This window comes from Microbacterium sp. B35-30 (assembly GCF_010634855.1).
In the GTDB taxonomy this organism is placed as follows: Bacteria; Actinomycetota; Actinomycetes; order Actinomycetales; family Microbacteriaceae; genus Microbacterium.
Genome location: NZ_MWLQ01000011.1, coordinates 228635 through 342765, shown reverse-complemented (window position 1 = coordinate 342765; position 114131 = coordinate 228635). Strand labels below are relative to the sequence as shown.

Below are 114131 nucleotides of genomic sequence, written 5' to 3'. Positions count from 1 at the left end.
TCGGCGAGGACGTGACGATGAACGCCGTCCGCGTCGCCGGCATCCCGCAGCGCCTGGCCGGCACCGGCCACCCCGACATCGTCGAGGTCCGCGGCGAGGTGTTCATCCCCGTGGCGGCGTTCGCGCGGCTCAACGCGCTGCAGGCCGAGATGCGCGACCGCGCCGTCGACGAGACGCGAGCCCGCAGCAGGGCGTTCGACGAGGCGAAGGCGCGTGTCAGCGCCGAGCGCCGGTTCCCGTCGTTCGCGAATCCGCGCAACGCCGCGTCGGGCGGGTTGCGTCAGCAGCTCGACAAGAAGGACGGTCTGGAGCACGAGGCCGGGCAGGCCCGTCTCGACTCACTCCGGCTGTTCGTCCACGGCATCGGCGCGTGGAGCCGGCCCCCCGTCGACTCGCAGAGCGAGATCTACGCGCTGCTCGCGGAGTGGGGTCTGCCGACCAGCCCCTACTTCCGCACCACGGAGGACATCGACGGCGTGCTGGACTTCGTCGCGCACTACGGCGAGCACCGCCACGACGTGGAACACGAGATCGACGGCGTCGTCGTGAAGGTCGACGAGCTCGCGCTCCACGACGAGCTGGGCGCGACCAGTCGCGCTCCGCGGTGGGCGATCGCCTACAAGTACCCGCCCGAGCAGGTCAACACCACGCTGCTCGACATCGTCGTCTCGGTCGGGCGCACCGGTCGGGCGACGCCGTTCGCCGTCATGGCGCCCGCACGGGTCGCGGGGTCGGTGGTGCGGCAGGCGACCCTCCACAACCAGGACGTCGTCCGTGCGAAGGGCGTGCTCATCGGCGACACCGTCGTGCTCCGCAAGGCGGGCGACGTCATCCCCGAGATCCTGGGCCCCGTCGTCGAGCTGCGCGACGGCACCGAGCGCGAGTTCGTGATGCCCGCCGACTGCCCCGAATGCGGCTCGGCGCTCGCGCCGGCGAAGGAAGGCGACATCGACCTGCGCTGCCCCAACACGCGGGCCTGCCCCGCGCAGGTGCGCGGCCGCGTGGAGCACATCGGGTCACGCGGCGGCCTCGACATCGAAGCGCTCGGCGAGGTGACCGCTGCAGCTCTCACGCAGCCGTCGGTGCCCGACCTCCCACCCCTCGAGACCGAGGCCGGCCTGTTCGAGCTCACCCTCGATCAGCTCGTGCCGATCGAGGTGGTCGTGCGCGATGCCGAGACCGGCGAACCGCGCGTCGACGAGAAGTCCGGCGAGTTCGTCCGGCGGGCACCGTTCCGCCGCAACCCGTCGGCCGCTGAGAAGAAGGCGGGGGCGGTCGGTCCCCAGCCCTCGGCTCAGGCGATCACGCTGCTCGATCAGCTCGAGCGCGCGAAGACGAAGGAGCTGTGGCGATTCCTCGTCGCCCTGAACATCCGCCACGTTGGACCCGTCGCCGCGCGTGCTCTCGCGCAGTGGTTCGGGTCGGTCGAGGCAATCCGCGGGGCGTCGCGCGACGAGCTCGCCGGCGTCGAGGGCGTCGGCGGAATCATCGCCGACTCGCTCATCGACTGGTTCGAGGTCGACTGGCACCGCGAGATCGTCGAGCGCTGGGCCGCCGCCGGCGCGCAGTTGGCGACGCCCGGTCATCCCGGCCCGGGTGCGGCCGTCAGCACCGGGGGAGTGCTCGCGGGCCTCACCGTAGTGGCTACGGGCTCGCTCGACGGGTACAGCCGCGAAGGGGCTCAGGAGGCGATCCTCAAAGCCGGTGGCAAGGCGGCCTCGAGTGTCTCCAAGAAGACCGACTTCGTGGCCGCGGGGCCGGGCGCCGGATCCAAGCTCGCGAAGGCGGAGGAGCTCGGCATCCGCATCCTCGATGCCGCCCAGTTCCACGTGCTGGTCACCGAGGGACCGGCAGCGCTCGACGCTCTCGCATCCGACGCGGGGTAGCGGGAGCGCTGAAGGGGCGCGGCGGTTCCACGCTCGACGTCGCTGCGGACCGGTTCTCCCATCGCCCCGACGAGCGCTCCGTCGGGCGTCGGTTCACGCTCCGGTCGTGAGCGTGAGCAGGCGGTCGCGCACCTGTCGGCGCAGCACCTTGCCGATGAGGGACTTCGGGAGCTCGTCGACCACGTAGATCCGCCGGGGCACCTTGTACGGCGTCAGGATGCCGCGGGCGAACTCGCGCACGACCTCGACATCCACGTCCTCGCCCGGGGTCAGCACGATGGCCGCGATCACGTCCTCCCCGGAATGCTCGCTGGGCAGGCCGACGACCGCGGCGTCTTCGACGCGAGGGTGCTGGCGCAGGGCGATCTCGACCTCCGTCGGAGCGACGTTGAAGCCGCCCGTGATGATGAGCTCTTTGATGCGGTCGACGATGCGCACGAATCCGGCGTCATCGATGGTGACGATGTCCCCGGTGCGGAACCAGCCGTCGGCGAAGACCGCCTCGGTCTCCTCCGGCTTGCCGTAGTAACCGCCGAACACCTGGGGGCCGCGCACCACGAGTTCGCCCCGCTCGCCGGCGGGGACATCCTTGGTCGGGTCGTCGGGATCGACCACCCGGCACTCAGTGCCGGGCAGCGGAAGACCGACCGTGCCCGGTACGCGGTTGTCCGCGACGGGGTTCGCCATCAGCACCGGCGAGCACTCGCTGAGCCCGTAGCCCTCGACGAGGAAGCCTCCGGACGCCGCTTCGAACGGCACGACGAGCTCGTGCGGCAGCGCCATCGCCCCCGAGATGGCGACTTCGGTGCCCTCGAGCGAGACACCCTTCTCTCGTGCGGCCTTGAGCAGGCGGTCCGCGATCGGCGGGACGAGGGGAAGGAAGGTCGCCGGATGCTTCTTGGCGACGTCGAGCACCATGTCGGGGTCGAAGCGGGGGAACAGCACGAGCCGGGCGCCCATGGACATCGCGAACGTGAGGCAGAGCGTCAGTCCGTAGGCGTGGAACATCGGCAGCACGGCGTAGACGACGCATCCGTCTCCGCGCACGATCGAGGGCACCCACGCGCGCGCCTGCGCGGCGTTGGAGAGCAGGTTCCGATGCGTGAGCGCTGCACCCTTCGGCGTGCCGGTGGTGCCGCTCGTGTACTGGATGAGGGCGAGGTCGTCGGTCGCGGGGCGGGGATGGGATGCCGGCAGCGGCGCCGTGCCGACGATCTGCTCCCACGACACCGTGCCCGACACGCGTTCGGTGAGCGCCGCGCGTGACTCGCGCGCCCTCGCAATGGGGAGCTTGAGAGCCAGCCGGGTGCTGAGGGGCATGGCCTTGATCACGTCGACAGACACGAGGCCCGTGACCGCCAGGTCGGCGGGGAACTCCTGCACGGTGGCCACGACCTTGGTCCACACGATCGCGTGCTTCGCTCCGTGGTCCTCGAACTGCTTGCGGAGCTCCCGGGGCGTGTACAGCGGGTTGTGCTCGATGACCACGGCGCCCAGCCGCAGGATCGCATAGAAGGCGACGATGTGCTGCGGGCAGTTCGGCAGCACGATCGCGACGGGGTCGCCCGCCTTCACGCCGAGCTCTCGGAGCCCTGCGGCCGCGCGCTCGATCTGCTCGTGCAGCGAGCGGTACGACGTCTCGCGCCCGAAGAACTGCAGGGCCGCGGCATCCGGGTAGTCGCGCGCGGATGCGTCCACGATGTCGACGAGCGAGCCGGTGACGGGCACGAGGTCCTCGGGAACGCCTTCGGCGTAGCTGGCGATCCAGGGGCGCGGCGGGTCGTAGGTCGTCACGCGATCAGCCTACGCCGGGACCGCCGTGGGGCCGGGCCGCGGCCCCGGTAGGCTGGGGAGGTGTCTGAAATCACCCCCGATCTCGTGCGCCATCTCGGTGTGCTCGCCCGGATCCAGCTGAGCGACGAGGAGGTCGAGCGCCTGACCGGCCAGCTCGACGCGATCGTCGACAACATCGCCAAGGTCTCCGAGGTCGCCACACCCGATGTCGCCGCCACCAGTCACCCGATCCCGCTCGAGAACGTGTTCCGGCCGGACGTTCCGGGAGACCTGCTGACGCCCGCGCAGGTGCTGCAGAACGCACCGGATGCTGCGGACGGCCGCTTCCGTGTGACAGCGATCCTCGGCGAAGAGCAGTAAGGGGCCCCACGTGACCGATCTCACGAAGCTGAGCGCTGCCGCGCTCGCAGACAAGCTCGCCGCCCGCGAGGTGTCCAGCGTCGAGGCGACGCAGGCGCACCTCGACCGCATCGCGGCGGTGGATGCCGACGTCCACGCCTTCCTCCACGTCAACGAGCACGCGCTCGACGTGGCTGCCGACATCGACCGCCGCCGTGCGGCCGGTGACGACCTCGGTCCACTCGCCGGCGTGCCGCTCGCCATCAAGGACGTCCTGGTGACGACGGACATGCCGTCCACCAGCGGGTCGAAGATCCTCGAGGGCTACATGTCGCCCTACGACGCGACCGTGGTCTCACGCTCGCGCGCGGCGGGCCTCGTCCCGCTCGGCAAGACGAACATGGACGAGTTCGCGATGGGCTCCTCGACCGAGCACTCCGCGTACGGTCCGACGCGCAACCCCTGGGACCTCACGCGCATCCCCGGCGGCTCGGGCGGCGGCTCGGCGGCCGCGGTCGCGGCGTTCGAGGCGCCCCTGGCTCTCGGCTCCGACACCGGCGGGTCGATCCGCCAGCCTGCCCACGTGACCGGCACGGTCGGCATCAAGCCGACCTACGGCGGTGTCAGCCGTTACGGAGCGATCGCTCTCGCATCGAGCCTCGATCAGGTCGGCCCGGTGACCCGCACCGTGCTCGACGCCGGGCTCCTGCACGACGTCATCGGCGGGCACGACCCGCACGACTCGACGTCGCTGGCGCACGATTGGCCGTCCTTCGCCGCGGCCGCCCGCGAGGGAGCCAGCGGCCAGGGGCTCAAGGGCCTCAAGGTCGGTGTGATCCGCGAGCTTCCCGACAGCGGCTTCCAGGCCGGCGTGTCGGAGTCGTTCCGCGCGGCGCTGGCCGCCATGGAGGCGCAGGGCGCCGAGATCGTCGAGATCAGCGCGCCGCACTTCGAGTACGGCGTCGCCGCGTACTACCTGATCCTCCCGGCCGAGGCATCCAGCAACCTCGCCAAGTTCGATTCCGTGCGCTTCGGGCTCCGCGTGGACGTTCCCGGCGGCACCGTCGAAGACGTCATGGCCAAGACCCGCGACGCCGGCTTCGGCGACGAGGTGAAGCGGCGCATCATCCTGGGCACCTACGCGCTGTCGGCGGGATACTACGACGCCTACTACGGCTCGGCGCAGAAGGTCCGCACGCTCATCCAGCGCGACTTCGCCGAGGCGTTCGCGCAGGTCGACGTCATCGCGACGCCCTCGGCGCCGACCACGGCGTTCCGGCTGGGCGAGAAGATCGACGACCCGCTGCAGATGTACCTGAACGACGTGACGACGATTCCGGCGAACCTCGCCGGCGTGCCCGGCATCTCCATCCCGTCCGGCCTCGCCGCAGAAGACGGCCTGCCGGTCGGCATCCAGTTCCTGGCGCCTGCGCACGAAGATGCGCGCCTTTATCGCGTGGGTGCGGCGCTCGAGGCACTGCTGGTCGACTCGTGGGGCGGCCCGATCCTGGACAGGGCCCCGGCCCTCGGCGCGAACGGAGGCGTCCGCTGATGGCGAAGGACAAGCTGCTGGACTTCGACAAGGCCCTCGAGCTCTTCGAGCCCGTGCTCGGGTTCGAGGTGCACGTCGAACTGAACACCGAGACCAAGATGTTCTCGGCCGCCGCGAACCCCGCAAACTCGGCCAATCACGACGCGGCGCCCAACACGCTCGTTGCACCCGTCGACATGGGGCTCCCGGGCGCGCTGCCGGTCGTCAACGAGACGGCGGTGCGCTACTCGATCAGCCTCGGACTGGCCCTCGGCTGCTCGATCGCCCCGTCGAGCCGTTTCGCGCGGAAGAACTACTTCTACCCCGACCTCGGCAAGAACTATCAGATCTCGCAGTACGACGAGCCGATCGCGTTCGAGGGGTCCGTCGACATCGAGCTCGCCGACGGCGAGATCGTGACGGTTCCGATCGAGCGCGCGCACATGGAAGAGGATGCCGGCAAGCTGACGCACGTCGGCGGCTCGACCGGCCGCATCCAGGGCGCCGAGTACTCGCTCGTCGACTACAACCGCGCGGGCGTGCCACTGGTCGAGATCGTGACCAAGCCGATCTTCGGCGCCGAGCACCGTGCGCCGGAGATCGCCAAGGCCTACGTCGCCACGATCCGCGACATCGTGATCGCGCTCGGCATCTCGGAGGCCCGGATGGAGCGCGGCAACCTCCGCTGCGACGCGAACGTCTCGCTGCGCCCCCGTGGCCAGGAGAAGCTCGGCACCCGCACCGAGACGAAGAACGTCAACTCGATGCGTTCCGTCGAGCGCGCGGTGCGCTACGAGATCCAGCGTCAGGCGGCGATCCTCGCCGCGGGCGGCACGATCACGCAGGAGACCCGGCACTGGCACGAAGACACCGGCACCACGTCGCCGGGCCGTCCCAAGTCGGACGCCGACGATTACCGGTACTTCCCGGAGCCCGATCTGCTGCCGGTCGCCCCCCCGATCGAGCTGATCGAAGAGCTCCGCGCGGCGCTGCCCGAGCCGCCGGCCGCGCGCCGCCGCCGGCTGAAGACGGAGTGGGGCTTCACCGACCTCGAATTCCAGGATGCGGCCAACAGCGGCATCCTTCCCGAGATCGCTGCGACCGTCGCGGCTGGTGCGTCGCCCGCGTCCGCACGCAAGTGGTGGACCGGCGAGATCGCGCGCCTCGCCAAGGTGCAGGGCCGCGAGGCGTCCGAGCTGGCCACGCCCGCCGAGGTCGCCGCGCTTCAGGCGCTGGTCGACGCGGGCACGCTCACCGACAAGCTGGCGCGCCAGGTGCTCGAAGGCGTGATCGCCGGCGAAGGCTCGCCGCAGGAGGTCGTGGACGCCCGCGGGCTCGCGGTGGTCTCTGACGACGGGGCGCTGATCGCGGCCATCGACGAGGCGCTCGCCTCGCAGCCCGACGTGCTGGCGAAGATCCGCGACGGCAAGGTGCAGGCAGCCGGTGCGGTCATCGGCGCCGTCATGAAGGCCATGCAGGGGCAGGCGGATGCCGCACGCGTGCGCGAGCTGGTGCTCGAGCGGGCGAGCGCGACCGGCGCGTAGGCACTGATCCAGGTGCACACACCTGCGTGAACCGAGAGGGCGGACCCGGCCGGGTCCGCCCTCTCGATTTCGATGTCGGCGGCTGCTGCGAGAATGGATCATATGGGGCGTGGTGACGGATCCGGGCGTCTCGTCTCGCCGGAGAACGCCGACGACACCGGTGCCGGCATCCTGCACGTCGATATGGATGCGTTCTACGCCTCGGTGGAGCAGCTCGACGACCCGTCGCTGCGGGGCAAGGCGATCATCATCGGCGCGCCCGAGAGCAGGTCCGTCGTCTCCAGCGCTTCGTACGAGGCCCGCCGCTTCGGCGTGCGATCGGCGATGCCGGTCAGTCAGGCGCTCCGCCTGTGTCCGACCGCGATCGTCGTCCCGCCGCATTTCGAGCGCTACCTCGAGATGTCGGCGCAGGTCATGCGGATCTTCCGCGACGTCACACCGCTCGTCGAGCCGCTGTCGATCGACGAGGCGTTCCTCGACGTGCGCGGAGCGCGCCGGATGTGGGGGAGTCCCGGGCGGATCGCACGCATGCTGCGCCAGCGGGTGCTCGACGAGACGGGGCTCACCTGCAGCATCGGAGCCGCCGCGACGAAGCACGTCGCGAAGATGGCCTCCACCATCAGCAAGCCCGACGGACTCCTCGTCATCGCTGAGGCCGACACGGCGGCGTTCCTCGCCCCGAGATCGGTGCGTGCGCTGTGGGGCGTCGGTCCGAAGGCCTCGGAGGCTCTCGAGGGCCGGGGCATCCGCACCATCGCCGACGTGCTCGAGGCACCGCGCGAGTTGCTTGATCGAGCCCTGGGTCCGGCGATGGGCGATCGTGTCTGGCACCTGGCCCGCGGCATCGACGCCCGCCACGTCGACACCGGGCGTGTCGAGAAGAGCGTGGGTCACGAAGAGACGTTCCATCACGACATCGCAGACACAGCGGTGCTGCGTTCGGAGCTGCGCCGGCTGGCCGACCGGGTCGGCGCGCGGCTGCGCGGCAACGGCTGGGAGTCCTCGACCGTGGCGATCAAAGTGCGCTTCGCGGACTTCACAACGATCTCCCGCTCGCAGACCCTGGTCGAGCCCACGGCGGTGGGCCAGCGGATCGGGGATGCCGCACTCGAACTGTTCGCGTCGGTGGATCGCGCACTGCCCGTGCGTCTGATCGGCGTGCGCGCCGAGAAGCTGCGTCCCGCCGGAGCGGCGGCGCCCACGCTGTGGGACGACGACGCCGGCTGGCGGCGCATCGAGGATGCGCTCGACGGCGCGGCCGCGAAGTTCGGCCGCGGCGCCGTCACGCGCGCCACCCTGCTCGGCACGCGCGGCGGCGGCACCATCCCCACGAGTCCACCTGCGCCGCGGCTCGACCAGGGCTGACGAGCCGGGCGGTGCGTTCTGCCGGCTCTGGGCGGTGTTGCGGCGGCAGCTGTGCCGGAGCGCCCGCGCCCGCTACCGTTGACCCATGCCCAACATCGCACTCGAACTCGGCCAGCAGTCCGCCTCCTTCGGCGTGAAGAGCGCATACGGCGAGCAGCAGGACGTCGACGGCGTCCGCATCATCCCTGTCGCCCTGACATGGTCGGGCTTCGGCGGCGGCTCCGACGAGGCGGGAAACGGCGGGGGCGGCGGGGGCGGCTGGGCGATCCCGGTCGGCGCCTATATCCGCCGCGGCGACGACCTTCGCTTCGAGCCGAACCTCATCGCGCTGCTCACTGTCGCGGTCCCGTTCGTGTTCTTCGCCGGCCGCGCGCTCAGCCGTGTCATCCGCGCCCTCAAGAAGTAGCCCTGACGCGGTCGGCAACTCGCTCGCCATCGCCGTCGACCAGATCACCAGGGCGATCGCGGGGGTGGCGGCATCCAATCCGGTCATCCTCATCGATGGCCGCAGCGGTGCCGGCAAGTCCTCCCTGGCGCGTGCGCTCGTCGCTCAGTGGCCACTGCGGGGGCGTGTGCAGGTCGTGGCGCTGGATTCCGTCTACCCCGGCTGGGATGGCCTCGACGACGGCGTGGAGCTGGCGAGAGAGCTGATCCTCACACCGCATGCGCGTGGCCTCGTAGGTGTCTGGCAGCGCTGGGACTGGACGGTCGGCGAGCCGGCGGAGGCACACGCGGTCGATCCCTCGCTGCCTCTGATCGTCGAGGGCGCCGGCCTGCTCACACCGGCGACGGCCCGCCTCGGGGACGTTCGGGTGTGGCTCGAGTCACCCGCCGCGTCGCGCAAGCAGCGCGCTCTCGCGCGTGACGGGGAGGCCTTCCGCCCGCACTGGGAGCGATGGGCGCGGCAGGAGCAGCGGCATGTCGCACGCGACGATCCGATGCGCCTCGCGACGCTGGTCTTCCCGGTGCCCTGAGCTCGCTCGTCAGCGGTCGAGGTCGAGCGCGGCAACGAGACCGTCCAGCCGGTAGCCGATCCAGTCGTAGATGCCGAAGCGGGGATCGGTGACGTCATGGTCGTCTTCCGCCTCGATGCCGAGCCTGGTCGCCAGAACGAGCCGGACCGCCGCGAGAGTGCGGAGCCAGGCCTGCGCCGAGGGGTACTCGAGTCGGATCTCGACCTGCTCCAGGAGGGCCGGGTCTTCGGGGTCCTCGGGAATCCGCGCCGCGTCCTGGAGGGAGGCGAGGACGACGGCCGCGTCGGCGGCCCGCCGATCGAGGAGGTCTGACTGGGTCAGCGCGCGGAACTCGCGTGCTGCCTCTGCATCGTCGGAATAGGCGGCGGGCACGAGCCTGGCGAGCGCCGGATCGCCGTCCTCGGGAGCCGAGTCCCGGAGCAGCTCGCTGAACTGCCCGACCAGGCTCGCGAGGTGCGCAGCCTCCAGTCGGGTGATCTCCATCGCTACGGTCCGTCCGCTCATGACGGCTCCTGTCGCACGGTCGCCCACAGGCCGTAGTCGTGCATGGCCTGCGCATGCAGTTCCATCTGCTCCCGTGCACCCTGGGCGACCACGGCGTGGCCCTCGTTGTGCACAGCGAGCATGAGACGCTCCGCCTCGGCGCGGGGAAGGCCGAAGTACTCGCGGAACACATGGGTGACGTAGCTCATGAGGTTGACGGGGTCGTCCCATACGACGGTCTGCCAGGGACGGACAGGATCGATCCGCGCCGCGATGTCGACCTCATGGTCCACGGTGGGAGTGGCCACCGGCGTCTTCACGCCCACCCCAGCTCGTGCAGACGGGCGTCGTCGATCCCGTAGAAGTGGGCGATCTCGTGCACCAACGTCGTGTGCACCTCATCGCGCAGCTCATCCTCGTCGTCGCACGTCGCCAGGTGCGGCTCGCGATAGACGATGATGCGGTCGGGCAGCTCTCCCACACCGTAGCGCTCGCGTTCTGTCAGCGCCCACCCGTCATACAGCCCCAGCAGGTCGAGGCTGCCGTCCTCCGGGCGGTCCTCGACGACGAAGACGACGTTGTCGAGGCCCTCCACCATGTCGTCGGGGAGCGCGTCCAGCTCGTCGGTCACCAGCTGCTCGAACGTCGCGGCATCCATCTCCATCATGATGCCCCGCTTCTACGCGAATGGGGCGCGTGAGACGCGCCCCATTTCGAAGGAATTGGGGTGAGTAACGGGACTCGAACCCGCGACATCCGGCACCACAAGCCAGCGCTCTACCAACTGAGCTATACCCACCATGTCTCCCGCCTGAGCGGGCAACCCAACGATTCTCTCACACCTCTGGGGCAAACGACGACACGACGGCGGCCGCTGCTGCGCGCGCGCCGTCGCTCGTCGGGCCGGGCTCGGGGACGAACACCGCCTGGCGGTAGTAGGCGAGCTCGCGGATCGACTCGACGATGTCGGCGAGGGCGCGGTGGCCGCCGTCCTTCGCCGGCGCGTGGATGTACGCGCGGGGGTACCAGCGGCGCGAGAGCTCCTTGATGCTCGACACGTCGACGTTCCGGTAGTGCAGCCAGCGGTCGACACGCGGCATGTACTTCGCCAGGAACATCCGGTCGGTGCCGATGGTGTTGCCCGCGAGGGGCGCTTTGCCCTCGAGGGGGACGAAGCGCTGGATGTACTCGAGAACCTGGAACTCGGCATCCGCCAGGCTCACGCCGTGGGGGATCTCGTCCAGGAGGCCGGACGAGCGATGCATGTTGGTCACGAACTCGTTCATGTTCGCCATCGCCGAGTCGTCAGGCTTGATCACGACGTCGAAACCGGGGTCGAGCGCCCGCAACTCGAAGTCGGTGACGACAACGGCGATCTCCACCAACTCGTCGACGCCCAGATCGAGGCCCGTCATCTCGCAGTCGATCCACACCAGACGATCGTTCTCGGATGCACCCACCATGCGCTCCATCCTTGTCGCAAGTTCAGACATCCCATGGGCCTGAACCAGGGTTCCAGCTCTCACGCCGGTCCCGTCAGCCCCTCCGGGAGGATTCGAACCCCCGACCTTGCGGGTAGAAACCGCTCGCTCTGTCCCCTGAGCTACGGAGGGAAGGGTGTTTCCACACTACCGGGTCGCGCCACGCGGTCGCGGACGCTGGCGCTTGTCCCGGGCTCGGCGTAGCGTCGGCATCGGAGGCATCGAAAGGAGTTCACCATGAGCACCGCACAGACGCACCACGCGCTCTGGATCGCCTACGGCGGATCAGGCGTCGCCGGAAGCATCCGCAAGGACGACGACGGCTACACCGTCACGATGGCGGGGGCCGATCACGTCGCAGGGACGTACCCCACGATGGAGATCGCCAAGAGCGCGCTGCATTCGCGGATGGCGCCCGGAAGCGACTGGCCTCAGTTCCGCGAGCACTGAGCGACCTCGCGGGGGGGACTTGTTGTTCTCCCGCTGGACGCTTCACGCCGGCTGGTGCGAGACGGCTTCTGTCTTGCGGCGCGTGTCGAACAGCGGCAGGGCGACGTGGACGAGCGGGCCGATCAGCACCGCGAAGAGCACCGTTCCTATGCCGACCGTGCCGCCGAGCAGCCAGCCCACGAGCAGCACTGACAGCTCGACCAGCGCTCGACAGAGCCAGATCGGCCAGCCCAGTCGCGCGTTCAGACCGGTCATCAGGCCGTCACGGGGGCCGGGACCGAAGCGCGCCCCGATGTAGAGACCGGACGCGAGCGCGACGAGCAGGATGCCGGCCAGCAGCGTCGCCAGCTGTGCGACGAAACCCGTCATCGGCGGGATGAGGTCGAGCACGATCTGCATGCTGGTGCCGACGAGGAGGATGTTCGCGATCGTGCCGATGCCGGGCTTCTGGCGCAGCGGGATCCACAGCAGCAGCACGAAGAAGCCGACGATGTTGGTGATCCAGCCGATTCCGATCCCCGTTCGCACGGACAGACCCTGGGCGAAGACGGTCCACGGGTCGACGCCGAGGCCCGCCTCGACTGTCAGGGCGCAGCCGGCCCCGTAAAGGAAGAGACCGACGAGCAGTTGGACGATTCGGCGTGGCATCCATCCATCCAATCTCATGATTGGTATGTCGGGTGCAGTCCAATATGACTATCATGGCTCCCATGGATTCGCGGATGTCGGCGCGCGCGCTGGCTCAGTCGCTGGGCGGATGGCGCACGAGGGAGCCTGCGTACGAAGCATTGGCCGACGGCATCCGTCTGCTGTGTCTGGACAACCGGCTGGCGCCGCGAACGACACTGCCCGCCGAGAGAGAGCTGGCCGGTGCCCTGCACGTGAGTCGCAGCACCGTCGCGGCGGCTTACCGCAGCCTCCGCGAGACCGCCCACATCGCAAGCCTTCGCGGATCGGGCAGCGTGACACTGCCGCTGAGGCGCCGGGACCCCGGCCGGGTCGAGGCGGTGGACGGCATGATCGATCTTCAGCAGGCCAGTCCGCCCGCGTGGCCCGGCCTCGCCGGGATCATGACACAGACGGCCGCGAACGCATCGGCGCTGGTCTCACGCGTGGGCTACGACGTGCTCGGGCGCATCGAGCTTCGCGAGGCCATTGCGCGCCGTTACACCGAACGGGGCGTCCCGACGCATCCGGACGAGGTGCTCGTGACGACCGGTGCGCAGAGTGCGATCCATCTCGTGTCGTCGGTGCTGATCGGTCGCGGTGACCGCGTCCTCGTCGAGACGCCCACCTATCCGCACGCCGCGGACGCGCTGCGCCGCGCGGGAGCGCGACTCGTCGGCGTCCCGGTGACGACGGATGACGGGTGGGACGTCGATCGCGCCGAGCAGGCGTTCGCGCGCACGTTGCCCGTGATGGCATACCTCATGCCCGACTTCCAGAATCCGACCGGACGCAGCATGACGGCGCACGAGCGGCAGGCTCTGCTCGCTGCGGGGGAGCGTTCGGGCTCGGTGCTGGTGCTCGACGAGACGACAGCGGATCTCGACATCGACCGCGGCGTGCTCGCGCCGGGCTTCGACTCAGCCGAGCCCGGGACCGTGGTCCGGATCGGCTCGCTGGGCAAGACGGTGTGGGGAGGGCTGCGCCTCGGCTGGGTGCGTGCCGACGGTGAACTGATCGGCCGACTGGTTGCGGCGCGGCCGGCACACGACCTCGGAACACCCGAGTTCGAGCAGGCGATCGCCACCCGCCTCCTCGCCCACTTTGACGAGATCGTCCTGCAGCGCTCGCAGCTGCTCCGCGCGGGGCGCGACGCGCTGGTGGACACGCTGCGGTCGGTGCTGCCGTCGTGGGATATCCCGGTCGTGCACGGGGGAGTCTCGCTGTGGATCGAGCTGGGCTCACCCCTCAGCTCCGCGCTCGTCATGGAGGCGCGATCACACGGGCTCCTGCTCAGCGCGGGGCCGCGGTTCTCGGTGGAGGGCGGACACGAACGCCATCTGCGGGTGCCGTTCACCGCGCCGCCCGAAGAGATGGTGCGGGCCGCGAGCGTGCTCGGCGAGGTCTGGGCGGCGGTGCGGGCGGGTGCGCCGTCTTCGCTCGTGGAGCGGGTCGGCTCCGTCATCTGATTCCGCCCGTGCGGGCGGCTCGGCTCATCGCGCGAGTCGCAGGCACTCGACCGCCTCGTCGGCGCTCCAGAACTCGCCGATGTCGCGGAAAGCCTGCGAGGGCCTGTGGAAGCGGCGTGCCCGGAAGCGGATGTCGCCGGCATGCGGCACCTGCTGCAGATGGCCGATGACGATGCCGGCGCGGTCCAGCACGCGCCACAGCGAAGGGGCCGCGGCGACGAGGCGCACGCGCGAGTGCGAGGTGAGTGTCGGCGTGCCGGCTGATCGAGCTTCGATGACGGTGGTCATGGTTCCTCCTTCCGCTCGAACATAACTACGGCTTCCGACATCGTCCGGGCGGGCGGTCTCCGGCGATTCCTCCCCAGGTGACGGTTCGCTCGAGCTGTCCCCAGATCGCCGCCGGTTCGGACTGGGCACGGCCTCTGCCCGGCAGGCTGATCCCACCGCCGGCGTCCTCGGGCACGGGGCGCCGGCGGTACCACCGGGGAAGGTCCCCGGGACGACAGATGGGACACGACATGAGTGACAGAGGCGACACGATCACGATCACGGGCAACGTGGCCACACCTCCGGAGTTGAAGCGGACGTCGAGCGGCGTGGCGATCGCCACGTTCCGCGTCGCGAGCGGCCAGCGGCGCTACGACCGCGAGGCAGGGGCATGGTCCGACGCCGGCACGAACTGGTACACGGTGTCGGCCTTCCGCACGCTGGCCGATCACGCGTACCGATCGCTGCAGAAGGGCGATCGCGTCATCCTGACCGGTCGCCTGCGTCTGCGTGAATGGGACAACGGCACTCGTCGGGGGACGGCGATCGAGATCGATGCCGAGGCGATCGGGCACGATCTCCTGTGGGGGACGACGACGTTCATGAAGGATTCGCACGTCGCCGTGACGGATGGCGCAGACCACGCGGCGCAGGGATCCGGGGACGACGCATGGGCGGCGCCCGGTGTCGACGCTTCTCCGTCGGGCACCGAGGGTGGGAGCACCGAGCCGCTCCTGGTCGGTGCCGGGTCGGGAGTGTCTTCATCGACGGGCGGCGGCGAGACGCCGTTCTGAGCGTTCAGCCTGCGCGGGGCCGGCGGCCCTAAACTCTCTCCGTGGCCCGAGACCTCCCGCCCCGCGCTCGCTCTGAAGCCCGGCAGCGTCTTGCCTTGCTGGCGCTCGCAGCGATCCTGCTCGCCGGCGCGTTGACGGCATGCACCCCCGTGACCACTCCTGACGCGACGCCGTCACCGACGATCACATCGACGCCCGATCAGTCGGGCGCTGCTCCGACGCCGGCACCGACGACGGCACCCGAACCGGCCCTCGTGTCAGATGGCACTGCGGCGGACAATCTGCCCCTGTTCACGTCGGTGACCGCCGCCGTGTGGGAGTCATCGGACCGAGCGGCCGGACGAGCGTACGTGGACGCGCTGACGGCAGCCGGGTTCGACAAGGCGGCGATGCAGGTGACGAACGATCAGACGACGGTCGGCAACCCGGCCGAGAGCATCCAGTTCGCCGTGCGCTGGGGCGACGAGTGCCTGATCGGCCAGGTCGGCCCGGAGACCGGGAATCCCGTCACCGTGGTGATGCCGGTGCTGGCCGAGGGAGCCTGTCTCATCGGCGAGACACGACCCATCGACTGGTGAGGCGCTGCCGCTCGATCCTTCGACGGGCCGCGGCCGCCGCTCGCCACCGTGGAGTCCGTCTGCCACAGGGCCGGTAGGCTGAGACGCTGACGTCTGAAGTCCGAGGAGAGCAGAAACCCGCATGGCTGAGTACATCTACTCCATGGTCCGAGCCCGCAAGGCCGTCGGCGACAAGCTGATCCTGGACGACGTCACCATGGCGTTCCTTCCGGGCGCCAAGATCGGCATGGTCGGCCCGAACGGCGCCGGCAAGTCGACGATCCTGAAGATCATGGCAGGCCTCGACACGCCGTCGAACGGCGAGGCGAAGCTGAGCCCCGGATTCAGCGTCGGCATCCTGATGCAGGAGCCTGAACTCGACGAGACCAAGACCGTGCTGGAGAACATCCAGGACGGCATCGCGATCAAGGCGAAGGTCGACCGCTTCAACGAGATCTCGGGGCTGATGGCCGATCCCGATGCAGACTTCGATGCGCTCCTGGCCGAGATGGGAGTGCTGCAGGAGGAGATCGACGCCGCCGACGCGTGGGACCTCGACTCCCAGCTCGAGCAGGCGATGGATGCGCTGCGCACCCCTCCGGGCGAGGCCGAGATCGGCCCGCTGTCGGGCGGTGAGAAGCGCCGCGTCGCGCTCACCAAGCTGCTGCTGCAGAAGCCCGACCTGCTCCTGCTCGACGAGCCCACGAACCACCTCGACGCCGAGAGCGTGCTCTGGCTCGAGCAGCACCTGCAGAAGTACCCCGGCGCCGTGATCGCGATCACCCACGACCGGTACTTCCTCGACAACGTCGCCGAGTGGATCGCCGAAGTCGACCGGGGCCGTCTCATCGGGTACGAGGGCAACTACTCGACCTACCTCGAGAAGAAGGGCGAGCGTCTCGCGATCCAGGGCAAGAAGGACGCGAAGCTCGCCAAGCGTCTCGCCGAGGAACTGGACTGGGTGCGATCGAACGCGAAGGGTCGTCAGGCGAAGTCCAAGGCGCGCCTGGCCCGCTACGAGGAGATGGCGTCCGAAGCCGACCGCACGCGCAAGCTCGACTTCGAGGAGATCACGATCCCGCCGGGGCCGCGCCTGGGCAGCATCGTCATCGAGGCGAAGAAGCTCCAGAAGGGCTTCGACGGCCGCTCGCTCATCGACGGCCTGAGCTTCAGCCTGCCGCCGAACGGCATCGTGGGCGTCATCGGCCCGAACGGTGTCGGAAAGACGACGCTCTTCAAGACGATCGTCGGCCTCGAGCCGCTCGATGGCGGAGATCTCAAGATCGGCGAGACGGTCAAGATCAGCTACGTCGACCAGTCGCGCTCGAACATCGACCCGAACAAGACCCTGTGGGAGGTCGTGTCGGACGGCCTCGACATCATCACGGTCGGCAAGACCGAGATCCCGTCGCGCGCGTACGTGTCGAAGTTCGGCTTCAAGGGACCCGACCAGCAGAAGAAGGCGGGCGTGCTGTCGGGTGGTGAGCGCAATCGCCTCAACCTCGCGCTGACCCTCAAGGAGGGCGGAAACCTGCTGCTCCTCGACGAGCCGACCAACGACCTGGATGTGGAGACGCTCCAGTCTCTCGAGAACGCCCTGCTCGAGTTCCCGGGCTGCGCGGTGGTCATCACGCACGACCGGTGGTTCCTGGACCGCATCGCGACCCACATCCTCGCCTACGAGGGCACCGACGAGGACCCCGACAAGTGGTACTGGTTCGAGGGCAACTTCGAGGCCTACGAGGCCAACAAGATCGAGCGTCTCGGCGCCGACGCGGCACGCCCGCACCGCACCGCCTACCGCAAGCTCACGCGTGACTGACACCGGCGATGGGACGGTCGCACCCGCCGCGAACGGTCGCCGCCTGCACGTCCCCATCCACCTGCGGTGGGGAGACCTCGACGCGCTCGGGCACGTCAACAACACCTCAATGCTCAAGCTGCTCGAAGAGGCGCGCCTGCGCGCCTTCTGGCGACCTGAAGACGGGACGGATGCCGCGGCCACCGCGGTCTTCGACATGTCGGTCCTCGAGGGTGGCGGCTCGCGGGCGACGCTCGTCGCACGGCAGGAGATCGAGTACCTGCGCCCTGTGCCCTACGGACAGAGGCCGCTGGACGTGCAGCTGTGGGTCGGCCGCATCGGCGGCTCGAGCGTGGAGGTCTGCTACGAGGTGTTCAGCCCCGCGGGCGAGCAGGCGCAGGTCATGTACGCCCGAGCCTCGGCCGTCGTCGTCCTGGTGGACACCGCCAGCGGCCGGCCGACGCGATGGGGAGCGGCCGAGCGAGACGCGTGGGCGCCGTTCGTCGGCGAGCCCATCGTGTACGCGAAGCGCCGCTGAAGATCAGCCCCGGCGCTCCTCGGCGTCGGGTACGCGGACCATGATCTCCTGCGCGACGCTCGCGAGCAGCGTGCCGTCCGCGGCGTAGATGCGTCCGGTCGCGAGTCCCCGGCCGCCTCGGGCGCTCGGCGACTCCTGGACGTACAGCATCCATTCGTCGACGCGGCCGAAGCGGTGCCACCACATCGCATGATCCAGACTGGCCACCTTGAGCCCGGGCGTGGCCCACGAGACGCCGTGCGCACGCAGGATCGACTCCTGGATGGTCAAGTCGCTCAGGTAGGCGAGGGCCGCGCGGTGGACCGCGGGCGTGTCGGGGATCGGCCGTCGGATCCGCATCCACACGGCCTGTCGCGGGACCTGTTCGGCCCCCGCTGCGACATAGATGGGCGAGGGGATGTGACGCAGGTCGACCGGCCGATCGGTGAACAGTCGCTTCGACATCGGATGCAGGCCCCGCAGTTGCGACTCGATGTCGGGAAGCTCGTCCGGGCCGGGCAGCCCTTCGGGCATCGGCTCCTGGTGCTCGAGGCCGGGGTCCTCGTCCTGGAAGGACGCGATCATGGAGAAGATCGGCACCCCCTCCTGGTACGCCTGCGTGCGCCGTGTCGAGAAGGATCGCCCGTCGTGGATGCGGTCGACCGAGAAGGTGATGCCTTTGGCGGAGTCGCCCGGTCGGAGGAAGTAGCCGTGCATCGAGTGCACGATCCGCTCGTCCGGGATCGTGCGCGACGCGGCGACGATCGACTGCGCCAGCACCTGACCGCCGTAGACCCGGCCGAGCGGCATGGACTGCGAGGCCCCGGTGAAGATGTCCTCGGTGGTCCGCGCATCCGAGGCGCTGAGATCGATCACCGACAGCATCGACGCGACCGGATCGGTCTCGGGAGCCGCCTCGGCGTTCGGCTCGGCATCCACGGGTGCTCCTCTCCGGGGCGGCGGCCGCCCGCAGGTCCGCTTGGTAGCTTAGAGGGCCATGTCCCCGCGCCTGTTGCTCGCCGATCCCGATTCCGCCGCCGACGCCCTGACCTTCGCCGGGCGTGCAGCGCGCTTCACCGTGGAGGGGGTTCGGCTGCAGGCTTCCTCAGGCGTGCTGGCCATGACCGCAGCTCCCCTCGCCCCGCGCGGCTTCGGCGATCCGACGCCCACCGTGCTTGCTCTGCGCACTCTCTCGGCCGACCCCGAACTGGTGTGCGATCTGGTGGTCGAGGCATCCGCACTCGCCGCCGCTCCTGACGACCCCCGCGCGCTTTCGCTGCCCGAGACCGCGCTGTCACCGGCCTGGGCCGGCATCACGCCGCCACGCACCGGATGGGACGCCCGGCCCGGCATCGATGCGTCGACCCTGGCGGCGAAAGCGCAGGGCGGCATCGCGCGTGTCGCGGACGCGGTGCCGACGGATGCCGGCGAAGACGTCGTACGGACGGTGCGCGCCGCGGTGTGGGGCGTGCCGGACGACGACCTCGGCGGCCTGCCGCTCGGCGTCGCCTTCGCGGCGCTCAGCCTCGGGTTCATCAGCGGCCGCGAGACCGCCCGCGTGTTCGGGAGCGGACCGTGGACCCGCGTGAGCCTCACGCGCGGGCACGTGCTCGTGCGGGGACCGGTGGCGACCGGACTCACACCGGTGCGCCGGACGGGCTCCTCGGCCGTCTGACGCCGACGTGATCGGCGATCAACTCGACGGTCGAGTTCGTCACACCGCGGCGGCCGCCGCGCGCCCGGCCACGCGCCCCGAGAAGAGGCATCCGCCGAGGAACGTGCCCTCCAGCGCGCGATAGCCGTGCACGCCGCCGCCGCCGAAGCCGCTCGCCTCGCCCGCGGCGTACAGCCCGGGCACCGGCTCGCCGCCGGCGCCGAGCGCGCGGGCGGACAGGTCGGTCTCGATGCCGCCCAGGGACTTGCGCGTCAGCACGTGCAGCTTCACCGCGATGAGCGGCCCGGACTTGGGGTCCAGGATCCGGTGCGGCGTCGCAGTGCGGATGAGTCGATCGCCACGGAAGGCGCGGGCCGACCGCAGCATGGCGATCTGCGCGTCCTTCGTGAAGTCGTTGTCCATCTCGCGGTCGCGCGCTTCGACCTCGAACCGCACGCGATCGCCGTCCAGCGCATCGCCGCCCGGGAGGGCCCGCATACCCGCGATCAGCTCGTCGAGGGTGTTGCGCACGACGAAGTCGGCGCCGTGGTCCATGAAGGCCTGCACCGGTCCGGAAGCGCCCTTGCCCAGGCGCGACTTTGCGAGCAGACGCACGTCCTTGCCGGTGAGATCGGGGTTCTGCTCGCTGCCCGAGAGTGTGAACTCCTTCTCGATGATCTGCTGCGACAGCACGAACCACGAGTGGTCGTACCCGGTGGCGCGGAGGTGCGCCAAGGTGCCGAGCGTGTCGAAGCCGGGGAAGAGGGGCACCGGCAGGCGGTTGCCGGTCGCATCGAGCCAGACCGACGACGGCCCTGGGAGGATCCGGATGCCGTGATCCGGCCACACCGGGTCCCAGTTCTGGATTCCCTCGACGTAGTGCCACATGCGATCGCCGTTGATGAGGCGGGCGCCCGCCGCCTCGCTGACGGGCTGCAGCGAGCCGTCGACGTAGGCGGGGACTCCGGTGACCATCGTCTCCGGGGGAGTGCCGAGGCGCTCCGGCCACCAGCGGCGGACGAGGTCGTGGTTGCCGCCGATGCCGCCGGACGACACGATCGTCGCACCGGCGGTGATCGCGAACGCGTCGACGACCTCTCGGGAGCTCGCCACACCCCGCGCGGCTCCGGATGGGGCGAGCACGTCGCCCTCGGCACCGGTGACGGTGCCGTTCTCGACGGTCAGCGATGCGACGCGGTGGCGCGGCAGGATCGTCACGCGCCCGTCCGCCTCGCCGGCCTCGACGGCGGCCTGGAAAGGGGCGACGACGCCCGGCCCGGTGCCCCAGGTGACATGGAACCGGGGTACGGAGTTCCCCGGACCCGTGGCCGAGTAGCCGCCACGCTCCGCCCAGCCCACGATCGGGAAGAAGCTGACGCCCTTCTCACGCAGCCAGGCACGCTTCTCCTCGTGCGCGAACTGCAGGTATGCCTCGGCCCAGCGGCGGGGCCAGAGGTCCTCGTCGCGATCGAATCCGGCATTGCCCAGCCAGTCCTGGCGCGCGAGCTCGAGCGAGTCGTGGATGCCGAGCCGGCGCTGCTCCGGCGAGTCGATGAAGAAGAGCCCGCCGAACGACCACCACGCCTGGCCTCCGAGATTGGACCGCGGCTCCTGGTCGACGATCGTGACGCGTTTGCCGGCAGCCACGGCCTCTGCCGTGGCGACGAGACCGGCGAGGCCCCATCCGATGACGAGGATGTCGGTGTGGTGGGTGGCGAGGGGCATGTCGACTCCTTCGTCGGCGGCGGGGTTGGGGGAAGAGCGGGTGGTCAGCCGGTGTGGCCGGGCGACGCGGGCGGTGCGGCCGTCATGGGCAGACCGGTCGCGTTGCGGGCACCCGCGGCGGGTCCGATGCCCGAGGGCTCGAAGGTGTTCACCATCGCGTACGCGGCACGCTGCAGGTAGTCCCAGAGCGTGACCTCGTGAAGCGGTGGCAGGTGCAGCTCGTCGACGGCAACGCGCATGTGGGCGAGCCAGCGGTCGCGCGCATCGGGGTCGACATGGAACGCCGCGTGACGCATCCGCAGGCGCGGGTGGCCGCGCTCCTGGCTGTACGTCGTCGGCCCACCCCAGTACTGCTCGAGGAAGAGGGTGAGGCGCTCCTTGGCCGGCCCGAGGTCCTCCTCGGGATACATCGGCCGCAGCACCTCGTCGTCCGCGATGCCTCGGTAGAACGCGTCGACGAGACGCACGAAGGTCTCGTGCCCGCCGATCTCGTCGTAGAAGCTCAGCGGCGCGGCGGGCGGATCCACGCGACCGGAGTCTCCGTGCGTCGCGCCAGCGGGGGGCGGCGGGGTGGTGGGGTCCGTCATGAGGTTCCTCCGGGAGTCGTGCCCGGCTCGTCGCCGGTCGCCGGCGACGAGGGCTTCTTGCTGGTGCGCTTGGGCTTCCAGACGGGGCGTTCGGTGGTGGACGCGACGGGCGTGGGCTTCGTCTTCGGGGGGTTGGCGCCCCGCACGCGCTGAGCACCCTCGAGCCCCGTAGGCATGACGGCGGTGAGCGCGGGGAGGGTGATGCCCATGTCGTCGATCGTGTGCTTCAGGCGGACGCGCAGCTCGCGGGCGACGTCGTCCTTCGCGTTGGCGCGCGTCTTCATGACGAGGCGGATGACGAGGGCGTCGCCCGAGATCGACTCGAGGCCCCAGACCTCGGGCTGCTCGAGGATGCGCGTGCGCCACTTGGGGTCCTTCGCCAGCTCCTTGGCCGTGTCGAGCATCGCCTTCTCGACCTCGGCGATGTCGGAGTCGGCGGCCACCGACAGGTCGAGGATCACGCGAGACCAGCCCTGCGAGAGATTGCCGATGCGGGTGATCTCGCCGTTACGGACGTACCAGAGGGTGCCGTTGACGTCGCGGACGTGCGTCACGCGCACGCTCACGTACTCGACGATGCCGGTGGCGAGGCCGAGGTCGACGACGTCGCCGATCCCGACCTGGTCCTCGGCGACGATGAAGATGCCGTTCAGCACGTCCTTCACGATGTTCTGCGCGCCGAAGCCGAGACCGGCGCCGATGGCGGCGGTGAGGAGGGTCAGCGACCCGAGTGCAGTGGGAGCCAGGACATTCAGGATCAGCAGCAGCGCGATGATGACGATCGAGACGTTCACGATGTTGCCGAGGATCGAGCCCAGCGTTCGCGTGCGCTGCACGAGTCGCACCGATGCGAGGGGGGACCGTTCCAGCGCCTGCGTGTCGTCGACGTTCGCCTTGTTCTTCGCGCCGTTGACGATGCGGTTCACCACACGGTGGATGACGAGGCGCAGGATCCAGGTGACCACCAGCGCGCCCACGATGATGCTGAAGACCGTCAGCAGGTTCCATCCCGCGTCGGCGAAGAACGAACCGACGCCCTGCCAGAATTCCGCATCCGTGATGTCGACGGACTCTTCAGGGGGCGGCGTGGTCGTGTCGAAGGGGATCATCGTGTCGATCCTAATGAGCGACGCCCGAGCATCCGCCGAGTGGAGGATCCCGTGGCGAGCGGGAGCCTGCGGCGCGTGCGGCTTCGCGGCATCAGCCTGTCAGTCCGGAATCAGGAGGGACGACACCCAGGCGATGGGCGAGGATCACCGCGTGGACGCGATCGCGTGCACCCAGCTTCGCGAGCACGCGCCCGACGTGGGTCTTCACCGTGGATTCGCTGACGAACAGCTCGGCGCCGATCTCGGCGTTGGTGAGCCCGCGTGCCAGTGCGACGAAGACTTCGTGCTCGCGCTCGGTGAGGTCGTTCAGACGCTCATCGGTCGCGGCATCCGACGGGAGACGGTCGCCGAACATCTCGAGCATCCGGCGCGTGACGCGTGGCGCCAGGACGGCGTCACCGCCGTGCGCGGCCCGGATCGCGCCGGTGAGCTGGTGGGGGTGGGCGTCCTTGAGGAGGAACCCGCTCGCCCCAGCGCGCAGCGCCGCGAATGCGTACTCGTCCAGGTCGAAGGTGGTCAGCACGACGATGCGGACGTGCGGATGCTCCGCCACGATGCGCCGCGTGGCTTCGAGGCCGTCCATCCGCGGCATCCGCACGTCCATCAGCACCACGTCGGGACGAGCGGTGTCCACCGCCGCGACGGCCTCGATGCCGTCCGCCGCGTCGCCGACGACGACGAGATCCGGCTCGGCCTCGAGCACGAGCCGGAACCCGAGCCGGATCAGCTGCTGATCGTCGACAAGCAGCACGCGGATCGGCTCAGCCACGGTCGGCTCGGTCATCGTCGGTTCGGTCACCGTCTGCGCGCTCCTGGTCTGCTCGGTCGTCGTCGGGTCGGTCATCGTCTGCGCCCGTCGGCAGCTCGGCGGTGAGACGCCAGACACCGGGCGCGGCGGGCCCGGCGATCACTGTGCCGCCGAGGGTGGCGACGCGCTCCTGCAGGCCGCGCAGGCCCCAGCCCGCACCGGCCGACTCGGCTTCGGGCTGGGCGCCGTCGTTCTCCACCACGATCCGGACACCGGCCGGAGCATAGTCGGTGATGACCCGGATGAAGCTCCCGTCCCGCGAGTACCGCATGGCGTTGGTGATGGCCTCCTGCACGACACGCAGGATCGCGAGCCGGTGCGCGGCCGGCACGGCCGGGTCGCCGGAGACCGAAAGCGTCGCGGGGAAGCCGGCCGCCCGGGCGGCTTCGATGACGTCGTGGAGCGATGCCTCGAGGAGCGGCCCGAGCGGCGCCTCGCTCTCGGAGCCCGCGGCGCGCAGCACGCCGAGCATCATCCGCATCTCGGAGAGCGCCTCGCGGGCGGTCGCCGCCACCGCCCGGCTCGCCTCTCGCGAGCGCACAGGATCCGCCGTGGCGTTCGCGCCTTCCGCGAGGGCCACGATGACGGTCAGCGAATGGGACACGATGTCGTGCATCTCCCGGGCGATGCGCGCACGCTCGGACGCGGCGGCGAGCTCGGCCTGCTGGTCCCGCTCCACGAGCAGCTGACGGGACCGGTCGATGAGCGCACTGAGATAGCGGCGACGGTTGCCGACGTTGATGCCGACGAGCGCGCCGAGCAGGAGCATCACCACTGTCATCACATCGACGTTGATCTGAGTGCCGGCCTGTGACGGCTGCGCGAGCACGAGTGCGATGCTGTGGAGCGCGATCAGTGCGGCAGCGCAGCCGAACGCGATCCAGCAGGCCCGCACGCCGCGGTAGACGGCGACGGAGTACATCGCTATCAGCGACACGGGGCCGCTCAGCGCGGCCGCGAGCGCGGGGTCCATGACCAGGACCGGAAGCAGGGTGATCGCGAAGACCGTGAGCGGCCAGCGCCGCCGCCACACGAGTGCCGCGCAGCCGAGGAGCGCGAGCGCGATTCCGGTCCCGGTCATCCAGGGATCGATCGGCTCCGGCAGGGACGAGCGCGCTATGACGGCGGGCACCGAGAGGAGGAGCGCGACGACGGCGATCAGGATGTCGGTGCCGAGCGGATGCCGCGCCCAGAACTGTCGGAACACCCCGGGCGGCTTCGGCAGACGCAGCTCGTCCTCGGCCGAGAGTCTCTCCCGGCCGAGGACGATGTCTGGGCGTTCGAGCACCGCTCGACTCTACGCGTCGCGTGTTTTCAGCACCGCGATGCCCCCGGCGATGGCGGCCACGGTCCACACGGCGAGTGTGATGAGCGCCGGAACGGGCTCCAGGACCTCCCCGGTCATGGGAGACCCCATGAACAGGGACTGGCCGGCGTTCGAGGGCAGGTAGCTCGCAGCGTCGTGGATCCACTGGAAGGAGTCGAGACGAGGGAAGAACAGCACGAGGATCGGCGCGACGAACACGAGACCGATGCCGGCGGCCAGTGCGCCCGGACCGTTGCGGATGATGAAGCCGATTCCCACGCCGATGACGGCGATGAGCGCGAGGTAGACGGCCGCGCCCAGCAGCGGCATGAGTGAGCTGTCGGGTTCGCTGACGTCGAGAGCGCCCGTGGGCAGCACGGCCCCCGATGCGACCGCGGCGACCGCGAAGACGACGGCGCTCGTGACGAACATCGTGGCCGCGACGACGAGAGCCTTGGCGAACAGCGCCGCCGTGCGCGCCGGTGCAGCGGTGAGCGTCGAACGGATCATGCCGGTCGAGTACTCGCCCGTCACGGTGATCGTGCCGAGGACGACGGCGAGCAGCTGCGTCAGCACCGTGCTGAACACGACGACCTGCACCGCCTGCCGGTTCGCCTCTTCGACCGACATCGGCGGCATGTCTCCGGCGAAGGCCGCGAACGAGAACGCCATGAGGAGACTGAGGCCGATCGAGACGACGGCCACGAGTCCGATCGACCACCAGGTCGAGCGGAGGCTCGTGAACTTGATCCACTCGGAGGCGACCAGACGCGCGAACGAGAGGCGGTAGGGGGAGCCGTCGACCACGGCGTCCGTGGCGGTGGAGGGGGCGGGGGCGAGTGCGGTGGTCATCAGATGTCCTTCGTCTTGTATTCGACGTCGTCGCCGGTGAGCCGGAGGTAGGCGTCCTCGAGGGTGCCGGACGCGGGGGTGAGCTCGTGCAGCACGATGCCGTGCGCGAGGGCGAGATCGCCGATGTCATGCGCGGCGGCGCCCTCGACATCCATCACGCCGTCCGCCAGGTGGGTGACGGTCACGCCGTCTCCGGCGACGAGCCGAGCGAGTTCGACCGCCCGCGGCGTGCGGATGCGCACCGTGGCGCGCGTCCACTGCCGGACGAGCTCGTCGACCGGCGCATCGGCGAGCACCCGTCCGCGACCGAGCACGATGATGTGGTCCGCCGTGAGTGCCATCTCACTCATCAGGTGGCTGGACAGCAGCACTGTCTTGCCCTCGGATGCCGCGTGCCTGACGAAGCGGCGGACCCAGAGCACGCCCTCGGGATCGAGGCCGTTGACCGGTTCGTCGAGGATGAGCGTCTTCGGGTCTCCGAGCAGCGCCGCCGCGATGCCGAGGCGCTGACCCATGCCGAGGGAGAATCCTCCGGCGCGCTTGCGCGCGACGGAGCTGAGCCCGGTGATCTCGATGACCTCGTCGACGCGCCGGCGAGGGATGCCGTGGGTCGCGGCCATCGCCCGGAGATGGTTCTGGGCGCTGCGGCCGGTGTGGACGGCCTTCGCGTCGAGCAGCACACCGACCTCGGTCAGTGGCGACCGCAGGCGACGGTAGTCGCGGCCGTCGACGGTGACCCTTCCGCTGGTGGGCCGGTCGAGCCCGACGATCATCCTCATCGTGGTGGACTTGCCGGCGCCGTTGGGACCGAGGAACCCGGTCACCCGGCCCGGTTGGACGGTGAAGCTCACATCCTGGACGGCGTGCTTGGCTCCGAAGCTCTTGCTCAGACTCTCTGCGACGATCATGACTTCGACGCTACGCAAGACCCTCCCCGGGCCGCGTCGGCCGCAGGGAGGGTCTTGGAGCACGGCGACTGGTACCTGGGTACCACGTCGGTGGTGCGCTACTGGGCGTCGCGGTCCTGCACCGACAGCGCCCGCTCGACGCCCGCGAGGTTCTCGGCGACGAGGCGTCGGAGCGCCGGCGCGGCGTCGGAGTTCGCCTCGAGCCAGGCGCGCGTGGCGTCGCGCAGGGCGACGTTCGCGAGTGGCGCGGGGTAGAGCCCGACGATGACGTACTGCGCGATCTGGTAGGTGCGCGAGTTCCAGATCGGCAGCAGCGCGTCGAAGTAGCGCCCGACGAAGCCGTCGAGCAGTTCGCGGCCGGCGGGGTGCACGAACCCGGCGGCGGCGGCGCGGACGATCGTGTTCGGCTGGTCATCGCTGTCGACGAGCGACGACCATGCGGCCGCCTTCGCCTCGGCTGTCGGCAGCGCGGCCTTCGCCTGAGCGGCGAACTCGCCGCCCTTGGCGGTGTTGTCGTCGGCGAGTGCCGCGTCGATGTCGGCGGGGGACACACCGCCGCCGGCGGCGAGCGAGACGAGCAGCTGCCACGACAGGTCGGTGTCGATCGCGAGGTCGGCGAACGTCACCTCACCGTCGCGCACCTGTCGCACCTTCTCCCACTGGCCCGGCGTGGCTGCGGCGGAGGCGAATGCGGTGACGAACTGCAGCTGGCTGTCGCTGCCCGCCTCGGCGGACTCCGCGAGCTGCCACAGTGCGTCGGCGACGTGCGCACGGGTGGCGTCGCGCTTCTCGGGGGCGACGTACGAGTTCGCCGCGAGCTGCAGCTGGGCGAGCGTCGTGCGCACCGTGGTCGACTCGGTCTCGGCGCCGATGTTGCGCAGCACCAGATCGACGTAGTCGGACGCGGATGCCTCGGCATCCCGTGTCTGGTCCCACGCGGCACCCCACACCAGCGACCGGGCGAGCGGGTCGGTGATCTTGCCGAGGTGGCCGATCGCGGTCTGCAGCGACTTGTCGTCGAGACGGATCTTGGCGTAGGCCAGGTCCTCGTCGTTGAGGAGCACCAGCGCGGGGCGCTTGCGGCCCTTGAGCTCGGGCACCTCGGTCAGGTCGCCGTCGACGTCGAGCTCGACGTGGTGCACGCGCACGAGCGCGTCGCCGTCGAGGTCGTAGAACCCGACGCCGAGGCGGTGCGGGCGGATGGTCGGGTAGTCGGCCGGCGCGGTCTGCACGATCGCGAAGCGCGTGATGGTGCCGTCGACATCCGTCACGATCTCGGGCGACAGCGTGTTGACGCCCGCCGTCTCGAGCCACTTCTTCGACCACGTCGAGAGCTCACGGCCACTGGTGACCTCGAGCTCCGAGAGCAGATCCGACAGCTCGGTGTTCGACCACTCGTGCTTCTTGAAGTAGGCGCCCACGCCGGCGAAGAACTCGTCGATGCCGACCCACGCGGCCAGCTGCTTGAGCACCGAGCCGCCCTTGGCGTACGTGATGCCGTCGAAGTTGACCTGCACGTCCTCGAGGTCGTTGATCTGCGCGACGACGGGGTGCGTGGAGGGGAGCTGGTCCTGGCGGTACGCCCAGGTCTTCTCCATGGCGTTGAAGGTCGTCCACGCCTCGGTCCACTCGGTGGCCTCGGCGGTGGCGATCGTCGACGCCCACTCGGCGAACGACTCGTTGAGCCAGAGGTCGTTCCACCACTTCATGGTGACCAGGTCGCCGAACCACATGTGCGCGAGCTCGTGCAGGATCGTGACGACGCGACGCTCCTTGACGGCATCCGTCACCTTCGAGCGGAACACGTACGTCTCGGTGAACGTCACCGCCCCGGCGTTCTCCATCGCACCCGCGTTGAACTCCGGCACGAACAGCTGGTCGTACTTCGCGAACGGGTAGGCGTAGTCGAACTTCTCCTCGAAGTACGCGAAGCCCTGACGCGTCTTGTCGAAGATGTAGTCGGAGTCCAGGTACTGCCAGAGGCTCTTGCGGCCGTACACGCCGAGAGGGATGACGCGGCCCGACGAGCTCGTGAGCTCCGAGAACGTCGCCTCGTACGGGCCGGCGATGAGAGCAGTGATGTACGAAGAGATGCGGGGAGTGGGCTCGAAACGCCACGTCGCGGTGCCGTCGCCGTGCTTCTTGGGCTCGGGGGTGGGGGAGTTGGAGACGACCTTCCAGGGCTCCGGCGCGGTGACGGTGAACGCGAACGTCGCCTTGAGGTCGGGCTGCTCGAAGACCGCGAAGACGCGACGCGAGTCGGGCACCTCGAACTGCGAGTAGAGGTAGACCTCGTCGTCGACGGGGTCGACGAAGCGGTGCAGGCCCTCGCCGGTGTTGGTGTACAGGCAGTCGGCGTCGATGACGAGCTCGTTGTCGGCGGCGAGCCCGTCGAGCGCGACGCGGGAGTCCGCGAATGCGGTCGCGGGGTCGAGGGACCGGCCGTTGAGGGTGATCTCGCGCACCTCGCGCGCGATCAGGTCGATGAACGTCGCGGCACCCGGCGTAGCGGTGAAGCGGACGACGGTGCGGGATCCGAAGACCTCGGCGCCTTTCGTCAGGTCGAGCGCGATCTCGTAGGACTGCGTCTCGACGATCGCGCGGCGCTCCTGCGCCTCGATGCGGGTGAGGTTCTCTCCAGGCACTGCTGTGGCTCCCATGGGTGAGGATGACGGATGATCTCGATAATCCCGTTGCGCGGACGCTCGATCCGGCGGCCGCCATCAGCGCTGCTGGCGCCGATGACAACCGTCCCAGCCTATGCCAGCCGCCGGGGAAAGCACCGATCGGGTGACGGAAACCCGCGCGCCGGGTGTCAGGATGGAGGGGTGACTTCTCCCGAGCAGCACGTCGTCCCGTTCGCCTCGCCCGCCGCAGCATCCGGCGCTCCCTACGTGGAGCAGGCCGTCGCCTACGACGGCCTCCTGCTCGCCGGCTTCGGCGGTCCTGAGGGCCAGGACGACGTCATCCCGTTCCTCCGCAATGTCACGCGCGGCCGAGGCATCCCCGACGAGCGCCTCGAAGAGGTCGCCCACCACTACCGGCACTTCGGCGGGGTGAGCCCCATCAACGCGCAGAACCGTGCCCTGAAGGCGGCCCTGGAGGCGGAGCTCGCCGGCCGCGGCATCGACCTGCCGGTGTACTGGGGCAACCGCAACTGGGCGCCGTACCTCGACGAGGCGGTGACGGATGCCGCAGCCGCAGGTGACACCAGACTCCTGGGTCTGGCGACGAGCGCCTACTCGTCGTTCTCGAGCTGCCGGCAGTATCGCGAGGACTTCGCGCGGGTGCTCACCGAGACCGGGCTCGGGGACACGGTCACGATCGACAAGGTGCGGCAGTTCTTCGATCACCCCGGCTTCGTGCAGCCGTTCGTCGACGGCGTGCGCGACGCGGTGGGCGGATTCCTGGGCGACGGCATCGCTCCTGAGGCTGTGCGGGTGCTGTTCTCGACGCACAGCATTCCGACGGCGGATGCCGAGCGCTCCGGCCCGCGCGAAGGCGACGAGCAGCATCGCGACCTCGGCGAGGGCGGCGCATACGCGGCGCAGCACCTCGCCGTCGCCGAAGTGGTGATGGCCGCGGTGGCGGCCGACATTCCCGGCGCCGACCGCGTCGCGTGGGACCTCGTGTACCAGTCGCGCTCGGGCCCGCCCAGCCAGCCGTGGCTCGAGCCCGACGTCAACGACGTCATCGCCGAGCTTCCCGCTGCCGGCGTGCAGGCGGTGGCGATCGTGCCCCTCGGCTTCATGAGCGATCACATGGAGGTCCTGTGGGACCTCGACACCGAGGCCATGGATGCCGCGGCCGATGCGGGCATCCGCGCCGTGCGCACGCCGACCCCCGGTGTCGACCCGGTATTCGTCTCGGGGCTCGTGGATCTCGTCCAGGAGCGACTGAGCGGCACGCAGGCGGGCGAGCGCCCGCACGCGACGGACCTCGGACCGTGGTTCGACGTGTGCCGCCCGGCGTGCTGCGAGAACGTGCGCGCGGGGTTCAAGCCGGCTGCCGCGGGCGTCGCGCCCTGAGTCGCGGACGACACGTCTCCTCGGCCGCGCACGGAGCCGCGGCATCCGTCCTCGTCCCTCTCGCCTGCCTAGGATTGAGCCCATGCGCATCCACATCGCGACCGACCACGCCGGCCTCGAGTTCTCGACGCAGCTGCAGCACCATCTCGCCGCGGCGGGCCACGAGGTCATCGACCACGGCCCCCTCGAATACGACCCGCTCGACGACTATCCGGCGTTCTGCATCCGCGCCGCCCAGGCGGTCGTCCGCGACCAGGCCGCCGGCATCGAGACGCTCGGGGTCGTCTTCGGCGGTTCGGGCAACGGCGAGCAGATCGCGGCGAACAAAGTGCGCGGGGTCCGCGCAGCCCTGGCGTGGAGCATCGCCACGGCGGAGCTCGCGCGCGAGCACAACGACGCGAACGTGATCGCGATCGGCGCCCGCCAGCACACGTTCGACGAGGCGACCACGTTCATCGACCGCTTCATCGCGACCCCGTTCTCGGGCGAGGAGCGCCACGCGCGACGCATCGCACAGCTCGCCGCGTACGAGGAGGACGGTGCGCTGCAGCCCGACCCGCGCGCTGCCCGACAGCCCGACGTCCTGGCCGCCGACGACAGTTCGTTCGACCCCGAAGCCGGCTGACCCGATGCCCGAGGGCCATTCCGTCCACCGCATCGCCCGCCAGTTCGACCGCAACTTCGTCGGCCGTGCCGTCGCGGCCTCGAGTCCGCAGGGCCGGTTCGTGGAGGGTGCGGCGGTGATCAGCGGCCGCACCGCCACGCAGGTGCGTGCCGTCGGAAAGCAGATGTTCCTGGAGTTCGACGACGACCTCTGGCTGCGCGTGCATCTCGGGATGTACGGGGCGTGGGACTTCGCCGGAGAGATCGTCGTCGACCCGACGATCGCCTCGGCCAACGGCCGCATGGGGCAGACCAATCAGCGCGGAACCGACATCGGCGAGCCGATCCTCGACAGCGCGGGCGAGAACTCGCTGACCTCGATCGGGGCCCCGCGGCGTGCCCGCGTGCACGTGCGCATGTCGGAGCAGACCACGGGTCTCGCCGACGAGGGAGAGGAATGGCCGCCCCCCATCGTCGGGCAGGTGCGCCTGCGGCTCCTCAGCGAAACGACGTGCGCCGATCTGCGGGGCCCGACCGCCTGCGAGCTGCAGACGCCCGACGAGGTCGCCGCGACCATCGCGAAGCTCGGCCCGGACCCTCTCGTCGACGACGTCGCAGAGGGCGAGGAGCGGTTCGCCTCGGTGGTGCGCCGCAAGCCCACCTCCATCGGCCTGCTGCTGATGGACCAGAACGTCGTCAGCGGCATCGGCAACGTGTACCGCGCCGAACTGCTGTTCCGCGCGCGCCAGAATCCGCACACGCCGGGCCGGGACGTGCCCGAAGAGGTGGTGCGGGGGATCTGGCGCGACTGGGTGCGGCTCATCGCGATCGGCGTCGAGACCGGTCAGATGATGACGATGGACGACCTGGACCCCGACGCCTACCGCAAGGCGATGGCGAGCCGTGACGACCGGCACTGGGTCTACCACCGAGCCGGGCTGCCCTGCCGCGTGTGCGGCACCGCGATCGTGGTCGAGGAGGTCGCCACCCGCAAGCTCTACTGGTGCCCCTCCTGTCAGGCCTGACGCCGCGACGACCGAGTCCGCGGCGCGAATAGGCTGAGTCCATGCGCCAGAACCCGAGCTTCGCGATGTCGGATGTCGGCGAGATCCGCCGGCTCATCGAGCAGAATCCCTGGGTCACGCTGATGAGCGCCACCGACGCCGGACTCGTCGCGTCGCACTACGCCGTGATGCTGGACCCCGAGCGCGACGACCTGACCATCGTCGGCCACGTCGGCAAGCCCGACGACTTCATCCACGACCTCGGCGAGCGCGAGCTCCTCGTCGTCGTGCAAGGGCCGCACGGGTACATCTCGCCCGGCTGGTACGGTGACGCGCAGAGCGTGCCCACCTGGAACTTCGTCTCGGCGCACCTCAGCGGCATCCCCGAGCTGCTGACCCCCGAGGAGAACCTGGACGTGCTCGAGCGCCTCGTCGCCCGCTTCGAGAGCGGGATGCCCGAGCCGCGGCTGATGTGGGCGCCACCGAACGACCCCGAGTTCGTGCGCCGACTGGAGAAGGGCACGGCGGGGTTCCGTCTCACGCCGACCCGGGTCGTCGGCAAGCGCAAGCTCAGCCAGAACAAGGCGGACGAGATTGTCGAGACCGTGATCGTCGAGCTCGAGGCCGGTGCGAGCCCGTACGCCGATCCGCGGCTTTCCGCAGAGATGCGCCGCGACTTCGAGACCCGGAAGGCCGCCCGGTGACGCTCGCTCGCGGTGATGCGCCCGACGTCATCGCGAATGCGCGGCTGACCGGTTCCGAGCGCACCGACCCCTTCGGCTCCGACCCCGTCGACGTCCATCTCGCGGAGGGACTGGTCGTCGACATCGCCCCCGCCGGTGGGCTGCCGCGGGACGGCCTCGTGCTCGACGCCGGGGGCGGGTGGGTCATCCCGGGCCTCTGGGACCACCACGTGCACACCGTCCAGTGGGCGCTGTCCGCCCAGCGCGTAGCGCTCGGCGGTGCGACGTCCGCGGCGGAGGCGGCCGCCCTCATGGGTGAGACCGAGGCACTGCCGGACGGCCGCCGTGTCGGCGCCGGCTTCCGTGACGCGTTCTGGGCGGACGCGCTCGATCTCGCGGTTCTCGACGCTGCGACCGGCGAGGTGCCGACCTACCTGATCAACGCCGACGTGCACAGCGTGTGGCTCAACAGCGCGGCACTCCGCCGCGAAGGCTTCGCGCCCGACGGGGCCGGCATCCTTCGTGAGGAACCCGCGTTCGAGATCTCGCGGCGGCTCAACGCCGTCGACGCGTCGGTGTCGGATCCGCTCGTCGGACGCATGGCGCAGGATGCCGCTGCCCGCGGTGTCGTAGGACTCGTCGACCTCGACATGGCGTGGAACGAGGACGCCTGGGCGCGCCGCCTCGCCGGTGGCTTCGACGCCCTGCGGATCATCTTCGGGATCTACCCCGAGTTCCTCGACCGCGCGATCGCGGAGGGCCTGCAGACCGGCGATGTCGCCCGCGGCGCCGGATCCGATCTCGCCCGTGTGGGTGCGCTCAAGGTGATCACCGACGGCTCGCTGGGAACCCGCACGGCGGCGACCTCGCACGCTTACCCTGGCGACCCGCACAACCACGGGCTCCTCACCGTCGATCTCGCCATGCTGGTCGACCTGATGACACGTGCGACCGCGGCCGGCATCGGGTCGGCCATCCACGCGATCGGGGACGTCGCGAACTCGCACGCGCTCGACGCCTTCGCCGCGACCGGCGCGTGGGGCGCCATCGAGCATGCGCAGCTGGTCGCCCACGCCGACATTCCGAGGTTCGCGCGCCTGGGCGTCGCCGCGAGCGTGCAGCCCGAGCACGCGCTCGACGACCGCGACCTGACCGACAGGGTGTGGGCCGGTCAGACCGCGCAGCCGTACCCCCTGCGAGCGCTGGCCGACTCCGGAGCGAATCTGCTGTTCGGCTCCGACGCACCTGTGACGCCCCTCGATCCGTGGGCGGGAATGGCGTCGGCGGTGTTCCGCACGCGCGACGGCCGCGACCCCTGGCAGCCTCAGCAGCGGGTGGACGCCGCCACCGCTCTCGCAGCATCCACCCGCGGCGGCTCGGCCGTGCCCGCACGTGTCCAGCCGGGCGACCTCGCCGACCTCGCGATCTGCGAGCGTGATCCGCTCACCGCCGACGAGACCGGGCTCCGCGGCATGCGCGTCGACGCGACGCTGCTCGGCGGACGCCTGACGCACCTGGCGTAAAGCCCTCCCCGCGGGCGGGGGTCTTCCCCCGTACGGGTTCGGGAGGGGGTCGGATGCCGCCGCGGCGGCGTCGTCGCGAGGCTGGAGGCATGACCTTCACCTCGTCCACACCGCGCGCCCCGCAGCCGCCCGCCCCGCCGTCCATGGCGCCGCCGAGCGCGACGCCACGCCGCAGGCGACGTCGGCGGCTCATCATCACGCTTATCGCGATCCCGCTCGCCGTCGTCGCCCTGCTGATCGCCGCCGGAGGGATCTGGTTCGCGTCCAACGCGGTGCGCAAGACACCTCCGGCCGTCGGGACGATCGACTTCGGTGCGCCGCTCGCCGTGCCGCCGCTGGCGCCGTCTCGCGTCGAGAACGGCGTGCGGGTCTTCGAGCTGACCGCGCAGGAAGGCCGGTCGTCGATGGTTCCCCAAGGGGACACGCCCACGCTCGGCTACGACGGCGACTACCTCGGCCCGACGCTCGTCGCCGAGAAGGGCGAGCAGGTGCGGGTCGACGTGACCAACGGCCTCGCGGATCCCACGACCGTCCACTGGCACGGCATGCACCTGCCCGCCGCCATGGACGGCGGTCCCTACTCGCCGATCGCCGCGGGTGGCAGGTGGCAGCCCGAGTGGACGATCGACCAGCCGGCCGCGACGCTCTGGTACCACCCCCACCTGCATGGCCGCACGCAGGAACAGGTCGATGCGGGTCTCGCCGGGATGTTCGTGGTGCGCGACGACGCGGAGGCCGCGCTCGCCCTGCCGCGGGAGTACGGCGTCGACGATCTGCCGGTGATCGTGCAGGACCGGTCTTTCAACTCCGACGGGTCGTTCGCGGGCGGACTGGGCATGCAGTTCGACGGAGTGCTGGGCGACACGATCCTGGTGAACGGCACCGTCGCGCCGTACTTCGACGTCACGACCGAGCGGGTGCGCCTGCGGCTCCTGAACGGCTCGAGTGCGCGGATGTATGACTTCGCCTTCGCCGACGGCCGCGAGTTCTCCCTCATCGGCACCGACGGCGGCCTGCTCGAAGCGCCCGTCACAGCGACCGACATCCCGCTGTCGCCGGGGGAGCGCGCCGAGATCGTGGTGTCCGTGAAGCCGGGGGAGCGCATCGTGCTCCGATCTCTGGCGCCCGACCCGGCGCTCAACGCCGGCGCGGCCGGCTTCGACGTGATGGAGCTGCGGGCCGCTGACTCCCTCGCGGACTCACCGGAGGTGCCTTCACGCCTCGCCAGCCTGCCTGCGGCGGATGCGAGCAGCGCAGCGGCAGAGCGTGACTTCGTCATGTCGGGCCACGACATCAACGACCGGGAGATGGACCTCGACCGGGTCGATGTCGTCGCGACGGTCGACAGCAGCGAGATCTGGACCGTGCGAAACAACAATCCGCTGCCGCACTCGTTCCACGTCCACGACACCCAGTTCCGGGTCCTCAGCGTCGACGGCGCCCCGCCGCCCGCCCGGCTGGCCGGCTCCAAGGACACCATCGCGCTCGAGCGCGACCGCGAATACCGGCTTCTGGTGCGGTTCGACGACTATGCCGATCCGACCACTCCGTACATGTATCACTGCCACCTCCTGTGGCACGAGGACCAGGGCATGATGGGACAGTTCCTGGTCGTCGAGCCGGGCCAGCAGCCCGACCTGAAGCGTCCTGAGGGAGACACCGATGACCGTCACGACCACTGAGCCGGCCCCGCTGCAGCCGGACGCGTCCAGACCCGTCACCGGGTTCTGGGAGTCCTACGGGCGGGCCTGGATCCGGACGCCGGGCAGCGCCCTCTACCTCCTCGCGGTCTTCGTCCTCGCGATGCTCTCGATCAGCGTGCTGGCGCCGCTGTTCTGGACGAGCGTCGGCCTGCTCGTCATCCTGATCGGTCTGCCGCTGGGGGTGCTGACGCTGCTGATCGCGCGCGGCTTCGGCGTCGCCGACAGGTACCTCCTGCTGCTGACCGGCCTGCCGGAGATCCCGGAGCCGGAGTGGAACCGCGACACCACCGACAGCACCGGCTTCTGGAGGACGCTCACCCGGCCCATCCGCAATGCGCACTACTGGCTCTATCTCGTGCACGGCATGATCGTGAACCCGATCATCAGCACCATCTCGTTCGCGCTGACGACGGTGTGGCTGAGCATCGGCCTCGGCGGCCTCACCTACTGGTTCTGGGGACTGTTCCTGCCCCGGGGCTGGAACGACGACGGCTCCGGCGGGGAGTGGGGCAACTACGTCGCGGACTATCTGCCGTGGCTGTTCGGCGGATGGTCGAACTGGGCCGTCGAGGTGACGCTCTACCTCATCGCCGGCATCCTCTTCACGGCCACGATGCCGTGGGTGCTCGGCGGGCTGGCGCGCGGCCACCACGCGGTCGCCCGCGGCATGCTCGGCCGGTGGAGCTCGGACGACCTCGCCGCCGAGGTGCGTGCCGAGGCGGCTGCCCGGGGTGCCGCGGTGCACGCCGAGGACGTCGCCCTGCGCCGCCTCGAGCGCGACATCCACGACGGTCCGCAGCAGCGCCTGGTGCGGTTGCAGATGGATCTCGCGGCGCTCGAGCGTCGAGCCGAGTCGGGAGACGCGGATGCCGCGGCCGAGCTCGCGCGCGAGGCACGCGGTCACGCCAAGGCGGCGCTCGACGAGCTGCGTGCGCTGTCCAGCGGCGTTGCGCCACCGCTGCTGCAGGACCGGGGCCTGGCCGCCGCACTCGACGCGCTGGCGACCACGTCTCCGCTGTCGGTGCAGGCCGAGATCGATCCGGCGATCGACCGCGCCGTGAGCCAGGAGGTTGCGCGCACGGTGTACTTCGTCCTCGCCGAGCTGATGACCAACGCCGTCAAGCACTCCGGTGCGACCGCGGCGACCGTGCGCGCCTCGCTCCGCCGCGGCGCCTCGGGGGCGCCCACCCACCTGGATGTGTGGGTCGTCGACAACGGCCGCGGCGGTGCGGTCATCACGTCGGGCCACGGTCTCGAGGGGCTCCGCGAGCGCCTCGCGGGCCTGCGCGGACTGCTCGTGGTCACGAGCCCTGTCGGCGGCCCGACCTCGGTCGGTGCGCACATCCCGCTGGCGGTCGCGTCGTGACCGGTGCCTATCCTGAGGGGATGGCTTCATCCTCCGACACCGCACCGCTGCGGGTCGTCCTCTTCGAGGACTCCGTCCTGCTGCGCGAGGGGCTCGTCCGCCTGTTCGGCGAGGCCGGTTACACGACCGCCGGGGCATGGGGTGATGCGCAGGATGTCGTCGAGCGGGTGCGTGAAGCGCGCGCCGACGTCGCGATCCTCGACGTCCGGCTGCCCCCGGGCTTCCGTGACGAGGGCATCCGCGCGGCGCTCGCCGTGCGGGCGGCGCTGCCGCAGGTCGGCATCCTCGTCCTCAGTCAGTACGTCGAGGGCGTGTACGCCCGCGAGCTCCTCGCCGGTGGGGAAGGAGGCGTGGGGTACCTCCTGAAGGATCGGGTCACCTCGCTCGACGAGTTCACGGATGCCGTCCGCCGCGTCCGCGAGCGCGGCACGGTGCTCGATCCGCTCGTGGTGCAGGGACTGCTGTCGGCGCGGCCGGATCCCCTGGCGACACTCACTCCGCGCGAGCGCGACGTCCTCACCCTGATGGCCGAAGGACGCAGCAACGCCAACATCGCGCGACAGCTCTTCATCGGCGTCGGCGCGGTCGAGAAGAACATCAGCGCGATCTTCGCGAAGCTCGGGCTGGAGGAGTCGGGCACCGAGCATCGCCGGGTGCACGCGGTCCTCGCCTTCCTGCAGCATCCGTGATCACCGGTCGTTGAGCGAGCGAAGCGAGACGAAACGCCCCGGACTTCGATGAGAATTCCAGGGCGTTTCGTCTCTGCGTTTCGACTCGCAAGTTCGCTCAACGACCGCGTTCCTCGCTCGCTCAACGAGCGAGGACGCTCATTCGGCGAGGTGCGCGAAGAGGAACCAGCGGTCCTTCTCGAGAGACTCCTTGATGCCGATCGCGATGTCCTGGCTCGTCAGGTCGAACTCGTCCAGCCCGTCGATCGCCGCCTGGACGTCCGCGATGACGGTGTCCATGTCGGTGATCACGTTGCGGATGAGCGCGTCCCACTGCGTGAAGCCGGCGGGCACGGCCGTCGCCGTCTTCTGCGCCACGGTGCTGACGCGGGCATCGACCGGCAGGCCCAGGGCGACGATGCGCTCCGCGGCCTGGTCGGCGCCGTCCTGCGCGTGGGCGACGACGGAGTCGAGGAGCTCGTGGATCGCGATGAAGTTCGCGCCGCGCACGTTCCAGTGCGCCTGCTTTCCATTCACGGCCAGGGCCTGCAGGCCCAGGACGACGGGGGTGAGGAACTGCGCCGTCGCGGCGGCGACGTCGGGGTTCGCTGCGGTTGCGGGGGTGGTCTGGGTGTTCGTCATATCTGTCGCCTCCATCGTGCGGAGGGTCGCTCAACTCGGCGATCGCCCTCCAGTGACTGCAACGCTACTCAGCGGGAGTAATTCCGCAAGCAAGACAAGGCTGGGCTAAACCGGCGAATCCGCGCCGCGGGTGCGGGCCAGACGCGCGACAGCGGCTAACGTCGATTCGTGCCTTCCGCCGATCACGACCTCGGACCGCAGCATCTGAGCGCCCCCGCCAAGACCGTGACCCGCGAGCCCCGCGACCGCTCGCCCGAACACGCCGAGCCGTCCCGGTTCATCCCGCACGTGCAGGGTCTGCGCGCCATCGCCGTGCTCTGCGTCGTGCTCTACCACTTCTGGCCGGGTCGCCTCGCCGGCGGCTACATCGGCGTCGACATCTTCTTCGTGATCTCAGGCTTCCTCATCACGGCGCATCTGATGCGCGAGCTCACCGCCACCGGCACCGTCAGGCTGGGTCAGTTCTGGGCCCGGCGCGCACGGCGTCTGCTGCCGGCATCCCTTCTCGTCCTGCTCTTCTGCGCGGTCGTGGTGATGTCGCCGTACCTGATGCCCACCTCGGCCCTGCCGAACGAGGTGCGCGAGATCCTGGCGTCGACGTTCTACGTAGAGAACTGGTACCTGGCGCTCAACTCGGCGGACTACCTCAACCACGCCGGCTCGCCGACCACGGTCCAGCACTACTGGTCACTGTCGCTCGAAGAGCAGTTCTACGTGATGTGGCCGCTCATCATGCTGCTGGCGGCGTGGATCGGCGTGAAGTGGTTCCGCGGCGAGCGGCGCCGCACCGTCATCGCCGCTCTCGGCGTGGTGACCGTGGTGTCGTTCGCGTTCTGCGTGATCTTCACCATCACGAACCCGGCGCCGGCCTACTTCGTCACGTTCGGCCGGATGTGGCAGTTCGGCGTCGGGGCGCTCGTCGCGCTCGTGCCGATGCTGCGCGTACGCAACGCGATCGGCAGCTTCGTGCTCGGGTGGGCGGGCATCCTGATGCTGCTGTACGCCGCCTTCACCTTCGACGGGCAGACCCCGTTCCCCGGGTACATGGCGGCGGTGCCCACGCTGGGCGCGGCGGCGGTGATCGCCGCGTCCAACACGGACCGCTGGTGGTACCCGACACGCCTGCTCGCAATCCGCCCGGCGCAGTTCGTCGGCGACATCTCGTACTCGCTGTACCTCTGGCACTGGCCGCTGATCGTCATCGCGCCGTCGGTGCCCTTCTGGGGTCTCACCATCTACCACCGCGTCGCCCTCCTGGTGCTGTGCTTCGTGCTCGCGTGGCTCACCAAGCGCTTCGTCGAAGACCCCGCACGGGGCTGGAAGGTGCTCACCTCTCGGCCCTCGCGCGTCACATTGTGGTCGTCGCTCGCCGCGATGATCGTCGTCGCCCTCGTCGCCGGCACCGCGTGGCTCGTCAACGCGCCGCTGTACAACCAGGGCACGCGCGACATCGCGACGCTGCAGCAGAACCCCCCGGAGTGCTTCGGCGCGGCATCCGTTCTGGATCCTTCCTGCGCCGACGCCGACTTCGGCGGCCAGATCCTGCCCGCGCCAGGCTTCGCCGGCATCGACCGCCCCGAGTACCCGCAATGCTTCGTGCAGCTCACCGACGCGCGACCGGTGTCGTGCACGTTCGGATCGGACGACCCCGGCGCCCCGAGGGTCGCGCTCGTGGGCGACAGTCACGCGTACCAGCTGCTGTCGACGTTCCAGCGCATGGCCGACGAGAACGGCTGGCAGCTCGTGACCTGGTTCAAGGGCGCCTGCCCCTGGAACACGACACCGCTCTCGACGCCCGGCGCCTTCGGCGCGGCGTGCACCGAGTGGCGCGACCGTGTGCAGAACGCGATCGACGATGCCGACCTCGATGCCGTGTTCACCGCGGCGATCGCCACGACCCCGTACTCGTCGGCCGGGTACGACTCGGCCCATGACGCCGCTGTCGCCGGCTACCGCGAGGCGTGGAGCACGGTCACCGATCGGGGCGTCCCCGTCATCACGGTGGTCGACAACCCGGTCTGGGAGACCGACCCGAACAAGTGCCTGCGCACCCGTGACGTGTCGGAGTGCGACGGCGCCCGCTCCGATGTGCTCGTGGAGGACGATCCGCTGCGGGACGCGGCAGCCGGTCTCGACGCGGTGACGCTGCTCGACTTCACCGACGTGTTCTGCGGAGAGGACACGTGCGCGCCCGTGGTGGGGGGTGCGAACATCTATCGCGACCAGGATCACCTCACGGTGACCTTCGCCGACAGTCTCGCGCCCTGGTACACCGAGGCCATCGAGGCGGCGCTCGCGAATAGGGTCGGGTCATGACGATCGCAGCTGAAGCCTCCGTCCTCGCCGCGGCGGGCAGGACGCCCGACCTCCACCCCACGTCGTTCGTGGCCGCCGGCGCACGCATCGTCGGGGGAGTCACCCTCGGTCCGGGTGCGAGCGTCTGGTACAACGCGGTGCTCCGCGCCGACGGCGACACGATCACCGTGGGCGCGAACAGCAACCTGCAGGACAACGTGTCGGTGCACGTCGACGCCGGCAGTCCCGTCGTGATCGGAGAGAACGTGTCGGTCGGGCACAACGCCGTGGTGCACGGCTGCACGATCGGCGACGGGTCTCTCATCGGCATGGGGGCGGTGGTGCTCAACGGCGCCAGGATCGGCTCGGGATGCCTCATCGCCGGCGGTGCGGTCGTGCTCGAGGGATCCGACATCCCGGACGGCTCACTCGTCGCCGGCGTTCCCGGCAAGGTGCGTCGTGAGCTGACCGACGAAGAGCGCGCCGGACTGCTGCGCAACGCCCAGCACTACCTCGCGCACGTGCAGGAGCACGTCAAGGCCCGCCCCGTCGGCTGAAGCCGGGGGCTCGGCCGCGGCGCCAAGGCGCGCGCGTCACTCGCTGGGCCGCGCCGGCGGGTGATGCTTGCCCCGGTGCACCTCGTAGAGCCGCACGTGCCCCGGCCAGGCCGGGTCGTTCTCGATCGGCAGATCGTCCATGAATTGACGGATGACGTGCGCCAGCTGTCCGGGATGGCTGAAGTTGATCGCGTGCGCGGCGCCCTCCAGCATCACGACGAGCACATGGCTGTCTGTCTGGCTGGCGATCTCGTCGACGCGGTGCGCGTGCGGCAGCAGCGGGTCGCGCTGCCCCAGCACGACGAGCGTCGGGATGCGCATCTCGAGCAGTCGTTGGAGCGACGGATACTGCGTGAGCGAGCGGAACATGCGCACGGTGCTGGGCACGCCGAACCGGACGTAGTCGGGAACGGCGACGCGCGCCATCCGGACGGGCTCGCGCGGAGCGTCCTGCGAGAGCTGCTTCATCGCCCGGCGAAGCGGCTGATTGAACAGTCCTCCGGCGGGGGAGACGAGCACGGCGCGGTCGATCCGCTCGGGGTACCGGTGGGCGAACTCGATGATGACAGGGCATCCCATCGAGTTGCCGACGAGCGAGGCCTTCTCCACGCCGCGATCGTCGAGGAAATCGAGCGCGGCGCGCGCGAGGTCCGGGATGTCGAGCATGTCTCGACGCTTGCCGCTGCGGCCGAAGCCCGGAAGGTCGGGGACGTACGTGTGGAAATCGTCGGCGAGCATCTCGGCCGTCGGCAGTAGGTAGCGGCCCGACAGGCCGAACCCGTGCACGTGGGCCATGACGCGAGGATCGCGGGACGGCCGCGGCGACTCGCGATAGAAGACGTCGACGTCGTCGATGCGCGTCCACTTCTCGGCGAGGGTCGATGCCGGGCGGCGCGGCAGCTTGCGCGGCTGCGGCGGACCGGGTGGCGGCTTCCGGCTGCTCATCACGCCTCCTGAGCGAGTGGTGAACGGTGCTGCTGTCAGTCTGCCCGCTGCGGCGCCGGCGCAATAGCGCGGATCGCCTGAGCACGAAGGGCCGCCACCGGGGCGGCCTTCGGCCGTCGGCCGTCGGCCGCACCCGCAGCATCGCCCTGTGCGCGTCTGGACCCGGACAGTATGGTTGCCCCGTGGGAGGCTGTGAGGAGCGCCTGGATCCCGTCAGCTGCCGGCTCGACGTCGTGGTCACTCTGCTGGAAGGCCAGAGTCGAGTGGGGCTGACCGCCCTCGTCGTCGCGCTCATCTCGGCTGCAGTGGCCACAGTGCTCGCAGTGGCGGCACTGCGGGCGTCGTCGGCTGCGAATCGGCTGGCCAGGCAGAACGTGGAACTCATCCGCCGCTCCGAGCGACGCCGACTGGTCGATGCGCTCGAGGCCTACAGGGCTTCGCGAGCCAAGGACATGGGTCTCGGGCAGCGCAGCGGCATTCGGCACTACCTTCCTCTCGCGCGCGGCATCATCGCCGAGATCGACGAGCCGAACGCCGAGGTGCTGACGGACTGGTTGACGACGGCGATCGACACGATCATCGACGATCCCGATGAAACAGAGCGGCGAATGGACCGGCACCGCCTCCGGATGGAGTTTCCTCCCGTCGCGGCCTCGTGGTTGAGCCATCCTGAGAAGTTCCGCCCCCGGCCCTTCCTCCGAGGGGCCGAGCAGCAGGCCGGCATTCGCGGGTCGGACGATGGATCGGGATGACCGTTTCGGACGGCGTCCGCGCGAAAGGCCCGCGGTATCGCCTCGGCGGCACGTTGGGGGCCCTGTGGAGGGGATGACGGGAATCGAACCCGCACCATCAGTTTGGAAGACTGAGGCTCTACCATTGAGCTACATCCCCGTGCGCCCGCGAGCGGGCACCGCCCAATCGTAGTACATCGCGGCGGTCAACCTTTTCCGACCCGCAGTCCCGACGCGCGGCTGAGGGAAGGACCGCTGCGATGGAACGCACGGGCAGGCACGTTGTCGAAGCGCTCGTCGCGACGCTCAACGCCGGCGAGATCGGCGGGATGGACGATCTGTTCCATGACGACGCGGTCATGGAGTGGCCGCAATCCGGGGAGCGCATCGTCGGCGCCGCCAATCGCCGTGCGATCTACGGAGCGTTTCCGCAGCTGCCGACCATCTCGCCCCGGCAGCTCAACGGCGAGGGCGACCTGTGGGTGCTGGAGGCCGATCTCGATTACGGCGACGGCGACCCATATCAGACGGTCTTCCTCTTCGAGATGCGCGATGGTCGAATCGCCAAGGAGACGGCGTACTGGACGAAGCCGTTCCCGGCGCCCGCCTGGCGAGCCGCCTGGGTGGAGTCGATCTGAGGCCCGCGCAGGTACGGCCCGGGCGGGTCGGCTAGACTTCTCGGGGCCACTGTGCTTTTCGGAGCGCAGAAAGGGCGCACGCACGCGTGCGAACCCGCCCGGGGCGTAGCTCAGCTTGGTAGAGCGCCCGCTTTGGGAGCGGGAGGCCGCAGGTTCAAATCCTGTCGCCCCGACAATCACGGCCCTCAGAATTCCGAACCCAGACCTTCAACTGCCGCGTCCTCGCGCGGTCCGATAGAGGAGAAGTACAGGCATGGTGAACAGCACCGTCGAGAAGCTCAGCCCGACCCGGGTGAAGCTGCACATCACGGTCAGCCCCGACGAGCTCAAGCCGTCGATCAAGCACGCGTATGAGCACATCGCGCAGGACGTGCAGATCCCCGGCTTCCGCAAGGGCAAGGTGCCCGCTCCGATCATCGACCAGCGCATCGGCCGCGTCGCGGTGCTGGAGCACGCCGTCAGCGAAGGCCTCGACACGTTCTACCGTGAGGCCGCCGCGTCGCACGAGCTGCGCGTGCTCGGCCGCCCGTCGGCCGAGGTCACCGAGTGGCCGAACGAGAAGGACTTCTCGGGCGACCTCGAGGTCACCGTCGAGGTCGACGTGCGCCCCGAGTTCGACCTGCCCTCGTTCGAGGGCACGACCGTCGAGGTCGACGCCATCGAGGTCGACGAGACCGCGATCGACGAGGAGCTCGACCGTCTGCGCGCCCGTTTCGGCACGCTCGTCACGGTCGACCGCCCCGCAGCCACCGGTGACTTCGTCGAGCTGGACCTCGTCGCGACCATCGACGACGCCGAGATCGACCGCGCCGAGGGCGTGTCGTACGAGGTCGGCTCGGGCGAGCTGCTCGAGGGCATCGACGAGGCCATCGAGTCGCTCACCGCCGGTGAGGACACCACGTTCCGCTCGAAGCTCGTCGGCGGCGACCACGCCGGCGACGAAGCCGAGGTCTCGGTGACCGTCAAGGCCGTCAAGGAGCGCGAGCTTCCCGAGGCCGACGACGACTTCGCTCAGATCGCGAGCGAGTTCGACACCATCGCCGAGCTGCGCGACAGCCTCAAGGAGCGGGTCGGCCAGCAGGGCGCCTTCTCGCAGGGCTCCGCCGCGCGCGACAAGCTCATCGAGACGCTGCTGGAGCAGGTCGAGATCCCCGTTCCGCCGCAGCTCATCGAGGACGAGGTGCACAACCACCTCGAAGGTGAAGGCCGTCTCGAGGACGACGTGCACCGCGCCGAGGTCGCCGAGGCCAGCGAGAAGCAGTTCAAGACGCAGATGCTGCTCGACAAGATCGCCGAGACGGTCAACGTCCAGGTGTCGCAGGACGAGCTCACGCAGTACCTCGTGCAGTCCGCCGCCCAGTACGGCATGGCTCCGCAGGAGTTCGTGAACGCGCTGCAGGAGGGCAACCAGCTCCCCGCGATGATCGGCGAGGTCGCCCGCAACAAGGCCCTGGCCGTCGCGCTCGGCAAGGTCACGGTCGTCGACACCAACGGCAACCCGGTCGACCTCAGCGGCTTCGTCGCCACCGAGGACGAGGCTGCGGACGAAGCAGCAGTCGTCGACGAGGCGGAGGAGATCGCGGATGCCGCAGCCGACGCAGACGCCGTGATCGAGGCGGAAGAGGCCGCGGCGCCCGCGAAGAAGGCGCCCGCCCGCAAGCCCGCCGCCAAGAAGGCTGCTGCCGACGCCGACGCCGAAGCGGCCCCGGCCGAGAAGCCGGCTGCGAAGAAGGCTCCGGCCAAGAAGGCTCCGGCCAAGAAGGCCGCGGCCGACAAGGAGTAATCGCTGCGACCGCAGTGATCGGGGGACGGATGCCGCGGCATCCGTCCCCTTCTTCATCGAGGAGGAACCGTGCACGACGACTGGGCCGCGCGTATCGAGGCCGTCTGGAACGATGACGGGCTGAGCGACGAATCCAGGGTCGAGCGGATCGACGCCCTCGCGGCCGAGCGGCCGGTCGGCGACCCGGTCGCGCTGTTCGAGCGTGCTGGCGCGCGAGACGCCGCCGGGCTCGAGGCGGACGCCGCCCCGCTGTATCGCGCAGCCCTCGACGCAGGGCTGGACGACGTGCACCGGCCGCAGGCCGTGATCCAGCTCGCGAGCACACTGCGCAATCTCGGGCGCGCGGAGGAAGCGGTCGGGCTGCTGCGGGCGGAGCTGTCCCGCGAGCCCGCTTCGCCGCTCCACGACGAGGCGTCGGCCTTTCTGGCTCTCGCCCTGGTGTCGCTCGGTCGCGAGCGGGAGGCGGCATCCGTCGCCCTGCGAACCCTCGCCCCGCACCTCAGCCGATACACACGATCGGTCGCCGCGTACGCCGATGAGCTGAGCGACGGCACCGCCTGATCTGCCCAGGGCGAACACGGGCGGGTCGCTCGTGACGCGCCGGTAGATTCGATGGCGACCCAAGGAAACAGGAGTACACATGGCCGAACCACTTGTCGCGACCAGCGTCTTCGACAGGCTGCTGAAGGACCGCATCATCTGGCTGGGGTCGGAGGTGCGCGACGACAACGCCAACGAGATCTGCGCGAAGATCCTGCTTCTCGCCGCCGAGGATTCCGAGAAGGACATCTACCTCTACATCAACTCGCCCGGCGGGTCGATCACGGCCGGCATGGCGATCTACGACACCATGCAGTTCGTCCCCAACGACATCGTCACGGTCGGCATCGGCATGGCGGCATCGATGGGGCAGCTGCTCCTGACGGCCGGCACCAAGGGCAAGCGCTACATCACGCCGAACGCGCGCGTGCTCCTGCACCAGCCGCACGGCGGCTTCGGCGGCACCTCGAGCGACATCCAGACCCAGGCCCAGCTGATCCTCGACATGAAGAAGCGCCTCGCCGAGATCACGGCGGCCCAGACCGGCAAGACCGTCGAGCAGATCAATGCCGATGGTGACCGCGACCGCTGGTTCACCGCTCCGGAAGCGCTCGAGTACGGCTTCGTCGACCACATCCGCGACTCGGCACTCGACGTCATCGGCGGCGGCGGCACCGCCGGATCCGCGAGCTGACGGCACCCGAAGGCGAAAGAGAGAGAACCCGAATGCAGACCCCCACCTTCGGCGGCGCGCCGCTGGCACCCCAGGGCCTCCAGATGCCCGGCAGCCGCTACATCCTGCCGCAGTTCGAGGAGCGCACGGCCTACGGCTACAAGCGCCAAGACCCGTACAACAAGCTCTTCGAGGACCGCGTCATCTTCCTGGGCGTCCAGGTCGACGACGCCTCGGCGGATGACGTCATGGCCCAGCTCCTGGTGCTCGAGAGCCAGGATCCCGACCGCGACATCATCATGTACATCAACTCGCCCGGCGGCTCGTTCACGGCGATGACGGCGATCTACGACACCATGCAGTACGTGTCGCCGCAGATCCAGACGGTCGTGCTCGGTCAGGCGGCGTCGGCGGCGGCCGTGCTGCTGGCCGCCGGTGCGCCCGGCAAGCGCCTCGCGCTGCCGAACGCCCGCATCCTGATCCACCAGCCCGCCGTCGGCGAGGCCGGGCACGGTCAGGCGTCCGACATCGAGATCCAGGCCGCGGAAATCCTCCGCATGCGGACCTGGCTCGAAGAGACGCTCGCGAAGCACTCCAACAAGACGCAGCAAGAGGTCAACAAGGACATCGACCGCGACAAGATCCTCTCCGCCGAGGAGAGCGTCGTGTACGGCCTCGTCGACCAGGTGCTCACCACGCGCAAGCGCGGCCAGCAGGCTGCGCTGACGAAGTAGTCGCTTCGACAGCAGCGGTTCTTCAACGCCCCGTCGCCCGGATTCTCCGGGCGGCGGGGCGTCGTCGTGCGGCCGGGCGGCGGGGCGTCCGCTGAGCGCGAAACCGCCGATTCCACAACGTGCGTCGCAATGCCGCCGCATGTCGGCGTCAGCTATTAGGCTCGGAGAACAGCTGGGGGGCTTGCCCCCGACGTCACGAGGAGGAGCGGCATGGCACGCATCGGTGAAAGCGCCGACTTGTTCAAGTGCTCCTTCTGCGGCAAGAGCCAGAAGCAGGTCCAGCAGCTCATCGCTGGGCCGGGCGTCTACATCTGCGACGAGTGCGTCGAGCTCTGCAACGAGATCATCGAAGAGCGCATGGCCGAGTCCTCGTCGGGCGTCGTCGCAGACTTCGATCTTCCCAAGCCGCGCGAGATCTTCGCGTTCCTCGAGGAGTACGTGGTCGGTCAGACCGATGCCAAGCGGGCGCTGTCGGTCGCGGTGTACAACCACTACAAGCGCGTGCGCGCACACGGCACGATCCAGTCCGCCGAGCAGCGCGCCGACGAGATCGAGCTCGCGAAGAGCAACATCCTCCTGCTCGGGCCCACGGGGTGCGGCAAGACCTACCTCGCACAGACCCTGGCCAAGCGCCTCAACGTCCCGTTCGCCGTCGCGGACGCGACCGCACTGACCGAGGCGGGGTATGTCGGCGAGGACGTCGAGAACATCCTCCTCAAGCTGCTGCAGGCCGCCGACTTCGACACGAAGCGCGCCGAGACCGGCATCATCTACATCGACGAGGTCGACAAGATCGCCCGCAAGGCCGAGAACCCGTCGATCACCCGCGACGTGTCGGGGGAGGGCGTCCAGCAGGCGCTCCTGAAGATCCTCGAGGGCACCGTCGCATCCGTGCCGCCGCAAGGCGGTCGCAAGCATCCCCACCAGGAGTTCATCCAGATCGACACGACGAACGTGCTGTTCATCGTGGCCGGCGCCTTCGCCGGGCTGGAAGACATCATCTCGTCACGCGTCGGCAAGCACGGCGTCGGCTTCGGCGCCTCGCTGCACCGCAAGGACGAAGACCTCAATCTGTTCGGCGATGTGCAGCCCGAAGACCTGCACAAGTTCGGCCTGATCCCCGAGTTCATCGGCCGGCTGCCGGTGGTGGCGTCTGTATCTCCGCTCGATCGCGAAGCGCTCATGGAGATCCTCACCGAGCCGAAGAACGCGCTCGTGAAGCAGTACCACCGCATGTTCGAACTGGACGGCGTGGCGCTCGAGTTCGACCGCGAAGCGCTCGAAGCCATCGCCGATCTGGCCGTGGCACGCAAGACCGGCGCGCGCGGCCTGCGCGCGATCCTCGAGGACGTTCTCGGCCCGATCATGTTCGACATCCCCTCGACCGACGACGTAGACAAGGTCATCGTGACCCGGGCCGCCGTGGAAGAGGGCGCAGCGCCGACCTTCGTCCTGCGGGAGAAGCGCAAGAGCGCCTGATCCATCCGCGCGGTCCCGTCGGGAGGCCGGCGGACCACCTTCGCGCGGACGAAGCGGGCCATGCAGGCGATGCGCGCGCGTGTCGGAGGTGCCGAGTAGCTTCGGCGTGTGAACAGCCCGCGCCCCTTCTCCATCCAGGTGCCCGATTCCGAACTCGCCGATCTGAGCGAGCGTCTCGATCGCTTCCGGCCGTTGCCGGACTCGCCCCGCCGGCCGCGGGCCGGCATGAGCGCCGACTACCTTGCGGAACTCGTCGCGACCTGGCGCACCTGGGACTGGCGCAGCCGCGAAGGGTGGCTGAACCGGCATCCCCAGTTCCTCGCCGAGGTCGGCGACAGCACGGTCCACTTCGCGCATCTGCGCTCCGAACGCGCCGACGCGCCGGCGCTGCTCGTGATGCACGGCTGGCCGCACACGTTCGCACTGCAGCTGGATTTCGCCGACCTGCTGCCCGACTTCCACGTGGTGGTGCCGAGCTTCCCGGGCTTCGCCTATTCGTCGGTCTATGCCGACGGGCCCGTCACCGAGGTCCGCCTCGCGGCCACGATGCACGCCCTCATGACGGAGGTGTTGGGCTACGAGAGGTATCTCACGTACGGCGAGGACGTCTCGGCCAACGTGAACGATCTGATCGCCGGCTCGTACCCCGACGCGATCGCCGGGGTCATCGTGACGCACTCCCACTTCCCGTCGATGGTCGAGCGACCGGAGCTCACGGCGCCCGACGAGGTGGCGTTCTTCGCCCGCCTCGAGCAGTGGGGTGGTGCGAACGGCGCGTACGGGCACGTGCAGGGGACGCGACCCGACACCTTGGCGGCCGCGCTGAACGACTCTCCGGCGGGGCTCGTCGCCTGGCTGGCCGAGAAGCTCGTGGAGTGGAGCGACACGCCCGCGGGGGATCCACGGGCGGTCGAACGCCGGATCTCGCGCGACCGCATCCTCACGGAGGCGATGATCTACTGGACGACGCAGAGCATCGGCTCTTCGTTCCGCCCGTACTACGAGGGGGCAGACCAGCCCGACGAGATGCCCCCGGTCGTGATCCCGGCATCCGTCCACATCCAGCGCCACGAGGGCGACTACCCGGAATCGCTCGCGCGGCGCTTCTACCGTGACCTGCGCACCTTCGAGCGGCTGAGCGAGGGCGGACACTTCGCCGTCGCCGAAGTGCCGGCGGTGATGGCCGATCGTGTGCGGGCGTTCGCGCGAGAGCTCCAGCTGATCTGACGAGCTCCGACGGCATCAGCCTCCCTCGGTCTGGCCATTTCGGGCCATGCGCGAATAGCCGGATCGGGCGAGGCGGGGCGGGTGCCGCCACGCCTTTACTCGGAGCATGTCAGCACTCGCTCTTCCCGCCCTCGAACTCGACCCCTCCTCGACGCACGCCCTCTCGGCGCCCGACTTCACCACCTCGCCCGAACAGATCGGCACCGTCGCCATCGATCGCCGGCTGAACGGTCCACGCCGCTCCGCCAACGGCGGCTTCGCCGCCGGCTCCATCGCCCAGCACATCGACGCGGAGACGACCACCGTGGTCCTGCACCGGCCGATCCCTCTCGGCCGCGAGCTGCCGGTGGTCGGTGACGGGAGTGGTGGCGCACTGGTTTTCGACCGGCGGCGACTCCTCGCGCGGGCGCGCCCGGGTCGCCTCGTGGATGCGGCCATGCCGGCCGCGCCCACCTATGACGAAGCGCTCGCGGCGAGATCCCGCTACCCGCTGGCCGGCGTGCGCCACGCTCTGGCCGATTGCGTCGTGTGCGGAACGGAGCGCGTGGACGGCATGCACGTCACGCCGGGCCCGCTGGCCGGTGGCACGCGTCTCGCCGCGCCGTGGAGCGTCGACACGCACGTGTCGCACGCGGGCGTCGCCGACTATCCCGCGGTGTGGGCTGCGCTCGACTGCCCGAGCTACCCGGCGCACGCGCTGGAAGAGCGCATCCTGTGCCTGCTGGGGACGATCACGGGCCACGTGGAACGCCGTCCACGCGTCGGGGAGCATCTCGTACTCCACAGCTGGACCCGCGAGCAGCACCGTCGGCGGTACGAGACGTCCGTCGCGATGGTCGACGAGAGCGGTGGTGTGGTCGCGCGCGCGGACGCGACCTGGATCGCCCTGAGGCATCCACGCGCGACTGCCCTGCTCGCCCGGCTGGGATAGCGCTCGATCGGTGAGCGAGCCCGAGGCGCCGCGCGCCGGCGGCCACGCCCCGCCCGCGGCGGGCGGGAGCGTGGCCCATACTGATGTCGTGTCCACCGTCAGCTACGTCTGGTCGGGCTCCGACGACGTCGCATGGTCGGAGATCGGGTCCGGCGCGCCCCTGCTCATCGGGGGATGGTGGATGAGTCATCTCGAGCGCGATTGGGAGTACGCGCCGTTCCGCGCGTTCGTGGAGGAGATGGCGCGTCATCGTCGCGTCATCCGGACGGACCCGCCCGGAAGCGGGCTCTCACGGTCGCGCCCCGAGACTCCAGACAGCCTCGAGCCTCACGTCGCGGCGATGAAGGCTGTGCTCGACGCGGCCGACGCACCGGAGGCGACGTTGTTCGCGGGCTCGTCCGGGTGCGCGGTCGCGGTCGAGTTCGCGGCGCGGCATCCGGATCGCGTGCGGCGTCTCATCCTGTCCGGGGCGTACCTCGACGGCTCCTCGATCGCCTCGCCCGCCGACCGTGCGGCACTCGTCGAGCTGGTGCGCCGCAGCTGGGGGGTCAGCTCGCGAGTGATGTCCGACATCTTCTACCCGGACGCCACGGCGGAGCAGCGCCGCGCCTACGCCCGCCACCAGCGATCGACCGCGACCGCCGATGCCGCGGCTGCGGGGCTTCGCGCGGTGTACTCGTTCGACGCTCGCGCGGCAGCGTCTCGCGTGCGGACGCCCGCCCTCGTGCTGCACCGGAGAGGAGATCGGGCCATTCCCCTCGCGCTCGGTGCCGCCGCCGCGGCCGCGATCCCCGGTGCGCGGCTGGAGGTGCTCGACGGCTCCGCTCATCACCCGTGGCACGGCGACGCCGCCGGCTTCCTGCGCCGTGCGCTCGCCTTCGACGGCGTCACCGACGCGCAGCTCCCCGGCGGACTCGTGGCCGACACGCGGGAGCCGGAGACGGGGCCGGGCCGGATGGCCTCTCCGATCTCGGCCAGGGAGCGAGAGGTGCTCGTGCTGATCTCACAGGGCAAGACGGATGCGCAGATCGCGGCCGAGCTCTTCCTCAGCGTCCACACGGTGCACCGGCACGTCGCCAATGCCCGGACGAAGCTCGGAGTGCCGACGCGCGCGGCAGCGGCGGCATGGGCGGTAGCCCACGCCGGCGGTGGCTAGCGCCTACCCTGCGAGGCCGCGGCGCTCGAGCAGCGGCTGGATCGCTGCATCCCGCCCGCGGAAGTCCCGGTACGCCTCGAGCGGATCCTTCGATCCGCCGACGCCCAGCAGTCGATCGCGGAAGCGGTCGCCGTTCTCGCGGCGGAGGCCGCCGTTCTCACGGAACCACTCCACGGTGTCGGCGTCGAGGACCTCGCTCCAGATGTACGAGTAGTAGCCGGCGCTGTAGCCGCCCGAGAAGACGTGCGCGAAGTACGTCGACGAGTAGCGCGTCGGCACCACCGGGTTGTCGAGGCCGATGTCGGCGAGAGCGGATGCCTCGAACGCGGCGACGTCGAGGTCGGCCGCCGCCTCGTCGACCGAGAGCGAGTGCCACGCCTGGTCGAGCCACGCCGCCGCCAGGTACTCGCTGGTCGCGAAGCCCTGGTTGAACGCCTCGGAGGCATGCAGCTTCTCGACGATCTCGCTCGGAAGCGGCTCGTCGGTGTCGATGTGGCGGGCGTACGACCCGAGGATCTCGGGCCAGTAGATCCACATCTCGTTCACCTGACTCGGGAACTCGACGAAGTCCCGGTACACGTTGGTGCCCGCGAAGTGCGGGTAGGTGACCGTCGCGAACAGGCCGTGCAGCGCGTGACCGAATTCGTGGAACAGCGTCGTGACCTCGTCGAGGCTAAGGAGCGTCGGTCGCCCCTCGGCGGGCTTCGGCACGTTGAGGTTGTTGACCACGATGGGCTGCGTCCCGCGCAGGCGCGACTGCAGAACGATCGAGTTCATCCAGGCGCCGCCGCGCTTCGTGTCACGCGTGTACAGGTCGAGGATGTAGAGCCCGAGTGTGGATCCGTCGGCGTTGTGCACCTCGAAGACGCGTGCGTCGTCGTGGTACGCGCCGAGATCGCCGCGTTCGCTGAACGTGATGCCGTACAGGTCGGTCGCGGCGCGGAACACGCCGTTCTGCAGCACACGCTCGGCTTCGAACCACGGGCGCAGCGCAGCCCGGTCGAGGTCGTACTCCGCAGCCCGCACCTTCTCGGTGTAGAACGCCCAGTCGTGCGCCTCGAGCAGGAACGGATCGCTCCCGGCGTCGATGATCGCCTGCAGCTTCTGCTGCTCACGGCGCGCATTGCGGGCCGCGGGCACCGCGAGCTGTCGGAGCAGGTCGTGCACCGCTGCAGGAGAGCCCGCGGTCTCATCCGACGTGATGTAGGCGGCGTGCGAGTCGTACCCCAGCAGCGCCGCTCGCTCGGCCCGCAGGCGCACGATCTCCAGCAGGGTGGCACGGTTGTCGTGCTCGTTGCCGCGAGAGCCGCGTGAACGGGATGCCGCGAGCAGGCGTGCGCGTGCTTCCCGGTCGGTCAGACTCGACAGGTAGGGGTGGCCCGTGAACAGCGTGAGTGTGACGACCCATTTGCCGTCGAGGCCACGGTCGGCGGCGGCCTGCGCGGCCGCGGACAGCTCGCCCTCCGAGAGCCCGTCGAGCTGGGAGGCGTCGTCGAACACGACCGCCAAGTCGTTGGTATCGGCGAGGAGGTTCTTCTCGAACTGCGTGGTGAGCGTCGACAAGCGCTGGTTCAGCTCGGTGAGGCGCTTCTTCGCGTCGTCGTCGAGGCCGGCGCCGGCGTGGGACATCTCGGTGTAGTGGCGCTCCACGAGATACCGCTGCTCCGCCGTGAGGTCGAGCTGGTCCAGTTGGTCGTGGATCGTCTTGATCCGCCAGTACAGATCGGAGTCCAGCTGGATCGAGTCCTGGTGCGCCGACATGAGCGGCGCCAGCTGCTCCTCGATCTCCTGGATCTCGGATGTCGCATCCGCCGACGACACGGTGTAGAACGTCCGCGCGACATCGCCCAGAAGTCGCCCACTCTCTTCGAGCGGGACCAGGGTGTTCTCGAATGTCGGCATGGAGCGCACCCGCGTGATCGCCGAGACCTCGGCCGTGTGCGCCGCGAACGCCTGCTCGAACGCGGGCAGATAGTGCTCGGGGCGGATCGCGGAGTAGTCCGGAAGTCCGTAGGGCAGGGCGCTGGGGGACAGGAGCGGGTTGGCGTTCGGCATGGCGACCAGCCTAGTGGCGCGGTCGGGGAATGCCGAGATCCGTTTGCAAACAACTACTTGCAAAAAAACCCTTGCAAAGATTCCTTTGCATTGCTATCGTGAGGACATGCCAGAGAACGAGACACCGCAGCAGCCGGACGCCGCAGGCGCCGACGCTCAGCGTCCGCACCAAGACCGGGTCCTCGATTCCGGTGCGCTCCGAGCGCTGGCCCACCCCCTGCGCGTGAGGATCTACGACATCCTGAGCCAGTACGGCCCGCAGACGGCGAGTTCGCTGGCCGAGCGGCTGGGGGAGTCCAGCGGCTCGACGAGCTACCACCTCCGCGCGCTCGCCAAGCAGGACCTCATCCGTGAGGCCGCGGACCGGGGCACGGGCCGCGAGCGGTGGTGGGAACGCCCCGTCGGCGGTGTGTCGTTCGCCAATCCCGAAGCCATGGCGACCCCTGCCGGCCGGGCGGCGACCCAGGTCGTCATGAACGAATTCCTGCGCAACCGCAACGAGCAGCTGCTCGACTTCGTCAATCGGGGGATCGGAGGCGAAGACGAGGCGTGGCAGGACGGCACCCTCATCTCGACGGCCACCGCTCGACTCACCCCCGAGCAGAGCAAAGAGCTCACCATCAAGATCATGGCCATGATCGACGAGGCCGTGGACAAGTACCGCAATCAGACCGGCGAGAACGTGCGCCCTGTCACCATTCGGGCAGACGTCTTCCCGCTCCCCGACCTAGGAGCACAGTCATGAGCACCATCACGGCAGGCGAGCTCGCGGCACGCGGGTTCGTGGCATCTGCCACCACACGATTCGACCGCACGCTGCTGCGGACGGCATCCGCCATCGATGCCTACGTCATCGCACGCGTCGAGCTGCGACACGGTGCCGAGTGGCGCCGTGCGATGTCCGCTCGAGCCACCGCCACCGGCGCACGTCGCGATGCCGAGGCACTCGCCGCGCTGGGGATGCCCCCGCGATGAGCGAGCGGCTCGGCACGGCAGAGCCTCCAGGAGCGTCGGCCGGGCGGGCGGGCAGGGTCCCACTCGGCCGCGACTTCGGCAAGCTGTGGACCGCCGCCGCCTTCAGCAACCTGGCCGACGGCCTGGGGCGCGTCGCCGTCCCGCTCGTCGCGACCACCCTGACCCGGGACCCGCTCGCCATCTCGGCCATCGGCGCCCTGGCATTCCTGCCCTGGCTCGTCTTCGGACTGCCCGCCGGCATGATCGTCGACCGCTTCGACCGTCGATGGATCATGGCGATCGCCAATGGGCTCCGGGGAGTCGCGGCGGTGGGGCTGGCCGCCCTGACCGTCGCGGGGGCGATCGACATCTGGTGGCTGTTCGCGGGCGTGCTCGTGTTCGGCCTCGGAGAGACGCTGTTCGACAACGCGACGAACTCCATCGTGCCGAGCGTCGTGCAGCGCCCTGCACTGGATCGTGCGAACGGCTGGCTGCAGGCGGCGCAGATCACGATCGACAGCTTCATCGCCTCGCCGATCGCCGGTGTCCTGTTCGCCATCTCGCTGGCGCTGCCGCTGTGGGTCGGTGCTGCGGGCTACCTCATCCCCATCGTCCTGGCGGTGATGCTGCCGCTCTCGGCCGCCCGGCCGCTGCAGTCGGAGCGGTCGGTGCCGAAGAACAGCGCATCGACGGCAGAGGCCGCGGTCGCAGCCGGTGAGCCTCTCGCTGCGGCCGACATGGGAGCCGAGACCGAGACCGACGCCGACCCCGAGGCAGCGGCATCCGCACCTTCGAACGTCTCGGCACGAGAAGCGCTCGCCTATCTCTGGAGCCACCGCTTCCTCCGCTCGATGGTCCTCTTCACCTCGATCGTCGGCTGCGCGTTCGCGTTCGCGCAGGCGCCGGTGTTCCTCTACTTCCTCGATGTGCACCACGTCGCGCCGGCCGCCATCGGACTCGTCACCGCCGGCATCGGGCTGGGCGGCCTCGCGGGCTCGCTGGTGGCGGCGTCACTGGTCGCCAGGTTCGGACGCGGCCGAGTGATGCTCGCGGCCAACTTCGTCGCAGCCATCGGGCTCGCCGGGGTGTGGGCGGCGCCCGAGGCGATCTCGGCCACGATCGCCTACGCCACCATGGCTGCGGCGGTCTCGACCTGGAACGTGCCGTGGGGCGCCCTCCGGCAGCGGATCGTGCCCGGGCACCTGTTCGGCCGTGTGCTGGGCATCAGCCGCACGCTGACGTGGGGCATCTTCCCCTTCGCGACCCTGCTCGGCGGCTGGGTGGCGCGCATCGATCTGCGGCTGCCGTTCCTGCTGGCCGCGGGCGTCACCCTGGTCGCGAGTCTCGTCGCGGTGCGTCTGCTGCTCTCCGCATCGACGCACAACGCTCCGGAGGACTGAGTCCCGGTCTCTTCGAACCGGTCTAGCCGAAGCCGTCGTCCGGATCGTTCCGGGCGACGGCCTTGCCGTCGGCATCGAGTGTCACGATCACGCCGGTGTCGAGCTCCGCGATCGGCTTGCCTTCGAGCCAGGTGAGCGTCCAGTGCGGACGCGGCTGACCGAGCTGGTCGGCCGGGATGGTCTCATCGACCGAGCGGATGCCGCGGCGCAGCGCCTCGGGCACGGCCTGGGGCGGTTCGTCGCCGGATGTCCAGCGGGTTCCCAGCTGCATGTCAGTCCTCCTGCGGTGCGAGCTCGATATCGGTGACCGACAGTGCGTCGGCTTCGTCGTAGCGGATCTCGGCGATGCGACCGACGGCCTTCAGGTCGCCCTCGGCCAGGCGCAGCGCGGCGATGGCGTCAGCGGGAGCGCCGATCGTGACATGTGACACCTGGGCCTTCTGCGACACCTTTGCCTCGGTCTTCGCACGACGGACGCCGATGAGCGCCTCTCCGACGATGCGGAGCACCGCCGGGTCGCCCTCGATGCCGAGCGGCTCGGGCCACTGGGCATTGTGCACCGAGCCCTCGTTGAACCACGACCACGACTCCTCCGCCGCGAACGCGAGCACGGGAGCGAAGAGCCGCAGCAGCGTGGAGAGCGCCGTGCGCAGTGCCAGGGCGGCCGAGGCCTGCCCCACGTCGGTCTGGTTGTAGGCGCGCTCCTTCACCAGCTCGAGGTAGTCGTCGCAGAACGTCCAGAAGAACGACTCCGTCAGCTCCAGCGCTCGTGCGTGGTCGTAGGCGTCCAGCGCCTTGGTCGCGTCGCGCACCACCGCGTCCAGCGCCGTGAGCATCGAGGCATCCAGCGCGTGCGTCACCTGGGCGCCCTCGGGCACGGGGAACGACAGCACGAACTTCGCCGCGTTGAGCACCTTGATCGCGAGCCGGCGGCCGATCTTCACCTGTGTCGGGTTCTGCGGGTCGAACGCCGCGTCGGTGCCGAGGCGGCTCGACGCCGCCCAGTACCTGACCGCGTCCGAGCCGTGCTGCGACAGGATGTCGGCCGGGGTGACGACGTTGCCCTTGGACTTCGACATCTTCTTGCGGTCGGGGTCCACGATGAAGCCCGAGATCGCGGCATCCGTCCACGGCGCACGGTCGTCCTCGAGGGCGCTGCGCAGCAGCGTCGAGAAGAGCCAGGTGCGGATGATGTCCTGGCCCTGCGGGCGCATGTCGAACGGGGCGACGAGGTTCCAGAGCTCCGGGTCGCGCTCCCAGCCGCCGGCGAGCTGCGGCGTGAGCGACGAGGTCGCCCACGTGTCGAAGATGTCGTTCTCGCCCTCGAAGCCACCGGGAACGCCGCGCTGATCGGCGGTGTAGCCGGCGGGAACATCGGTCGACGGGTCCACGGGGAGCGAGGCGTGGTCGGGAGTGATGACGCGGTCGTAGTCCCGCTCGCCGTTCTCGTCGAGCGCGTACCATACGGGGATCGGCACGCCGAAGAACCGCTGGCGCGAGACGAGCCAGTCGCCGGTGAGGCCGTTGGTCCAGTTCTCGAAGCGCACGCGCATGAAATCGGGATGCCACGACATCTGCTTCCCGAGCGTGATGAGCTTCTCGCGCAGCGCCTCGTCGCGGGCGCCGTTGCGGATGTACCACTGACGAGTGGAGACGATCTCCATCGGGCGATCGCCCTTCTCGTAGAACTTCACGACGTGGGTGAAGGGCTTCGGGTCGCCGACGAGCTCGCCGGACTCCTGGAGCAGCTCCACCACGCGCTTCTTCGCGCTGAACACCGTCTTGCCGGCGAGTTCCGCGTACGCGGCGGCGCCGGCATCCGTCTCGATCGCTTCCGGCGCCTCGGGGACGATGCGTCCGTCGAGGCCGAGGATGGTGCGGTTGGGGAGGTTCAGCTCGCGCCACCAGATGATGTCGGTCACGTCGCCGAAGGTGCAGATCATGGCGATGCCCGAGCCCTTGTCGGGCTGGGCGAGGGGGTGGGCCAGCACCGGCACCTCGACCTCGAAGAGGGGGGTGCGAACGGTCGTGCCGAACAGCGGCCGGTAGCGCTCGTCGTCGGGGTGCGCGACGAGCGCGACGCACGCGGCCAGCAGCTCCGGGCGGGTCGTCTCGATGTGCACATCGCCCGAGCCGTCGGTCTTGTGGAACGCCACGCGGTGGAACGCCGCCGGCTGCTCGCGCTCCTCGAGCTCGGCCTGCGCGATGGCGGTGCGGAAGTCGATGTCCCACATGGTGGGGGCGAGGTCCTGGTAGGCCTCGCCGCGCTCGAGGTTGCGCAGGAAGGCCCGCTGGCTGGTGCGGATCGTGTCGTCCGAGATGGTGCGGTAGGTCTGCGTCCAGTCGACGCTGAGCCCCAGCTGGCGGAAGAGCGCCTCGAAGTGCTTCTCGTCTTCGACGGTCAGCCGCTCGCACAGCTCGATGAAGTTCCGGCGGCTGATCGGCACCTGGTCGGCGGCGCGGCTGGACTTGTTGTCGCCGCCCTCGAAGGGGGGCGTGAAGCCGGACTCATACGCGAGTGAGGGGTCGCAGCGCACCCCGTAGTAGTTCTGCACGCGGCGCTCGGTGGGCAGGCCGTTGTCGTCCCAGCCCATCGGGTAGAACACGGTCTTGCCGCGCATGCGCTCGTACCGCACCTTGAGGTCGGTGTGCGTGAACGAGAAGACGTGCCCGATGTGAAGACTCCCCGACGCGGTCGGCGGGGGAGTGTCCACCGAGTAGACGCCCTCGCGACCCACCTCCGCGGCACGCGCGCGATCGAACAGGTAGGTGCCCTGCCGGGACCACGCCGCATCCCACTTGTCCTCGAGGCCCTCCAGTACGGGTTTGTCCGGAATCGGTCCCTGTGCGGGGCGAGCGTCGGTCATGGCGGGACTCCTCGAGCGATATGTGCGGCACTGTGTGAGCGTGCCTGAGTGTGGGATGTCGCTCGATTCTAGCCCGGGCGTTCCTGCACACGGGAACGGACGGATGCCGGGCAGCCGGCATCCGTCCGTTCGTGACGCGTCCCGATCAGGCCGTTGCGTTCGCCGTCGCGGTCGCCGTCGCGCTCGCGGGATCGGTCGCCAGCTCCGGCTCGACGGCGCGGCGCGTGGCCAGCCAGGCGGACACGAGCGTGACGGCCGACATGATCGCCAGGATCACACCGGGGTGCCACCACGCGTAGTCCGTCGCCTCACCGAGGGTGAGCGTGAGGTAGGGGACGAACCCGCTGATCGTCGCGGCCAGCGCGTAGGCGAACGAGAGTGCCGAGTAGCGGAAGCGGTCGGGGAAGAGGTCGTTCATGAGGCCTCCGAGCGCCGCCCACGCCATCGTCGGAAGGATGCCGCCGATCAGCATCGTCGCGACGAGGATCGGGAAGGTCGCGAACTGGAGCAGGAAGTACATCGGGAACGTGATCAGCAGCGTCCCGAGTGCGCCCCAGAGCACGACGCGCGCTGAGCCGATGCGTGCCGCCCACCCGCCGAACAGCGGGATGGTCACGAGCTGCAGAAGGCCGCCGATCGTGGTCGCGATGAGCAGGTCCTGGAAGCTGAAGCCCAGTTGCTCCACGCCGTAGTTGACGGTGTAGGTGTTCATCAGCGAGTACGACCCGATGCCCAGCAGGGCCGCGCCGATGGCGATCGCCATGGCGCCGGGACGCTTGGCGAACATGGTCACGAAGGGGACGCGGTCGCGGCGGCCCTGGGCGACGACGCCCTCGAACACCGGCGTCTCGGAGATCGACCAGCGCAGGTACAGCGAGACCAGCAGCAGCGGGAAGGCGAGGAGGAACGGGATGCGCCATCCCCACTCCGCGATCTGCTCGGCCGGAAGCACCGCCGTGAGGACGATGAACACGGTGGCCGAGAGGATCGAGCCGACGGGGGAGCCGAGCTGGGGGATCGCGGCGTAGAACGCGCGCTTGACGGGGCCGGAGTTCTCGGTCGCGATGAGGATCGAGCCGCCCCACTCGCCGCCCAGTGACAGGCCCTGCACGATGCGCAGCAGGATCAGGAGCGCGGCACCGAGCCAGCCCGCCTGCGCGTAGGTCGGCAGGAGGCCGATGAGCCCCGTCGCGACACCCATGATGCCGACCGTCCACAGCAGGGTCGCCCTGCGGCCGACGCGGTCGCCCATGTAGCCGAAGATCACGGCGCCGATCGGTCGCACCACGAACGCGAGCGCGATCGTCAGGAACGCGGCGCTGGTCGCGCCGAACTGCCCGAGCGGGTCGAAGAACAGCGGCCCGACGAAGAACGCCGAGAAGTAGGCGAACAGGTAGAAATCGAAGGACTCCAGCGAGGTTCCCACCATCGAGGCCCAGGCGACGCGACGCGTCGGGGCGGATTCGGGAACCAGAGCGGATTCGGGTGCGGCTGCGGTCACGGATGTCAATCTTGGCACGAGTCCAGAAACCCCGTCGCCGTGCTCCGCATTCCCTCTTGTGCGGCCACGGTAGACTCGTTCCACAGCGTCGATCCGGCCATCACCGGGGAGCACTCGGAAGAACAGGACGCCGCGCGAGCGGATTCCCCATTAGAACCGAGCGGGTCAGGCCCGTCACAGCCGCAGTGAGAGAGGGCAGCTCGGTCCCTGTCGAAGGGTCCCGAGACGTCAAAGCAGGGTGGTACCGCGGTACGTCTGGTCACCGGTCCAGGCATGTCGTCCCCGCAGGAAGCACACGAGCGAGCACCTGCGAGAGAACATGACCTACCCCCGCCCCTCCGCCTTCGGACCTGCAGCCGATGCTTCGGCACGCCCCGGCGCCGGAGTGAGTCCCGTCGTTCCGAGCCCGCGCTTCCCCGACATCGAGCGCGAGACCCTCGCGTTCTGGGAGGCGGACCAGACCTTCCGTGCCTCGATCGATCAGCGCGAGGGCGCCGACGAGTGGGTCTTCTACGACGGCCCGCCCTTCGCCAACGGCCTGCCGCACTACGGCCACCTCCTCACCGGCTATGCCAAGGACCTCTTCCCGCGTTTCCAGACCATGCGCGGCAAGAAGGTGGATCGGGTCTTCGGCTGGGACACGCACGGCCTGCCGGCCGAGCTGGAGGCGATGAAGCAGCTCGGCATCACCGAGAAGAGCGAGATCGAGGCGATGGGCATCGCCGCCTTCAACGCGAAGTCCCGGGAGTCGGTGCTCGCCTACACCCGCGAGTGGGAGGACTACGTCACGCGCCAGGCGCGCTGGGTCGACTTCGAGCGCGGCTACAAGACGCTCGACCTCACCTACATGGAGTCCGTGCTGTGGGCGTTCAAGACCATCTACGACAAGGGTCTGGCGTACGAGGGACACCGCGTGCTGCCGTACTGCTGGCGCGATGAGACACCGCTCTCGGCGCACGAGCTGCGCATGGACGACGACGTCTACAAGATGCGGCAGGATCCCTCGGTGACGGTCACGTTCCCGCTGACGGGCGTGAAGGCCGAGGCGCTCGGCCTCACCGCCGTGCGAGCCCTGGCGTGGACGACGACCCCGTGGACGCTGCCCACGAACCTCGCCCTCGCCGTCGGTTCCGACATCCGCTACGTCGTCGTGCCCGGCGGCCCGAACGGCGCGGCGGATGTGCACCGCGACGACGAGCCCGCCGAAGCCGAGTCGCACCGCTACCTGCTCGCCGAGGAGCTGCTCGCCGGCTACGCCAAGGACCTCGGCTACGAGTCGGCCGAGGCCGCGCGCGAGGCCGTGCAGCAGACCGTCCTCGGCGCTGACCTCCGGGACGTCACCTACGACCGACTCTTCGACTACTACGCGGATGCCGCGACCTGGGGCACGCAGGGCGCGTGGCGCATCCTCGTCGACGACTACGTCACGACCGGCGACGGCACCGGCATCGTCCACCAGGCACCGGCCTTCGGTGAGGATGACCAGCGGGTGACCGAGGCCGCCGGCATCCCGCTCATCATGAGCCTCGACGACGGCGGGCGCTTCCTCCCGCAGGTGACGGACGTCGCCGGCCAGCTCTGGATGGACGCCAACCGCCCGCTGATCCGACTGCTCCGCCAGGAGGGACGCCTTCTGCGCGAGGCGAGCTACGAGCACTCGTACCCGCACTGCTGGCGGTGCCGCAACCCGCTCATCTACCGCGCCGTCTCGAGCTGGTTCGTCCGCGTGACCGACATCAAGGACCGCATGCTCGCCAACAACGAGCAGATCACGTGGGTGCCCGAGAACGTCAAGCACGGCCAGTTCGGCAAGTGGCTCGAGGGCGCGCGCGACTGGTCGGTCAGCCGCAACCGGTATTGGGGCTCGCCCATCCCGGTGTGGAAGAGCGACGACCCGGAGCACCCCCGCGTCGACGTGTACGGCTCGCTCGAGGACCTCGAGCGGGACTTCGGCCGCCTGCCGCGCAACGCCGAAGGCGAGGTGGACCTGCACCGGCCGTACATCGACGATCTGACCCGCCCGAACCCCGACGATCCGACGGGCCGCAGCACGATGCGCCGCATCGAGGACGTCTTCGACGTGTGGTTCGACTCCGGCTCGATGCCGTACGCGCAGGTGCACTACCCCTTCGAGAACCAGCAGTGGTTCGACGAGCACGCGCCGGCCGACTTCATCGTCGAGTACATCGGGCAGACCCGCGGCTGGTTCTACGTCATGCATGTGCTGTCCACCGCACTGTTCGACCGGCCCGCCTTCACCGGGGTCTCGTGCCACGGCATCGTGCTGGGCAGCGACGGGCTCAAGATGTCGAAGTCGCTGCAGAACTATCCCGACGTCAGCGAGGTGTTCGACCGCGACGGCTCGGACGCGATGCGCTGGTTCCTGATGTCGAGCTCCGTCCTGCGCGGCGGCAACCTCATCGTCACCGAGGAGGGGATCCGCGCCGGTGTGCGCGAGTTCCTGCTGCCGCTGTGGAGCGCGTGGTACTTCTTCGCGACGTACGCCAACGCCGCCGGCGGCCCTTCGACAGGCTCGGGGACCGCAGGCGAGGGCTATCAGGCCTCGTGGCGCACCGATTCGACCGACGTGCTGGATCGCTACATCCTGGCGCTCACCGGCGATCTGGTGAGGGATGTCGCCGCCGACCTCGAGGCGCTGGATTCGACGCTCGCCGCGGCGAAACTGCGCGACTTCACGGAGGCGCTGACCAACTGGTACATCCGCCGCTCGCGCGACCGCTTCTGGGTGGGCGTCTCGGATGATCCGAACAGCCCTGATCACGCAAAGAGCACCGAGGCGTTCGACACGCTGTACACGGTGCTCGAGACGCTGACGCGCGTCGCGGCCCCGCTGATCCCCCTCGTCTCCGAGAAGGTCTGGCAGGGACTCACCGGCGGGCGCAGCGTGCACCTGCAGGACTGGCCCGACGCCGACGCCTTCCCGGCCGCAGACGACATCCGCACCGCCATGGATGCCGTGCGCGAGGCATCCAGCGTCGCCAACGCGCTGCGCAAGAAGGAGGGCCGCCGCGTGCGTCTGCCGCTTCCGGCGCTCACCGTGGCGGTGACGGATGCCGCACCCCTTGCGCAGTTCGAGGGCATCCTGCGCGACGAGCTCAACGTGAAGTCGGTCGAGCTGATCGAACTGGGCGAAGACGTGTCGGCGCGCTACGGCATCAGCAAGCGCCTGACCGTCAACGCGCGTGCCGTGGGTCCGCGCCTCGGCAAGCAGGTGCAGCACATCATCGCCGGCGCCAAGGCGGGCGTGTGGGAGGAGCGCGACGGAGGCGTGGTCGTCGACGGCATCGCGCTGCTGCCGGGGGAGTACGAGCTCAGCCTCGAAGCGGGCGGCGTCGCGGACGGCACAGCCATCGCACTGCTGCCCGGCGAGGGCTTCGTGCTCCTCGACACCACGACGACTCCCGAACTCGAGGCCGAGGGCCTGGCCCGCGACGTGATCCGCGCCGTCCAGGACACCCGCAAGGCCGCCGGCTTCGACGTCAGCGACCGCATCGGGCTCGGACTGCTCTTCGACGACGCGGCGGACGCGGACGCGGTCGCCGCCGCGTTCGATGTCGCCAACGTCGCGGGCGAGACCCTCGCCGTCGCGCACCACGTGCGCTCGCGGGCCGCCGAGCTCGTCGCCGCGGGCGACGGCGACGCGCCCGTCGAGTACGAGGCGGTGATCGACGCGGGGACATACGCCAACCGCGGCGGGTTCACGGTCTCGGTGGGCCGGATGGAGGTCCCGCGATGAGCGGTCGTGAGAGGCAGCGTGCGGATGCCGTCTACGAGGCGCTCCTGCAGCGACAGGGCGAGCAGTGGGTGCAGCCCCGCGTGGAGCGCACCCGCCGCGTGCTCGAGCTGCTCGCCGACCCGCAGAAGACCTACCGGGTGGTCCACGTCACCGGCACGAACGGCAAGACGTCGACCAGCCGCATGATCGAGAGTCTCGTGCGCGCCCACGGCTTGCGGACCGGCCTGTTCACGAGCCCTCATCTGGAGCGCTTCACCGAGCGCATCATGATCGACGGCGAGCCCATCGATGACGCCGCCGTCGCCGACGCGTGGGACGAGATCGCGCCGTTCGTCGACCTCGTCGACGCCGAGCTGGCGGCGAGCGACGACGCGCGGCTGACCTTCTTCGAGCTGCTCACGGTGCTCGCATTCGTCGCCTTCGCCGACGCCCCGATCGACGTGCTCGTGCTCGAGGTGGGCATGGGCGGCTCGTGGGACTCGACGAACAGCGCCGACGGCGACGTCGCGGTGTTCGCCCCGATCGACCTCGACCACGCCGACCGCCTGGGTGACACGATCGCCGAGATCGCGGCGGTCAAGGCCGGCATCATCAAGGACGGCGCCGCGGTCGTGTCGGCCCGACAGGACGCCGCCGCCGAGGCGGTGCTCCGCGATGCCGCCGCCGCGCACGGCGCCTCGATCGCCTTCGAGGGCGCCGAGTTCGCACTGGCACAGCAGCGTCTCGCCGTCGGCGGGCAGCAGATCACCGTGCGCGGTCTCGCCGGCACCTACGAGGACGAGTACCTGCCGCTCTACGGCGCGCATCAGGGTTTCAACGCCGCCCTCGCCGTCGCCGCGGTGGAGTCGCTCGTCGGCGGCGGATCGCAGCGCATCGCCGGCGACGTGCTCGTGGACGGCCTCGGCGGCGCGACGTCGCCCGGCCGCCTGCAGCTGGTCGGTGCCGCGCCCACGGTGCTCGTGGACGCCGCTCACAATCCGCATGGCGCGCGTGCGCTGGTCACGGCGCTCCGCGAAGCGTTCGACTTCGACGAGTGGGGCGTCGTGCTCGGCGTGCTCTCCGACAAGGACGCCGCCGGAATCGTCGCCGAGATCGCGCCTGTCGCGGCGCATGTGTTCGCCACCACGCCCGACTCGGAGCGCGCCGAGGACGCGGACGCCATCGCCGACCTCGCCGAGGCGCACGACCTGCGGGTGTCGGTGCACGGCGGCCTCGCGGACGCTGCGGAGGCGGCGCGGGCGTGGGCGGCGGCATCCGATCGACGCGCCGTCGTGATCGCCGGATCCGTGCTGCTCGCCGGGGAGGCCCTCACGCTCGCGGCGGCCGAGGACTGGAAGGCCGGGTGGAGCGAATGAGCGCCGACCGCGCACCCCGCCCCCGGCGCCCGCGCGGCGCTGCGGAGTCGCTCGCGACGATCGTGCTCGGCTTCGAGTCCATCGTCGCGTTCCTCGCCGGCCTCGCGGTCTACGGCCTGAAGGCGCTTCCTGCGGGGATCGAGCCGTGGTGGGGTATCGTCGCCGGCGTCGTCCTGGCCCTGCTGATGATCGCCACGACCCGCGTGGTCCGCTATCGCTGGGGCATCGTGCTCGGATGGGTGCTGCAGGGGATCGTCGCGCTCGGCGCCTTCCTGGTGCCGGCGCTCGCCATCGTCGCCCTCATTTTCGGCGGGATGTACGGGTATGCGACGATCAAGGGAGCCGCCCTCGACCGGCGCAACGCCGACCTCGCGGCCAATCCTCCCGAACAGCTCAGTCCCCCCTCATGACCCGATCCGAAACGGAGATCCGCATGGCCACCGAAGAGACCCTCGTCCTCGTCAAGCCCGACGGCGTCGCACGCGGCCTCACCGGCGCGATCCTCGCCCGCATCGAGGCGAAGGGGTACGCCCTCGTCGACATCCGGCTCGTGGAGCCCGACCGTGAGACGCTCGAGCACCACTACGCCGAGCACGAGGGAAAGCCGTTCTACGAGCCGCTGGTCGAGTTCATGATGTCGGGCCCCTCGGTCGCCATCCGCCTGGCCGGCAACCGCGTGATCGAGGGCTTCCGCTCGCTCGCCGGCACGACCGATCCGACGACGGCGGCTCCGGGCACCATCCGCGGCGACTTCGGGCGGGACTGGGGGCTCAAGGTGCAGCAGAACCTCGTGCACGGCTCCGACAGCCCCGAGTCCGCCGCGCGCGAGCTGGAGATCTGGTTCGGCTGAGCGTGATGCCGTCTGACCGCCGCGGCCCGGCGGCGGTCAGCCGAACAGCGTCTGCCAGATGTTGACGACCGCGTTCATCTCGAGCTGCGCAAGCAGCAGGATCACGGCGAAGCTCAGGATCGTCGCCAGCGGAACCCAGGCCATCAGCCGGTCGGCGGCGTGGCGGACGCGTTCCGTGGCGGGCACCAGGCCGGCACGGAGCAGGTGCAGGGTCACCGCGTAGAACGTGGGGATGGTGACCGACCAGGTCACCATGCACCACGGGCACAGCGTGTGCAGGTTGGGCGCGTAGATGCTCTGGCTGATGAGCCAGATGACGAGGCCGAACGCGAAGGCGATCCCTGCCCAGAAGCACCACCAGAACCAGCGCGCGAAGCGGGCACGGGCGAGGATCGCCATGCCGACGACGATCGGCGCGACCCAGCCGGCGATCCCGAGGATCGGGTTCGGGAAGCCGAACGCGCTGCCCTGCCACGAGTCGAGATTCGCGCTGCACTGCACCAGCACGCTGAGGTCGCACGACGCGATCGCGTCGGGATTCGCGAGCGCGTGCAGCTTCTCGATCGTCAGCGAGAAGGCGGCCCACCACCCGATGACTCCGGCGATCACGAGCCAGATGGCGAGTCCCGTCGGGCGGGTGTGGGTCTGCTGCTCGGGCATGCCTCGGATTATGGCATCGAGATCTGCACGGATGCCGCACCCGTCGCCGTGCCAAATCACGGTCCTACGGCGTGGGGGAGGGCCGCATGCGTCGCGAATGGGCATTCTGGCGGGGGAAGTGCGATAATGGGGGTCGATGACGCGCGGCCGCGCCGTGACGATCATCACCAGAAGACTTCAGGGCGACGAATGCCCTTGGCAGCGCGAGCATCCGCCTAGCGCCGGATATCCGCTGCAGACCGAGTGAGTTCGCGGCACCGCCCCGTCCAGAGGGCATGGGCGGCGCCGCACGAGATTTCGCCGGGCGACGCGCGGTGTCGCCCCGCTAGGAGTACGCCAGTGATGGCTGATGGAAACGATGCCGACTTCACCCCTCAGACCGAATCGGACGCCCCGCTGACCTCAGCGGGGGACGAGGTGACCTCGACCCCGGACGCGGACGCGTCGATCGGGTCGGCGCAGGCCGCCCCCGACACGGCGGCGCCGGGCGAGGCTTCCCTGCCCGCAGCGGATGCAGCGAACGCTGAGTCGTCCGACGACGACGCCGCGACCACGGTCGAGGCAGAGCCTGCCCCCGACGCCGAGGCTCCGTCCGAGCCTCAGCCCCAGCCGGAGGCTGAAGGGGCGCCCGACGCGGCGCCGCAGCCCCTCACCGCGGTGAGCCTCGGTCTGCTGCCCGAGGAGTTCGTGTCGGCGGTGTCGACGCAGCTCGTCTTCTACGCACCCGCGATCGCGCCGCTCCCGGCACGCTCCGGGCGTCAGCCGGAGGAGGAGGAGCCCGAGTCGGCCGCCTCGGCGAGCAGCTCCCGCCGGCGCAGCCGCCGTCGTGGTGGCGAGGGTCGGGACGAGGCATCCGCTCCTGCGGAGCCCGCACAGCCCCGTCAGCGGGCGGTCGAGCTCATCACCGAGCCGCAGCGCATCAAGGGGTCGACGCGCCTCGAGGCGAAGAAGCAGCGCCGTCGTGACGGCCGCGAGGCCGGGCGCCGCCGCGCCGTCGTGACCGAGGCGGAGTTCCTCGCGCGCCGTGAGTCGGTGGATCGCCAGATGATCGTGCGCTCGCGCAACGGTCGCATCCAGATCGCCGTGCAGGAGGACAACGTCCTCGTCGAGCACTATGTCGCGCGCAACCAGGACGCGTCGCTCATCGGCAACGTGTACCTCGGCCGTGTGCAGAACGTGCTCCCCAGCATGGAAGCCGCGTTCGTCGACATCGGGCGCGGTCGCAACGCCGTGCTCTACTCCGGCGAGGTCGATTGGGATGCCGTCGAGACGGGCAACCAGCCGCGCCGCATCGAGCTGGCGCTGAAGACCGGCGACCGCGTGCTCGTGCAGGTGACGAAGGACCCCGTCGGCCACAAGGGCGCGCGCCTGACCAGCCAGATCTCGCTCCCCGGCCGCTACCTCGTCTACGTGCCCGGTGGTGCGATGAACGGCATCTCGCGGAAGCTCCCCGACACCGAGCGTGCGCGCCTCAAGAAGATCCTCAAAGAGGTGCTCCCCGAGTCGTCGGGTGTCATCGTCCGCACCGCGGCCGAGGGTGCCACCGAGGATCAGCTCACCCGCGACGTGCAGCGCCTCACGAACCAGTGGGAGCACATCTCGAAGCAGATCGAGACGATCCAGGCGCCGGCGCTGCTGCACTCCGAGCCCGACTTGCTGGTCAAGATCGTCCGCGACGTCTTCAACGAGGACTTCTCGAAGATGCTCATCCAGGGCGAGGACGCGCACCACACCATCTCGAAGTACCTCGAGTCGGTCGCGCCGGACCTCCTCGACCGCGTCGAGCGCTACGAGGGCGACCAGGACCCGTTCGATGCCTTCCGCGTGACCGAGCAGATCGAGAAGGCACTGGACCGCAAGGTCTGGCTGCCCTCGGGCGGGTCGCTGGTCATCGACCGCACCGAGGCGATGACGGTCGTCGACGTCAACACCGGGAAGTTCGTCGGCTCCGGCGGCAACCTCGAAGAGACCGTCACCAAGAACAACCTCGAGGCAGCGGAAGAGATCGTCCGCCAGCTGCGCCTTCGCGACATCGGCGGCATCATCGTCGTCGACTTCATCGACATGGTCCTCGAGTCCAACCGTGACCTCGTGCTGCGCCGCCTCGTCGAGTGCCTGAGCCGCGACCGGACGAAGCACCAGGTGGCAGAGGTCACCTCGCTCGGCCTCGTGCAGATGACGCGCAAGAAGCTCGGCCTCGGCCTGCTCGAGACCTTCAGCGAGGCGTGCGAGGTCTGCGCCGGGCGCGGTGTCATCGTGCACCACGACCCCGTCGTCAAGCACCGCGCACCTGCAGCAGCTCCCGCCTCGGCACGTCGCCCGCGCGGCGGCGCGCCCGCGCCGGCGAACGGCGGCTCGAACGGCACGCACGTCATCACGGAGGGCGTGAAGTCCGCGCTCGCGCAGATCGCGGCATCCACGATCCACCACAACGACGAGGCCGCCGCGGCCGAGCCGGCCCCCGTGGTGGAGCAGGCACCCGCCGAGCGTCCCAAGAAGCAGCGCAAGAAGCGGCCGGACGCGGGCTCGAAGAAGGACTCCCGGACCGAGAAGGATCTGCTCCTGGACTCGGTGCTGAACGCCCTTCCCGAGCCCAAGGCGCCCGGTCAGGGACGCTCGCGGCGTCGCGTGACCACCGCGGCGCTGACCGGCACCCCGGTGCCGCACACGACGTCCGAGGACTGAGGCGCCCGCGCTCCCGGTGCGGCCTCCGCCGGACCGGGAGCGCGGACTCTGTCGCCGCAGGCGCGCGCTCGCTAAGGTGGGCGCGGGGCCGGGGAACGGGGGCCGCCATGGCGCGCTACGTGTTCGTGACGTGGGACGGCGGAGGCAACCGCATGCCCACCATCGCGATCGCCCACGCCCTCGTGCAGCGCGGCCACGCAGTGCGCGTTCTCGGACACGACTCGCAGGCCGCCGCGTACCGGGACGCCGGGCTGCGGTTCACCGCCTACGCCAGTGCGCCCGGTTTCGCGCTCGACCCGCGTCCGGCGGGGATGCTGCGGCTGTTCACCGATCGCGGGCTCGCGGACGACACGCTGTCGCAGCTCGCCGCTGACCCGGCGGACGTCGTCGTCGTGGACTGCATGCTGTTCGCCGTCCAGGACGTTCTCGACCGGATGGAGCAGCGCTTCGCCGTGCTCGAGCACACGATGCACGGCTTCCTGGTGCCCGGCTTCCGCGCACTCGGTGCGATGGTCTGGCCCCGCGGCCTGCGGGTGGGCCGGCCTCGGGCGCACGCGGCGCCGATCGTCGTGGCATCCGTCCCCGGTCTTATGACGCCGTTCCCGCCTCAGCCGGCGCTGTCGGCGTCGCCGGGTGCGGTCGTCTACGCCGGTGCGATGGGCCGCGCCCAGGGCGACGCGGCTCCGTCGGAGCCGACCGTGGTGGTAAGCCTCAGCACGTTCCGGTTCGCCGACCTCGCCGAGACGTGGCGGCGCGTGCTCGCCGCCGTCGACGGGCTCGACGCGAGGGTCGTGGCGACACTCGGACCGGCGATGTCGCCGCGTGAGGTCGCCGCTCCGCCGGGCGTCGAGGTGCATGAATGGATGCCGCATGACGAGCTGCTCCCACGCGCATCGCTGCTGGTGGGTCACGGCGGCCACGGCACGACGCTGGCTGCGCTCGCGCACGGGGTTCCGGTGCTCGCGCTGCCGCTGGACGCGACCTCGGATCAGCCGCGCATGGGGCGAGCCGTGGCGCGCGCGGGCGTCGGCGTCACGATGTCGCGCCGCGCCGAGCCCGCCGAGATCCGCCGAGCGATCGGCACGGCACTCCGTGACCGGGCGATGCGCGATCGCGCGCGCCGGCTCGGCGAGGCCATCCGCGGCTTCGACGGACCTGCTCGCGCGGCCACCGTGCTCGAGCTGTCGGCATCCGCGTCCCGCTGACGCGTCAGCGGCGATCGCGCGCCCGCACGCGGAGTCCCGAGGCGATCAGGCGCCTGACGAGCTCGTGGCCGGTGACGTGCTGCGCGCCCGCGGCGATCAGCCGGGCGTGCGCCTCTTCCGGCACGTCGTAGTGATCCAGGTCGAAGCCGCGGCGGGGGATCCCGTTCGCGGCGGCGAAGGCGTGGAGTTCGTCGAGGTCGGAATCGGTGACGAGATGCGCCCAGAGCCGGCCGTGCGCCGGCCATCGAGGATCGTCGATCAAGATGGCCACATGCAGATCCTACGGGCCGGACTCGCGACACGGTCGGGCGCGCTTTCGCGGTCTGTCCGAGCATCTGATAAAGTAGACCTTTGGTGCGTCGAGATATCCGCACCAAGTCTTTGATGACGTCATGAGCGCGTGCGCTCCCAGAAGAAACAGGTGTGAAGTGGTTTACGCAGTTGTGCGCGCCGGAGGCCGGCAGGAGAAGGTGGAGGTCGGCACCATCGTCGTCCTCGACCGCCAGGCCGCGAAGATCGGCGACAAGATCGAGCTCCCCGCGGTGCTGTTCGTCGACGGTGACGCCGTCACGACCGACGCCGACAAGCTCGCGAAGGTCACGGTGACCGCCGAGGTGCTCGGTGAGGAGCGCGGCCCGAAGATCGTGATCCAGAAGTTCAAGAACAAGACCGGTTACAAGAAGCGCCAGGGGCACCGTCAGGACCTCACGCGCGTCAAGGTCACCGGCATCAAGTAAGTCCAGGAAGAGACGCAGAGATGGCACACAAAAAGGGCGCAAGCTCCACCCGCAACGGTCGTGACTCCAACGCTCAGCGACTGGGCGTGAAGCGCTTCGGCGGTCAGCAGGTCCTCGCAGGCGAGATCATCGTCCGTCAGCGCGGCACGCACTTCCACCCCGGCGCCAACGTCGGCCGCGGTGGCGACGACACGCTGTTCGCTCTCGCCGCCGGTGCGGTCGAGTTCGGCAAGAAGGGCGGCCGCAAGGTCGTCAACATCGTGGCGGCTGCGCAGTAGCCTTCGACAGGCTCAGGCACCGCGAAAGTGGCGCAGATTTCCGGAAGGGGCGGGCTTCGGCTCGCCCTTTCTCTTTATTCGTTCCCGGGCGACCGGGAACATCAGAACGTCAGGGGGACCGCATGGTCACGTTCGTCGACCGAGTGACGCTGCATCTGCGCGCCGGCAAGGGCGGCAACGGCTGCGTGTCGGTCAAACGCGAGAAGTTCAAGCCGCTCGCCGGTCCCGACGGCGGCAATGGCGGTCACGGCGGTGACGTGGTGCTCGTCGCCGACCCGCAGGTCACGACCCTGCTGTCGTACCACCACTCGCCGCACCGCTCCGCCGGCAACGGCGGTTTCGGCATGGGCGATCACCGCTCCGGCGCAGCCGGCGAGACGCTCGAACTGCTCGTGCCGGTCGGCACGGTCGTCAAGGACGAGTCGGGAGAGACGCTCGTCGACATGATCGAGCCGGGCATGCGCTTCGTGGCCGCACCCGGTGGCCTCGGCGGACTCGGCAACGCCGCGCTCGCCAACCCCAAGCGCAAGGCGCCCGGCTTCGCCCTCCTCGGCACGCCCGGCTGGGAGGGCGACGTCTTCCTCGAGTTGAAGACGGTCGCGGATGTCGCACTCGTCGGCTTCCCCTCGGCAGGCAAGTCGAGCCTCATCGCGGCGATCTCGGCCGCCCGTCCCAAGATCGCGGACTATCCGTTCACGACGCTGCACCCGAACCTCGGCGTCGTCCAGGCGGGGGAGCAGCGGTACACCGTCGCGGACGTGCCCGGGCTCATCGAGGGCGCGAGCGAGGGCAAGGGCCTCGGGCTCGAATTCCTGCGCCACGTCGAGCGCTGCACGGCGCTCGTGCACGTCCTCGACTGCGCGACGCTGGAACCCGGCCGCGACCCGCTGAGCGACCTCGAGGTCATCCTCGCCGAGCTCGCCGCATACCCCGTCCCCGAGGGCCAGCTCCCGCTGCTGGAGCGCCCCCAGCTCATCGCGCTCAACAAGGTGGACGTCCCGGAGGCGAAGGAACTCGCCGACCTGGTGCGCCCCGATCTCGAGGCGCGCGGCTTCCGAGTGTTCGAGATCTCCACGGTGAGCCACGAGGGGCTGCGACAGCTGACGTTCGCACTCGGCGACATCGTCGCCCAGCACCGCGCGACGCTCGCTGCGACGCCGGCGCCGGAGCGCATCGTCATCCGGCCGCGGGGCACGCAGAAGGAGTTCTCGGTGCGTGTCGAGGGCGGCACCTACGGCAACATCTACCGCATCCTGGGCGACAAGCCGCTCAAGTGGGTGCAGCAGACCGACTTCCAGAACGAGGAGGCTGTCGGCTACCTCGGTGACCGCCTGGAGAAGCTCGGCGTCGAGCTCGAGCTGTTCCGCGCCGGCGCGACCCCCGGTGCGACCGTCGTCATCGGCGAGGGCGACGGCATCGTCTTCGACTGGGAGCCGTCGATCTCGTCGAACGCGGAGCTGATGGCCGCGCCGCGCGGCACCGATCCGCGTCTGCTGCGCGACACCCGCCGCACCACGTCCGAGCGTCGTGAGAAGTACCACGACATGATGGACGCGAAGGCCGAGGCGCGCGCCGAGCTCGAGGCCGAGCGCGTCGCGGAGCGCTACCGAAACGAGGAGGACGCCGAGTGAGCGCGCGCGAGCGCCGCGACATCCCGGCGGCTCGCCGCGTCGTCGTCAAGGTGGGCTCGTCATCGATCAGCGGCGACAACGCCCACAAGATCAAGCCGCTCGTCGACGCCCTCGCCGCCGCCCACGGGCGCGGCACCGAGGTCGTGCTCGTCTCCTCCGGTGCCATCGCGACCGGGATGCCGTACCTCCTGCTCGATGAGCGCCCGAGCGACCTCGCCACCCAGCAGGCGGCGGCAGCGGTGGGGCAGAACGTGCTCATCTACCGCTACCAGGACGCACTGCGCCCGTTTCGCATCGTCGCCGGTCAGGTGCTGCTCACAGCAGGCGACCTCGAGAACGCCATGCACCGCTCGAACGCCCGTCGTGCGATGGAGCGCCTTCTCGGGCTGCGGATCCTCCCGATCGTGAATGAGAACGACACGGTCGCGACGCACGAGATCCGCTTCGGCGACAACGACCGGCTCGCCGCCCTCGTGGCCCAGCTGATCGGGGCCGACGCGCTGGTGCTCCTGAGCGACATCGAGTGCCTCTACACCCGCCCGCCGGACGAGCCCGGCGCGACCCCGATCACGCGCGTGGCGTACGGCGACGACCTGCACGGCTTCGAGTTCGGCTCGGTGGTCGTCAACAGCGTCGGCACCGGGGGAGCGGCGACCAAGGTGTCGGCGGCGCGGCTGGCCGCGGCGTCCGGGATCGGCGTCCTCGTCACCAGCGCCGACCTCGTCGGAGAAGCGCTGTCGGGCGAGGAGATCGGCACCTGGTTCCAGCCCAACCCCGAGCCCGCGGCGCCCGCCGCCACGGGTCCGGTCCGCACCGCGGTCGACGCGCTGGGCGGATGAGAGTCGATTCCGGGGACCCATCGGCCTCTTCGACCTCACAGCGGGATGCGGCTCGCGCGGGGTGCCGGGCAGGTCCGCGCGTAACGGAATAGACTTGACCCGTCCCGCGCCCTCGCGGCGAACCCGAACGGAGCACGAATGACACTCGCCACGATCATCGCCCTCGCTGCTGAGGAGTCCGAGCACCACGGCAATGTCGCCCTCGAGACCGTCGGGTACGGCATCGTCGCGGTCGTGGTCTTCGCCGCACTGGCGCTCGTGACCCTGTCGTACCGCAACGTGGCGAACCGCCACTCGCACAAGGCGGAGGCATACGCGAGAGCCCACGCCGACGACGTACAGCAAGCGGGGCACGGTCACTGAGGCCGCTGGATGTCGGTGACGACGGCTCCGAGGGTCGGGGTGATGGGCGGCACGTTCGATCCGGTCCATCACGGGCACCTGGTGGCGGCCAGTGAGGTCGCGCAGTGGTTCGACCTCGACGAGGTCATCTTCGTGCCGACCGGCGAGCCCTGGCAGAAGACCGAGGTCTCGCCGAGCGAACACCGGTATCTCATGACTGTCATCGCCACGGCATCCAATCCCCGATTCACCGTCAGCCGCGTCGACATCGACCGCGACGGCCCGACCTACACCATCGACACGCTCCGCGATCTGAAGGCCCAGCGGCCGGACGCGGAGCTGTTCTTCATCACGGGCGCGGACGCCATAGCGCAAATTCTCAGTTGGAGAGACCATGATGAGTTGTGGGACCTCGCCCACTTCGTTGCCGTCTCCAGGCCCGGACACGTTCTGAACACGGACGGACTGCCCAGCGACGATGTCAGTCAGCTCGAGGTCCCCGCCCTCGCCATCTCGTCGACGGACTGCCGTGATCGAGTTCAGCGAGGACACCCCGTGTGGTACCTCGTGCCCGACGGGGTCGTCCAATACATTGCGAAGCATCATCTCTACCGGAGCAAGGAATGAGTACACCCGAGCACCCGGCAACGCCAGCCCTCACCCGTAAGCAGATCCGCGAACTGCGGAACACGGGATCCAATCCCGTGATCTCGGACGACCCGGAGTCGGACGAGCCCGTCGAGGCCTCGGCCGCGCCGGTCGAGCCCGCGCCGGTCGCAGAGCCGATCTCGCCGCCGCCGTCGCCGTTCTCCGGCGCACCCATCACTGCGGCGCCCTTCGCCGCGGCGCCGGTCACGGCAGCGCCCCTCACCGCGGCGCCCTTCGCCGCAGCGCCGGTCACGGCTGCGCCGTTCCCACGGCCTGCGGAACCCGCCGCCGTCGCGCCGGCACCCATGCCCGATTCTGCGGTCGATCTCGGGGTATCCCCGCTCACCCGTCGTCAGGCGCGCCAGCAGGAGCGCATCCGCACCGCCTCGGTGCCCGTCATCACCCCCGAGGTCGTCGCGGCCCATGCGGCGGCGACGTCGGGAGCGGTCCCCGCGTTCGCATTCCCCGTCGCGCCCCCGCCGGCCGCGCCGTTCCGCGAGACCGAGAGCCCGCTGGTCACCGCACCTCCCGACGACTCCGAGGTGACGACCGACAGCGGAATGCACGCGCTGTTCGGCATGCCGCCCGAGTCCGAGCCGGTGGCGCCGGCGCCGGCGCCGAGTTGGCAGCAGCCGGCCGCCGCAGCATCGGTGGCCGTTCCCGCGTTCTCCGCGGCGCCGCAGGCGCCCGAGCTCCAGGAAGCGGACGAGGACGAGGACGAGCCGTTCGCGGATGTCTTCGGCTACGCCCTGACCGCCGACGAAGAGGCCGTCGACGAGCCGGCCGCCGCGCCCAAAGCGGTCAGCCCGCTCCTCGGCGCCAGCCTCCTCGACGCGGCGCCGGCCGCACCGGCGCCGACGGCTGTCGAGTTCCCGCCGTCGTTCGACCAGCTGCTGTCGCGGACGACCGGATCCATCGCGATTCCCAACACGTTGATCGTCTCGCAGGCGCCCGAAGTCGCGCCGCTGGTGGCTCCCGTCACCGCGACGGGCGAGGTCATCATCACCGGCACGTTCAATCTGCCGGAGGGTCTCGGCTCGACGGGCCATGCCAAGGGCACGGCCGACGGTAAGGAGATCGACGCCACGCTGGTCGACGGCGAGCTGCCGTCGCATTCGTCGCCGACGCCCATCGCCGCCAGCGCCGCCGTGAGCACGGCCAAGACGCCGGGCGAAGTCATCAAGCCACCCACGCCCGAGAAGGGCGGCAAGCTCATGATGTCGCTCGCCATCACGGCGGGCGTCCTCGCCCTCGCGCTGGTCGGCGTCCTCATCCTCGCCTTTGCGACAGGAGTCTTCTAATGGTCGCGAGTGCGCAGTCACATGACATGCTGCAGATCGCCGCAGCCGCGGCGGACTCGAAGGGCGGCGAGGACCTCGTCGCCCTCGACGTGTCGGAGCCCCTTCCGCTGGTCGACATCTTCCTGCTCGTCACGGGGCGCAGCGAGCGCAACGTGGCGGCGATCGCGGACGAGATCGAGGACAAGCTCCTCGAGGCCGGCTACAAGCGCCTGCGCCGTGAAGGACGCCAGGAATCGCGGTGGGTGCTGATCGACTTCGGCGACCTGGTGGTGCACGTCTTCCACGAGGAGGAGCGCATCTACTACGGGCTCGAGCGACTGTGGAAGGACTGCCCCGTCGTGCCCGTCGATGTTCCCGCGCCGGCGGCCGCCGAGGACTGACGCTGGTTCGGAGCACCGCTCGGAATGTTGTAAGCTTGACGAGTTGCCCCGCGAGAGCGGGAGCATCATCCGGGCCTGTGGCGCAGCTGGTAGCGCACCTGCATGGCATGCAGGGGGTCAGGGGTTCGAGTCCCCTCAGGTCCACCGAAAAGGCCGCCCGATCAGGGCGGCCTTTCGGTTTTCCCGTCGCGCCGACACTGTCTTGTCGGCGACCTGCGTGCCTCACCCCTGCATCCGGGGGTCCGCGGTCGGATCGGCGTACGGCGCGGGGCAGCCGCGACTGATGGCATCGGCGCGCAGTTCGAAATGCCACGACTCGTTCTCGTAGGTCTGGCAGAGTCCGTACCCGGCGCCGTGGGCCGACAGCCAGGCGACGGCGTCGAACGACCCGATGTCGATCGCCTCGCCGGCGACGTGCGCCGAGGTGGCTGCCGTGGCGACCCAACGGGCCGCCTCCGTCTCGGAGCCGTACTGCGCCACCGCCTGCTGAAGAAGCCGGTCCTGGTATTCGGCCGATCGCCAGCCGCTGTTCACGTGGATCACGATGCCCTGCTGCCCGGCATCCTCCGACGCGTGCCGCAGCGCATCGAGCAGAGCGGGGGTGAGGCGCGCGATGCCCGCGTATGCGCCGGCGGACACCGTGACGCCGCCGGGAAGCAGCCCGTCCGCTTCGGTGATCGCGCCATCGGCGGCCGCAGCATCCATCGCCCCTGTCGCCGGTGGATGCGCGGCCGTACCCGGGTCGCCGGGGCCGGGCGCGCCGGCACCTGCGGCCGACTGGTGGACGGCAGCGCCGATGGAGACCGCGCACACGACGACCACTGCGAGGATCAGCCTCCGGAGAACCGCGGGTCGCGTGCGCGTGTGAGCTGTTGCAGTCATGCTCCCACCCCACGCGGGCGGGTGTTGCGACGGCGTATGCGGTTTCGGATAGGGGGACGATATGCGCCGGCTCGTACCATCGGAGCATGCGCGTGCTGGTGGTGGAAGACGAACTCCTCATGGCCGAGGCCATCCGCGACGGCCTGCGTCTCGAGGCGATCGCGGCCGACATCGCGGGCGACGGCGACACGGCACTGGAGCTGCTGTCCATCAACGCCTACGACATCGCGGTGCTCGATCGTGACATCCCGGGACCCTCGGGCGACGACATCGCCGCGCACCTCGTGGCCTCGGGGAGCGGCATCCCGATCCTGATGCTCACCGCTGCGGACAGGATCGACGACAAGGCCACCGGCTTCGGTCTCGGCGCGGACGACTACCTCACCAAGCCGTTCGACCTGCAGGAGCTCGTCCTGCGCCTGCGCGCCCTCGACCGTCGGCGCGCGCACAGCCGGCCGCCGGTGCGGGAGATCGCGGGGCTGCGGCTGGATCCGTTCCGCCGTGAGGTGTACCGGGACGATCGGTACATCGCGCTCACCCGCAAGCAGTTCGCGGTGCTCGAGGTGCTGATGGGCGCGGAGGGCGGCGTCGTCAGCGCGGAGGATCTGCTCGAGCGGGCGTGGGACGAGAACGCCGACCCGTTCACCAACGCGGTGCGCATCACGGTGTCGGCCCTGCGGAAGCGACTCGGCGAACCGTGGGTGATCGCCACCGTTCCCGGAGTCGGGTACCGGATCGAGGCGGGTGGAAGTGCCGGCGGTGAGTAGGGAGCCGGGGCTCAGCGTCCGGCTCAAGCTGACACTGAGCTACGCGGGGTTCCTGATGGTCGCGGGCGGGGTGCTGCTCGCGATCGTGTGGGTGTTCCTGCTGCGCTATGTCCCCAACGGGCCCATCACCGGTCCCGGCCCGTTCGTGCCGAACCGCGGCGACCTCATCCGCGCCTTCGCGCCCGCTGCGGTCTGGGCCCTGCTGTTCCTCCTCGCCTTCGGACTGCTGGGTGGGTGGTTCCTCGCCGGGCGGATGCTGGCACCCCTGAGGCGGATCACAGATGCCACGCGCCGGGCCGCGGACGGCTCGCTGTCGCATCGGATCGACCTCGAAGGCGCCGACGACGAGTTCCGCGAGCTGGCGGACAGCTTCGACGCGATGCTGGCGCAGCTCGAAGCCCACGTGGCCGAGCAGCGCCGGTTCGCCGCAAACGCCTCGCACGAGCTGCGCACCCCGCTGGCGATCACGAGGACGCTGCTCGACGTCGCCCGCAACGACCCCGACCGCGACGTCGATGAGCTGATCCGCCGGCTGGCGATCGTCAACACCCGAGCCATCGGCCTGACCGAGGCGCTGCTGGTGCTGAGCCGGGCCGACCAGCGGTCCTTCACCCGGGAGGACGTCGATCTGTCGCTCGTCGCGGAGGAGGCCGCCGAGGCGCTCCTGCCGGTCGCAGAAGCGCGTGGCATCACACTGCGCACGCACGGCGGCGTCACTCCCGCGTCCGGCTCACCCGCACTGCTGCTGCAGCTGGCGTCGAACCTCGTGCACAACGGGATCGTCCACAACCTGGCTGAGGGCGGCACGGTCGACATCGTCACATCCGTCCAGTCGGGCGCCGCCGAGATCGCGGTCGAGAACACGGGGGAGACGCTGAGTCCGCAGCTCGTCTCGACCCTGGCAGAGCCGTTCCAGCGGGGAAGCGAACGCATCCGCACCGACGACCACGCCGGCGTCGGCCTGGGCCTGGCCATCGTCCGGAGCATCGCCGGGGCTCACGGCGGGACGCTGACGATCGTCGCGCGGGCCGAGGGTGGATTGCGGGTCGCGGTGCGGCTTCCCCTGCGGCAGGCCTGACCACCCGGATCCACCCATTGCGTGCGCGGGTCGCGTCGGCGAAGGTGGGACCCATGAGCGCAGTCACCCCGTTCCTGTGGTTCGACGACGCCGCCGAGGAGGCGGTCACGTTCTACACGGCGCTCATTCCCGACTCCGAGGTGGTGAGCATCGACCGCTACCCCGACGAGGTCCCCGGAATGGGCGGGAAGGTCATGCACGTGCACTTCCGCCTGGGGGGCCGGGACTACTTCGGAATGGATGCCGGACCGCAGTTCCCATTCACCGAGGCGTTCTCGCTCTACGTGCCCTGCCGGACTCAGGCCGAGGTCGACCGCTACTGGGACGCGCTGACCGGGAACGGAGGTCAGGAGCAGCCGTGCGGGTGGCTCAAGGACCGCTGGGGCCTGTCATGGCAGATCATCCCCGACCGCCTGGTCGAGCTGATCCGCCACCCCGACCCCGACATCGCGCATCGCGCCGTGCAGGCCATGCTCCGCATGCGGCGCATCGACCTCGCCGCGCTCGAGGCCGCCGTGGCGGACGGATGACGAGACATCCTTCGCGGGCGGCGATCGGATGCCTCCTCGTGGTGCTGATAACGGCCTCCGGCTGCAGCGCCACCACCCCGCGACCGGCTCCTCCCTCGCAGGCGGCCACGATGGGGCCGAGCGCCTCGCCGACGAGCGAGGGCCGGTGGCGCGTCGGGAAGGTGACCGGCACGCTCGCGTCCGGCCTCGCCGCGCCCTGGTCGGTGGTGCCCCTCGCCGACGGCGGCGCGCTCGTCTCGCAGCGCGATGACGGCGCCGTGCTCGAGCTGACGGCAGACGGAGCGCTGCACGAGGTGGGCGCTGTGCCGGGTGTCGTGTCGGGAGGCGAATCGGGGCTGCACGGACTCGCTCTGCTGACGACCGGCGACACACCGATGCTCTTCGCCTACTTCGGTGCCGCGGACGACAATCGCGTGGTGCGGATGCCGCTCGACGGCGAGCCGGGATCGTTCGGGCTGGGCGAGCCCGAGGTGGTGCTGGACGGCATCCCGCGCGCGAATACGCATGATGGCGGGCGTCTCGCGTTCGGCCCGGACGGCTACCTGTACGTCACGACAGGCGACGCGCAGCAGCGTGACGCCGCGCAGGATCCCGACGCCCTCGGCGGTAAGATCCTGCGCATCACGGAGGACGGCGCTCCGGCGCCGGGCAACCCGTGGGGCACCCGCGTCTGGTCGATGGGGCACCGCAACGTGCAGGGCATCGCGTGGACCGCCGACGGCGCGATGTGGGCGAGCGAGTTCGGACAGAACACGTGGGACGAGCTGAACCGCATCGAACCCGGCGCGAACTACGGGTGGCCGCTCGTCGAAGGCATCGCCGGCCGGGAGGGCTTCGTTGATCCGGTCGCTCAGTGGGCCACCAGCGACGCGAGCCCCAGCGGCATCGCCGCTGCCGGCGACACAGTGTTCGTCGCGGGTCTGCGCGGCGAGCGGCTCTGGCAGGTCGACACGCGGGCGGACGGAGCGGTCGACGATCCCATCCCGGCCTTCGCCGGCGAGTACGGGCGTCTCCGCGACGTCGTCGCAGTGCCCGACGGGTCGCTCTGGGTGCTCACGAGCAACACCGACGGGCGCGGCTCGCCGGGGCCCGATGGCGATCTGCTGCTGCGCGTGGAGCTCGTCCCGGCGGCATGACGCATGCCTCCGCTCCCACGCGCGCACGCTACGGTGAGACCGTGAGCTCGCAGCCCCGCTGTCCGCATTGTCGCCACTTCGTCTACCTCGACACCCTGCGGTGTCCGAACTGCGAGGGCGAGATCGGCTATCACGTGCCGACACGCGAGTTCCACGGCATCCGTCACGATCAAGCCGTCATCGACGGTGAGACCTGGTACACCTGCTCGAACCGCGACTGGGCCTGCAACTGGCTGGTGTGGGAGAACGCGCCGGCCGGCCGGTGCTTCTCGTGCCGGCTCACCCGTCGCCGACCGGCCGGCAACGACACCGTCGCGCTCGAGAAGCTCGCGAAGACCGAAGAGGCGAAGCGTCGCCTGATCCTCCAGCTCGCCGACCTCGGGCTGCCGATCGTCGGCTGGGACGTCGAGAAGGGCGGCCTCGGGTTCGACCTCATCTCGAGCCTGTCCGACGGCAAGCCCGTCACGATCGGGCACTCCAACGGCATCATCACGATCGACCTGGCCGAAAGCCTCGACGATCGTCGCGAGGCGCTCCGCGTGCGCCTGGGCGAGCCCTACCGGACGATCCTCGGGCACCTCCGCCACGAAGTAGGTCACTACTACCAGAACGTGCTGCTCACCGATGACGCCCTGTGGGCGCGCTGCCGTGAGCTGTTCGGCGACGAGCGCTCCAGCTACCGCGACGCGCTGAAGCATCACTACCGGGTGGGCGCTCCCTCCGACTGGAGCCAGTCGTTCATCTCGGAGTACGCCACCATGCACCCGTGGGAGGACTTCGCCGAGACGTTCGCCCACTATCTCCACATCACCGGCACCTTGCAGACCGCGGCGGTCATCGGCATCCATCTCGATGCGTCGGTGACGAACCTCCGCGACACGGATGTCGTGCCGCTCGCCTCGTACGAGCGGGAGCCGATCCAGCGTCTGCTCACCGACTGGGAATGGCTGTCGCAGGGCTTCAACCGCATCAACCGTGCGATGGGCTTCGGCGACCTGTATCCGTTCAAGATCGTCACACCGGTCCGCCACAAGCTCGAGTTCGTCCACGACATCGTGACGCGGGCGCCGCTCAGTCCCGGCGAGCAGTACGCCCGCGCGATGGCGGTGGAGACGGAGCGGTCATGACCTCGTTCGCGCGAGGCCAGCGGGTGATCGGCGCGGCGACGCACTACGTCGAGAACCAGCCGCCCTGGCGCGTCGACGTCGACGAGTACGCGCTCAACGTGCCGCTGGGCGGCGCGGTGCGCGCGTTCGGCGCCGACTGGGCCGAAGACGCGCTGCGCGAGGCCGGGGGAGTCGTCGGTTCGGGCTCGTTCCAGCGCGACGCGGAGCTCGCCAGCGTCCACACCCCCATCGCGTACCCGCACGACCGCTGGGGCTACCGCCTCGACGAGGTCGAGTACGACCCGTCGTATCACCGCGTGATCGGCGAGGCCATCGCCCGTGGAGCGCACACCTCGGCATGGGCCGACCCGAAGCCGGGCGCGCACGTCGCGCGCGCCGCCATGTTCATGCTCTTCGCCCAGGTCGAGCCCGGGCACGCCTGCCCGGTCTCGATGACCCATGCCGCCGTCGCGTCGATCGAGGGCTCGCCGTGGATCGCCGACACCTGGCTGCCGCGCCTGTACTCGCGCGAGTACGAGCCGCGCCTCATCGTGGAGGGCGAGAAGCGCAGCGCGCTCATCGGCATGGCGATGACCGAGAAGCAGGGCGGATCCGATGTGCGCGCCGGCACCACGGTCGGAGAGTCGATGGGCGGTCACGCGTACCAGCTCACCGGCCACAAGTGGTTCTGCTCGGCGCCGATGTCGGACGGATTCCTCGTGCTGGCGCACACGCGCAGCAGCGGCGTCGATGAAGGGCTGACGTGCCTGTTCGTGCCGCGCGCCCTGCCGCACGGCATGCGCAACGTGTTCCGCATCCAGCGGCTGAAGGACAAGCTCGGCAATCGCTCCAACGCCTCGGCGGAGGTCGAGTTCGACGGGACCGTCGGATTCCTCGTCGGCGAGCCCGGCCGCGGGGTGCGCACCATCATCGAGATGGTGCAGCGCACGCGCCTCGACTGCGTGCTGGGCACTGCGGCGGGCATGCGGCAGTCCCTCGCCGAAGCGCTGTGGCACGCGCGCGGGCGAGAGGCGTTCGGGGCGCCGCTCGTGGACCAGCCGGCGATGACCGGCGTGCTCGCCGACCTCGCTCTCGAGTACGAGGCGGCGATGCTCACGGGCATGCGCCTCGCGCAGCTCTTCGAGGCCGAGGCATCCGATCGCGATGTCGCCCTTCGTCGCCTCGCGACGCCCGTGTCGAAGTACTGGGTGTGCAAACGCGGCCCCCATCACGCCTACGAGGCGCTGGAGTGCCTGGGCGGCAACGGGTACACCGAAACGTTCCCGCTCGCCCGCCGCTATCGCGAGCAGCCCGTCATGGCGATCTGGGAGGGCTCGGGCAACGTCATCGCCCTCGACGTGCTCCGGGCGCTCACTCGTGACCGCGACTCGGGCGAAGCCTTCGCCGACGAGCTCGCGAGCACCGCCGGCGCCTCCGTCGTGCTCGATCGCCACGTCGACCGCACGCTGGGCCTGCTGCAGCGGCTGACGGCGGATCCGGACGCGGCCGCGTCGCAGGCCCGCCGCCTGAGCGAGGATCTCGCACTGGCGTTCCAGGCGTCGCTCATGCTCCGGCACGCGCCCGGCCGCGACGCCGAGGCGTTCATCGCCGCTCGCGTGGGCGAGGAGCGCGGGGCGCAGTACGGCGTGCTGCCGATGGGGACGGATGCCGCGGCCATCGTCGCGCGCCACTGATCACCTGGTCGTTCCCAGATGCTTTGCACCGGACACGCTTAGGCTTGCCCGGTGACTTCTGCGCCGCGCTTCGCCCTGCTCGCGGTGGTCGTGGCGCTCGCCGCGGTGTGCACGTCGTGCGCCTCCAGCCCGGCTGTGCGACCGTCTGCGTCGCCGTCAGCGACGGTGTCGGCAGAACCGGAGCCGTCGCCGACGCCCGAGGCGACGCCGGCCGAAGCGGCCGTGGCGGCGATGTCGCTGCGCGAGCGCGCGGCGAGCGTCGTGATGGGCCACATCCCGACCACGGATGCCGCCGCCCTCCACGCCTACATGGAGTCGTCCGGCGCCGGCGGGTTCCTCCTGATGGGCGCGAACATCCCGGGCGACGAAGCGGCGCTCCAGACGATCACCGCCGCGCTGACGGTGGACCCGGCACGGCCCCCGCTGGTCGCGATCGACCAGGAGGGCGGCGACGTCTCGCGCCTGCGGTGGGACACCTTCCCCGGGCCCCTCGAGCTGCAGCAGGCCGACCCGTCCGCGGCCGAGGCGGCGTTCGCCGGCCGCGCAGCTCTGGTGCGGCAGGCCGGGATCTCCGTGAACTTCGGCATCGTGGCGGACGTCACGCCCGACACCGGCTCGTTCATCCATCGGCGCGTGCTCGGCGCGACGCCCGACGCCGCATCTGCCCGTGTGGCCGCCGCCGTGCGGGGCGAGGAGGGCTCGGTGTTCTCGACGCTCAAGCATTTCCCCGGGCACGGCGCCGCCCCCGGTGACTCGCACACGGCGATCCCGTCGACGGCACTGACGCTGGACCAGTGGCGCGCGGCCGATGCCCTGCCGTTCCAGGCCGGCATCGACACCGGCGCTGAGCTGCTGATGTTCGGGCACCTCGCCTACACCGCCGTGGATCCCGCGCCGGCGAGCCTCTCAGCCGAGTGGCACCGGATCGCGCGGGAGGAGCTGGGCTTCGACGGCGTCACCGTCACGGACGACCTGGGAATGCTGCAGGGCTCCGGCCAGCCGCAGTACGCGGATCCCGTCGCCAACGCCGTGGCCGCGCTTGCCGCGGGCAACGACATGGTCCTGACGGTGGTGTATTCGACACCCGACACCGCGACGCGGATCATCGACGGCATCGTCGCCGCCGTGGAGTCCGGCGCGCTGCCGGCCGACCGGCTCGAAGACGCCGCGATTCGCGTGATCGAACTGCGATTCGCCGTCGCCGAGGCGGGCGGGGGCGACCTGCCCTGCACGACCTGCGCCCCTGCAGAGTGACTCAGCCCGCGACCACGTCGACCAGCCGCTGCCTGATCGCCCTGCCGCGATCCGCGAACGTTCGCTGGGCCCGCACGTAGGCGGCCTTGCCCTCGGCCGTCTCGATCGGCACGGCGTCGTAGCCCCAGCCGGCGAGGTCGTACGGCGAGGCCCGCATGTCGAGCACCCGGATGTCGCGGGCGAGCTCGAACGCATCGAGGAGCAGGTCCCCCCGAACGAGGGGACCGAGCTTCACCGCCCACTTGTACAGGTCCATCCCGGCGTGAAGGCACCCGGGCTGCTCGAGCTCGGCCTGCCGTTCTCGGGTCGGCGTCTCTCGATTGCGCGGCGCGGCCTCGGGCGTGAAGAAGCGGAACGCGTCGAAGTGCGTGCAGCGCAGCTCGTGCGCCTCGACCACCGCGTCGGTCTCGTCCCGCCCGAGCCGCAGCGGCACGGGATGCCGGTGCTGCGGCTCGCGGTAGACCATCGCCCACTCGTGCAGGCCGAAGCAGCCGAAGCCCGGAGGCCTGTCGGCCGTGGCGCGGAGGATCCTGCCGACGTTCGCGACGAGGGCGCCGCGATCGGCACGGAAGCCCGCACCGTCGACGGCGATCGAGCCCTCTGTCGCACCGGAGCGATACCAGCGCCAGCCGGATCGGGCGTCGGCCGCGGCATCCGCCAGCTCCACGCCCTCGCCGGGGTGCCACCGGTGCAGCACCGACGGCTTGTACGAGTAGTACGTGAAGAGGAAGTCCTCGACGGGATGCGCCTCGCCGCGGCTCGCCCGCTCACGATGCGCGCGCGTCAGCGCGCGGGCGCGCTCCTCGTGTTCCGCTTCACGCGCACGCCAGACGTCGCCGGCGAGCACCGGAGCGGCAGGGGGCGCGATCGTCACCGTTCGAGGATACGCGGCGGCGCCGCTGCTGCTGCGGTGAGACGTTCAGGACTCGACCGGCTCGATGAGCTCGGGGGAGTTGTTGCGAACATTGCCCACGGCCTTCGAGACCTCGTGATCGGTGAGCGTGTCGGCCAGGGCCGGGGCCGCGTCGATCGCCGCGTCGAGCACGTCGCGGACGTTGTCGGTGGTGGGGTCGAGCCACGCGTCGGCGTGATCGGGATCCAGGAAGAGCGGCATGCGATCGTGGATCGATCCGAGATGCCCGATCGAGTCCCTCGTCAGGATCGTGAAGCTCAGCAGCCAGCGCTCGGGGTCGTCATCGCCCTTGGTCTTGTCGCGCCACCATTCGTAGAGTCCCGCGAGGAACAGCGGCTCGCCGTCGGCCGGATGGATGAAGTGCGGGGTCTTCACGCCGTCGACGTTCATCCACTCGTAATAGCCGGATGTCGGCACCACCGCCCGTCGCTTCTCTAGGGCGCTGCGGAACATGGGCTTGTCTTCGAGCTCCTCGGAGCGGGCGTTGAACGCGCGCGCCCCGACCTTGGTGTCTTTGGCCCAAGACGGGATCAGCCCCCAGCGGGCTGCTTCCAGCCGCCTGGTGGGCGGCTCGGTCTTGGCCGAGTCCAGCACGATCGCGACACGATCGGTCGGCGCGACGTTGTACGACGGCGCGGGAAGGTCCTCGCCCTCGACATCGACACGAAGCACCCCGACGAGCTCGGGACCGGCACTGGCCACTACGAAGCGTCCGCACATGCGGCCAGCCTACGCGCGGGCTCCGACGTCAGACGGCTGCGGTGCCGGTGCTCCCGAGGACGCCGACGCCCTCGAGCCGCTCCAGGAGGCCGGCGCCGTCGTTGTCGCTCACCCAGGGCACCTCGGCCGCGGCGTGGTCGTTGACGGCCGTCCGCCCACCGGCGAGGACGGCCTCAGCCGGGGAGAGGCGGCGGATGGCGACCGCGACCACCCGGGAGGGGTGCTCGTCGGTGAAGGTCGTGTAGATGGCGTCGTCGTGCTGACCGTCGTCGCCGACCAGGAGCCACCGCACGTGCGGGAACTCGTCGGCCAGGCGCCGCAGGTTCGACAGCTTGTGGGCCTTGCCACTGCGGAACCAGCGGTCGTGCGTGGGTCCCCAGTCGGTGAGCAGGAGCGCGCCCGGGGGGAAGACGTGGCGACTCAGGAACCGGATCAGGGTCGGCGCGATGTTCCAGGCGCCGGTCGAGAGGTACACCAGGGGCGCGCCTGGGTTCTCGCGCACGACGCGCTCCATCAGCACCGCCATGCCGGGAACCGGCTGACGGGCGTGCTCGTCGACGACGAAGGAGTTCCAGGCCGCGAGGAGCGGACGGGGGATGGCCGTCACCATGACGGTGTCGTCGACATCCGACACGATGCCGAACTTCACGTCGGGGGCCACGATGAACGCCCGCGTCTCCACCGGCTCGCCACCCTCGACCGACATCGTGAACGTCTGCCAGCCCGGCTCCAGCGCCGCCGGCAGGCGCGTGTCGATCACACCGCCGCGGTCGGCGACGACCACATGATCGACTCCCGCGATCGCCACCGTGACCTGCGCGTAGCCGATCGGAACGGCCACGAAGCTGCGCCAGCCGCGGACACCGGCGTACTCTCCGGCCTCGGAGACCTTCGCCGGCGGGACGATCATGACGCGCCCCAGCACGCGGACCCAGCCGGGCCCCCCGTAGCCGGGGAACGGCGTCACCGTCGGCTTCTGGCCCCGTCGGCGCGCACGGCGTTCGCGCCATGCGTGGAACCGGTATTCCAGGCGCGCCAGCCAGAGGACCTTGGCGCGCACGGGCGGGAGAACGGTCTGCGGCACCATCTCAGTCTTTCATGTCCGCCACCGACGCTTCGTCGGGATCGTCGTGGTCGAGATGCTTGCGCTCCGCTCGCTCGATGACCTTCTTGCTCACGAACACGAGGGCCAGGAACAGGACGATGACGCCCACGAAGATGTAGCCCGCGTAGTGCAGCCGGTCGGCCAGCTCGCGGTAGGTGCCGGCGGCGAGAGCCGCCACCGAGATGTAGAGGGCCGACCAGATCACGCACGCCGGAATCGTCCACGCGAGGAACCGCCGGTACGGATAGCCGCTCATGCCCACGGTGAGCGGCACCAGCGAATGGAGCACCGGGAGGAATCGCGAGATGAAGATCGCCGGGCCGCCGCGCCGGCGCAGATACCGTTCCGAGCGCTCCCAGTTCGCCTCGCCGATCCGGCTGCCCAGACGCGAGTGCTGGATCTTCGGGCCGAGGAAGCGGCCGAGCCAGAACCCGATGCTCTCGCCGATGAGCGCGCCGACCACGACGGCGATGCCGAGCAGGACACCTTCGAGGGGCGACGCGACCGCTGTGCCGGCGACGATCACGATCGTGTCGCCGGGCACCACGAGCCCGATCAGCACGCTCGTCTCGAGCATGATGGCGAAGCCCGCGAGAAGAGTCCTGAGCACCGGGTCGACGCTCTGGACGGCGTCGAGCAACCAAGTCAGGAACTCGTTCACGCCACGAGCCTAGAGGCCGGTGCGCCCCTCTAACCTGGGAAGATGTCGGACACCCTCGCCGCCGCGGAGGCCGCGCACTGGGCGGATCCGGCATCCGTCTTCGCCGCTCTGTTCAGCCATGAACCGCACGTCTTCTGGCTGGATGCCGGACCCGGCGCCCGCGACGGCTGGAGCTGGATGGGCACCGGCACGCCCGACGACCCCGCCCGTGCGACCGCGACCGTGTGCGCAGACCAGTCGGACGGCGACGACCCAGGACACGGCGGCGCCGCCTTCCGCGGCGGCTGGGTCGGGTGGAGCGGTTATGACGCCGCCGCCGCGCGCGCGGGCGCCCCCGCATCGCAGGATGGCGACAGCGTGCCGCAGAGCCTCTGGCTGCGCGTCGATCGCCTCGTCGCGTTCGACCATGGTGCTGAGAGCATCCACGTGTACGGAGGGCCCGACGACGTCCCGCGCGTGGTGGCCGCCATCGCCGCGGTTCCCGGGCCGCCCCTGCCGGCACCGGCCCCCGAGCACGGGCCGGCGCGCTCCCGCCACGCGCCCGGCGAGTACGCCGCGCTCATCGAACGCTGCCGCGACGCGATCCGCGAGGGCGACGCGTACCAGCTGTGCCTGACGACGCGGTTCGAGGTCGAGGCATCCGTCGATCCCGTCGAGACGTATGCGCGACTGCGCGCGGCGACGCCGGCGCACCACGGCGGCTTCGTGCGGTCGGGGCCGATCGCCCTGCTCAGCGCGAGCCCGGAGCGCTTCCTCGACGTGCGGCCCGGCCGCGACGGCGCCGGCATCGTCCGCACCCGGCCGATCAAGGGCACCCGGCCGCGCGGGGAGGATCCCGCGAGCGACGCGGCGCTGGCGGACGAGCTTCGCGCCAGCGAGAAGGAGCGCGCCGAGAACGTCATGATCGTCGACCTCATGCGCAACGACCTCTCGCGGGTGTGCCTGCCCGGCACGGTGGGCGTCGACGCGCTCCTCGAGGTGGAGTCGTACCCCGCCGTGCATCAGCTCGTGAGCACCGTGTCCGGACGCCTCGGACCAGGGACGACGGTCGGCGACCTGCTGGCGGCGACGTTCCCCGCGGGTTCCATGACGGGGGCGCCGAAGCTGTCGGCGATGACGATCCTGCACCGCCTCGAGGCGGCGCCCAGGGGAGTGTTCTCAGGGTGCTTCGGCTGGATCGGCGACGACGGCCGGCTCGACCTGGCGATGGTGATCCGGTCGATCGTCATCCGCCACGACAGCGCCTATGTCGGCGCCGGCGGCGGGATCACGTGGCGATCGGATGCCGCAGCCGAGGTCGCCGAGGTGGGTATCAAGGCGCGCGCGCCCCTTGCCGCCCTGGGTGCGTCGCTGCCGCCCGGCTGGTGAACGCGCCCTTCCGCTAACCTGGAAGACGCGCTTCGCGCGCTGCGCGCGCTTCCCGGCATCCCATGATTGGTACTTCCCTCGTGAGTCACACCGACACCCCCGTCACCTCTGCGCCCGCCGAGGGCTACGACGCGTACTCGATCCAGCAGAAGTGGCAGGCGCGCTGGGCCGAGGCCGACCCCTTCCGGGCCGGCGGTGCCGACGACACGCGTCCGCGGAAGTTCGTGCTCGGGATGTTCCCGTACCCGTCCGGCGACCTGCACATGGGGCACGCCGAGAACTACGCCTACGTCGACGTCGTGGCTCGCTTCTGGCGCCACCGCGGCTACAACGTGCTGAACCCGATCGGATGGGACTCGTTCGGCCTGCCGGCCGAGAACGCGGCGATCAAGGGCGGCGCCGGCTCCGACCCGCGCGAGTGGACGTACGCGAACATCGAGCAGCACAAGAAGAGCTTCCGCGCGTACGGCTCGTCGTACGACTGGTCGCGCATTCTGCACACCAGCGACCCCGAGTACTACCGCTGGAACCAGTGGCTGTTCCAGCGCCTGTACGAGCGCGGTCTGGCGTACCGCAAGGCGAGCCCGGTCAACTGGTGCCCGAACGACCAGACGGTGCTCGCCAACGAGCAGGTCGTCGACGGTCACTGCGAGCGCTGCGGCGCCGAGGTCGTCAAGAAGAACCTGACGCAGTGGTACTTCAAGATCACCGACTACGCCGATCGGCTACTCGACGACCTGAACCAGCTCGAGGGTTTCTGGCCGCAGAAGGTCCTCCGCATGCAGCGGAACTGGATCGGCCGCTCGGTCGGCGCCGACATCGACTTCGAGATTGAGGGCCGAGCCGACAAGGTCACCGTCTTCTCGACGCGCCCCGACACGCTGCACGGCGCGACCTTCATGGTCGTCGCCCCCGACAGCGACCTCGCCGCCGAGCTCGCCGCGGGCTCGACAGCCGAGGTGCGCATGCGCTTCCAGGACTATCTCGAGCGCGTGCAGCGCGAGACCGACATCGAGCGCCAGTCGACCGACCGCCCGAAGACGGGCGTGTTCCTCGACCGCTTCGCGATCAACCCCGTGAACGGCGATCGCCTGCCGATCTGGGCGGCCGACTATGTGCTGGCGGACTACGGCCACGGAGCCGTCATGGCCGTTCCCGCCCACGACCAGCGAGACCTCGACTTCGCCCGCGCGTTCGACCTGCCGGTCAGGGTCGTGGTCGACACGACGGCGCCGATCACCGGCGCCATCCCCGTCATCGAACTCGACGACGACGGCGTGCCGATCGATCCGGGCCCGGTCGAGACGCTGTCCGACGTCGACCCCGCCCGCACCGGGATCGCACTCACCGGAGAGGGCCGGCTGATCAACTCCGGGTCGCTGAACGGCCTGTCGAAGCGCAACGCCATCGCGCGCGTCATCGAGCAGCTCGAGGCCGCCGGCACGGGTCGTGCCGCGAAGTCGTACCGCCTGCGTGACTGGCTGATCTCGCGCCAGCGGTTCTGGGGCACGCCGATCCCGATGATCCACACGCAGGACGGCCGCATCGTCCCGGTGCCGGAGGACCAGCTCCCGCTCGAGCTGCCCGATGCGCGCGGACTGGACCTGAAGCCCCGGGGGACTTCGCCGCTGGGCGGCGCCACCGAGTGGATGAAGACGACGGATCCCGAGACCGGCGAGCCGGCACTGCGCGACCCCGACACGATGGACACGTTCGTCGACAGTTCCTGGTACTTCCTGCGCTTCCTCGCACCGAACGACCCGACGCAGGCGTTCCCGTCCGCCGAGGCCAACCGCTGGGCGCCCGTCGACTCGTACATCGGTGGCGTCGAGCACGCGATCCTGCACCTGCTGTACGCGCGCTTCATCACGAAGGTGCTGTTCGACATGGGGCTGATCGACTTCACCGAGCCGTTCACGAGCCTCGTCAACCAGGGCATGGTGCTGCTGGGTGGCTCGAAGATGTCCAAGTCGAAGGGCAACCTCGTCGAGTTCGCATCGAGCATGGTCGACCCGGGCGCCGACGCGTCGCGCGTCGCGATGGTGTTCGCCGGCCCGGTCGAGGACGACATCAATTGGGAGGATGTGTCGACCACCGGGGCTCAGAAGTTCCTGGCGCGCGCGTGGCGTGTCGCCACGGACGTGGCCAGCGACCCGGACGTGGTCTGGGCGGAGGGCGACGTGTCTCTGCGCCGTGTCACCCACCGCCTGCTGGCCGACGCCCCCGGGCTCGTCGAGCAGACGAAGTTCAACGTCGTGGTCGCGCGCCTCATGGAGCTCGTCAACGCGACGCGCAAGGTCATCGACTCGGGCGCCGGCCCGGCCGACCCCGCCGTGCGCGAGGCCGCCGAGACCACCGCGATGATCCTCGACCTGTTCGCCCCGCACCTGGCCGAGGAGATGTGGGAGATCCTCGGCTACGACGGCTTCGTCGGGCTCGTCCCGTGGCGCACCGCGGACCCGACCCTGCTGGTGGAGGAGAGCGTCACGGCGATCGTGCAGGTCGACGGCAAGGTGCGCGGCACGATCCAGGTTCCGGCCCGCATCGACGCCGCCGAGCTCGAGCGGCTCGCCCGCGCCGACGAGAAGGTCATCCGCGCGCTCGGCGACCGTGAGATCACGCGCACCGTCGTGCGGCCGCCCAAGGTCGTGAGCTTCAGCACCCACTGACCTTCCTCCCCAGGAGGGCCTCGTCCCGCGATCTCCACATCCGCGGGACTTCGCGCGCCCGCGCTGTCACCGGACTCTTAGCGTGAATCCGGTGACAGCCGGTGACCGCGACGAGCCGCCCGCTCCCGATGCCTCGTCACGGCGCCGGCTCGGCATCGGCGCCGTCGTCGTGCTCGTGATCGCGGCACTCGCCGTCACCGTCGGCATCGGCATCCTGCGCGGCGCGATGGCACCCGTCGATCAAGTCGTCGTCGACCAGACGCCCGCACCCGCCGTCACCGGCAGTGCAGACCTCTACGTGCACGTGTCGGGTGCGGTGCGCAGTCCCGGGCTGTACGTGCTTCCGGCGGGCGCCCGCGTGGTGGATGCGGTCGCCGCTGCGGGCGGCTTCGCCGAAGAAGCGGACCGGAACGCCGTCAACCTGGCCCGCACGCTCGACGACGGCGAGCAGCTGCCGGTGCCGCGGACGGGCGAGGCACCGCCCGCCGGTGCAGTCGCCCCCGCGCCCGCTGCCGGTCTGGTCGACCTCAACTCGGCGGATGCGACGCAGCTCGAGACGCTGCCGCGCATCGGCCCCGCCCTCGCCGAGCGCATCATCGCGTGGCGCGACGACAACGGCGGCTTCACGAGTGTCGAAGACCTCCTCGCGGTGCCGGGCATCGGCGACACGATGCTGGAGTCCCTCCGCGACCTCGTGACGGTGTGACGTGCCGCGCGCCGCTGCACTGAGACTCCTGCCCGTCGCGGCCGCGTGCTGGGCGGTAGCGGGTGCGGCGGTCGTCGCGCCCGGGGCGTCGCCCTGGATCGCCCTGGCGCTGTGGGCCGTCGCGGCGCTGTGCACCCTCGCGGTCCTTCGCGCAAGTGGGCGGCCGACGTCACGCGTCCGCGTTCGGGCCGCTGCGGGGCGGTTGCCGGGGAGATTCCGGATGCCGCGCGACGCGGTGCGCCGTGCGCTCGTGGTCGCAGTGCTCGCCGCCGCCGCCGCAGCCGCGTCCGCGTCCCACGTCGCCTGGGCGCAGCCCGCGCGGGCGAGTATCGCGGATCTCGCGCTCGACGGGGGACGGGCGGTGGAGGTGCGGGCGGAAGTGGTCGGCAAGGTCGAGCGCCGTGCCGACGGGACTCTGGCGTTCGATGCCCGCGCCTCACGCTTCAGCACCGGCAACGAGGGGCCGGCGGCGGACGTCGAGGTCGGCGTGCGCGTCGCGATGGACGACGTCGACCGCCTCGCTCGCCTCGACGTCGGCGCGGTCGTGCAGATCCGCGGCACCGCGAGGCCGGCGCGCGCCGGTGAGCGCGCCGTCGTGGTGCTCTGGGCGTCCCGGGGCGTCGACGTCGTCCACGCCGCCGAGGGTGGGGCCGCGGCAGCGGCGGAGCTGCGGCGCGGGCTCGTGCGCGCCGTGGGAGGCCTTCCCGGCGAGGGGGCAGGTCTCGTGCCGGGACTGGCGGTCGGCGACACGTCGATCGTGTCACCGACGCTCGACACGGCGATGCAGGAGGCATCGCTCTCGCACCTCACTGCCGTGTCGGGCGCCAATTGCGCGCTCGTCGTCGGCATCGCGTTCGCCCTCGCGGCCGCGCTCGGCGCCTCGCGCGGGCTGCGCGTGGCCGCTGGACTCGCGGCGCTCGTCGGGTTCGTGGTGCTCGTCACCCCGGAGCCGAGCGTGGTGCGGGCCGCTGCCATGGCAGCCATCGCGATGCTCGCGGTGCTCCTCGGTCGGGCCGGGGTGGGGATCGCACTCCTGGCGACGGCCGTGACGGTGCTGCTGATCCTCGACCCCTGGCTCGCCGCGTCGCTCGGCTTCGCACTCTCGGTCGCCGCGACCGCATCCCTCCTGCTGTGCGCCCGGCCGCTCGCGGCGGGACTTGCCCGGGCGGTGCCCCGCCCGCTCGCGCTCGCACTGGCCGTGCCGCTCGCCGCCCAGCTCGCCTGCGGGCCACTCCTGATCCTCATCGAGCCCACCGTCCCGGTGTACGGCGTCCTCGCGAACCTCCTCGCCGGTCCGGCGGCGCCGGCGGCGACCGTGATCGGACTCGCCGCGTGCCTCAGCGCGCCCCTGCCCTGGCTGCAGTCCGGTCTGGCGGCGCTCGCGTGGGTCCCTGCGTCGTGGATCGCCGCGACCGCCACGACGGCGGCGCAGCTCCCGGGGGACGCCTTGCCCTGGCTGGAAGGGTGGCCGGGCGCCGTGGCGCTGGCAGTCCTGGGGCTCGCCATCGGCTTCGTCATCGTGCTGCGAAGCGGCGGGACGCGGGGGCAGAGGCTCGTGCGTGCGGCATCCGTGTCACTCGTGTCGGTGGTCGTGGGTGCGGCGCTCGGCACGGGGGCGCTCACGTCCATCGCGGGCCGCTGGACGCTGCCGGCCGACTGGTCGGTGCTCGCGTGCGACGTTGGCCAAGGAGACGCCGTGCTGCTCCGCTCGGCCGGTGCCGTCGCGCTCGTCGACACCGGCCCGGCCCCCGAGCCGCTCGCCGGCTGCCTCTCCCGCGCCGGGATCGAGCGCATCGACCTGCTGGTGCTCACCCACTACGACCTCGACCACATCGGCGGGCTCGCCGCCGTGCGCGGCCGTGTCGGCACCGTGCTGCACGGTCGGGGCGATGCCGACGCGAGGGCGCAGATCGCGTCGCTTACGGCGCAGGGGGCAGAGGCGACCGAGGCGTCGGCGGGGCTCACCGGTTCCCTCGGCACGGCGCGCTGGCGTGTGCTCTGGCCGAAGCCCGGCAGTCGCGCCTTCCCGGAAGGCAACGACGCCAGTGTCGTCCTCGACGTGCGCGGCGGGGGCATCCCGCCCACATTGATGCTCGGCGACCTGTCGGCATCGCCGCAGCGCGTGCTGACGGCATCCGGCGCCCTCGCACCGCCGTACGCGGTCGTCAAAGTGGCTCATCACGGCAGTGCCGATCAGGATGCCGAGCTGTACGTCGCCGCGCAGCCGACGGTGGCGCTCCTCACAGTCGGGATCGACAACGACTACGACCATCCGCGACAGGAGACGCTCACGATTCTCGAGGGCCTGCGCGCGCGGACCGTACGCACCGACAAGGACGGCGCGATCGCGCTCTGGGCCTCCGGGGAGGCGGTTGCGATCTGGCGCGAGCGCGGCGGCTGACCCCCGGTCCTCGGCGGGCGGCGCGGCCGCCGTCGGTGGTCGTCGGTAGGCTGGGGGAATGGCTTCCCCTGCGCGCCGAGCACCCGCGAAGGCGGCGCGCAGCGCCATTCCCCAGCTGTCGTGGCGGGCGCCCCAGCCCGCGCCGATCGTCCTGGTCTCCGGTCCCGAAGAGGTCTGCGCCGAGCGCGCGATCGCCGGGGTGCGGGACTACCTGCGCGCGGAGGACCCGGCGCTCGAGGTGTCCGACATCCGCGCCGACGACTACGCCGCCGGAACGCTCCTCGGGGTCACGTCGCCGTCGCTGTTCGGCGAGGCACGCCTCGTGCGCGTGAGCGGGGTCGAGAAGTGCTCCGACACGTTCCTGGCAGAGGCGCTCTCGTACCTCTCGGTGCCGCAGGACGGCGCCACCGTCGTGCTCCGCCACACCGGCGCCAGCGTCCGCGGCAAGAAGCTGCTCGACGCGATCCGCGCGGGGGAGGGCTCCGGCGTCGAGATCGCGTGCCCTGCCGTCAAACGCGATTCCGACCGGTTCGACTTCGCCGCGGGGGAGTTCCAGGCCGCCAAGAAGCGCATCGCACCCACCGCGCTGCGCGCTCTCGTCTCCGCGTTCGCCGACGACCTCACCGAGCTCGCGGCAGCCTGCCAGCAGCTGATCGCCGACGTGCCCGGCGACATCACCGACCAGATCGTCGAGCGCTACTACGGCGGCCGCGTCGAGACGTCGGCGTTCACCGTCGCCGACACGGCGATCGCCGGCCGCTACGGCGAGGCGCTCATCGCGCTCCGCCACGCGCTCGCGTCGGGGGCAGACCCCGTTCCGCTGGTGGCGGCGGTCGCGATGAAGCTGCGCACCATGGCGCGGGTGGCGGGCAACCGCGAGCCCTCGGCGGCCCTCGCCGCCCGGCTGGGTATGAAGGACTGGCAGGTCGATCGCGCCCGGCGCGACCTGATGGGGTGGAACGAAGAGAGCCTGGGCCGCGCCATCCAGGCGACGGCACGGGCGGATGCCGAGGTCAAGGGCGGCTCTCGGGATGCCGTCTTCGCCCTTGAGCGCATGATCACGGTCATCGCGACACGCGCCCCGTACGGCGCCTGAGCACGGCGCACATGCGAAAGGCCCGCCCCTGACGGGACGGGCCTTTTCGACGGATGCTCACCGGGCGATCTCGCGGCCGGCGGCGACCTCACGGTCGCAGAGCGTGTCGAAGTCTCAGAGCGCGGAGACCTGCTTGGCGATGGCCGACTTGCGGTTCGCCGCCTGGTTCTTGTGGATGACGCCCTTGCTGACGGCCTTGTCGAGCTTCTTGGACGCCGTGCCCAGAGCCTTCTCAGCGGCGGCCTTGTCGCCCGCAGCGATCGCCTCGCGGGTGCGACGGACGTGCGTCTTCAGCTCGCTCTTGACGGCCTTGTTGCGCTCGCGCGCCTTCTCGTTGGTCTTGTTGCGCTTGATCTGCGACTTGATGTTCGCCACGTGTCGACGTTCTTTCGTTCGAAGGGAATCGGATGGATGTGCCGGTCAGCGAGAGAGGGGCGCTTCGCGACGGTCGTGAGGGCGAACCCACACGCAAGCCAAACAAGGATTCTATCAGGTCGGTCGACGTGCGGTTGACCGACGCCGTGCGCACACCGCATCCCCCTCATGATGCATGATCTAGGCGTGGCCGCGCGCGTCGCCCGAGGCCTGCGCCCCTGACGAAGGAGTCCACCGTGCCGCAGCATCCGTCCGTCGACCTCGCCCCATTCCCGCCGGGCTTCCGCTGGTCGACGGCGACGGCCGCTTTCCAGGTGGAGGGCTCACGCACCGCGGACGGACGGGGTCGATCGATCTGGGACGACTTCGTCGATGCTCCCGGCGCCGTCCACGGAGCGGCGACGGCCGACCCCGGCCCGGACAGCTACCGGCGCCACCGCGAAGACGTCGCCCTGCTCGCGGGGCTTGGCGCCGACCGCTACCGTTTCTCGATCTCGTGGGTGCGCGTGCAGCCCGAACCGGGCGGCCCCGTCCTCCACGCGGGACTCGACTACTACCGCCGCCTCGCCGACGATCTCCTCGACGCCGGCATCACGCCGTTCGCGACGCTGTACCACTGGGACCTGCCGAGCGTGCTGGAAGGGGGTGGTGGCTGGCTGGAGCGTGACACGGCGCAGCGCTTCGGCGAGTACGCGGCGATCGTGGCCGATGCGCTGGGCGACCGCATCCGTCACTGGTACACGCTCAACGAGCCCGTCTCGACCTCGCTGCAGGGCTATGCCGTCGGCACGCTGGCGCCGGGCCGTCAGCTGCTGTTCGGCTCGCTGCCGACGGTGCACCATCAGCTGCTCGCCCACGGCCTGGCGCAGCGGGCGCTGCGGGCCGCCGGCGCTGAAGAGGTCGGCATCGTCAACAACCACACGCTGGTACTCCCTGCGAGCGGGACGGATGCCGACCTCACCGCCGCCGCGATCTACGACGTGCTGCACAACCGCCTCTTCGCCGAGCCCGTGCTCACCGGGGCGTACCCCGACCTGGACGCGTTCGGCATCCCGCCGATGCCGGTCGAGGATGGCGATCTCGAGCTCATCTCGACGCCGGGGGACTTTTACGGCATCAACTTCTACAACCCGACGACGGTGGCGGCCGCAGCCGGGGGCAGCCCCGTTCCCTTCGAGATCGTCCCCACGCCGGGCGCGCCCGTCACCGGGTTCGGACCGGAGTGGCCGATCGTGCCGACGGCGCTCACGGAGCTTCTCCTGGACTTCCGCGAACGCTACGGAGAGCACCTTCCTCCGCTGGTGATCGGCGAGAACGGCGCCTCGTTCCCCGAGCCGGAGCACGTCGACGGCCCTGTCGACGATGCCGAACGCGTCGCGTACCTGGCGGGCCACATCGGTGCCGTCGGCGCCGCCGTCCGCGCGGGTGTCGATGTCCGCGAGTACACGGTGTGGTCGCTGCTGGACAACTTCGAGTGGGCGGACGGGTGGTCACAGCGCTTCGGGCTGGTGCACGTCGACTTCGACACGGCGCAGCGCACGCCGAAAGCCTCGTTCGACTGGTACCGCACGCTCATCGCCGAGGCGCGCTCGTGAGCGCGCGGCAGCCCGGCAAGGTCGGCGCGAGCTGGTTCACGCTCTTCACCCTGGCCTGGCTCGCGATCTGGACGGTCCAGCTGACGCCCTTGCAACTGCTCATACCCCTGCAGCTCGATACACCGGATGACGCCGCCGGATGGGTTTCGGGCGTCGTCTCTTCCGGACTCGTCCTCGCGATCGGCGGTGTCGCCGGTGTCATCGCCGCGCCGCTCGCGGGCGGTCTCTCCGACCGCACCCGCGGGCGATGGGGGCGCCGGCGCCCCTGGGCGCTCGGCGGTGTCTGGCTCGGCACGGCGTCGCTGACGGCGATCGCCTTCGCCTCCGGCCCGTGGGGAGTGGGGCTCGCGTGGGTCGGCGTCTCGGTGGGCGTCGCCGTCGCGTCCGCGGCCTTCACGGCGCTCATCGCCGACCAGCTGACGACGCAGCGCGGTACGGCATCCGCTGCCGTTTCCTCGTCGCAGGCCCTCGGCATCGTGGTCGGGGTGGGGGTCATCGTGCTGCTGGAGCTCGGCGTCGTCGTCGGCTACCTCGCGTTGGCCGGCTTCCTCGCCGTCGTGGGCACCGTCGCGGCCCTGCTCCTTCCGGACCCGCCCGCGCGCGCGGAGGTGGCCGTGGCGCGGGAGCCGAGGACGATCCGAGAGCGCCTCGCCGCCCTCCGCGACCGCGACTTCGCCTGGCTGCTCGCGGGCCGTCTCACCGTCAACATCGGCAACGCGCTGGGCACGGGTCTGCTGCTCTTCTTCCTGCTCTACGGGCTGCATCGGGATGCCGCGACCGCCGAGGACGAGCTGCTGCTGCTGATCCTCGTCTACACGCTCTTCGTGGTCGCGTCGTCCATCGTGTCGGGCCGGATCTCGGATCGCACCGGACGTCGACTGCCGTTCGTGGTGTGGCCCGCCGTGATCCAGGGCCTCGCCTCGATCATCCTCGTGGTCGCTCCCTCGCTCACCTCGGCGATGATCGCTGCCGCCCTGCTGGGCGTCGGGTACGGGGCGTACATGTCGGTGAGTCTCGCCCTCGGCACCGACCTGCTGCCGCGCGCGGAGGACCATGCCCGGGATCTCGGGTTCGTGAACGTGTCGGCGAGCCTGGGACAGCTCATCGGGCCGCTCCTCGGCGCGGGGCTCGTGGCGCTCGTGGGCGGGTTCTGGCTGCTCTTCCTCGTGGGAGGCATCCTGTCGATCATCGGCGGCTTCATGGCGTACGCGATCCGCGTCCGCGATCGCGATCGCACGACGTCAGCCGTCTGAGGCCTCGAGGGTCGCCAGCGCCACCTCGAGCAGCACGTTGAACGCCCGCGGGCGCATCACGGTGACGTGGTGGGTGGTGCGTGGGACCACGACGAGTTCGGCGTGCTGCGCGATGCGCATGAAGAGCTTCTCGTTCACCCGGAGCTGGTCGTACTGCCCGTTGACGAACCATAGCGGCACGTCGATGCGGTGAAGGGCGGCGAGCAGATCCAGCACCGAGAGGCTGCGCAGCGCGATGTCCTGCGCATCCAGTGCGTAGCCGCCGGCGCCGAAGTCGGCGCGGGTCTCATCGGGCAGGATGCGATCGAGCATGCGATTCGTCAGCCACATCCCCCGGTCGGGCAGTGAGTCGAATCCGCGCGTGAGCACGCGATAGGCGGCGAGTCCCACACCCCGCGGTATCGCGGTGCAGGATGCCGCGACGAAGCCCGTGACGGGCGGCGGATCCTCTGCACCCGCGTACTCGATGCACAGCAGACCGCCCATCGAGTGCCCGACGAGGAGGACCGGTCCGCGCTCGGCGGCGGCGCGCACCGCCTCGTCGATCGTCGCCATGGCCGATTCGAGGGTGAAGTCCTCGGCCATCCGGGATCCGTGGCCCGGCAGGTCGACGGCCGTCACCGGCGTGCCGCGCGCGTTCAGATACTCGACCTGGGCGCGCCACATCGTGGCGGACGTCCGGATGCCGTGGACGAGCACGACCTGCACCACCATGACGACAGGCTAGCTGTGGGCGCCGCTTAGCATGGCGGCATGCCCGAGATCGCTCCGCACATCGCGCACATGCCGGGCTCGGGTGTGCGCCACATCCTCGAGCGTGCCCTGCGCCGGCCCGGAACGATCATCCTGGCGGTCGGCGAGCCGGGCGAGGTCGCATCATCGCGGATCCGGGATGCCGCGGCCGACGCGTGGCGCGAAGGGGCGATCCGCTACACGCCCAACGGCGGCACGCCCGCGCTGCGGGAGGCGATCCGCGCGAAGCTGGCACGCGAGAACGGCCTGGACGTCGACATCGAGCAGATCTGGGTGACGGTCGGCGCCACGCAGGCGCTGCACCTCGCAATGGCGCTCACGCTGTCACGCGGCGACGAGGTGCTCGTTCCCGACCCGGGCTACACGACGTTCACCATGAACGCCCACCTGCTCCAAGCCGTCCCCGTGCCGTACCCGCTGCGCCCTGCGCGCGATTTCCAGCCGGATCTCGCGGAGCTCGACTCCCTCGTGACGCCGCGCACGCGCTCGCTGATCGTGAACACACCGTCCAACCCGCTCGGCTCCACCTTCGACCGCTCGACTCTGGGCGAGCTCCTCGCCCTGGCCCGACGGCACGACCTGTGGCTCATCAGCGACGAGGTGTACGAGCGGTTCACCTGGGGAGCCCCTCACGTGAGCCCTGCGACGCTCGATCCCGACGGGCGCGTGCTGTCGGTGTTCTCGCTGTCCAAGACCTACGCGATGACCGGCGCCCGCGTGGGCTGGCTGGTGACGCCGCCCGGCTGGCGCCAGACGATGCTGCGGGTGCAGGAGTCCGTCGTCAGCTGCGTCGACGAGCCGTCGCAACGGGCGGCGGCGGAGGCGCTCACCGGCGACCAGGCCGCCGTGGCGCGCAGCGCGGCGCACTACCGCGAGAACCTGGCCGCCGCCACCGCCGCCCTCTCCGCGCGTGGACTCCGCTACCTCACCCCCACCGGCGCGTTCTACCTGTGGATCGACGTCTCGCACGTCTCGGGAGGCGACGTCAAGGCGTGGTGCGAGCGATTCCTCGACGAAGAGGGCGTCGCCGTCGCGCCGGGGAGCGCCTTCGGCGCCTCGGGGGAGGGCTGGATCCGCGTGTGCGTGGCGAGTGACCGCGCCCAACTGCTCGAAGGGCTGAGCCGCCTTCCCGCACCCGTGTGACGGTCGCGGCCGTCCGGGGGGATGCGGAATCGCCGCCGTCGCACCCCGAACCTGCCGACTCGCAGGGTCGAGGCATCCCGCACCCGTACAATCGTCTGGACATGTCACCCCGCGCCCTGAAGCCTCTCGAGCCCTCTGCCACGCCGCCCGAGCTGATCCGCAACTTCTGCATCATCGCCCACATCGACCACGGCAAGTCGACGTTGGCCGACCGCATGCTGCAGATCACCGGCGTCGTCTCCGACCGCGACATGCGCGCGCAGTACCTCGACCGCATGGACATCGAGCGCGAGCGAGGCATCACGATCAAGTCGCAGGCGGTGCGGATGCCGTGGACGACCGGTGACCAGACCTTCGCGCTGAACATGATCGACACGCCCGGGCACGTCGACTTCACGTACGAGGTCTCGCGGTCGCTCGCCGCGTGCGAGGGCGCGATCCTGCTGGTCGACGCGGCTCAGGGCATCGAGGCCCAGACGCTCGCGAACCTGTACCTGGCCCTCGAGAACGACCTGCAGATCATCCCGGTCCTCAACAAGATCGATCTCCCCGCCGCCGATCCCGAGAAGTACGCGAAGGAGCTCGCCGGGCTGATCGGCGGGCGCCCCGAGGACGTGCTCCGGGTCAGCGGCAAGACCGGCATGGGCGTCGAGGACCTCCTCGACCACGTCGTCGCGCAGATCCCGGCGCCAAAGGGTGATCCGGATGCGCCCTCCCGCGCCATGATCTTCGACTCGGTGTACGACTCCTACCGCGGCGTCATCACGTATGTCCGCATGGTCGACGGCACCCTCAACCCGCGTGAGCGTATCCAGATGATGTCGACACGGGCGATCCACGAACTGCTCGAGATCGGGGTCTCGTCGCCCGAGCCGACACCGACGCGGGGACTGGGCGTCGGTGAGGTGGGCTACCTCATCACCGGCGTGAAGGATGTGCGCCAGTCGAAGGTCGGTGACACCGTCACAAACGCCGGCAAGCCGTCGAAGGACGCGCTGCCCGGCTACACCGACCCGAAGCCGATGGTCTTCTCGGGTCTGTATCCGATCGACGGCAGCGACTACCCGGTGCTGCGTGAGGCGCTCGACAAGCTGAAGCTGTCTGATGCCTCGCTCAACTACGAGCCCGAGACTTCGGTCGCTCTCGGCTTCGGGTTCCGCTGCGGCTTCCTGGGCCTGCTTCATCTCGAGATCGTGACCGAGCGCCTCGAGCGCGAGTTCGGTCTCGACCTCATCTCGACCGCGCCGTCGGTGACCTACGAGGTGGTGACCGACGACAGGAAGAGCTTCACCGTCACGAACCCCAGCGAGTTCCCCTCCGGCACCAAGATCGCCAGCGTGACGGAGCCGATGGTCAAGGCCGCGATCCTCGCGCCCAAGGACTATGTCGGCACGATCATGGAGCTCTGCCAGTCCCGGCGAGGCACGCTGCTCGGCATGGAGTACCTCGGCGAGGACCGCGTCGAGATCCGCTACAGCATGCCCCTCGGCGAGATCGTCTTCGACTTCTTCGACCATCTGAAGTCGAAGACCGCGGGGTACGCCTCGCTGGACTACGAGCCCAGCGGCGATCAGGAGGCCGACCTCGTGAAGGTCGACATCCTGCTGCAGGGCGAGCCGGTGGATGCGTTCAGCGCCATCGTCCATCGCGACAAGGCATACGCCTACGGCGTGCTGATGACCGAGCGGCTCAAGAAGCTCATCCCACGACAGCAGTTCGAGGTTCCGATCCAGGCCGCGATCGGGGCGCGCATCATCGCCCGCGAGTCGATCCGGGCAATGCGCAAAGACGTCCTCGCCAAGTGTTACGGCGGCGACATCAGCCGCAAGCGCAAGCTTCTCGAGAAGCAGAAGGAGGGCAAGAAGCGCATGAAGATGGTCGGTCGCGTGGAGGTCCCCCAGGAGGCGTTCATCGCCGCGCTGTCGGGCGACACCGAGAAAAAGGACGGCAAGTAGGCTGGTCGTCATGCGTCGAGGGAACTTCCGGGACGACACGGTCGACTACGCCGCTGTCGGGGCGACGCAGGCGCCCGATCTCATGCACTATCCGCCGGAGCGCAGCATCCCGGCCGAGCAGTCGTGGCGCATCGGCAGCGGCGAAGCCCGTTTCCACGCTGCCGGCGAGGCGCTGCTGTCGTGGACGGCGCAACGCGGCGCCGGGCTGGACGTCACCGACGTGCGCCCCGCGTCCGGCCCGATGTACTCCGGCGTGAGCTTCGACGCCGAGGGCAACCCGGTCGCTCCCAGCCGCACCGAGGCTGAGCAGCGTTTCGACGCAGACGGCACGCCGTACGTCAGTGCCGGCACGACCATCAAGGTCGACGGCCGGGTGAAGGGCCTGCGCGCCGACGCCGAGCTGCGCGTCATCTTCGCCGTGGAGGAGCCGCGCCGCATCGGCTTCGCCCTCGGCACGGTGAGCGATTCGGTCGTCAGCGGCGAGGAGTCCTTCATGCTCGACTGGTACGACAACGACGAGGTGTGGTTCACCGTGCGCGCCTTCGACGCACCCCGTGCGGTGCTCTACCGCGTGCTGCCCGGGCTGACCAAGCGCCGTCGGCGGGAGCTGTTCACGCGCTACCTGCGCGCCATCTCGCCGCTGTACACGACGCCCGCGTGACTCGCTGATGGGCGCGGCTCTTCCGCTCGGCGAGCCCGTTCCCGCGGACGGCTCGCTGCCGGCGGGCGCCCGCGTCGATCCCTCGACCGATTTCGGCGTGTACCTGCACGTGCCGTTCTGCCGCGTGCGCTGCGGTTACTGCGACTTCAACACCTACACCTCGTCGGAGCTGCGCGGCGCCCGCCAGGATCAGTACGCCGACACTCTCCTGCGCGAGGTGGACCTCGCGGCGGCGGTGCTCGAGCGGGCGGGCGGCAATCGCCCGGCCACGACGGTGTTCTTCGGCGGCGGCACGCCGACGCTGCTGCCACCGGGCGATCTCGCGCGCATGCTCGGCGGCGTGCGCGACAGTTTCGGAGTCGTAGAGGGGGCAGAGGTGACGGTCGAGGCCAATCCCGACACCGTCTCACCGGCCGTCGCGGCCGAGCTCGCGGCATCCGGTGTCACCCGGCTCTCGATCGGCATGCAGTCGGCCGTCCCGCACGTCCTCGCGGCACTCGATCGCACCCACGACCCCGAGAACGTCCGCACCGCGGTGTCGGCGGCACGCGATGCCGGCCTCGACGTGAGCGTCGACCTGATCTACGGCGCCCCCGGCGAGTCCATCGACGACTGGCGGGCCTCGCTCGAGGCCGCGATCGCCCTGGAGCCCGACCACATCTCGGCCTACGCGCTCATCATCGAGGACGGTACGAAGCTCGCCCGCCAGATCCGCCGCGGAGAAGTCGCAGCCCCGGACGACGACCTGCAGGCCGACATGTACGAGCTCGCCGACGACCTGCTCGCAGGCGGCGGATTCGACTGGTACGAGGTGTCGAACTGGGCCCGAGACACCGGGCACCGCTCGCGGCACAACCTCGCGTACTGGCTCGGTTCGGACTGGTGGGGCTTCGGTCCAGGAGCCCACAGCCACATCGGGGGAGTGCGGTTCTGGAACGTCAAGCACCCCGCGGCGTACGCACAGCGGCTCGCGGCGGGCGAGTCGCCCGCCGCCGGACGGGAGAGCCCGGATGCCGAGGCCCGCACGCTCGAGAGTGTGCTGCTGCGCACGCGGGTCCGTGAGGGGCTGCCCGTCTCCGAACTGCAGGGCGAAGGCCGGCACGCGGTCGCCGCGCTCATCGCGGACGGTCTCATCGACGGCCCGACTGCCCTGCGGGGACACGTCGTGCTGACCCGGCGGGGACGCCTGCTGGCCGACGCCGTCGTCCGCGCGCTCACCGAGTGACGACACCACGTTGCCGCACGGCACCATCCGCTGCGGCGCGCCCCCACCGCACACGGCGTCGTTCGGCGATCCTGGCAGGGGCATCGGATAGAATTGGCACTCGAGTCATGCGAGTGCCAGGCGCCCTGGTGCCGACAGCAGCGTGAGGAGGCGGGATGGTCAGCGAGCGAGGTCTGCAGGTGCTGCGGGCGATCGTCCAGGACTACGTCGACACGCGTGAGCCGGTCGGCAGCAAGACGATCGTCGAGCGGCACGCGTTCGGCGTGTCCGCCGCGACCATCCGCAACGACATGGCGCTGCTCGAAGACGAAGAGCTCATCGTCGCGCCGCACACGTCTTCGGGACGCGTCCCGACCGACAAGGGCTACCGCGTCTTCGTGGACCACCTCGCCGAGATCCGCCCGCTCTCCTCGGCCCAGCGCTCGGCCATCGCCTCGTTCCTGGACGGCTCGGGCGACCTCGACGACGTGCTCGTGCGCACGGTGCGGGCACTGACCCAACTCACCGGCCAGGTCGCGATCGTCCAGTACCCGTCGTTCGCACGCGCCAACGTCACCCACGTGGAGCTGGTGCAGCTCGGCGGCGGACGGATGCTGGTGATCGTCGTCACCGACACCGGTCGCGTGTCGCAGCGCCTGACGTTCGTCGGCGAGGACTTCGACGACACCGACCTCGCGCACATCCGCGCCCGCCTCGGCACGCTGCTGGTCGGCCGGCCGGTCCGCGAGGGGCTCCAGCGCATCGCGGAGCGGCTCGAGGTGCCCGATGCCCAGGCGCCCGCGCACGAGCAGGCGACGGACGAGATCATCCGCGCGGTCGCCGAAGAGCTCGAGGAGTTCCGCCAGGACAAGCTGGTGATGGCAGGCAGCGCCAACCTCGCACGCAGCGAATCCGACTTCCGCGGCAGCATCTACCCCCTCCTCGAGGCGATCGAGGAGCAGGTGACCCTCCTGCGACTGATGGGAGAGATGGTGGCCGACGAGCAGGGCCTCGCCGCGAGCATCGGCCGTGAGAACGAGGCGTTCGGCCTGGGCGAGGCATCCGTCGTCGCCAGTGACTACGACGCGACCGGATCGCTCGCCCGCGTCGGCGTGCTCGGGCCGACGCGCATGGACTACCCCACCAACCTCGCGACGGTCCGTGCCGTCGCGCGCTACCTCACGCGCATGCTCGAGCAGGACGACAACTCCCGCTGACGCGGACGCGCATCATCGATTCCGCGGCCTCGCCGCGGCAGGAAAGGCGAAAGTGGCTGACCACTACGAGGTCCTCGGCGTCTCACGCGACGCCACCACCGACGAGATCAAGAAGGCGTACCGCAAGCTCGCCCGGCAGCTGCACCCGGACGTGAACCCCGGAGAAGACGCTTCCGAGCGATTCAAGCTCGTGACGCACGCCTACGACGTGCTGAGTGATCCGGATCAGCGGGCACGGTACGACATGGGCGGCAACGACTCGCCGTTCGGCGGCGCCGGCGGCTTCGGCGGCTTCAACGACATCTTCGAGACCTTCTTCGGTTCGGCCGGCGGCGGCCGCGGCGGCCGTCCCCGGTCGCGGCGGGAGCGCGGGCAGGACGCCCTGGTGCGCGTGACGCTCGAGCTCGGCGACGTGGTGTTCGGCACGCACCGGGACATCGACGTCGACACCGCGGTGCTCTGCGAGACCTGTCAGGGCTCGTGCTGCCAGCCCGGGACCAGCCCCGTGACCTGCGACATCTGCCACGGCACCGGCAACGTGCAGCGTCAGGTGCGGAGCCTCCTCGGCAACGTCGTCACGACGCAGCCGTGCAACGTCTGCCAGGGCTACGGCACCACGATTCCCTACCCCTGCGCGACCTGCCAGGGCCAGGGCCGCGTGCGCGCACGCCGCACCGTGTCGCTCGACATCCCCGCCGGCGTCGAGACCGGACTGCGGCTGCAGCTTCCCGGCTCGGGTGAGGTCGGCCCCGCCGGCGGCCCCAACGGCGACCTCTACATCGAGGTCACCGTCTCGCCGCACGAGGTGTTCAGCCGCGACGGCGACGACCTGCTGGCGACGCTCGAGGTGTCGATGCCCGACGCGATCCTCGGAACGACGACGACGATCGAGTCGCTCGACGGCCCGGTCGACCTCGAGGTGCGCCCGGGCGTGCAGGCGGGCGACATCCTGACGATCAAGGGCCGCGGCATCACGCCGCTGCGCGGATCCCAGCGCGGCGACCTCCGCGTCGGCGTGCACGTCGTGACGCCGACGCGGCTCGACCACAAGGAGCGTGCCCTCATCGAGGAGTTCGCCAAGCGGACCAAGGCACCGGCCCCGCGGCTCTCGGAGTTTCACCAGGGTCTGTTCGCCAAGCTGCGCGACCGGTTCCGGAACGCCTGACCGGTGGCCCTGCACTTCCTCCTCGACGAGCCGGCCACCGCCGCGCCGGGCGATGCGGTGATCCTCCAGGGCTCGGAGGCGCACCACGCCTCGAGCGTGCGGCGGGTCCGCGCCGGCGAGGAGGTGACCGTCGGCGACGGCCGGGGCGCCTGGCTCACCGGCGTGGTGGAGTCGGTCGCACCTCGCGAGGTCGTGGTGAGGATCACCGCGCGGACGGATGCCCCGCAGCCGAGCCCGCGCGTCCTGCTCGTGCAGGCACTCGCCAAGGGCGATCGCGACGAACTGGCGGTCCAGGCGGCGACGGAGCTCGGCGTCGATGAGATCGTGCCGTGGCAGGCGTCACGCAGCGTCTCGCGGTGGGACGCCGCGAAGGCGGTGAAGGGCCGGACGCGGTGGACGACCATCGTGCGCGAGGCGGCGAAGCAGGCCCACCGCCCCTGGGTGCCGGGCGTGGCGGAGCTGACGTCGACGGCCGGGCTCGTGCAGCGGGCGGCGGCATCCCGTCTCCTCATCCTCGAACCCACGGCGACCGAGCGGCTCAGCGCCCTCGCGGTCGAGCACGGAGACGACCGCGATGTCGTGCTGGTCGTCGGACCAGAAGGCGGCATCGCGCCCGAAGAGCTCGACGCTCTCGCCGCCGCCGGCGCGCGGCTCGTGCGTCTCGGCGACACCGTGCTGCGCACATCGACCGCCGGCCCTGCGGCCCTCGCGGTCGTCAGCACCGCCCTCGGCCGCTGGTGAGCGGTTCGACGGCTCGACCCCGGTACCTGAGCCCGTCACCCCGGTCCCTGAGCCAGTCGAAGGGCCCCGTCGGTAGACTTGCGGCATGAGCGAGCCGTCGATCTTCACGCGCATCCGCAACGGAGAGATCCCGTCCGAGATCATCGCGGAGACCGAGAACGCCTTCGCGATCCGCGACATCGCCCCGCAGGCGCCACTGCACCTGCTGGTGATCCCCAAGACCGAGGAGTACCGGAACGTCGTCGAGCTCGCGGCCGGTGATCCCGAGCTGATGGCCGAACTCGTCGGCCTGGCGAACACCCTCGCGGCGGAGCAATCCGACGGAGACTTCCGCCTCGTGTTCAACACCGGCCCGAACGCGGGCCAGACCGTCTTCCACGTGCACGCCCATGTGCTCGCGGGAGGCCTCGAAGAGAAGAGTGTCGGTGCCTGATCAAGACGGTCATGAATCCGTGAGCGACGACGGCAGCACGATCGAGCGCATCTACGCGGACGGCGTCGCGATGGTACAGCTGCTCGGTCCCCAGGATCGTCTGCTGCGGGTCGTCGAACGGGAGCACCCCGGTGTCGATGTGCACGTGCGCGGCAACGAGATCACGCTCACCGGTGAGCGCGGCGCCGTCGCAGCGGCACGGACGCTCGTCGACGAGCTGCTCGCAATGACGAAGGCCGGGCACGCGCTCGGCGAGGAGGACGTCGCCTCGTCGAACCGCATCCTCCGCACGGAAGGCGGGCCGAGGCCGTCGGAGGTGCTGGGCGAGGCGATCCTGTCGTCACGCGGTCGCGTCATCCGCCCCAAGACCCTCGGGCAGAAGGCGTACGTCGACGCGATCGAGGAGAGCACCATCGTGTTCGGCATCGGTCCCGCCGGCACCGGCAAGACCTACCTGGCGATGGCGAAGGCCGTGCAGGCACTCCAGCGCAAGGAGGTCAGTCGCATCATCCTGACCCGGCCCGCCGTCGAGGCGGGGGAGCGGCTGGGGTTCCTGCCCGGCACGCTCACCGACAAGATCGACCCGTATCTGCGGCCGCTCTACGACGCGCTCAACGAGATGATGGACCCCGAGCTCGTGCCCAAGCTTATGGCCACCGGCACCATCGAGGTCGCACCGCTGGCGTACATGCGCGGACGCACGCTGAACGACTCCTTCGTCGTGCTCGACGAGGCGCAGAACACCACGCCCGAGCAGATGAAGATGTTCCTCACCCGGCTGGGCTTCGGCACCCGCATGGTCGTCACCGGCGACATCACGCAGGTCGACCTGCCCCAGGGGGCGTCGGGTCTCCGCCTGGTGACCCGGGTGCTGGACAACATCGACGACATCCACTTCGCCTACCTGACCAGCGACGACGTGGTCCGCCACACGCTCGTGGGGCGGATCGTCGACGCCTACAGCGTGTACGACGAGCACCGCCTCGCCGCTCGCCGCGAGCGGGACGAGGCCGCCGAGTTCGCGAACCGCGCGGAGCGACGTGCCGCCGCGCCCCGCAGCAGCGGACCCCGTGACCACCTTCCGAAGCGAGGACGCTCATGACCATCGAGATCGGCAACGAATCCGGTATCGCCGTCGACGAGACCGTCCTGCTGCGGCTCATGGAGCACAACTTCGCCGAGCTCCATGTGAGCCCCGACGCCGACGTCGCGATCCTGCTCGTCGACGAGGGGGCGATGGAGGCACTCCACGTGCAGTGGATGGACGAGCCGGGCCCGACCGACGTGCTGAGCTTCCCGATGGACGAGCTTCGTCCGGGCACCGAGGACGCACCCACGCCGCCCGGGCTGCTCGGTGACATCGTGCTGTGCCCCCAGGTCGCTGAGACGCAGGCCGTGGCGGCCAAGCACTCGACGCTCGACGAGCTGATCCTCCTCACCACGCACGGCCTCCTCCACCTCCTCGGCTTCGACCATGCCGAGCCCGAGGAGGAGCGGGAGATGTTCGGACTGCAGCGCGAGCTCATCACCTCGTTCCAGGCATCCGAGCGTCGACGACCCCGCACATGACCGCTGCGCTCCTCCTGATCGCGGCGGCGCTGCTGCTCGCGTTCGGCGCCCTGATGGTCGCGATCGACGCCGCGCTCAGCGTGACCTCGCGCGCAGACCTCGCCGAGCTCGGCGCGGGTGACCGCAACGCGGAGGCGCTGCGCAGGATCGCGGCCGATCCCGACGCCCACGCCAACGCGGTGATCTTCATCCGCGTCCTCGCAGAGACCACCGCGGCCGTGCTCGTGACGGTCGCGTTCACCGACCTCTTCAACAACATCTGGTGGGCGATGCTCGCCGCCGCGGTGCTGATGACGGGCGTGTCGTACGTCGTCGTGGGCGCGAGCCCGCGCACCCTGGGCCGACTGCATGCCAAGGCCCTGCTGCGGGGCGCGGCGCCCGTCATCCGCGGCGTGAGGATCATCCTCGGTCCACTCGCGCACGGCCTCGTCGCCCTCGGCACCCGCATCACGCCGGGTGGTTCGCGCGGGTCGTCGTTCGCGTCCGAGGAGCAGCTGCTCAGCATCATCGACGAAGCCGCGGAGAACGAGCTCATCGAGCAGGACGACCGTGAGCTCATCCACTCGGTGTTCGACTTCACCGACACCTTCGTGCGCGCCGTCATGGTGCCGCGCACCGACATGGTGACCGTGGACGCGTCCACGTCGACCCGGGAGGCGATGAAGGTGTTCCTCGAGAAGGGCGTGTCACGCGTGCCCATCGTCGACGACGACGCCGATGACGTGGTCGGGGTGCTGTATCTCAAGGACCTCGTGCAGTTCGGCTTCCGCGACGAGACGGGGTGGCGGGATGCCCCGATCAAGCGCATCGCACGACCTGCCGTGTTCGTTCCAGAGTCGATGAAGGCCGAGACGCTGCTGCAGCAGATGAAGCGCGACGCGGTGCACGTCTGCCTCGTGGTCGACGAGTACGGCGGCGTGTCGGGGCTCGTCACGCTCGAAGACCTCATCGAGGAGCTCGTCGGCGAGATCTCGGACGAGTACGACCCACGCGCCGAGGAGGTCACCGAGCTCGAGCCCGGTCACTACCGCGTGAGCGCGCGCCTCGGCCTCGACGAGGTCGGCGATCTGTTCGGCCTCGAACTGGAGGACGAGGACGTCGACTCGATCGGCGGCCTCCTCGGCAAGGCTCTCGGTCGAGTGCCCCAGCCGGGCGCGACGGCCGAGTATGCGGGCCTGGTCCTCACCGGCGGCGCATCCCGTGGACGCGGCCGCGGCATCTCCACGGTGTTCGTCGAACGCGGCGACCCGGCCCTCGACCCTCCCGGCCGGCCCCGCACCGGCGAGATCCGCATCACGAGTCCTCGCACCGGCGAGATCCGCCTGCCCAAGAAGGAAGACACCCCATGACCGAGAACGACGCCACGCCGGCCGTCGAGCCAGCCGCTGTCCCGGGGTCGACCCCCGAACCCGGGTCCGTCGCTGGGCGTTCCGGCTTCGTCACCTTCGTCGGCCGCCCGAACGTGGGCAAGTCCACGCTCACGAACGCCCTCGTCGGCGAGAAGGTGGCGATCACCAGCGACAAGCCGCAGACGACGCGGCGCGCCATCCGGGGCATCGTGAACCGCCCCGGTGGTCAGCTGGTGATCGTCGACACGCCGGGCCTCCACAAGCCTCGCACCCTGCTCGGACAGCGCCTCAACGACCTCGTCGAGCAGGTGCTGGGCGATGTCGACGTGATCGGCTTCTGCGTGCCGGCCACAGAGAAGGTCGGTCCCGGCGACCGTCGCATCGCCGAGTCGCTGAGCGGGTACGGCCGGG

Annotated in this window: 108 protein-coding genes and 5 tRNA genes (2 of these 113 running past the window's edge); 79 read left to right on the top strand and 34 right to left on the bottom strand. The window is 70.3% G+C overall.

Translation table 11 applies throughout. The features are described from left to right. Positions 1-1886: the 3' portion of an NAD-dependent DNA ligase LigA gene (gene ligA / locus B2K11_RS05955; RefSeq protein ID WP_163617315.1), read on the top strand. Its footprint begins 448 nt before the window's first position; only the last 1886 of its 2334 coding nucleotides appear in the window; its start codon lies off the left edge, out of view; its stop codon occupies positions 1884-1886. A 93-nt stretch (positions 1887-1979) separates the two neighbouring features. On the opposite strand, the gene B2K11_RS05950 is transcribed toward ligA, so the two are convergent. Then, positions 1980-3680 (bottom strand): long-chain-fatty-acid--CoA ligase, encoded by a 1701-nt coding sequence (locus B2K11_RS05950; RefSeq protein WP_163617314.1) that lies wholly within the window; start codon positions 3678-3680, stop codon positions 1980-1982. Between the two features lie 60 nt (positions 3681-3740). Here B2K11_RS05950 and gatC point away from each other — a divergent pair, with 60 nt between their 5' ends. From gatC to B2K11_RS05920, 6 genes are all read left to right on the top strand, one after another. Then, complete coding sequence (gatC, locus tag B2K11_RS05945; protein WP_163617313.1) at positions 3741-4040, top strand: Asp-tRNA(Asn)/Glu-tRNA(Gln) amidotransferase subunit GatC; 300 nt, start codon at positions 3741-3743, stop codon at positions 4038-4040. 10 nt (positions 4041-4050) lie between these two features. After that, the gene (gene gatA, locus B2K11_RS05940) at positions 4051-5571 is read left to right on the top strand and encodes an Asp-tRNA(Asn)/Glu-tRNA(Gln) amidotransferase subunit GatA (protein ID WP_163617312.1); all 1521 of its coding nucleotides are present in this window, start codon (positions 4051-4053) and stop codon (positions 5569-5571) included. After that, on the top strand, positions 5571-7094 hold the full coding sequence (gene gatB, locus B2K11_RS05935) for an Asp-tRNA(Asn)/Glu-tRNA(Gln) amidotransferase subunit GatB (protein ID WP_163617311.1): 1524 nt from the start codon (positions 5571-5573) through the stop codon (positions 7092-7094). Before gatA ends, gatB begins: the two co-directional genes overlap by 1 nt. A 102-nt stretch (positions 7095-7196) precedes the next feature. Further along, positions 7197-8459, top strand: coding sequence for a DNA polymerase IV (locus B2K11_RS05930; protein ID WP_163617310.1), 1263 nt, complete (start codon positions 7197-7199; stop codon positions 8457-8459). A gap of 85 nt (positions 8460-8544) precedes the next feature. Continuing rightward, positions 8545-8865 (top strand): hypothetical protein, encoded by a 321-nt coding sequence (locus B2K11_RS05925; protein WP_163617309.1) that lies wholly within the window; start codon positions 8545-8547, stop codon positions 8863-8865. A gap of 64 nt (positions 8866-8929) precedes the next feature. Next, positions 8930-9433, top strand: a complete 504-nt coding sequence (locus B2K11_RS05920; protein WP_239525802.1) for a hypothetical protein — start codon at positions 8930-8932, stop codon at positions 9431-9433. A 9-nt stretch (positions 9434-9442) separates the two neighbouring features. Here B2K11_RS05920 and B2K11_RS05915 read toward each other — a convergent pair whose 3' ends face one another. The 6 genes from B2K11_RS05915 to B2K11_RS05890 all read right to left on the bottom strand — a co-directional run bounded on the left by B2K11_RS05915 (position 9443) and on the right by B2K11_RS05890 (position 11529). Further along, a complete protein-coding gene (locus B2K11_RS05915; RefSeq protein WP_239525763.1) occupies positions 9443-9937 on the bottom strand; it encodes a DUF2017 family protein in 495 nt (164 codons plus the stop codon). Further along, positions 9934-10224, bottom strand: a complete 291-nt coding sequence (gene clpS, locus B2K11_RS05910) for an ATP-dependent Clp protease adapter ClpS (protein WP_239525761.1) — start codon at positions 10222-10224, stop codon at positions 9934-9936. The genes B2K11_RS05915 and clpS overlap by 4 nt, the downstream gene beginning before the upstream one ends. An 8-nt stretch (positions 10225-10232) precedes the next feature. Next, positions 10233-10583, bottom strand: coding sequence for a metallopeptidase family protein (locus tag B2K11_RS05905; protein ID WP_204260020.1), 351 nt, complete (start codon positions 10581-10583; stop codon positions 10233-10235). A gap of 56 nt (positions 10584-10639) precedes the next feature. Continuing rightward, positions 10640-10715: transfer RNA gene (locus B2K11_RS05900), tRNA-His, on the bottom strand. Between the two features lie 37 nt (positions 10716-10752). Beyond that, positions 10753-11379, bottom strand: coding sequence for an oligoribonuclease (orn, locus tag B2K11_RS05895; RefSeq protein WP_163617307.1), 627 nt, complete (start codon positions 11377-11379; stop codon positions 10753-10755). 77 nt (positions 11380-11456) lie between these two features. Beyond that, positions 11457-11529 (bottom strand) — tRNA-Arg (locus B2K11_RS05890). 105 nt (positions 11530-11634) lie between these two features. On the opposite strand from B2K11_RS05890, the gene B2K11_RS05885 reads away from it, so the two are divergent. Continuing rightward, positions 11635-11847 (top strand): methyltransferase, encoded by a 213-nt coding sequence (locus B2K11_RS05885; protein ID WP_163617306.1) that lies wholly within the window; start codon positions 11635-11637, stop codon positions 11845-11847. Positions 11848-11889: 42 nt separating this feature from the next. Here the strand turns inward: B2K11_RS05885 and B2K11_RS05880 are convergent, their stop codons facing one another. Beyond that, positions 11890-12495 carry a hypothetical protein gene (locus B2K11_RS05880; protein ID WP_163617305.1) on the bottom strand — a complete coding sequence of 202 codons (606 nt, stop codon included), beginning with the start codon at positions 12493-12495 and terminating at the stop codon, positions 11890-11892. A 62-nt stretch (positions 12496-12557) separates the two neighbouring features. Between B2K11_RS05880 and B2K11_RS05875 the strand changes: the two genes are divergently transcribed. Beyond that, positions 12558-13982, top strand: a complete 1425-nt coding sequence (locus B2K11_RS05875) for a PLP-dependent aminotransferase family protein (protein WP_163617304.1) — start codon at positions 12558-12560, stop codon at positions 13980-13982. 24 nt (positions 13983-14006) lie between these two features. Here the strand turns inward: B2K11_RS05875 and B2K11_RS05870 are convergent, their stop codons facing one another. Continuing rightward, on the bottom strand, positions 14007-14270 hold the full coding sequence (locus B2K11_RS05870) for a hypothetical protein (RefSeq protein ID WP_163617303.1): 264 nt from the start codon (positions 14268-14270) through the stop codon (positions 14007-14009). A gap of 230 nt (positions 14271-14500) precedes the next feature. Here B2K11_RS05870 and ssb point away from each other — a divergent pair, with 230 nt between their 5' ends. From ssb to B2K11_RS05850, 4 genes are all read left to right on the top strand, one after another. After that, positions 14501-15043: a single-stranded DNA-binding protein gene (gene ssb, locus B2K11_RS05865; protein ID WP_163617302.1), complete on the top strand. Its 543-nt coding sequence runs from the start codon at positions 14501-14503 to the stop codon at positions 15041-15043. Positions 15044-15138: 95 nt separating this feature from the next. Then, positions 15139-15621: a hypothetical protein gene (locus B2K11_RS20435; protein ID WP_204260019.1), complete on the top strand. Its 483-nt coding sequence runs from the start codon at positions 15139-15141 to the stop codon at positions 15619-15621. Positions 15622-15742: 121 nt separating this feature from the next. After that, the gene (ettA, locus tag B2K11_RS05855) at positions 15743-17422 is read left to right on the top strand and encodes an energy-dependent translational throttle protein EttA (protein ID WP_163617301.1); all 1680 of its coding nucleotides are present in this window, start codon (positions 15743-15745) and stop codon (positions 17420-17422) included. Continuing rightward, positions 17415-17939 carry a thioesterase family protein gene (locus tag B2K11_RS05850; RefSeq protein WP_239525759.1) on the top strand — a complete coding sequence of 175 codons (525 nt, stop codon included), beginning with the start codon at positions 17415-17417 and terminating at the stop codon, positions 17937-17939. Before ettA ends, B2K11_RS05850 begins: the two co-directional genes overlap by 8 nt. 3 nt (positions 17940-17942) lie before the next feature. Here B2K11_RS05850 and B2K11_RS05845 read toward each other — a convergent pair whose 3' ends face one another. Beyond that, positions 17943-18803, bottom strand: a complete 861-nt coding sequence (locus B2K11_RS05845; protein WP_163617527.1) for an acyl-CoA thioesterase II — start codon at positions 18801-18803, stop codon at positions 17943-17945. A 112-nt stretch (positions 18804-18915) separates the two neighbouring features. On the opposite strand from B2K11_RS05845, the gene B2K11_RS05840 reads away from it, so the two are divergent. Continuing rightward, positions 18916-19593: a hypothetical protein gene (locus tag B2K11_RS05840; RefSeq protein WP_163617300.1), complete on the top strand. Its 678-nt coding sequence runs from the start codon at positions 18916-18918 to the stop codon at positions 19591-19593. 39 nt (positions 19594-19632) lie between these two features. Here the strand turns inward: B2K11_RS05840 and B2K11_RS05835 are convergent, their stop codons facing one another. From B2K11_RS05835 to pepN, 8 genes are all read right to left on the bottom strand, one after another. Next, on the bottom strand, positions 19633-21297 hold the full coding sequence (locus tag B2K11_RS05835) for an FAD-binding dehydrogenase (protein ID WP_163617299.1): 1665 nt from the start codon (positions 21295-21297) through the stop codon (positions 19633-19635). 44 nt (positions 21298-21341) lie between these two features. Next, a complete protein-coding gene (locus B2K11_RS05830) occupies positions 21342-21884 on the bottom strand; it encodes a globin (RefSeq protein ID WP_163617298.1) in 543 nt (180 codons plus the stop codon). Next, entirely contained in the window at positions 21881-22993 is a 1113-nt protein-coding gene (locus B2K11_RS05825) for a mechanosensitive ion channel domain-containing protein (protein WP_163617297.1), read from the bottom strand. The genes B2K11_RS05830 and B2K11_RS05825 overlap by 4 nt, the downstream gene beginning before the upstream one ends. Before the next feature lie 91 nt (positions 22994-23084). Next, positions 23085-23777, bottom strand: coding sequence for a response regulator transcription factor (locus tag B2K11_RS05820; protein WP_163617296.1), 693 nt, complete (start codon positions 23775-23777; stop codon positions 23085-23087). Continuing rightward, positions 23755-25089 (bottom strand): histidine kinase, encoded by a 1335-nt coding sequence (locus B2K11_RS05815; protein ID WP_239525758.1) that lies wholly within the window; start codon positions 25087-25089, stop codon positions 23755-23757. Before B2K11_RS05815 ends, B2K11_RS05820 begins: the two co-directional genes overlap by 23 nt. Positions 25090-25098: 9 nt before the next feature. After that, the gene (locus B2K11_RS05810; RefSeq protein WP_204260018.1) at positions 25099-25959 is read right to left on the bottom strand and encodes an ABC transporter permease; all 861 of its coding nucleotides are present in this window, start codon (positions 25957-25959) and stop codon (positions 25099-25101) included. Beyond that, the gene (locus B2K11_RS05805; RefSeq protein WP_163617295.1) at positions 25959-26867 is read right to left on the bottom strand and encodes an ATP-binding cassette domain-containing protein; all 909 of its coding nucleotides are present in this window, start codon (positions 26865-26867) and stop codon (positions 25959-25961) included. The genes B2K11_RS05810 and B2K11_RS05805 overlap by 1 nt, the downstream gene beginning before the upstream one ends. Before the next feature lie 98 nt (positions 26868-26965). Further along, positions 26966-29512 (bottom strand): aminopeptidase N, encoded by a 2547-nt coding sequence (gene pepN, locus B2K11_RS05800; protein ID WP_163617525.1) that lies wholly within the window; start codon positions 29510-29512, stop codon positions 26966-26968. Between the two features lie 183 nt (positions 29513-29695). Here pepN and B2K11_RS05795 point away from each other — a divergent pair, with 183 nt between their 5' ends. The 8 genes from B2K11_RS05795 to B2K11_RS05760 all read left to right on the top strand — a co-directional run bounded on the left by B2K11_RS05795 (position 29696) and on the right by B2K11_RS05760 (position 38466). Continuing rightward, on the top strand, positions 29696-30895 hold the full coding sequence (locus B2K11_RS05795; protein ID WP_239525757.1) for a ferrochelatase: 1200 nt from the start codon (positions 29696-29698) through the stop codon (positions 30893-30895). Positions 30896-30977: 82 nt separating this feature from the next. Then, positions 30978-31520, top strand: a complete 543-nt coding sequence (locus tag B2K11_RS05790; protein ID WP_163617293.1) for a ribose-5-phosphate isomerase — start codon at positions 30978-30980, stop codon at positions 31518-31520. A gap of 4 nt (positions 31521-31524) precedes the next feature. Then, entirely contained in the window at positions 31525-32523 is a 999-nt protein-coding gene (locus B2K11_RS05785) for a DNA-formamidopyrimidine glycosylase family protein (RefSeq protein WP_163617292.1), read from the top strand. Positions 32524-32564: 41 nt separating this feature from the next. Then, positions 32565-33206: an FMN-binding negative transcriptional regulator gene (locus B2K11_RS05780; RefSeq protein WP_163617291.1), complete on the top strand. Its 642-nt coding sequence runs from the start codon at positions 32565-32567 to the stop codon at positions 33204-33206. Beyond that, positions 33203-34708 carry an amidohydrolase family protein gene (locus B2K11_RS05775; protein WP_163617290.1) on the top strand — a complete coding sequence of 502 codons (1506 nt, stop codon included), beginning with the start codon at positions 33203-33205 and terminating at the stop codon, positions 34706-34708. The genes B2K11_RS05780 and B2K11_RS05775 overlap by 4 nt, the downstream gene beginning before the upstream one ends. An 89-nt stretch (positions 34709-34797) precedes the next feature. Further along, positions 34798-36390, top strand: a complete 1593-nt coding sequence (locus B2K11_RS05770) for a multicopper oxidase domain-containing protein (RefSeq protein ID WP_239525756.1) — start codon at positions 34798-34800, stop codon at positions 36388-36390. Then, complete coding sequence (locus tag B2K11_RS05765) at positions 36371-37777, top strand: sensor histidine kinase (protein WP_163617289.1); 1407 nt, start codon at positions 36371-36373, stop codon at positions 37775-37777. The genes B2K11_RS05770 and B2K11_RS05765 overlap by 20 nt, the downstream gene beginning before the upstream one ends. A gap of 20 nt (positions 37778-37797) precedes the next feature. Next, positions 37798-38466 (top strand): response regulator transcription factor, encoded by a 669-nt coding sequence (locus B2K11_RS05760; RefSeq protein WP_163617288.1) that lies wholly within the window; start codon positions 37798-37800, stop codon positions 38464-38466. Between the two features lie 138 nt (positions 38467-38604). Here the strand turns inward: B2K11_RS05760 and B2K11_RS05755 are convergent, their stop codons facing one another. Continuing rightward, entirely contained in the window at positions 38605-39087 is a 483-nt protein-coding gene (locus B2K11_RS05755; protein ID WP_163617287.1) for a DNA starvation/stationary phase protection protein, read from the bottom strand. Between the two features lie 168 nt (positions 39088-39255). Here B2K11_RS05755 and B2K11_RS05750 point away from each other — a divergent pair, with 168 nt between their 5' ends. Next, the gene (locus B2K11_RS05750; RefSeq protein ID WP_163617286.1) at positions 39256-41403 is read left to right on the top strand and encodes an acyltransferase family protein; all 2148 of its coding nucleotides are present in this window, start codon (positions 39256-39258) and stop codon (positions 41401-41403) included. Further along, on the top strand, positions 41400-41939 hold the full coding sequence (locus B2K11_RS05745; RefSeq protein WP_163617285.1) for a gamma carbonic anhydrase family protein: 540 nt from the start codon (positions 41400-41402) through the stop codon (positions 41937-41939). The genes B2K11_RS05750 and B2K11_RS05745 overlap by 4 nt, the downstream gene beginning before the upstream one ends. A gap of 36 nt (positions 41940-41975) precedes the next feature. On the opposite strand, the gene B2K11_RS05740 is transcribed toward B2K11_RS05745, so the two are convergent. Further along, a complete protein-coding gene (locus B2K11_RS05740; protein WP_163617284.1) occupies positions 41976-42884 on the bottom strand; it encodes an alpha/beta fold hydrolase in 909 nt (302 codons plus the stop codon). 182 nt (positions 42885-43066) lie between these two features. Between B2K11_RS05740 and B2K11_RS05735 the strand changes: the two genes are divergently transcribed. Then, positions 43067-43636 (top strand): hypothetical protein, encoded by a 570-nt coding sequence (locus B2K11_RS05735; RefSeq protein WP_163617283.1) that lies wholly within the window; start codon positions 43067-43069, stop codon positions 43634-43636. A gap of 65 nt (positions 43637-43701) precedes the next feature. Here B2K11_RS05735 and B2K11_RS05730 read toward each other — a convergent pair. Then, a tRNA-Gly gene (locus B2K11_RS05730) sits at positions 43702-43775 on the bottom strand. Between the two features lie 100 nt (positions 43776-43875). Here B2K11_RS05730 and B2K11_RS05725 point away from each other — a divergent pair. The 10 genes from B2K11_RS05725 (at position 43876) to B2K11_RS05680 (ending at position 52776) form a co-directional block, all read left to right on the top strand. After that, positions 43876-44253: a nuclear transport factor 2 family protein gene (locus tag B2K11_RS05725; RefSeq protein ID WP_163617282.1), complete on the top strand. Its 378-nt coding sequence runs from the start codon at positions 43876-43878 to the stop codon at positions 44251-44253. A 99-nt stretch (positions 44254-44352) separates the two neighbouring features. Further along, positions 44353-44426, top strand: a tRNA-Pro gene (locus B2K11_RS05720). Positions 44427-44506: 80 nt separating this feature from the next. Continuing rightward, a complete protein-coding gene (tig, locus tag B2K11_RS05715; RefSeq protein ID WP_163617281.1) occupies positions 44507-46036 on the top strand; it encodes a trigger factor in 1530 nt (509 codons plus the stop codon). Positions 46037-46105: 69 nt separating this feature from the next. Next, positions 46106-46597 carry a tetratricopeptide repeat protein gene (locus B2K11_RS05710; RefSeq protein WP_163617280.1) on the top strand — a complete coding sequence of 164 codons (492 nt, stop codon included), beginning with the start codon at positions 46106-46108 and terminating at the stop codon, positions 46595-46597. A gap of 79 nt (positions 46598-46676) precedes the next feature. Continuing rightward, positions 46677-47270 (top strand): ATP-dependent Clp protease proteolytic subunit, encoded by a 594-nt coding sequence (locus B2K11_RS05705; RefSeq protein WP_163617279.1) that lies wholly within the window; start codon positions 46677-46679, stop codon positions 47268-47270. 32 nt (positions 47271-47302) lie between these two features. Further along, positions 47303-47983 (top strand): ATP-dependent Clp protease proteolytic subunit, encoded by a 681-nt coding sequence (locus tag B2K11_RS05700; RefSeq protein ID WP_163617278.1) that lies wholly within the window; start codon positions 47303-47305, stop codon positions 47981-47983. 210 nt (positions 47984-48193) lie between these two features. Next, positions 48194-49462, top strand: coding sequence for an ATP-dependent Clp protease ATP-binding subunit ClpX (gene clpX / locus B2K11_RS05695; protein ID WP_163617277.1), 1269 nt, complete (start codon positions 48194-48196; stop codon positions 49460-49462). A gap of 108 nt (positions 49463-49570) precedes the next feature. Further along, on the top strand, positions 49571-50689 hold the full coding sequence (locus B2K11_RS05690) for an epoxide hydrolase (RefSeq protein ID WP_163617276.1): 1119 nt from the start codon (positions 49571-49573) through the stop codon (positions 50687-50689). 106 nt (positions 50690-50795) lie between these two features. Continuing rightward, complete coding sequence (locus B2K11_RS05685) at positions 50796-51620, top strand: hypothetical protein (protein ID WP_163617275.1); 825 nt, start codon at positions 50796-50798, stop codon at positions 51618-51620. A gap of 88 nt (positions 51621-51708) precedes the next feature. Further along, positions 51709-52776: an alpha/beta fold hydrolase gene (locus tag B2K11_RS05680; protein WP_163617274.1), complete on the top strand. Its 1068-nt coding sequence runs from the start codon at positions 51709-51711 to the stop codon at positions 52774-52776. Between the two features lie 3 nt (positions 52777-52779). On the opposite strand, the gene B2K11_RS05675 is transcribed toward B2K11_RS05680, so the two are convergent. Continuing rightward, positions 52780-54831 (bottom strand): M3 family metallopeptidase, encoded by a 2052-nt coding sequence (locus B2K11_RS05675; protein WP_163617273.1) that lies wholly within the window; start codon positions 54829-54831, stop codon positions 52780-52782. 106 nt (positions 54832-54937) lie between these two features. On the opposite strand from B2K11_RS05675, the gene B2K11_RS05670 reads away from it, so the two are divergent. From B2K11_RS05670 to B2K11_RS05660, 3 genes are read left to right on the top strand one after another with little or no spacing between them, the layout of a single operon-like run. After that, positions 54938-55576: a helix-turn-helix domain-containing protein gene (locus B2K11_RS05670; RefSeq protein WP_163617272.1), complete on the top strand. Its 639-nt coding sequence runs from the start codon at positions 54938-54940 to the stop codon at positions 55574-55576. Further along, positions 55573-55806, top strand: coding sequence for a hypothetical protein (locus B2K11_RS05665; RefSeq protein ID WP_163617271.1), 234 nt, complete (start codon positions 55573-55575; stop codon positions 55804-55806). The genes B2K11_RS05670 and B2K11_RS05665 overlap by 4 nt, the downstream gene beginning before the upstream one ends. Continuing rightward, positions 55803-57185, top strand: a complete 1383-nt coding sequence (locus tag B2K11_RS05660) for an MFS transporter (RefSeq protein ID WP_163617270.1) — start codon at positions 55803-55805, stop codon at positions 57183-57185. The genes B2K11_RS05665 and B2K11_RS05660 overlap by 4 nt, the downstream gene beginning before the upstream one ends. Before the next feature lie 22 nt (positions 57186-57207). Here B2K11_RS05660 and B2K11_RS05655 read toward each other — a convergent pair whose 3' ends face one another. The 3 genes from B2K11_RS05655 to B2K11_RS05645 all read right to left on the bottom strand — a co-directional run bounded on the left by B2K11_RS05655 (position 57208) and on the right by B2K11_RS05645 (position 61553). Beyond that, on the bottom strand, positions 57208-57456 hold the full coding sequence (locus B2K11_RS05655; RefSeq protein ID WP_163617269.1) for a hypothetical protein: 249 nt from the start codon (positions 57454-57456) through the stop codon (positions 57208-57210). Between the two features lies 1 nt (position 57457). Beyond that, complete coding sequence (valS, locus tag B2K11_RS05650; protein ID WP_163617268.1) at positions 57458-60052, bottom strand: valine--tRNA ligase; 2595 nt, start codon at positions 60050-60052, stop codon at positions 57458-57460. Positions 60053-60197: 145 nt separating this feature from the next. Next, the gene (locus tag B2K11_RS05645) at positions 60198-61553 is read right to left on the bottom strand and encodes an MFS transporter (protein ID WP_239525755.1); all 1356 of its coding nucleotides are present in this window, start codon (positions 61551-61553) and stop codon (positions 60198-60200) included. A gap of 319 nt (positions 61554-61872) precedes the next feature. Here B2K11_RS05645 and ileS point away from each other — a divergent pair, with 319 nt between their 5' ends. From ileS to ndk, 4 genes are read left to right on the top strand one after another with little or no spacing between them, the layout of a single operon-like run. Then, entirely contained in the window at positions 61873-65310 is a 3438-nt protein-coding gene (ileS, locus tag B2K11_RS05640; RefSeq protein WP_163617267.1) for an isoleucine--tRNA ligase, read from the top strand. Beyond that, positions 65307-66665 (top strand): folylpolyglutamate synthase/dihydrofolate synthase family protein, encoded by a 1359-nt coding sequence (locus B2K11_RS05635; RefSeq protein WP_163617266.1) that lies wholly within the window; start codon positions 65307-65309, stop codon positions 66663-66665. The genes ileS and B2K11_RS05635 overlap by 4 nt, the downstream gene beginning before the upstream one ends. Further along, on the top strand, positions 66662-67075 hold the full coding sequence (locus tag B2K11_RS05630; RefSeq protein ID WP_163617265.1) for a DUF4233 domain-containing protein: 414 nt from the start codon (positions 66662-66664) through the stop codon (positions 67073-67075). The genes B2K11_RS05635 and B2K11_RS05630 overlap by 4 nt, the downstream gene beginning before the upstream one ends. A 23-nt stretch (positions 67076-67098) precedes the next feature. Then, positions 67099-67515, top strand: a complete 417-nt coding sequence (gene ndk / locus B2K11_RS05625) for a nucleoside-diphosphate kinase (RefSeq protein ID WP_163617264.1) — start codon at positions 67099-67101, stop codon at positions 67513-67515. A gap of 36 nt (positions 67516-67551) precedes the next feature. On the opposite strand, the gene B2K11_RS05620 is transcribed toward ndk, so the two are convergent. Further along, positions 67552-68175, bottom strand: coding sequence for a vitamin K epoxide reductase family protein (locus B2K11_RS05620; protein WP_163617263.1), 624 nt, complete (start codon positions 68173-68175; stop codon positions 67552-67554). 342 nt (positions 68176-68517) lie between these two features. Between B2K11_RS05620 and B2K11_RS05615 the strand changes: the two genes are divergently transcribed. After that, positions 68518-70860: an Rne/Rng family ribonuclease gene (locus B2K11_RS05615; RefSeq protein WP_163617262.1), complete on the top strand. Its 2343-nt coding sequence runs from the start codon at positions 68518-68520 to the stop codon at positions 70858-70860. Positions 70861-70967: 107 nt separating this feature from the next. Beyond that, entirely contained in the window at positions 70968-72065 is a 1098-nt protein-coding gene (locus B2K11_RS05610) for a nucleotide disphospho-sugar-binding domain-containing protein (protein WP_163617261.1), read from the top strand. 4 nt (positions 72066-72069) lie between these two features. On the opposite strand, the gene B2K11_RS05605 is transcribed toward B2K11_RS05610, so the two are convergent. Further along, entirely contained in the window at positions 72070-72336 is a 267-nt protein-coding gene (locus B2K11_RS05605; RefSeq protein ID WP_163617260.1) for a DUF4031 domain-containing protein, read from the bottom strand. Positions 72337-72493: 157 nt separating this feature from the next. Between B2K11_RS05605 and rplU the strand changes: the two genes are divergently transcribed. The 9 genes from rplU to B2K11_RS05560 all read left to right on the top strand — a co-directional run bounded on the left by rplU (position 72494) and on the right by B2K11_RS05560 (position 78365). Further along, complete coding sequence (gene rplU / locus B2K11_RS05600) at positions 72494-72802, top strand: 50S ribosomal protein L21 (RefSeq protein WP_204260017.1); 309 nt, start codon at positions 72494-72496, stop codon at positions 72800-72802. Positions 72803-72822: 20 nt separating this feature from the next. Beyond that, positions 72823-73080, top strand: coding sequence for a 50S ribosomal protein L27 (gene rpmA / locus B2K11_RS05595; protein ID WP_163617259.1), 258 nt, complete (start codon positions 72823-72825; stop codon positions 73078-73080). A gap of 122 nt (positions 73081-73202) precedes the next feature. Beyond that, positions 73203-74711, top strand: a complete 1509-nt coding sequence (gene obgE, locus B2K11_RS05590) for a GTPase ObgE (RefSeq protein ID WP_163617258.1) — start codon at positions 73203-73205, stop codon at positions 74709-74711. Then, positions 74708-75550, top strand: coding sequence for a glutamate 5-kinase (proB, locus tag B2K11_RS05585; RefSeq protein ID WP_163617257.1), 843 nt, complete (start codon positions 74708-74710; stop codon positions 75548-75550). The genes obgE and proB overlap by 4 nt, the downstream gene beginning before the upstream one ends. A 138-nt stretch (positions 75551-75688) precedes the next feature. Next, complete coding sequence (locus B2K11_RS05580; RefSeq protein ID WP_163617256.1) at positions 75689-75913, top strand: hypothetical protein; 225 nt, start codon at positions 75689-75691, stop codon at positions 75911-75913. A gap of 9 nt (positions 75914-75922) precedes the next feature. Continuing rightward, the gene (gene nadD / locus B2K11_RS05575; protein ID WP_163617255.1) at positions 75923-76519 is read left to right on the top strand and encodes a nicotinate-nucleotide adenylyltransferase; all 597 of its coding nucleotides are present in this window, start codon (positions 75923-75925) and stop codon (positions 76517-76519) included. Beyond that, positions 76516-77841: a hypothetical protein gene (locus B2K11_RS05570; protein WP_163617254.1), complete on the top strand. Its 1326-nt coding sequence runs from the start codon at positions 76516-76518 to the stop codon at positions 77839-77841. Before nadD ends, B2K11_RS05570 begins: the two co-directional genes overlap by 4 nt. Further along, entirely contained in the window at positions 77841-78221 is a 381-nt protein-coding gene (gene rsfS, locus B2K11_RS05565) for a ribosome silencing factor (RefSeq protein ID WP_163617253.1), read from the top strand. Before B2K11_RS05570 ends, rsfS begins: the two co-directional genes overlap by 1 nt. Positions 78222-78292: 71 nt before the next feature. Continuing rightward, positions 78293-78365 (top strand) — tRNA-Ala (locus B2K11_RS05560). A 78-nt stretch (positions 78366-78443) separates the two neighbouring features. Here the strand turns inward: B2K11_RS05560 and B2K11_RS05555 are convergent. After that, complete coding sequence (locus B2K11_RS05555) at positions 78444-79103, bottom strand: M15 family metallopeptidase (protein WP_163617252.1); 660 nt, start codon at positions 79101-79103, stop codon at positions 78444-78446. 86 nt (positions 79104-79189) lie between these two features. On the opposite strand from B2K11_RS05555, the gene B2K11_RS05550 reads away from it, so the two are divergent. From B2K11_RS05550 to B2K11_RS05520, 7 genes are read left to right on the top strand one after another with little or no spacing between them, the layout of a single operon-like run. Continuing rightward, positions 79190-79870: a response regulator transcription factor gene (locus B2K11_RS05550; protein ID WP_163617251.1), complete on the top strand. Its 681-nt coding sequence runs from the start codon at positions 79190-79192 to the stop codon at positions 79868-79870. Further along, positions 79863-80948, top strand: a complete 1086-nt coding sequence (locus tag B2K11_RS05545; protein WP_204260016.1) for a HAMP domain-containing sensor histidine kinase — start codon at positions 79863-79865, stop codon at positions 80946-80948. The genes B2K11_RS05550 and B2K11_RS05545 overlap by 8 nt, the downstream gene beginning before the upstream one ends. A gap of 53 nt (positions 80949-81001) precedes the next feature. Continuing rightward, complete coding sequence (locus tag B2K11_RS05540) at positions 81002-81478, top strand: VOC family protein (RefSeq protein ID WP_163617250.1); 477 nt, start codon at positions 81002-81004, stop codon at positions 81476-81478. Beyond that, entirely contained in the window at positions 81475-82614 is a 1140-nt protein-coding gene (locus B2K11_RS05535) for a PQQ-dependent sugar dehydrogenase (RefSeq protein ID WP_163617249.1), read from the top strand. The genes B2K11_RS05540 and B2K11_RS05535 overlap by 4 nt, the downstream gene beginning before the upstream one ends. A gap of 41 nt (positions 82615-82655) precedes the next feature. Next, positions 82656-83741 (top strand): putative zinc-binding metallopeptidase, encoded by a 1086-nt coding sequence (locus B2K11_RS05530; RefSeq protein WP_239525754.1) that lies wholly within the window; start codon positions 82656-82658, stop codon positions 83739-83741. After that, positions 83738-85414 (top strand): acyl-CoA dehydrogenase family protein, encoded by a 1677-nt coding sequence (locus B2K11_RS05525; protein WP_163617247.1) that lies wholly within the window; start codon positions 83738-83740, stop codon positions 85412-85414. The genes B2K11_RS05530 and B2K11_RS05525 overlap by 4 nt, the downstream gene beginning before the upstream one ends. Positions 85415-85465: 51 nt before the next feature. Further along, entirely contained in the window at positions 85466-86668 is a 1203-nt protein-coding gene (locus tag B2K11_RS05520; RefSeq protein WP_239525753.1) for a glycoside hydrolase family 3 N-terminal domain-containing protein, read from the top strand. A 1-nt stretch (position 86669) separates the two neighbouring features. Here B2K11_RS05520 and B2K11_RS05515 read toward each other — a convergent pair whose 3' ends face one another. Genes B2K11_RS05515 through B2K11_RS05500 form a run of 4 tightly spaced genes read right to left on the bottom strand, consistent with a single transcriptional unit; the run spans position 86670 to position 90067 of the window. Then, positions 86670-87542 (bottom strand): 3-methyladenine DNA glycosylase, encoded by an 873-nt coding sequence (locus B2K11_RS05515; RefSeq protein WP_163617246.1) that lies wholly within the window; start codon positions 87540-87542, stop codon positions 86670-86672. A gap of 45 nt (positions 87543-87587) precedes the next feature. Further along, positions 87588-88301 carry an SOS response-associated peptidase gene (locus tag B2K11_RS05510; RefSeq protein WP_163617245.1) on the bottom strand — a complete coding sequence of 238 codons (714 nt, stop codon included), beginning with the start codon at positions 88299-88301 and terminating at the stop codon, positions 87588-87590. Positions 88302-88329: 28 nt separating this feature from the next. Next, positions 88330-89385 carry a phosphatase domain-containing protein gene (locus B2K11_RS05505; RefSeq protein WP_239525751.1) on the bottom strand — a complete coding sequence of 352 codons (1056 nt, stop codon included), beginning with the start codon at positions 89383-89385 and terminating at the stop codon, positions 88330-88332. A gap of 4 nt (positions 89386-89389) precedes the next feature. Next, the gene (locus B2K11_RS05500) at positions 89390-90067 is read right to left on the bottom strand and encodes a DedA family protein (RefSeq protein WP_163617243.1); all 678 of its coding nucleotides are present in this window, start codon (positions 90065-90067) and stop codon (positions 89390-89392) included. A gap of 42 nt (positions 90068-90109) precedes the next feature. On the opposite strand from B2K11_RS05500, the gene B2K11_RS05495 reads away from it, so the two are divergent. The 5 genes from B2K11_RS05495 to holA all read left to right on the top strand — a co-directional run bounded on the left by B2K11_RS05495 (position 90110) and on the right by holA (position 98307). Next, positions 90110-91435 (top strand): anthranilate synthase component I family protein, encoded by a 1326-nt coding sequence (locus B2K11_RS05495; protein ID WP_163617242.1) that lies wholly within the window; start codon positions 90110-90112, stop codon positions 91433-91435. An 80-nt stretch (positions 91436-91515) separates the two neighbouring features. Further along, positions 91516-94104, top strand: coding sequence for a leucine--tRNA ligase (gene leuS, locus B2K11_RS05490; protein WP_239525748.1), 2589 nt, complete (start codon positions 91516-91518; stop codon positions 94102-94104). 154 nt (positions 94105-94258) lie between these two features. Next, on the top strand, positions 94259-94810 hold the full coding sequence (locus B2K11_RS05485; RefSeq protein ID WP_239525801.1) for a helix-hairpin-helix domain-containing protein: 552 nt from the start codon (positions 94259-94261) through the stop codon (positions 94808-94810). A 1-nt stretch (position 94811) separates the two neighbouring features. Next, entirely contained in the window at positions 94812-97211 is a 2400-nt protein-coding gene (locus tag B2K11_RS05480) for a ComEC/Rec2 family competence protein (RefSeq protein WP_239525745.1), read from the top strand. 58 nt (positions 97212-97269) lie between these two features. Beyond that, positions 97270-98307 carry a DNA polymerase III subunit delta gene (gene holA / locus B2K11_RS05475; RefSeq protein WP_163617240.1) on the top strand — a complete coding sequence of 346 codons (1038 nt, stop codon included), beginning with the start codon at positions 97270-97272 and terminating at the stop codon, positions 98305-98307. Positions 98308-98421: 114 nt separating this feature from the next. Here holA and rpsT read toward each other — a convergent pair whose 3' ends face one another. Then, positions 98422-98682 (bottom strand): 30S ribosomal protein S20, encoded by a 261-nt coding sequence (rpsT, locus tag B2K11_RS05470; protein ID WP_163617239.1) that lies wholly within the window; start codon positions 98680-98682, stop codon positions 98422-98424. Between the two features lie 236 nt (positions 98683-98918). Here rpsT and B2K11_RS05465 point away from each other — a divergent pair, with 236 nt between their 5' ends. Further along, positions 98919-100277: a GH1 family beta-glucosidase gene (locus B2K11_RS05465; protein WP_163617238.1), complete on the top strand. Its 1359-nt coding sequence runs from the start codon at positions 98919-98921 to the stop codon at positions 100275-100277. Beyond that, positions 100274-101530, top strand: coding sequence for an MFS transporter (locus B2K11_RS05460; RefSeq protein WP_163617237.1), 1257 nt, complete (start codon positions 100274-100276; stop codon positions 101528-101530). The genes B2K11_RS05465 and B2K11_RS05460 overlap by 4 nt, the downstream gene beginning before the upstream one ends. Here B2K11_RS05460 and B2K11_RS05455 read toward each other — a convergent pair. Then, entirely contained in the window at positions 101519-102244 is a 726-nt protein-coding gene (locus tag B2K11_RS05455; RefSeq protein ID WP_163617236.1) for an alpha/beta hydrolase, read from the bottom strand. The genes B2K11_RS05460 and B2K11_RS05455 overlap by 12 nt on opposite strands. A gap of 39 nt (positions 102245-102283) precedes the next feature. Between B2K11_RS05455 and B2K11_RS05450 the strand changes: the two genes are divergently transcribed. The 12 genes from B2K11_RS05450 to era form a co-directional block, all read left to right on the top strand. Then, the gene (locus B2K11_RS05450; protein WP_163617235.1) at positions 102284-103426 is read left to right on the top strand and encodes an aminotransferase class I/II-fold pyridoxal phosphate-dependent enzyme; all 1143 of its coding nucleotides are present in this window, start codon (positions 102284-102286) and stop codon (positions 103424-103426) included. Positions 103427-103527: 101 nt separating this feature from the next. Next, a complete protein-coding gene (gene lepA, locus B2K11_RS05445; RefSeq protein WP_163617234.1) occupies positions 103528-105381 on the top strand; it encodes a translation elongation factor 4 in 1854 nt (617 codons plus the stop codon). Between the two features lie 10 nt (positions 105382-105391). Further along, on the top strand, positions 105392-106042 hold the full coding sequence (locus B2K11_RS05440) for a DUF1990 family protein (protein ID WP_163617233.1): 651 nt from the start codon (positions 105392-105394) through the stop codon (positions 106040-106042). A 7-nt stretch (positions 106043-106049) separates the two neighbouring features. Next, complete coding sequence (hemW, locus tag B2K11_RS05435) at positions 106050-107267, top strand: radical SAM family heme chaperone HemW (RefSeq protein ID WP_163617232.1); 1218 nt, start codon at positions 106050-106052, stop codon at positions 107265-107267. A gap of 155 nt (positions 107268-107422) precedes the next feature. Beyond that, complete coding sequence (gene hrcA / locus B2K11_RS05430) at positions 107423-108463, top strand: heat-inducible transcriptional repressor HrcA (protein ID WP_163617231.1); 1041 nt, start codon at positions 107423-107425, stop codon at positions 108461-108463. A gap of 52 nt (positions 108464-108515) precedes the next feature. After that, on the top strand, positions 108516-109628 hold the full coding sequence (gene dnaJ / locus B2K11_RS05425) for a molecular chaperone DnaJ (RefSeq protein ID WP_163617230.1): 1113 nt from the start codon (positions 108516-108518) through the stop codon (positions 109626-109628). A 3-nt stretch (positions 109629-109631) separates the two neighbouring features. Next, the gene (locus B2K11_RS05420) at positions 109632-110369 is read left to right on the top strand and encodes a 16S rRNA (uracil(1498)-N(3))-methyltransferase (RefSeq protein WP_163617229.1); all 738 of its coding nucleotides are present in this window, start codon (positions 109632-109634) and stop codon (positions 110367-110369) included. Between the two features lie 85 nt (positions 110370-110454). Then, positions 110455-110802 carry an HIT domain-containing protein gene (locus B2K11_RS05415; protein ID WP_163617228.1) on the top strand — a complete coding sequence of 116 codons (348 nt, stop codon included), beginning with the start codon at positions 110455-110457 and terminating at the stop codon, positions 110800-110802. 70 nt (positions 110803-110872) lie between these two features. After that, on the top strand, positions 110873-111904 hold the full coding sequence (locus B2K11_RS05410) for a PhoH family protein (protein ID WP_239525799.1): 1032 nt from the start codon (positions 110873-110875) through the stop codon (positions 111902-111904). Then, complete coding sequence (ybeY, locus tag B2K11_RS05405) at positions 111901-112371, top strand: rRNA maturation RNase YbeY (protein WP_163617227.1); 471 nt, start codon at positions 111901-111903, stop codon at positions 112369-112371. Before B2K11_RS05410 ends, ybeY begins: the two co-directional genes overlap by 4 nt. Further along, positions 112368-113720: a hemolysin family protein gene (locus B2K11_RS05400; RefSeq protein ID WP_163617226.1), complete on the top strand. Its 1353-nt coding sequence runs from the start codon at positions 112368-112370 to the stop codon at positions 113718-113720. Before ybeY ends, B2K11_RS05400 begins: the two co-directional genes overlap by 4 nt. Next, positions 113717-114131 carry the 5' portion of a GTPase Era gene (gene era / locus B2K11_RS05395; protein ID WP_204260014.1) on the top strand. Its footprint extends 548 nt past the window's final position, so 415 of the gene's 963 nt are visible here — the first part of the coding sequence; it begins with the start codon at positions 113717-113719; its stop codon lies beyond the right edge, outside the window. Before B2K11_RS05400 ends, era begins: the two co-directional genes overlap by 4 nt.

Bases quoted from the DNA above. Each gene is read 5' to 3' on its own strand.
- gatB (WP_163617311.1), top strand. From the start codon at position 5,571: ATGGCGAAGGACAAGCTGCTGGACTTCGACAAGGCCCTCGAGCTCTTC.
- B2K11_RS05930 (WP_163617310.1), top strand. From the start codon at position 7,197: ATGGGGCGTGGTGACGGATCCGGGCGTCTCGTCTCGCCGGAGAACGCC.
- B2K11_RS05925 (WP_163617309.1), top strand. From the start codon at position 8,545: ATGCCCAACATCGCACTCGAACTCGGCCAGCAGTCCGCCTCCTTCGGC.
- B2K11_RS05915 (WP_239525763.1), bottom strand. From the start codon at position 9,937: ATGAGCGGACGGACCGTAGCGATGGAGATCACCCGACTGGAGGCTGCG.
- B2K11_RS05905 (WP_204260020.1), bottom strand. From the start codon at position 10,583: ATGATGGAGATGGATGCCGCGACGTTCGAGCAGCTGGTGACCGACGAG.
- orn (WP_163617307.1), bottom strand. From the start codon at position 11,379: ATGGTGGGTGCATCCGAGAACGATCGTCTGGTGTGGATCGACTGCGAG.
- B2K11_RS05885 (WP_163617306.1), top strand. From the start codon at position 11,635: ATGAGCACCGCACAGACGCACCACGCGCTCTGGATCGCCTACGGCGGA.
- B2K11_RS05880 (WP_163617305.1), bottom strand. From the start codon at position 12,495: ATGCCACGCCGAATCGTCCAACTGCTCGTCGGTCTCTTCCTTTACGGG.
- B2K11_RS05875 (WP_163617304.1), top strand. From the start codon at position 12,558: ATGGATTCGCGGATGTCGGCGCGCGCGCTGGCTCAGTCGCTGGGCGGA.
- B2K11_RS05870 (WP_163617303.1), bottom strand. From the start codon at position 14,270: ATGACCACCGTCATCGAAGCTCGATCAGCCGGCACGCCGACACTCACC.
- ssb (WP_163617302.1), top strand. From the start codon at position 14,501: ATGAGTGACAGAGGCGACACGATCACGATCACGGGCAACGTGGCCACA.
- ettA (WP_163617301.1), top strand. From the start codon at position 15,743: ATGGCTGAGTACATCTACTCCATGGTCCGAGCCCGCAAGGCCGTCGGC.
- B2K11_RS05845 (WP_163617527.1), bottom strand. From the start codon at position 18,803: ATGCTGTCGGTGATCGATCTCAGCGCCTCGGATGCGCGGACCACCGAG.
- B2K11_RS05840 (WP_163617300.1), top strand. From the start codon at position 18,916: ATGTCCCCGCGCCTGTTGCTCGCCGATCCCGATTCCGCCGCCGACGCC.
- B2K11_RS05835 (WP_163617299.1), bottom strand. From the start codon at position 21,297: ATGCCCCTCGCCACCCACCACACCGACATCCTCGTCATCGGATGGGGC.
- B2K11_RS05830 (WP_163617298.1), bottom strand. From the start codon at position 21,884: ATGACGGACCCCACCACCCCGCCGCCCCCCGCTGGCGCGACGCACGGA.
- B2K11_RS05825 (WP_163617297.1), bottom strand. From the start codon at position 22,993: ATGATCCCCTTCGACACGACCACGCCGCCCCCTGAAGAGTCCGTCGAC.
- B2K11_RS05820 (WP_163617296.1), bottom strand. From the start codon at position 23,777: ATGACCGAGCCGACCGTGGCTGAGCCGATCCGCGTGCTGCTTGTCGAC.
- B2K11_RS05810 (WP_204260018.1), bottom strand. From the start codon at position 25,959: ATGACCACCGCACTCGCCCCCGCCCCCTCCACCGCCACGGACGCCGTG.
- B2K11_RS05805 (WP_163617295.1), bottom strand. From the start codon at position 26,867: ATGATCGTCGCAGAGAGTCTGAGCAAGAGCTTCGGAGCCAAGCACGCC.
- B2K11_RS05790 (WP_163617293.1), top strand. From the start codon at position 30,978: ATGCGCATCCACATCGCGACCGACCACGCCGGCCTCGAGTTCTCGACG.
- B2K11_RS05785 (WP_163617292.1), top strand. From the start codon at position 31,525: ATGCCCGAGGGCCATTCCGTCCACCGCATCGCCCGCCAGTTCGACCGC.
- B2K11_RS05780 (WP_163617291.1), top strand. From the start codon at position 32,565: ATGCGCCAGAACCCGAGCTTCGCGATGTCGGATGTCGGCGAGATCCGC.
- B2K11_RS05770 (WP_239525756.1), top strand. From the start codon at position 34,798: ATGACCTTCACCTCGTCCACACCGCGCGCCCCGCAGCCGCCCGCCCCG.
- B2K11_RS05765 (WP_163617289.1), top strand. From the start codon at position 36,371: ATGACCGTCACGACCACTGAGCCGGCCCCGCTGCAGCCGGACGCGTCC.
- B2K11_RS05760 (WP_163617288.1), top strand. From the start codon at position 37,798: ATGGCTTCATCCTCCGACACCGCACCGCTGCGGGTCGTCCTCTTCGAG.
- B2K11_RS05755 (WP_163617287.1), bottom strand. From the start codon at position 39,087: ATGACGAACACCCAGACCACCCCCGCAACCGCAGCGAACCCCGACGTC.
- B2K11_RS05745 (WP_163617285.1), top strand. From the start codon at position 41,400: ATGACGATCGCAGCTGAAGCCTCCGTCCTCGCCGCGGCGGGCAGGACG.
- B2K11_RS05740 (WP_163617284.1), bottom strand. From the start codon at position 42,884: ATGAGCAGCCGGAAGCCGCCACCCGGTCCGCCGCAGCCGCGCAAGCTG.
- B2K11_RS05725 (WP_163617282.1), top strand. From the start codon at position 43,876: ATGGAACGCACGGGCAGGCACGTTGTCGAAGCGCTCGTCGCGACGCTC.
- tig (WP_163617281.1), top strand. From the start codon at position 44,507: ATGGTGAACAGCACCGTCGAGAAGCTCAGCCCGACCCGGGTGAAGCTG.
- B2K11_RS05705 (WP_163617279.1), top strand. From the start codon at position 46,677: ATGGCCGAACCACTTGTCGCGACCAGCGTCTTCGACAGGCTGCTGAAG.
- B2K11_RS05700 (WP_163617278.1), top strand. From the start codon at position 47,303: ATGCAGACCCCCACCTTCGGCGGCGCGCCGCTGGCACCCCAGGGCCTC.
- clpX (WP_163617277.1), top strand. From the start codon at position 48,194: ATGGCACGCATCGGTGAAAGCGCCGACTTGTTCAAGTGCTCCTTCTGC.
- B2K11_RS05685 (WP_163617275.1), top strand. From the start codon at position 50,796: ATGTCAGCACTCGCTCTTCCCGCCCTCGAACTCGACCCCTCCTCGACG.
- B2K11_RS05675 (WP_163617273.1), bottom strand. From the start codon at position 54,831: ATGCCGAACGCCAACCCGCTCCTGTCCCCCAGCGCCCTGCCCTACGGA.
- B2K11_RS05670 (WP_163617272.1), top strand. From the start codon at position 54,938: ATGCCAGAGAACGAGACACCGCAGCAGCCGGACGCCGCAGGCGCCGAC.
- B2K11_RS05665 (WP_163617271.1), top strand. From the start codon at position 55,573: ATGAGCACCATCACGGCAGGCGAGCTCGCGGCACGCGGGTTCGTGGCA.
- B2K11_RS05660 (WP_163617270.1), top strand. From the start codon at position 55,803: ATGAGCGAGCGGCTCGGCACGGCAGAGCCTCCAGGAGCGTCGGCCGGG.
- B2K11_RS05655 (WP_163617269.1), bottom strand. From the start codon at position 57,456: ATGCAGCTGGGAACCCGCTGGACATCCGGCGACGAACCGCCCCAGGCC.
- valS (WP_163617268.1), bottom strand. From the start codon at position 60,052: ATGACCGACGCTCGCCCCGCACAGGGACCGATTCCGGACAAACCCGTA.
- ileS (WP_163617267.1), top strand. From the start codon at position 61,873: ATGACCTACCCCCGCCCCTCCGCCTTCGGACCTGCAGCCGATGCTTCG.
- B2K11_RS05635 (WP_163617266.1), top strand. From the start codon at position 65,307: ATGAGCGGTCGTGAGAGGCAGCGTGCGGATGCCGTCTACGAGGCGCTC.
- B2K11_RS05630 (WP_163617265.1), top strand. From the start codon at position 66,662: ATGAGCGCCGACCGCGCACCCCGCCCCCGGCGCCCGCGCGGCGCTGCG.
- ndk (WP_163617264.1), top strand. From the start codon at position 67,099: ATGGCCACCGAAGAGACCCTCGTCCTCGTCAAGCCCGACGGCGTCGCA.
- B2K11_RS05620 (WP_163617263.1), bottom strand. From the start codon at position 68,175: ATGCCCGAGCAGCAGACCCACACCCGCCCGACGGGACTCGCCATCTGG.
- B2K11_RS05615 (WP_163617262.1), top strand. From the start codon at position 68,518: ATGGCTGATGGAAACGATGCCGACTTCACCCCTCAGACCGAATCGGAC.
- B2K11_RS05610 (WP_163617261.1), top strand. From the start codon at position 70,968: ATGGCGCGCTACGTGTTCGTGACGTGGGACGGCGGAGGCAACCGCATG.
- rpmA (WP_163617259.1), top strand. From the start codon at position 72,823: ATGGCACACAAAAAGGGCGCAAGCTCCACCCGCAACGGTCGTGACTCC.
- obgE (WP_163617258.1), top strand. From the start codon at position 73,203: ATGGTCACGTTCGTCGACCGAGTGACGCTGCATCTGCGCGCCGGCAAG.
- B2K11_RS05580 (WP_163617256.1), top strand. From the start codon at position 75,689: ATGACACTCGCCACGATCATCGCCCTCGCTGCTGAGGAGTCCGAGCAC.
- nadD (WP_163617255.1), top strand. From the start codon at position 75,923: ATGTCGGTGACGACGGCTCCGAGGGTCGGGGTGATGGGCGGCACGTTC.
- B2K11_RS05570 (WP_163617254.1), top strand. From the start codon at position 76,516: ATGAGTACACCCGAGCACCCGGCAACGCCAGCCCTCACCCGTAAGCAG.
- rsfS (WP_163617253.1), top strand. From the start codon at position 77,841: ATGGTCGCGAGTGCGCAGTCACATGACATGCTGCAGATCGCCGCAGCC.
- B2K11_RS05555 (WP_163617252.1), bottom strand. From the start codon at position 79,103: ATGACTGCAACAGCTCACACGCGCACGCGACCCGCGGTTCTCCGGAGG.
- B2K11_RS05550 (WP_163617251.1), top strand. From the start codon at position 79,190: ATGCGCGTGCTGGTGGTGGAAGACGAACTCCTCATGGCCGAGGCCATC.
- B2K11_RS05540 (WP_163617250.1), top strand. From the start codon at position 81,002: ATGAGCGCAGTCACCCCGTTCCTGTGGTTCGACGACGCCGCCGAGGAG.
- B2K11_RS05535 (WP_163617249.1), top strand. From the start codon at position 81,475: ATGACGAGACATCCTTCGCGGGCGGCGATCGGATGCCTCCTCGTGGTG.
- B2K11_RS05525 (WP_163617247.1), top strand. From the start codon at position 83,738: ATGACCTCGTTCGCGCGAGGCCAGCGGGTGATCGGCGCGGCGACGCAC.
- B2K11_RS05510 (WP_163617245.1), bottom strand. From the start codon at position 88,301: ATGTGCGGACGCTTCGTAGTGGCCAGTGCCGGTCCCGAGCTCGTCGGG.
- B2K11_RS05495 (WP_163617242.1), top strand. From the start codon at position 90,110: ATGTCGGACACCCTCGCCGCCGCGGAGGCCGCGCACTGGGCGGATCCG.
- holA (WP_163617240.1), top strand. From the start codon at position 97,270: ATGGCTTCCCCTGCGCGCCGAGCACCCGCGAAGGCGGCGCGCAGCGCC.
- B2K11_RS05455 (WP_163617236.1), bottom strand. From the start codon at position 102,244: ATGGTGGTGCAGGTCGTGCTCGTCCACGGCATCCGGACGTCCGCCACG.
- B2K11_RS05450 (WP_163617235.1), top strand. From the start codon at position 102,284: ATGCCCGAGATCGCTCCGCACATCGCGCACATGCCGGGCTCGGGTGTG.
- lepA (WP_163617234.1), top strand. From the start codon at position 103,528: ATGTCACCCCGCGCCCTGAAGCCTCTCGAGCCCTCTGCCACGCCGCCC.
- B2K11_RS05440 (WP_163617233.1), top strand. From the start codon at position 105,392: ATGCGTCGAGGGAACTTCCGGGACGACACGGTCGACTACGCCGCTGTC.
- hemW (WP_163617232.1), top strand. From the start codon at position 106,050: ATGGGCGCGGCTCTTCCGCTCGGCGAGCCCGTTCCCGCGGACGGCTCG.
- hrcA (WP_163617231.1), top strand. From the start codon at position 107,423: ATGGTCAGCGAGCGAGGTCTGCAGGTGCTGCGGGCGATCGTCCAGGAC.
- B2K11_RS05415 (WP_163617228.1), top strand. From the start codon at position 110,455: ATGAGCGAGCCGTCGATCTTCACGCGCATCCGCAACGGAGAGATCCCG.
- B2K11_RS05410 (WP_239525799.1), top strand. From the start codon at position 110,873: ATGGTACAGCTGCTCGGTCCCCAGGATCGTCTGCTGCGGGTCGTCGAA.
- ybeY (WP_163617227.1), top strand. From the start codon at position 111,901: ATGACCATCGAGATCGGCAACGAATCCGGTATCGCCGTCGACGAGACC.
- B2K11_RS05400 (WP_163617226.1), top strand. From the start codon at position 112,368: ATGACCGCTGCGCTCCTCCTGATCGCGGCGGCGCTGCTGCTCGCGTTC.